108 protein-coding genes, 1 tRNA gene, 3 pseudogenes and 1 riboswitch (2 of these 113 cut by a window edge) are annotated in these 115,343 nt (G+C 63.7%); of the genes and pseudogenes, 33 read left to right on the forward strand and 79 right to left on the reverse strand.

Annotation, left to right across the window (positions count from 1 at the left end; translation table 11 throughout):
- The 24 genes and pseudogenes from ACSJJT_RS02705 to ACSJJT_RS02820 form a co-directional block, all read right to left on the reverse strand.
- Window positions 1-400 carry the 5' portion of a glutamate-5-semialdehyde dehydrogenase gene (locus ACSJJT_RS02705; protein WP_435916808.1) on the reverse strand. It extends 848 nt beyond the left edge of the window, so 400 of the gene's 1,248 nt are visible here — the first part of the coding sequence; the start codon lies at window positions 398-400; its stop codon lies off the left edge, out of view.
- Window positions 401-458: 58 nt separating this feature from the next.
- Entirely contained in the window at window positions 459-1,592 is a 1,134-nt protein-coding gene (gene proB / locus ACSJJT_RS02710) for a glutamate 5-kinase (protein WP_435916809.1), read from the reverse strand.
- Window positions 1,585-3,102 (reverse strand): GTPase ObgE, encoded by a 1,518-nt coding sequence (gene obgE, locus ACSJJT_RS02715; protein WP_435916810.1) that lies wholly within the window; start codon window positions 3,100-3,102, stop codon window positions 1,585-1,587. The genes proB and obgE overlap by 8 nt, the downstream gene beginning before the upstream one ends.
- Before the next feature lie 102 nt (window positions 3,103-3,204).
- Window positions 3,205-4,929 (reverse strand): annotated as a pseudogene (locus ACSJJT_RS02720) (MDR family MFS transporter).
- A 67-nt stretch (window positions 4,930-4,996) separates the two neighbouring features.
- Complete coding sequence (locus ACSJJT_RS02725) at window positions 4,997-5,608, reverse strand: TetR/AcrR family transcriptional regulator (protein WP_435916811.1); 612 nt, start codon at window positions 5,606-5,608, stop codon at window positions 4,997-4,999.
- Between the two features lie 99 nt (window positions 5,609-5,707).
- Complete coding sequence (locus tag ACSJJT_RS02730; protein ID WP_435917045.1) at window positions 5,708-6,325, reverse strand: hypothetical protein; 618 nt, start codon at window positions 6,323-6,325, stop codon at window positions 5,708-5,710.
- A 230-nt stretch (window positions 6,326-6,555) separates the two neighbouring features.
- Window positions 6,556-6,825 (reverse strand): 50S ribosomal protein L27, encoded by a 270-nt coding sequence (gene rpmA / locus ACSJJT_RS02735; protein ID WP_435916812.1) that lies wholly within the window; start codon window positions 6,823-6,825, stop codon window positions 6,556-6,558.
- Window positions 6,826-6,836: 11 nt separating this feature from the next.
- Window positions 6,837-7,145 (reverse strand): 50S ribosomal protein L21, encoded by a 309-nt coding sequence (rplU, locus tag ACSJJT_RS02740; RefSeq protein WP_435916813.1) that lies wholly within the window; start codon window positions 7,143-7,145, stop codon window positions 6,837-6,839.
- Window positions 7,146-7,304: 159 nt separating this feature from the next.
- A complete protein-coding gene (locus ACSJJT_RS02745) occupies window positions 7,305-10,079 on the reverse strand; it encodes an Rne/Rng family ribonuclease (protein WP_435916814.1) in 2,775 nt (924 codons plus the stop codon).
- A 268-nt stretch (window positions 10,080-10,347) separates the two neighbouring features.
- Window positions 10,348-11,088 carry a TIGR03936 family radical SAM-associated protein gene (locus ACSJJT_RS02750; RefSeq protein WP_435916815.1) on the reverse strand — a complete coding sequence of 247 codons (741 nt, stop codon included), beginning with the start codon at window positions 11,086-11,088 and terminating at the stop codon, window positions 10,348-10,350.
- A 2-nt stretch (window positions 11,089-11,090) separates the two neighbouring features.
- On the reverse strand, window positions 11,091-13,058 hold the full coding sequence (locus ACSJJT_RS02755; protein ID WP_435916816.1) for a TIGR03960 family B12-binding radical SAM protein: 1,968 nt from the start codon (window positions 13,056-13,058) through the stop codon (window positions 11,091-11,093).
- 43 nt (window positions 13,059-13,101) lie between these two features.
- Window positions 13,102-13,518, reverse strand: coding sequence for a nucleoside-diphosphate kinase (gene ndk, locus ACSJJT_RS02760; protein WP_435916817.1), 417 nt, complete (start codon window positions 13,516-13,518; stop codon window positions 13,102-13,104).
- Between the two features lie 10 nt (window positions 13,519-13,528).
- A pseudogene (locus ACSJJT_RS02765) lies at window positions 13,529-13,659 on the reverse strand (DUF4233 domain-containing protein); the annotation flags it as partial.
- A 2-nt stretch (window positions 13,660-13,661) separates the two neighbouring features.
- Entirely contained in the window at window positions 13,662-15,110 is a 1,449-nt protein-coding gene (locus tag ACSJJT_RS02770) for a bifunctional folylpolyglutamate synthase/dihydrofolate synthase (RefSeq protein ID WP_435916818.1), read from the reverse strand.
- Entirely contained in the window at window positions 15,107-15,463 is a 357-nt protein-coding gene (locus tag ACSJJT_RS02775) for an RNA polymerase-binding protein RbpA (protein WP_435916819.1), read from the reverse strand. The genes ACSJJT_RS02770 and ACSJJT_RS02775 overlap by 4 nt, the downstream gene beginning before the upstream one ends.
- Before the next feature lie 117 nt (window positions 15,464-15,580).
- Complete coding sequence (gene secG, locus ACSJJT_RS02780) at window positions 15,581-15,823, reverse strand: preprotein translocase subunit SecG (protein WP_181895249.1); 243 nt, start codon at window positions 15,821-15,823, stop codon at window positions 15,581-15,583.
- A 161-nt stretch (window positions 15,824-15,984) separates the two neighbouring features.
- On the reverse strand, window positions 15,985-16,764 hold the full coding sequence (gene tpiA / locus ACSJJT_RS02785) for a triose-phosphate isomerase (protein ID WP_435916820.1): 780 nt from the start codon (window positions 16,762-16,764) through the stop codon (window positions 15,985-15,987).
- Window positions 16,764-17,972 (reverse strand): phosphoglycerate kinase, encoded by a 1,209-nt coding sequence (locus ACSJJT_RS02790; protein ID WP_435916821.1) that lies wholly within the window; start codon window positions 17,970-17,972, stop codon window positions 16,764-16,766. Before ACSJJT_RS02790 ends, tpiA begins: the two co-directional genes overlap by 1 nt.
- 122 nt (window positions 17,973-18,094) lie before the next feature.
- A complete protein-coding gene (gene gap / locus ACSJJT_RS02795) occupies window positions 18,095-19,102 on the reverse strand; it encodes a type I glyceraldehyde-3-phosphate dehydrogenase (protein ID WP_435916822.1) in 1,008 nt (335 codons plus the stop codon).
- Between the two features lie 222 nt (window positions 19,103-19,324).
- Entirely contained in the window at window positions 19,325-20,314 is a 990-nt protein-coding gene (whiA, locus tag ACSJJT_RS02800) for a DNA-binding protein WhiA (RefSeq protein WP_435916823.1), read from the reverse strand.
- Window positions 20,315-20,371: 57 nt separating this feature from the next.
- Window positions 20,372-21,340 (reverse strand): gluconeogenesis factor YvcK family protein, encoded by a 969-nt coding sequence (locus ACSJJT_RS02805; RefSeq protein ID WP_435916824.1) that lies wholly within the window; start codon window positions 21,338-21,340, stop codon window positions 20,372-20,374.
- Window positions 21,337-22,212: an RNase adapter RapZ gene (gene rapZ / locus ACSJJT_RS02810; protein WP_435916825.1), complete on the reverse strand. Its 876-nt coding sequence runs from the start codon at window positions 22,210-22,212 to the stop codon at window positions 21,337-21,339. Before rapZ ends, ACSJJT_RS02805 begins: the two co-directional genes overlap by 4 nt.
- The gene (gene uvrC / locus ACSJJT_RS02815) at window positions 22,209-24,248 is read right to left on the reverse strand and encodes an excinuclease ABC subunit UvrC (protein WP_435916826.1); all 2,040 of its coding nucleotides are present in this window, start codon (window positions 24,246-24,248) and stop codon (window positions 22,209-22,211) included. Before uvrC ends, rapZ begins: the two co-directional genes overlap by 4 nt.
- Before the next feature lie 53 nt (window positions 24,249-24,301).
- The gene (locus tag ACSJJT_RS02820; RefSeq protein ID WP_435916827.1) at window positions 24,302-24,700 is read right to left on the reverse strand and encodes a winged helix-turn-helix transcriptional regulator; all 399 of its coding nucleotides are present in this window, start codon (window positions 24,698-24,700) and stop codon (window positions 24,302-24,304) included.
- 377 nt (window positions 24,701-25,077) lie between these two features.
- On the opposite strand from ACSJJT_RS02820, the gene ACSJJT_RS02825 reads away from it, so the two are divergent.
- Window positions 25,078-25,824 carry a histidine phosphatase family protein gene (locus tag ACSJJT_RS02825; protein WP_435916828.1) on the forward strand — a complete coding sequence of 249 codons (747 nt, stop codon included), beginning with the start codon at window positions 25,078-25,080 and terminating at the stop codon, window positions 25,822-25,824.
- Window positions 25,821-26,058: pseudogene (locus tag ACSJJT_RS02830) on the forward strand (hypothetical protein); the annotation flags it as partial. The gene ACSJJT_RS02825 and the pseudogene ACSJJT_RS02830, both read left to right, overlap by 4 nt.
- A 30-nt stretch (window positions 26,059-26,088) precedes the next feature.
- Here the strand turns inward: ACSJJT_RS02830 and uvrA are convergent.
- Window positions 26,089-29,040, reverse strand: a complete 2,952-nt coding sequence (gene uvrA, locus ACSJJT_RS02835; RefSeq protein WP_435916829.1) for an excinuclease ABC subunit UvrA — start codon at window positions 29,038-29,040, stop codon at window positions 26,089-26,091.
- Window positions 29,041-29,195: 155 nt separating this feature from the next.
- Between uvrA and ACSJJT_RS02840 the strand changes: the two genes are divergently transcribed.
- Both ACSJJT_RS02840 and ACSJJT_RS02845 read left to right on the forward strand, forming a co-directional pair.
- Window positions 29,196-29,939, forward strand: coding sequence for a maleylpyruvate isomerase family mycothiol-dependent enzyme (locus tag ACSJJT_RS02840; RefSeq protein ID WP_435916830.1), 744 nt, complete (start codon window positions 29,196-29,198; stop codon window positions 29,937-29,939).
- Window positions 29,940-29,982: 43 nt separating this feature from the next.
- Window positions 29,983-30,639, forward strand: coding sequence for an MBL fold metallo-hydrolase (locus tag ACSJJT_RS02845; protein ID WP_435916831.1), 657 nt, complete (start codon window positions 29,983-29,985; stop codon window positions 30,637-30,639).
- Window positions 30,640-30,656: 17 nt separating this feature from the next.
- Here ACSJJT_RS02845 and ACSJJT_RS02850 read toward each other — a convergent pair whose 3' ends face one another.
- The 6 genes from ACSJJT_RS02850 to rpsA all read right to left on the reverse strand — a co-directional run bounded on the left by ACSJJT_RS02850 (window position 30,657) and on the right by rpsA (window position 37,912).
- Window positions 30,657-31,649 (reverse strand): TerC/Alx family metal homeostasis membrane protein, encoded by a 993-nt coding sequence (locus ACSJJT_RS02850; protein WP_435916832.1) that lies wholly within the window; start codon window positions 31,647-31,649, stop codon window positions 30,657-30,659.
- A 204-nt stretch (window positions 31,650-31,853) separates the two neighbouring features.
- Window positions 31,854-33,959 carry an excinuclease ABC subunit UvrB gene (gene uvrB, locus ACSJJT_RS02855; RefSeq protein WP_435916833.1) on the reverse strand — a complete coding sequence of 702 codons (2,106 nt, stop codon included), beginning with the start codon at window positions 33,957-33,959 and terminating at the stop codon, window positions 31,854-31,856.
- 63 nt (window positions 33,960-34,022) lie between these two features.
- Window positions 34,023-35,033 (reverse strand): YeiH family protein, encoded by a 1,011-nt coding sequence (locus ACSJJT_RS02860; protein WP_435916834.1) that lies wholly within the window; start codon window positions 35,031-35,033, stop codon window positions 34,023-34,025.
- Window positions 35,034-35,067: 34 nt separating this feature from the next.
- A complete protein-coding gene (gene coaE / locus ACSJJT_RS02865; RefSeq protein ID WP_435916835.1) occupies window positions 35,068-35,712 on the reverse strand; it encodes a dephospho-CoA kinase in 645 nt (214 codons plus the stop codon).
- Window positions 35,712-36,176, reverse strand: coding sequence for a transcriptional regulator (locus tag ACSJJT_RS02870; RefSeq protein ID WP_435916837.1), 465 nt, complete (start codon window positions 36,174-36,176; stop codon window positions 35,712-35,714). The genes coaE and ACSJJT_RS02870 overlap by 1 nt, the downstream gene beginning before the upstream one ends.
- 239 nt (window positions 36,177-36,415) lie before the next feature.
- Entirely contained in the window at window positions 36,416-37,912 is a 1,497-nt protein-coding gene (rpsA, locus tag ACSJJT_RS02875; RefSeq protein ID WP_435916838.1) for a 30S ribosomal protein S1, read from the reverse strand.
- A gap of 312 nt (window positions 37,913-38,224) precedes the next feature.
- On the opposite strand from rpsA, the gene ACSJJT_RS02880 reads away from it, so the two are divergent.
- On the forward strand, window positions 38,225-38,986 hold the full coding sequence (locus ACSJJT_RS02880; RefSeq protein WP_016667335.1) for a class F sortase: 762 nt from the start codon (window positions 38,225-38,227) through the stop codon (window positions 38,984-38,986).
- A 370-nt stretch (window positions 38,987-39,356) separates the two neighbouring features.
- On the opposite strand, the gene polA is transcribed toward ACSJJT_RS02880, so the two are convergent.
- Window positions 39,357-42,035 (reverse strand): DNA polymerase I, encoded by a 2,679-nt coding sequence (polA, locus tag ACSJJT_RS02885; protein WP_435916839.1) that lies wholly within the window; start codon window positions 42,033-42,035, stop codon window positions 39,357-39,359.
- A gap of 70 nt (window positions 42,036-42,105) precedes the next feature.
- Between polA and ACSJJT_RS02890 the strand changes: the two genes are divergently transcribed.
- The gene (locus tag ACSJJT_RS02890; protein WP_435916840.1) at window positions 42,106-42,519 is read left to right on the forward strand and encodes a PaaI family thioesterase; all 414 of its coding nucleotides are present in this window, start codon (window positions 42,106-42,108) and stop codon (window positions 42,517-42,519) included.
- 18 nt (window positions 42,520-42,537) lie between these two features.
- On the opposite strand, the gene ACSJJT_RS02895 is transcribed toward ACSJJT_RS02890, so the two are convergent.
- A complete protein-coding gene (locus ACSJJT_RS02895) occupies window positions 42,538-43,185 on the reverse strand; it encodes an ANTAR domain-containing response regulator (protein WP_435917046.1) in 648 nt (215 codons plus the stop codon).
- A gap of 175 nt (window positions 43,186-43,360) precedes the next feature.
- On the opposite strand from ACSJJT_RS02895, the gene ACSJJT_RS02900 reads away from it, so the two are divergent.
- A tRNA-Leu gene (locus ACSJJT_RS02900) sits at window positions 43,361-43,443 on the forward strand.
- Window positions 43,444-43,451: 8 nt separating this feature from the next.
- Here the strand turns inward: ACSJJT_RS02900 and ACSJJT_RS02905 are convergent.
- The 24 genes from ACSJJT_RS02905 to mraZ all read right to left on the reverse strand — a co-directional run bounded on the left by ACSJJT_RS02905 (window position 43,452) and on the right by mraZ (window position 67,259).
- Window positions 43,452-43,823, reverse strand: a complete 372-nt coding sequence (locus ACSJJT_RS02905; protein ID WP_435916841.1) for a fluoride efflux transporter FluC — start codon at window positions 43,821-43,823, stop codon at window positions 43,452-43,454.
- Window positions 43,820-44,248: a fluoride efflux transporter FluC gene (locus tag ACSJJT_RS02910; RefSeq protein WP_435916842.1), complete on the reverse strand. Its 429-nt coding sequence runs from the start codon at window positions 44,246-44,248 to the stop codon at window positions 43,820-43,822. Before ACSJJT_RS02910 ends, ACSJJT_RS02905 begins: the two co-directional genes overlap by 4 nt.
- Window positions 44,239-44,739, reverse strand: a complete 501-nt coding sequence (locus ACSJJT_RS02915) for a universal stress protein (protein ID WP_435917047.1) — start codon at window positions 44,737-44,739, stop codon at window positions 44,239-44,241. Before ACSJJT_RS02915 ends, ACSJJT_RS02910 begins: the two co-directional genes overlap by 10 nt.
- A gap of 150 nt (window positions 44,740-44,889) precedes the next feature.
- Window positions 44,890-44,960, reverse strand: a riboswitch (Fluoride riboswitch).
- A gap of 124 nt (window positions 44,961-45,084) precedes the next feature.
- Entirely contained in the window at window positions 45,085-46,461 is a 1,377-nt protein-coding gene (pyk, locus tag ACSJJT_RS02920; protein WP_435917048.1) for a pyruvate kinase, read from the reverse strand.
- Between the two features lie 174 nt (window positions 46,462-46,635).
- Window positions 46,636-47,556, reverse strand: coding sequence for an RluA family pseudouridine synthase (locus ACSJJT_RS02925; RefSeq protein WP_435916843.1), 921 nt, complete (start codon window positions 47,554-47,556; stop codon window positions 46,636-46,638).
- The gene (locus ACSJJT_RS02930; protein ID WP_435917049.1) at window positions 47,534-48,058 is read right to left on the reverse strand and encodes a signal peptidase II; all 525 of its coding nucleotides are present in this window, start codon (window positions 48,056-48,058) and stop codon (window positions 47,534-47,536) included. Before ACSJJT_RS02930 ends, ACSJJT_RS02925 begins: the two co-directional genes overlap by 23 nt.
- 59 nt (window positions 48,059-48,117) lie before the next feature.
- The gene (locus ACSJJT_RS02935; protein ID WP_435916844.1) at window positions 48,118-48,597 is read right to left on the reverse strand and encodes a TraR/DksA family transcriptional regulator; all 480 of its coding nucleotides are present in this window, start codon (window positions 48,595-48,597) and stop codon (window positions 48,118-48,120) included.
- A gap of 161 nt (window positions 48,598-48,758) precedes the next feature.
- A complete protein-coding gene (locus tag ACSJJT_RS02940; RefSeq protein ID WP_435916845.1) occupies window positions 48,759-49,850 on the reverse strand; it encodes a DivIVA domain-containing protein in 1,092 nt (363 codons plus the stop codon).
- 151 nt (window positions 49,851-50,001) lie between these two features.
- Window positions 50,002-50,292 carry a YggT family protein gene (locus ACSJJT_RS02945; protein WP_435916846.1) on the reverse strand — a complete coding sequence of 97 codons (291 nt, stop codon included), beginning with the start codon at window positions 50,290-50,292 and terminating at the stop codon, window positions 50,002-50,004.
- Window positions 50,293-50,303: 11 nt separating this feature from the next.
- On the reverse strand, window positions 50,304-50,822 hold the full coding sequence (locus tag ACSJJT_RS02950) for a cell division protein SepF (protein WP_435916847.1): 519 nt from the start codon (window positions 50,820-50,822) through the stop codon (window positions 50,304-50,306).
- Between the two features lie 127 nt (window positions 50,823-50,949).
- A complete protein-coding gene (locus ACSJJT_RS02955; RefSeq protein ID WP_435916848.1) occupies window positions 50,950-51,735 on the reverse strand; it encodes a purine nucleoside phosphorylase YfiH/LACC1 family protein in 786 nt (261 codons plus the stop codon).
- Window position 51,736: 1 nt separating this feature from the next.
- Window positions 51,737-52,990 carry a cell division protein FtsZ gene (gene ftsZ / locus ACSJJT_RS02960; RefSeq protein ID WP_435916849.1) on the reverse strand — a complete coding sequence of 418 codons (1,254 nt, stop codon included), beginning with the start codon at window positions 52,988-52,990 and terminating at the stop codon, window positions 51,737-51,739.
- Window positions 52,991-53,112: 122 nt separating this feature from the next.
- Window positions 53,113-53,826, reverse strand: coding sequence for a cell division protein FtsQ/DivIB (locus tag ACSJJT_RS02965; protein ID WP_435916850.1), 714 nt, complete (start codon window positions 53,824-53,826; stop codon window positions 53,113-53,115).
- Entirely contained in the window at window positions 53,826-55,241 is a 1,416-nt protein-coding gene (gene murC, locus ACSJJT_RS02970) for a UDP-N-acetylmuramate--L-alanine ligase (protein ID WP_435916851.1), read from the reverse strand. Before murC ends, ACSJJT_RS02965 begins: the two co-directional genes overlap by 1 nt.
- A gap of 31 nt (window positions 55,242-55,272) precedes the next feature.
- Window positions 55,273-56,376 (reverse strand): undecaprenyldiphospho-muramoylpentapeptide beta-N-acetylglucosaminyltransferase, encoded by a 1,104-nt coding sequence (murG, locus tag ACSJJT_RS02975; protein WP_435916852.1) that lies wholly within the window; start codon window positions 56,374-56,376, stop codon window positions 55,273-55,275.
- Window positions 56,377-56,412: 36 nt separating this feature from the next.
- Window positions 56,413-57,588 (reverse strand): putative lipid II flippase FtsW, encoded by a 1,176-nt coding sequence (ftsW, locus tag ACSJJT_RS02980; protein ID WP_435917050.1) that lies wholly within the window; start codon window positions 57,586-57,588, stop codon window positions 56,413-56,415.
- A gap of 115 nt (window positions 57,589-57,703) precedes the next feature.
- Entirely contained in the window at window positions 57,704-59,200 is a 1,497-nt protein-coding gene (murD, locus tag ACSJJT_RS02985) for a UDP-N-acetylmuramoyl-L-alanine--D-glutamate ligase (RefSeq protein ID WP_435916853.1), read from the reverse strand.
- A complete protein-coding gene (gene mraY / locus ACSJJT_RS02990; RefSeq protein ID WP_435916854.1) occupies window positions 59,182-60,252 on the reverse strand; it encodes a phospho-N-acetylmuramoyl-pentapeptide-transferase in 1,071 nt (356 codons plus the stop codon). The genes murD and mraY overlap by 19 nt, the downstream gene beginning before the upstream one ends.
- Complete coding sequence (locus tag ACSJJT_RS02995; RefSeq protein ID WP_435916855.1) at window positions 60,249-61,706, reverse strand: UDP-N-acetylmuramoyl-tripeptide--D-alanyl-D-alanine ligase; 1,458 nt, start codon at window positions 61,704-61,706, stop codon at window positions 60,249-60,251. The genes mraY and ACSJJT_RS02995 overlap by 4 nt, the downstream gene beginning before the upstream one ends.
- A complete protein-coding gene (locus ACSJJT_RS03000; RefSeq protein ID WP_445439671.1) occupies window positions 61,703-63,292 on the reverse strand; it encodes a UDP-N-acetylmuramoyl-L-alanyl-D-glutamate--2,6-diaminopimelate ligase in 1,590 nt (529 codons plus the stop codon). The genes ACSJJT_RS02995 and ACSJJT_RS03000 overlap by 4 nt, the downstream gene beginning before the upstream one ends.
- A complete protein-coding gene (locus ACSJJT_RS03005; RefSeq protein WP_435916856.1) occupies window positions 63,289-65,076 on the reverse strand; it encodes a peptidoglycan D,D-transpeptidase FtsI family protein in 1,788 nt (595 codons plus the stop codon). The genes ACSJJT_RS03000 and ACSJJT_RS03005 overlap by 4 nt, the downstream gene beginning before the upstream one ends.
- Window positions 65,077-65,213: 137 nt before the next feature.
- Window positions 65,214-65,567 carry a cell division protein FtsL gene (gene ftsL / locus ACSJJT_RS03010; RefSeq protein ID WP_435917052.1) on the reverse strand — a complete coding sequence of 118 codons (354 nt, stop codon included), beginning with the start codon at window positions 65,565-65,567 and terminating at the stop codon, window positions 65,214-65,216.
- Window positions 65,568-65,674: 107 nt separating this feature from the next.
- On the reverse strand, window positions 65,675-66,688 hold the full coding sequence (gene rsmH / locus ACSJJT_RS03015) for a 16S rRNA (cytosine(1402)-N(4))-methyltransferase RsmH (RefSeq protein WP_435916857.1): 1,014 nt from the start codon (window positions 66,686-66,688) through the stop codon (window positions 65,675-65,677).
- 142 nt (window positions 66,689-66,830) lie between these two features.
- Window positions 66,831-67,259, reverse strand: a complete 429-nt coding sequence (gene mraZ, locus ACSJJT_RS03020; protein ID WP_435916858.1) for a division/cell wall cluster transcriptional repressor MraZ — start codon at window positions 67,257-67,259, stop codon at window positions 66,831-66,833.
- A gap of 300 nt (window positions 67,260-67,559) precedes the next feature.
- Between mraZ and ACSJJT_RS03025 the strand changes: the two genes are divergently transcribed.
- From ACSJJT_RS03025 to ACSJJT_RS03035, 3 genes are read left to right on the forward strand one after another with little or no spacing between them, the layout of a single operon-like run.
- A complete protein-coding gene (locus ACSJJT_RS03025; protein ID WP_435916859.1) occupies window positions 67,560-68,603 on the forward strand; it encodes an AAA family ATPase in 1,044 nt (347 codons plus the stop codon).
- Window positions 68,600-69,835 (forward strand): DUF58 domain-containing protein, encoded by a 1,236-nt coding sequence (locus tag ACSJJT_RS03030; protein ID WP_435916860.1) that lies wholly within the window; start codon window positions 68,600-68,602, stop codon window positions 69,833-69,835. The genes ACSJJT_RS03025 and ACSJJT_RS03030 overlap by 4 nt, the downstream gene beginning before the upstream one ends.
- Window positions 69,832-72,036 (forward strand): transglutaminase TgpA family protein, encoded by a 2,205-nt coding sequence (locus ACSJJT_RS03035; RefSeq protein WP_435916861.1) that lies wholly within the window; start codon window positions 69,832-69,834, stop codon window positions 72,034-72,036. The genes ACSJJT_RS03030 and ACSJJT_RS03035 overlap by 4 nt, the downstream gene beginning before the upstream one ends.
- Before the next feature lie 49 nt (window positions 72,037-72,085).
- On the opposite strand, the gene ACSJJT_RS03040 is transcribed toward ACSJJT_RS03035, so the two are convergent.
- On the reverse strand, window positions 72,086-72,517 hold the full coding sequence (locus ACSJJT_RS03040; RefSeq protein WP_435916862.1) for a DUF3040 domain-containing protein: 432 nt from the start codon (window positions 72,515-72,517) through the stop codon (window positions 72,086-72,088).
- A gap of 126 nt (window positions 72,518-72,643) precedes the next feature.
- On the opposite strand from ACSJJT_RS03040, the gene gcvT reads away from it, so the two are divergent.
- The 3 genes from gcvT to gcvPB are packed head-to-tail and all read left to right on the forward strand — an operon-like array spanning window position 72,644 to window position 77,084.
- Window positions 72,644-73,759: a glycine cleavage system aminomethyltransferase GcvT gene (gcvT, locus tag ACSJJT_RS03045; protein ID WP_435916863.1), complete on the forward strand. Its 1,116-nt coding sequence runs from the start codon at window positions 72,644-72,646 to the stop codon at window positions 73,757-73,759.
- 44 nt (window positions 73,760-73,803) lie between these two features.
- Window positions 73,804-74,175, forward strand: a complete 372-nt coding sequence (gcvH, locus tag ACSJJT_RS03050) for a glycine cleavage system protein GcvH (protein ID WP_435916864.1) — start codon at window positions 73,804-73,806, stop codon at window positions 74,173-74,175.
- The gene (gene gcvPB / locus ACSJJT_RS03055; RefSeq protein ID WP_435916865.1) at window positions 74,175-77,084 is read left to right on the forward strand and encodes an aminomethyl-transferring glycine dehydrogenase subunit GcvPB; all 2,910 of its coding nucleotides are present in this window, start codon (window positions 74,175-74,177) and stop codon (window positions 77,082-77,084) included. Before gcvH ends, gcvPB begins: the two co-directional genes overlap by 1 nt.
- Window positions 77,085-77,193: 109 nt before the next feature.
- On the opposite strand, the gene ACSJJT_RS03060 is transcribed toward gcvPB, so the two are convergent.
- Complete coding sequence (locus ACSJJT_RS03060; protein WP_435916866.1) at window positions 77,194-77,886, reverse strand: FadR/GntR family transcriptional regulator; 693 nt, start codon at window positions 77,884-77,886, stop codon at window positions 77,194-77,196.
- A 187-nt stretch (window positions 77,887-78,073) separates the two neighbouring features.
- On the reverse strand, window positions 78,074-78,763 hold the full coding sequence (locus ACSJJT_RS03065; protein ID WP_435917053.1) for a FadR/GntR family transcriptional regulator: 690 nt from the start codon (window positions 78,761-78,763) through the stop codon (window positions 78,074-78,076).
- 158 nt (window positions 78,764-78,921) lie between these two features.
- Here ACSJJT_RS03065 and ACSJJT_RS03070 point away from each other — a divergent pair, with 158 nt between their 5' ends.
- Both ACSJJT_RS03070 and ACSJJT_RS03075 read left to right on the forward strand, forming a co-directional pair.
- Complete coding sequence (locus tag ACSJJT_RS03070) at window positions 78,922-79,446, forward strand: gluconokinase (RefSeq protein WP_435916867.1); 525 nt, start codon at window positions 78,922-78,924, stop codon at window positions 79,444-79,446.
- A 28-nt stretch (window positions 79,447-79,474) separates the two neighbouring features.
- Window positions 79,475-80,845 (forward strand): GntT/GntP/DsdX family permease, encoded by a 1,371-nt coding sequence (locus ACSJJT_RS03075; RefSeq protein ID WP_435916868.1) that lies wholly within the window; start codon window positions 79,475-79,477, stop codon window positions 80,843-80,845.
- A gap of 86 nt (window positions 80,846-80,931) precedes the next feature.
- Here ACSJJT_RS03075 and ACSJJT_RS03080 read toward each other — a convergent pair whose 3' ends face one another.
- Window positions 80,932-81,390 (reverse strand): Hsp20/alpha crystallin family protein, encoded by a 459-nt coding sequence (locus tag ACSJJT_RS03080; RefSeq protein ID WP_435916869.1) that lies wholly within the window; start codon window positions 81,388-81,390, stop codon window positions 80,932-80,934.
- Between the two features lie 120 nt (window positions 81,391-81,510).
- Complete coding sequence (locus ACSJJT_RS03085) at window positions 81,511-82,305, reverse strand: alpha/beta fold hydrolase (RefSeq protein WP_435916870.1); 795 nt, start codon at window positions 82,303-82,305, stop codon at window positions 81,511-81,513.
- On the opposite strand from ACSJJT_RS03085, the gene ACSJJT_RS03090 reads away from it, so the two are divergent.
- Both ACSJJT_RS03090 and ACSJJT_RS03095 read left to right on the forward strand, forming a co-directional pair.
- Window positions 82,291-82,557 carry a hypothetical protein gene (locus ACSJJT_RS03090; RefSeq protein WP_435916871.1) on the forward strand — a complete coding sequence of 89 codons (267 nt, stop codon included), beginning with the start codon at window positions 82,291-82,293 and terminating at the stop codon, window positions 82,555-82,557. The genes ACSJJT_RS03085 and ACSJJT_RS03090 overlap by 15 nt on opposite strands.
- A 10-nt stretch (window positions 82,558-82,567) precedes the next feature.
- A complete protein-coding gene (locus ACSJJT_RS03095; RefSeq protein WP_435916872.1) occupies window positions 82,568-84,793 on the forward strand; it encodes a HelD family protein in 2,226 nt (741 codons plus the stop codon).
- Here ACSJJT_RS03095 and metF read toward each other — a convergent pair.
- Window positions 84,690-85,628, reverse strand: a complete 939-nt coding sequence (gene metF, locus ACSJJT_RS03100) for a methylenetetrahydrofolate reductase [NAD(P)H] (protein ID WP_435916873.1) — start codon at window positions 85,626-85,628, stop codon at window positions 84,690-84,692. The two genes, ACSJJT_RS03095 and metF, sit on opposite strands and share 104 nt — an antisense overlap.
- Before the next feature lie 91 nt (window positions 85,629-85,719).
- Here metF and ACSJJT_RS03105 point away from each other — a divergent pair, with 91 nt between their 5' ends.
- Window positions 85,720-86,817, forward strand: a complete 1,098-nt coding sequence (locus ACSJJT_RS03105; RefSeq protein ID WP_435916874.1) for a polyprenyl synthetase family protein — start codon at window positions 85,720-85,722, stop codon at window positions 86,815-86,817.
- A gap of 12 nt (window positions 86,818-86,829) precedes the next feature.
- Here the strand turns inward: ACSJJT_RS03105 and ACSJJT_RS03110 are convergent, their stop codons facing one another.
- Window positions 86,830-87,228, reverse strand: coding sequence for a barstar family protein (locus ACSJJT_RS03110; RefSeq protein ID WP_435916875.1), 399 nt, complete (start codon window positions 87,226-87,228; stop codon window positions 86,830-86,832).
- Window positions 87,229-87,431: 203 nt separating this feature from the next.
- On the opposite strand from ACSJJT_RS03110, the gene ACSJJT_RS03115 reads away from it, so the two are divergent.
- The gene (locus ACSJJT_RS03115) at window positions 87,432-88,847 is read left to right on the forward strand and encodes a protein kinase domain-containing protein (RefSeq protein ID WP_435916876.1); all 1,416 of its coding nucleotides are present in this window, start codon (window positions 87,432-87,434) and stop codon (window positions 88,845-88,847) included.
- A 49-nt stretch (window positions 88,848-88,896) separates the two neighbouring features.
- Entirely contained in the window at window positions 88,897-89,856 is a 960-nt protein-coding gene (locus tag ACSJJT_RS03120; RefSeq protein ID WP_435916877.1) for a DMT family transporter, read from the forward strand.
- A gap of 9 nt (window positions 89,857-89,865) precedes the next feature.
- On the opposite strand, the gene ACSJJT_RS03125 is transcribed toward ACSJJT_RS03120, so the two are convergent.
- The 4 genes from ACSJJT_RS03125 to ACSJJT_RS03140 form a co-directional block, all read right to left on the reverse strand.
- Complete coding sequence (locus tag ACSJJT_RS03125; RefSeq protein ID WP_435916878.1) at window positions 89,866-90,513, reverse strand: MBL fold metallo-hydrolase; 648 nt, start codon at window positions 90,511-90,513, stop codon at window positions 89,866-89,868.
- Between the two features lie 78 nt (window positions 90,514-90,591).
- Window positions 90,592-92,010, reverse strand: a complete 1,419-nt coding sequence (locus ACSJJT_RS03130; protein WP_435916879.1) for a class II 3-deoxy-7-phosphoheptulonate synthase — start codon at window positions 92,008-92,010, stop codon at window positions 90,592-90,594.
- Window positions 92,011-92,087: 77 nt separating this feature from the next.
- Window positions 92,088-92,660, reverse strand: a complete 573-nt coding sequence (locus tag ACSJJT_RS03135) for a 1-acyl-sn-glycerol-3-phosphate acyltransferase (RefSeq protein ID WP_435917054.1) — start codon at window positions 92,658-92,660, stop codon at window positions 92,088-92,090.
- A 151-nt stretch (window positions 92,661-92,811) separates the two neighbouring features.
- Entirely contained in the window at window positions 92,812-93,567 is a 756-nt protein-coding gene (locus ACSJJT_RS03140) for a lysophospholipid acyltransferase family protein (protein WP_435916880.1), read from the reverse strand.
- A 60-nt stretch (window positions 93,568-93,627) separates the two neighbouring features.
- On the opposite strand from ACSJJT_RS03140, the gene ACSJJT_RS03145 reads away from it, so the two are divergent.
- Window positions 93,628-94,035, forward strand: coding sequence for a hypothetical protein (locus tag ACSJJT_RS03145; protein ID WP_435917055.1), 408 nt, complete (start codon window positions 93,628-93,630; stop codon window positions 94,033-94,035).
- A gap of 4 nt (window positions 94,036-94,039) precedes the next feature.
- On the opposite strand, the gene ACSJJT_RS03150 is transcribed toward ACSJJT_RS03145, so the two are convergent.
- Window positions 94,040-95,107 carry an ROK family glucokinase gene (locus ACSJJT_RS03150; RefSeq protein WP_435916881.1) on the reverse strand — a complete coding sequence of 356 codons (1,068 nt, stop codon included), beginning with the start codon at window positions 95,105-95,107 and terminating at the stop codon, window positions 94,040-94,042.
- A 6-nt stretch (window positions 95,108-95,113) separates the two neighbouring features.
- Window positions 95,114-96,196: a C40 family peptidase gene (locus ACSJJT_RS03155; RefSeq protein ID WP_435916882.1), complete on the reverse strand. Its 1,083-nt coding sequence runs from the start codon at window positions 96,194-96,196 to the stop codon at window positions 95,114-95,116.
- Window positions 96,197-96,508: 312 nt separating this feature from the next.
- Here ACSJJT_RS03155 and ACSJJT_RS03160 point away from each other — a divergent pair, with 312 nt between their 5' ends.
- On the forward strand, window positions 96,509-98,272 hold the full coding sequence (locus tag ACSJJT_RS03160; RefSeq protein ID WP_435916883.1) for a DEDD exonuclease domain-containing protein: 1,764 nt from the start codon (window positions 96,509-96,511) through the stop codon (window positions 98,270-98,272).
- On the opposite strand, the gene ACSJJT_RS03165 is transcribed toward ACSJJT_RS03160, so the two are convergent.
- Window positions 98,192-98,713 carry a rhomboid family intramembrane serine protease gene (locus ACSJJT_RS03165; protein ID WP_435917056.1) on the reverse strand — a complete coding sequence of 174 codons (522 nt, stop codon included), beginning with the start codon at window positions 98,711-98,713 and terminating at the stop codon, window positions 98,192-98,194. The genes ACSJJT_RS03160 and ACSJJT_RS03165 overlap by 81 nt on opposite strands.
- A 251-nt stretch (window positions 98,714-98,964) precedes the next feature.
- Window positions 98,965-99,477: a peptidylprolyl isomerase gene (locus tag ACSJJT_RS03170; protein ID WP_435916884.1), complete on the reverse strand. Its 513-nt coding sequence runs from the start codon at window positions 99,475-99,477 to the stop codon at window positions 98,965-98,967.
- A gap of 183 nt (window positions 99,478-99,660) precedes the next feature.
- Here ACSJJT_RS03170 and ACSJJT_RS03175 point away from each other — a divergent pair, with 183 nt between their 5' ends.
- The 3 genes from ACSJJT_RS03175 (at window position 99,661) to ACSJJT_RS03185 (ending at window position 102,140) form a co-directional block, all read left to right on the forward strand.
- Window positions 99,661-100,677 carry a sunset domain-containing protein gene (locus ACSJJT_RS03175; RefSeq protein WP_435916885.1) on the forward strand — a complete coding sequence of 339 codons (1,017 nt, stop codon included), beginning with the start codon at window positions 99,661-99,663 and terminating at the stop codon, window positions 100,675-100,677.
- A gap of 263 nt (window positions 100,678-100,940) precedes the next feature.
- A complete protein-coding gene (locus ACSJJT_RS03180; RefSeq protein ID WP_435916886.1) occupies window positions 100,941-101,420 on the forward strand; it encodes a hypothetical protein in 480 nt (159 codons plus the stop codon).
- 9 nt (window positions 101,421-101,429) lie between these two features.
- Entirely contained in the window at window positions 101,430-102,140 is a 711-nt protein-coding gene (locus ACSJJT_RS03185) for an A24 family peptidase (RefSeq protein ID WP_435916887.1), read from the forward strand.
- Here ACSJJT_RS03185 and trpD read toward each other — a convergent pair.
- From trpD to ACSJJT_RS03200, 3 genes are all read right to left on the reverse strand, one after another.
- Window positions 102,127-103,179 (reverse strand): anthranilate phosphoribosyltransferase, encoded by a 1,053-nt coding sequence (gene trpD, locus ACSJJT_RS03190; RefSeq protein WP_435916888.1) that lies wholly within the window; start codon window positions 103,177-103,179, stop codon window positions 102,127-102,129. The genes ACSJJT_RS03185 and trpD overlap by 14 nt on opposite strands.
- A gap of 14 nt (window positions 103,180-103,193) precedes the next feature.
- Window positions 103,194-103,637: a response regulator transcription factor gene (locus ACSJJT_RS03195; protein WP_435916889.1), complete on the reverse strand. Its 444-nt coding sequence runs from the start codon at window positions 103,635-103,637 to the stop codon at window positions 103,194-103,196.
- A 226-nt stretch (window positions 103,638-103,863) separates the two neighbouring features.
- Window positions 103,864-104,181: an MGMT family protein gene (locus ACSJJT_RS03200; protein ID WP_435916890.1), complete on the reverse strand. Its 318-nt coding sequence runs from the start codon at window positions 104,179-104,181 to the stop codon at window positions 103,864-103,866.
- On the opposite strand from ACSJJT_RS03200, the gene ACSJJT_RS03205 reads away from it, so the two are divergent.
- Together ACSJJT_RS03205 and ACSJJT_RS03210 are read left to right on the forward strand one after the other, a co-directional pair.
- Window positions 104,180-105,706: a GuaB1 family IMP dehydrogenase-related protein gene (locus ACSJJT_RS03205; RefSeq protein WP_435916891.1), complete on the forward strand. Its 1,527-nt coding sequence runs from the start codon at window positions 104,180-104,182 to the stop codon at window positions 105,704-105,706. The two genes, ACSJJT_RS03200 and ACSJJT_RS03205, sit on opposite strands and share 2 nt — an antisense overlap.
- A 65-nt stretch (window positions 105,707-105,771) precedes the next feature.
- On the forward strand, window positions 105,772-106,428 hold the full coding sequence (locus tag ACSJJT_RS03210; protein WP_435916892.1) for an NAD(P)H-binding protein: 657 nt from the start codon (window positions 105,772-105,774) through the stop codon (window positions 106,426-106,428).
- A gap of 490 nt (window positions 106,429-106,918) precedes the next feature.
- Here the strand turns inward: ACSJJT_RS03210 and erpA are convergent, their stop codons facing one another.
- From erpA to ACSJJT_RS03225, 3 genes are all read right to left on the reverse strand, one after another.
- Window positions 106,919-107,272: an iron-sulfur cluster insertion protein ErpA gene (erpA, locus tag ACSJJT_RS03215; RefSeq protein WP_435916893.1), complete on the reverse strand. Its 354-nt coding sequence runs from the start codon at window positions 107,270-107,272 to the stop codon at window positions 106,919-106,921.
- 173 nt (window positions 107,273-107,445) lie between these two features.
- A complete protein-coding gene (gene pspAA / locus ACSJJT_RS03220; RefSeq protein WP_435916894.1) occupies window positions 107,446-107,736 on the reverse strand; it encodes a PspA-associated protein PspAA in 291 nt (96 codons plus the stop codon).
- Window positions 107,733-108,536 (reverse strand): PspA/IM30 family protein, encoded by an 804-nt coding sequence (locus ACSJJT_RS03225; protein WP_435916895.1) that lies wholly within the window; start codon window positions 108,534-108,536, stop codon window positions 107,733-107,735. Before ACSJJT_RS03225 ends, pspAA begins: the two co-directional genes overlap by 4 nt.
- A 199-nt stretch (window positions 108,537-108,735) precedes the next feature.
- On the opposite strand from ACSJJT_RS03225, the gene ACSJJT_RS03230 reads away from it, so the two are divergent.
- The 5 genes from ACSJJT_RS03230 (at window position 108,736) to lipB (ending at window position 114,217) form a co-directional block, all read left to right on the forward strand.
- Window positions 108,736-109,488 carry a DUF3043 domain-containing protein gene (locus tag ACSJJT_RS03230; protein WP_435916896.1) on the forward strand — a complete coding sequence of 251 codons (753 nt, stop codon included), beginning with the start codon at window positions 108,736-108,738 and terminating at the stop codon, window positions 109,486-109,488.
- Between the two features lie 80 nt (window positions 109,489-109,568).
- On the forward strand, window positions 109,569-109,787 hold the full coding sequence (locus tag ACSJJT_RS03235; protein ID WP_435916897.1) for a hypothetical protein: 219 nt from the start codon (window positions 109,569-109,571) through the stop codon (window positions 109,785-109,787).
- Between the two features lie 153 nt (window positions 109,788-109,940).
- Entirely contained in the window at window positions 109,941-111,467 is a 1,527-nt protein-coding gene (locus ACSJJT_RS03240; RefSeq protein ID WP_435916898.1) for a leucyl aminopeptidase, read from the forward strand.
- Between the two features lie 160 nt (window positions 111,468-111,627).
- A complete protein-coding gene (gene sucB / locus ACSJJT_RS03245) occupies window positions 111,628-113,325 on the forward strand; it encodes a 2-oxoglutarate dehydrogenase, E2 component, dihydrolipoamide succinyltransferase (protein ID WP_435916899.1) in 1,698 nt (565 codons plus the stop codon).
- Between the two features lie 73 nt (window positions 113,326-113,398).
- Window positions 113,399-114,217, forward strand: a complete 819-nt coding sequence (lipB, locus tag ACSJJT_RS03250; RefSeq protein WP_435916900.1) for a lipoyl(octanoyl) transferase LipB — start codon at window positions 113,399-113,401, stop codon at window positions 114,215-114,217.
- Window positions 114,218-114,323: 106 nt separating this feature from the next.
- Here the strand turns inward: lipB and ACSJJT_RS03255 are convergent, their stop codons facing one another.
- Window positions 114,324-114,446, reverse strand: a complete 123-nt coding sequence (locus tag ACSJJT_RS03255; protein ID WP_435917072.1) for a hypothetical protein — start codon at window positions 114,444-114,446, stop codon at window positions 114,324-114,326.
- A 46-nt stretch (window positions 114,447-114,492) separates the two neighbouring features.
- Here ACSJJT_RS03255 and ACSJJT_RS03260 point away from each other — a divergent pair, with 46 nt between their 5' ends.
- Window positions 114,493-115,343, forward strand: the 5' portion of a protein-coding gene (locus ACSJJT_RS03260) for a lipoyl synthase (RefSeq protein ID WP_435916901.1). It continues 142 nt past the right edge of the window; the window shows 851 of its 993 coding nt (coding positions 1-851); the start codon lies at window positions 114,493-114,495; its stop codon lies beyond the right edge, outside the window.

Here is a 115,343-nt window from a genome sequence, read left to right on the forward strand (position 1 = left end):
CGTCAGAAGTGACATTGGGACGAGCCTCGTAGATGATCCCGATGACGCCAAGTGGCACCCGGACCTGCTCGACCTTGACTCCCAGCGGGGTGTGCCAGCCACGCACGACCTCACCGACGGGGTCGTCGAGCCGAGCGACCCCTTCCAGGCCGACGGCCATTCCCTCGACCCGTTCCGGGGTGAGGGTGAGACGATCGACAATGGCCTCGTCCATCCCGTCCTCACGGCCACGATCGACATCGGCACGGTTGGCGGCCAGGATGTCGTCGACGTTCTTGCGCAACCCGGCGGCCATGGCCATCAGCAGGTCGTCCTTGTCGATGCGACGCAGCCGACGCAACACCGTGGCAGCAGATCGGGCAGCCTTGGCCTGTTCGATGACTCGCGAGCTCATGGCCACATGGTATTCGTCAGGTGGGCATGGGCAACACCACCATGGTGACCACAGCGACGGTGAGTCACTTCTTGGTAGTTCGACGACGGCTCAACACCATGGCGTCGCGATGGATGATCTCCCGGGACGCCGCCGGGCCCATTTCCGCGGCCAGCCAGGCGCTCGAACGTCCTCTCATCACCCGCACCTCGTCATGGGAGAACTGAGCGATGCCGCGCCCGACGAGCCGACCGTCCGGGGCTAGGATCGTCACCGGATCACCCGCCTGGAAATCCCCGTGAACCCGAGTGACACCCACCGCCAACAACGACGAATGGCGTGTGGTGAGGGCCTCGACGGCCCCCTCGTCGATGACGATCTGGCCCTGCGGGGTAGCGGCGTCGGCCAGCCACAGCAGACGCCGGGACCGCCGCGTCGCCGTCGGTCGGAAGTAGGTGCCCACGGCTGCCCCACCCAGGACGCCACGGGCGTCCGAAGCCGATGCGAGCACCACAGGGACCCCCGCGCTGGTGGCCATTCGGGCGGCCTCCAGCTTCGTCGTCATGCCCCCGGTACCGACCCCGGATCCGGCCTTGTGGGTGTCGATCTCCAGCGCGTCAATGTCCTCGACGACATCCAGCCGACGGGCGTCCGGGGAATCCGGATGAGCGGTGTAAAGGGCGTCGACGTCAGACAGCAGCACGAGGGCCTGAGCGCGCACCAACTCAGCCACCAGGGCAGCGAGTCGGTCGTTGTCGCCGAACTTGATCTCCCCGGTGGCAACGGTGTCGTTCTCGTTGACGATTGGCACGACTCCCAGCTCGAGCAGGGTGTCCAGGGTCGACCAGGCATTTCGATAGGAGGTGGGGCGGACCAGGTCATTGACGGTCAGCAGTACCTGTCCGACCCGCAACCCGTGGCTGGCAAACCGTGACGTGTAGTGGGCCAGCAGGATTCCCTGCCCGACCGAGGCTGCCGCCTGCTTGCCGGCCACGCTCCGTGGGCGGTGGGTCATTCCCATCGCTGGGAACCCGGTGGCGATGGCTCCTGAGCTCACCAGGACGACCCGCTTGCCGTCCGCGACGACCTCGCTAAGCACGTCGACCAGCTCGTCGACACGGCGAACATCGATCCCGCCGCCGGGCAGGGTCAACGAGGATGATCCGATCTTGACCACCACAGTGGTGGCCGCGGAAATGACTCGACGTTGATCAGTCACGGCCCTCGAACCGCTCATCCTCGGCGACGCGGGCACGCCACGACTCACCCCGTGGATCGCGGCCGACCTGGCCGTATTCCTCACGGGCGCGGTGATATTCGCGATCCATCTCGCGACGACGGGTGGCCGAGGGACGCTCGGTCTCCAGACGCTGGTCCTCACCGCGGCGGGACAACAGCTCGGCACCCGACTCGATCTGCGGGGCGAAGTCGAAGATGACGGCGTCCTCACCACCGACGGCGACGGCGTCACCGGCAATGGCCCCCATGGCCAGCAGCTCCTCCTCGACGCCCAGACGGTTGAGGCGATCCGACAGGTAGCCGACGGCCTCCGGGTTGTTGAAGTCAGTCTGAGCGACCCAACGAGCCGGCTTGTCACCGGTCACACGCCACAGGAAACCGCCCTCACCGTCGCCCTGACGCTTGATGGAGAAGGCCGGGCCCTCCTCCTTGGGCCTGGGCCGGATGACGATCCGCTCCGGCTCGGGTTCGGGCTCGTCCTCGCGAGCCTTCTCGACCAGATCGGCCATGGCGAACTTGAGGGAGTTGAGCCCCTCTCCGGACTTCGTCGAGACACGGAAGACCGCCCAGCCACGCTTGCCGACATCGTCGAAGACGATGTCGGCCAGGTCAGCGGCGTCTGGGACGTCAACTTTGTTGAGCACCACCAGACGTGGACGATCCTCCAGGCCACCATGGGCAGCAAGCTCCCCCTCGATGACGTCGAGGTCGGTGACAGGGTCGCGACCCGGCTCGTAGGTGGCGCAGTCGATGACGTGGACGATGGCCCGGCAGCGCTCGATGTGGCGCAGGAAGTCAAATCCCAGCCCCTTGCCCAAGGAGGCTCCCGGGATGAGGCCCGGCACGTCGGCAACGGTGTACGTCGTCTCCCCCGCGACGACCACGCCCAGGTTCGGCACCAGGGTGGTGAAGGGGTAATCGGCAATCCTCGGCTTGGCTCGCGAGATCGCGGCGATGAGGCTGGACTTTCCGGCCGAGGGGAATCCCACCAGGCCGATGTCAGCGACGACCTTGAGTTCGAGCAGAACCTTGCGTTCCTCACCGGCTTCACCGAGGAGAGCGAAACCAGGAGCCTTGCGCGCCGAGTTGGCCAGCGCGGCATTGCCGAGGCCGCCACGGCCACCCGCTGCGACGACGAGTTGGGATCCCACTCCGACGAGGTCCCCCAGCAACTCACCGGTGTCGGCGTCGGAGACGACCGTGCCGTCGGGAACGCCCAGGATGATGTCGGATCCATTGGCTCCGGCCTGGTTGTCACCGCGTCCGGGCTCACCGTTGGTAGCCCTTCGGGTGGACTGCCAGTGATAGTCGACGAGGGTCGTCACCTGGGGGTCAGCGCGCAGGATCACCGACCCGCCATGCCCACCATTGCCACCGTCGGGGCCACCCAACGGTTTGAACTTCTCCCGCTTGACGGAGGCGCAACCGTGTCCCCCCTTGCCCGCCACGGCTGTCAGCGTCGCGCGGTCCACGAAGGAGGGGATGGCCATGTTCTGCTCCTCACAGATGGGGTCGGGCCGTCTGGCCCAAGGTGGATCACAAGTCTAGACGCCGGGACGCGCCACCCCATCCAGGTGGCGCGTCCCGAGCTGTCAGGCCTGTGCTGGTTGTTCCGGTCCAGCGCCTCGACGTGGCGGAGCCGCGTCAACCTTCACGACGCCTGCCCCGCGCCGTGGGATGGCAGTGGATTCCTGCATCGCCAGACCGTCCGAAACGTCAGCTCAGGCGCCCTCGGACGCGGCACGCATCTGAATACCAGTGTGGTGGGACAGCGGCACGTCCTTGAGCAGGAAGGCCAACAGACCAGCGGCAGCAACTATCGGGGCCATCCACAGGAACAGCGGGGTCAGCGAATTCACGTATGCCTGAACGATGCCCTCTCGAATCGCATCAGGCATCTGATTGACGGCCCCTGGGGTCAGCGAGGCGACACCGTGGCCGTGGGAACTCATCGAGCCGAGGGTCTCGAGGACGGCTGGATCCTTGCTGGAGGCCAGCGAGGCGAACAGGTCGGTGACGCGGTCGGTCAGTCGGGTGGTGAAGGCCACACCGATGAGGGAGGATCCCAAGCACACCCCGATCTGACGGAAGAAGTTGTTGTGGCTGGTGGCCGTCCCCAACAGAGTTGGGCGGACGTCGTTCTGCACTGCCATGACGAGCAGCTGGAAGAACATGCCCATGCCCAGACCGAGGATGAAGGTGTCACCCATGATCCACCAGACCGAGGAGTTCTGGTTCAGGGTCGACATCAGCACCATGCCCCCGGCGGCAACGATCGGGCCCATGATGATGAAGATGCGGTAGCGACCGATCTTCGAGGTCAGCAGACCGGTCACCGTCGAGGACAGCAGGATGCCGATCGTCATGGGGATGAGCAGCAGACCCGAGACCGTGGCCGAGTAGCCGTAGGTCATCTGCATGTAGGTCGGCAGGTATGCCAGCACACCGAACATGGCGCCCATGGCGAGCATGCCGATGATCGTGGAGACGACGAAGGTACGGTTGTGGAACAGCGTCAACGGCAGCACCGGATCCTCGACCCGGCGCTCCACGACGGGCAACAAGGCCCACGCGATGACGGTAACGGCACCCAGGCCGATGATCTGCCAGGACAGCCAGTCGTACTGGGAGCCGCCCCAGGTGGCCACCAGCACGATGGTCACGGCGCCGATGTCCATGAGGGCGAGCCCGAGCCAGTCGATCTTAGTCGTCAGCTCGTGCTTGGGCAGCTTGAGTGCAACGAAGCAGGCACCCCAGGCAACCACACCCAGCGGCAGGTTGATCCAGAACACCCAACGCCAGGAGATCGAGTCGGTGAACCAACCGCCCAGTAGCGGGCCGAGCACCGAGGACACACCGAACATCGCCCCCATCGGCGCCATGTAGGCGGCACGAACGCGCGGCGGGATGAGATCGCCAGTGATGGCCTGCGACAAGATCATGAGGCCGCCGCCACCCAGGCCCTGGATGAAGCGGAAAAAGATGAAGGTGATCATGGTGCCAGCGGTGCCGCACAGAGTAGACCCCAGCAGGAACAGACCAATGGCGATGAGATACAGGGCCTTACGACCGATCAGGTCGGAGAGGCGCCCATAAAGCGGCATGCCTACGGTGACGGCCAGGGTGTACGCGGTGATGACCCAGGCCATGTGTTCGACGCCAGACAGGTCACCGACGATGGTCGGCAAAGCGGTGGCGACGATTGTCTGGTCCAGGGAGGACAGGAACATCACCATCATGAGGCAGAGGTAGACAACCCAGAACCGGCGGTCTGGTTTGAACCTGGCAGCCTCAGCAGCGGCAGCAGTTGCAGACATGTCACAGCTTTCTGATGTTGAATGGGAGCGTGTGGCGCGTTGTCGCGCAGGTTGTGGCGAGCGTTCCTCACGAGCTCGTGGCTGGCACCTGGTCGCCGGCCAACTCCGCGGACAGCCTGACCCAGGCGTCAACGACCCAGTCAATGGTGCCGACCACCTCGGCTGAACTGGCCCCAGGACGGACCATGACCGCGTGAAAGGCCGCACGTTCCATCGCTTGGATGGTGCCCACGAGGGCAAGCACCTCGAAGGAGTCCTCGGAGCGGCCGATCCGGCGCGCGGCTGCGCTCATGAGGGCTGCGAGTTGGCAGTCAACTGTCTCCTTCAGAGACATCCGAAGCTCCGTGCTCTCCCCACTGATTCTCACAAGCTCACGCAAGTCGTCGAGGTCGACGTCAGAGTTCCGCCACCTGGCATCGATCAGGGTGCGAATGGCGTCGCCCAGTGAGGTCGAGGTATCCGTCGCGAAAGTATCGAGGGCCTCCTGCGGATAGGCGATCACCGGGGGCAGATAGACATCGTACTTGCACGGGAAATGGTTGAACACAGTTCGTCGTGACACCCCAGCACGTTCGGCGATGTCGTCGACCGTGACCTCGTCCACCGGCTTCTCGACCGCCAATTCCATGGCGGCACGGCGAATAACGCCCTGAGTGCGGATTGCTGTTGGCGAAGTCACATACACAACTATGCACCCCGTGCAGTTTTTGCATCAAGTGCACACCTTGCACTTCGTGCATGATGCGTCACGCTCTCGGTGAACGAGGGTGTGGGAAGGTCAGCGAAAGGCGTACCAGGCAGCTTTGAGACATGGCCAGGCGCGTTGTGCTGATTCCTGCCACTGCTCCAGCGAGCCGGTGGCCCAATGCACCCACGACGCGGCTTCCTGACCTGCCGAGGGCGTCAGCCACACCACCCCGATGACGACGGTGAGCACGCTCGCAACAAGGGCTGCTGCGACCATGCGGGCCCACATCCCTCGACGCTGGCGCACTCCGGAGACACTGCGGTGAGTCCGCGAAAACCACCTGGTAAACAGCGCACCGCCTAGTGCGATGACGAGGCTGGTGACCGCAGCGCCGATCATCGTCCCACCGATACCTAGCCCACCAACGATGCCAGTCGCAGCCGCAGAGGCGCAGGCACCAGCAGCCACCTCGTACAGGCGAGGCCCCTTACGAGCCTTGGGCTGAGGACCAGCCCCTACGTCGTGATCCTCAGGAGCCTGCGATGTGGCCGATTGACCTGAGCGCATCCGTGTCAGGGGTCCGGTGACCCTGGGCAACGATCCCGTCGACACGATGGTCGGGGCGTCCGATCCCTGCTCGATCCGGTACAGCCACTGTTCATCCTCGCTGAGATCCCGGTTGCCCACGATTGTCCAATCTCCCCTCATCGCGTCGTTCACAACGACCAAGTTTTGAGAGTAGGTCGATACTGCATCACTTCCAGCCTTTGAGCCGCAGTGACGACTACAGTCGCGCCGAGGATCCGACGGTGGTCGCAATTGTCGACACACTTTTCAGTGAACACCGAGTCGATCGCACATTTTTCTTGTGGTGGCTACAGGCACAGATTGGCCCCCGCCTTGACAGACGGGGGCCAATCCCATTGATCTCGTGGAACTCAGGCCTCGGCCGGGACCTCCACAGGGTTTACGTTGACAACCTTACGGCCACGACGAGTACCGAACTCGACATTGCCGTCACGCAGGGCGAAGAGGGTGTCGTCGCCACCGCGGCCCACCCCGTCACCGGGGTGGAAGTGAGTGCCACGCTGACGCACGATGATCTCGCCAGCATTGACGAGTTGACCGCCGAAACGCTTCACGCCCAGACGCTGAGCGTTCGAGTCACGACCGTTGCGCGAAGAGGACGCGCCCTTCTTGTGTGCCATGTCTGTCTACCTCAGCCTTCGATTCCGGTGACCTTGACCTGGGTGTACTTCTGACGGTGCCCCTGGCGCTTCTTGTAGCCGGTCTTGTTCTTGTACCTGAGGATGCGGATCTTCGGGCCCTTGGTCTCACCGAGAACCTCAGCGGTGACCTTGACCTTTCCGAGCGCGTCCTTGTCGGAGGTGACGGACCCGCCATCAACCACGAGGAGCGGGGTCAGCTCGATGCTGCTGCCCGCCTCGTCGGCGACCTTGTCGATCTCGACGACGTCACCCACTGCCACCTTGTGCTGGCGGCCGCCACTACGCACAATCGCGTACACGCCTGACCTACTCTCGTTCTTGTCGTGCATTTCCGGGACCGGAACCAACGGCCCCGGACAAACCTGACCGACGACTCACGTCGGACCGGCTGCTTATTTTACATTTCCTGTGGTGGACGGTCAAAAACGAATGTCCATCGCCCTTGTCCGGGCCCGTCCTCACTTGGAATGGGACTTGCCCGAGGAGCCCTTGTGGCCGCGTCCGCGACCCTTGGAACGCTCGCCACCATCGGCCGGGGCCTGGGAATCCACCGGCTTGTCGAAGCGGTGGTAGCCACGGCCACCACAAGCCTCGCACTCCTCGGTGAAGGCCTCGGCCAGGCCGGTGCCGATCTTCTTGCGGGTCATCTGGACCAGACCCAGCGACGTGACCTCGGCGACCTGGTGGCGGGTGCGATCCCGTCCCAGGCACTCGGTGAGACGACGCACCAGAAGCTCACGGTTGGTCGGCAACACCATGTCGATGAAGTCGACGACGATGATTCCGCCGATGTCGCGTAGCCGCAACTGACGGACGATCTCCTCGGCCGCCTCCAGGTTGTTGGCGGTGACGGTGGCCTCGAGGTTGCCGGCAGATCCGGTGAACTTGCCGGTATTGACGTCAATGACCGTCATGGCCTCGGTGCGGTCAATGACCAGCGACCCGCCCGAGGGCAGATAGACCTTGCGTTCCAAGGCCTTGGCGATCTGCTCGTCGATGCGGTGCCCGGCGAAAGGATCCTTGTCGGCGTCCTCCCAGTGGGTCAGACGCGAAGCCATCTCCGGGGCGACGTGATCGACATAGGCCTTGATGGTGTCATAGGCGTCGTCCGAGCCACCGTTTCCTGCAATGACGAGTTCGGAGAAGTCTGCGGTGAACAGGTCACGGATGATGCGCACCGTCAGGTCCGGCTCCGAGTACAGCATGAGCGGCGCCTTGCTGGTGCTGGCCTTGCGCTCGATGATCTCCCACTGAGCCTTGAGACGGTTGATGTCGCGGACGAGATCCTCCTCGGTGGCTCCCTCTGCGGCAGTACGCACGATGACGGAGGCATCCGACGGGATGTTGTTCTCGACGATCTTCTTGAGACGCTTGCGCTCGGAGTCGGCCAGCTTGCGGGAGATTCCCGACAGATGTCCACCGGGCGAGTAGACGACGAAGCGTCCAGGCACTGAAATGTGGCTGGTCAGACGAGCACCCTTGGCACCCACCGGGTCCTTGGTGACCTGCACCAGAACCTGGTCCCCTGACTTCAGGGCGTGCTCAATGCGCTTGTCCTCGCCCTCCTTGCCATACTTGGCCCAGTCGACCTCACCGGCGTAGAGCACGGCGTTGCGGCCACGACCGATGTCGATGAAGGCGGCCTCCATCGAGGGCAGGACGTTCTGGACCTTGCCCAGGTAGATGTTGCCGATCGACGACGTGGCCGAGGCGCGGTCGACGTAGTGCTCGACGAGGACACCGTCCTCCAGCACTGCCAGTTGCGAGTACTCGTCGGACTGACGGACAACCATCTTGCGGTCCACCGACTCGCGGCGGGCCAAGAACTCAGCGTCTGTGATGACGGCGCTGCGTCGGCGACCGGCGGCACGCCCCTCACGGCGGCGCTGCTTCTTGGCCTCCATACGGGTCGAGCCCTCGATGCCGGTGACCTCGTCAGCCACCGACTGACGCGAGCGCGGCTCACGAACCTTGATGACGACCTCGCTGGGATCGTCGTCAGAACCGCTGATGTCCTCACCGCGGCGGCGCCGACGACGGCGACGACGACGCGTGGCATCCGAACTCCCGGGCTCCGAGCCATTCTCGGTGCCGTGCCCTGAGTCGTCATTGTTGTCTGACTCGTCCTCGGAGGACTCGTCCTCGGTGCCCTCGCTGCGACGGCGACGACGTCCGCCCCGACGACGGCGACGACGGTTCTGGCCCTCCTCCTCGAAGGTGGTGTCCTCGGACTCGGAGGTCGTCTGCTCCTCAACCGACTCAGCGGTCTTCTCGTCGGACTTCCCATTCTTCTTGCCGGAGCCCTTGCGGTCCTTGGCCTCACCCTTGTCCTTCTCGGGCTCGGCCTCGACTGCCTCCTCAGCGTGGTTACCGACCTCGGACGGACGCGTGGCGCGACGATGACGCTTCTTCGGCACCCCGGCATCTCCCCCGCCAATCTCGGTAGCCAGGGAGTCGAGGATGTCAACGGTGGATCGCTCCTCGCCATCCTTGGATGCAAACGGGTTGGCCAGGGTGCCCTCAACCTTGTGGCCACGGGCCCGAGCCTTGGCCTTGTTCAGGGCAGCATTGATGGGATCCTCGCCATCGAATCCCTTGTCCCTGGCACCCTTGTCAGCCTTGACGGTCGCCTTCTCCTCGACGGACTCCTCAGACTTGTCAGAAGCCCGGGAGGAGCGACGACGAGTGGCACGACGACGCTGGGAGGTTCCACGCTCGGTCTCGACTGACGGAGCGGTCTCGGATGCGCCACGACGGGTGGTGCGGGTCTGGGAACCCTCGTTCGTCTCAGCAGCGGACTCGGTGCTGCCCGCCTCCGCCGGGGACTCCTCCTCGGCGGCTGCACGAGTGCCCCTGGCCCTCATCCGGGTGGACTTGGCAGCGGTGTCGCCGGTGCGACGGCTACGGACGCGACGCGGCTTCTCAGCCTCGGGAGTCGTCTCTTCGGTCTTGGGCTCGACAGCCTTGGGTGCCTCGACCTTGGGGACCTCAACCTTGGTGACCTTGCGGCGCCGCCCCATCGGCGGGCGAGGAAGGTCAGACGCCTCGGCGTCAGAGGTGACGACGGAGCTGCCGGTACCGGCAGCGGTGATCACCACCGGGGCGCTTTCCGTTTCGACCTGGGCAGGAGCCCCGGCAGGACGCGATGCGGCCCGACGGCGTCGAGCAGCAGGAATCTCAGCGGTGGAATTCTCGTCGGAATTCAATGTGGTGTTGTCAGTCTCGTCGAGCATTGTGCTCTCCTTGGCCTTTCGGCACGGTCAGTGCCCACCCGGGTAACGGCCCTGCGGAAATCCCACAGTCGTGTGCAAACGCCTCGCGCTGTACTGACGGCGTCACTGCCCGGCATGGGGCACAAGCTTGCGGTGAGCCCTCGAGTTCCCCGCGGTCGCCTCTCGGCGTCGCGGTATGAACCGTCGAGTGGGGCGGTACCCCTTTCACCTGGCCCCAGTATGTCACGTCACCGGGGTTGATGCCAGAAACCGCACAGTGGCGACGGCCTCACCACACCGTCGCGGCAGTTCTGGTGAATGGGTCTACCAGGGTCGTCGACACTCCGCTGGCGTTCTCCTCGCAGGCGCCCTGCGCGAGTCGCGTCATTCGTGCCGCATCGACGTCCAACGCCGGGCACTTCTCGGCCAGAGCACGCAGCACGTCATCAGGACGAACCAACGGAGTGACGTGACGCAGCATGAGACGCAGCTTCCCGTCCGCGACGTCCAGACCGATGAGAGCAGCACGGACGTCGAAAGTGCGTATACCGGACCTGGTCATCCGCTCCACCTCGACGGTGTCGGCTGCCATGACGGCGTTCACGGCCTCGTCCAGCCCTGCCACCTCACCAGCGGGGTCGATGAACCACGCTGACGCCGTCAGCAGGTCCGTGAAGGGGGTGCGATCAGTCTCCACAACCTCCAGCACCTCCATGCCAGGCGGCATTTCCCGGCCCAAGGCCGTCAGCACCTTCCCGGGATCGCATACCTGAGCCAACGCAACCTCGAGATACTCAGCCTCAGATGCAGCCCCGGTCGCTGCGCCATTGGCATAGGAAATTCGAGGATGCGGATTGAACCCTGACGAATACGCCATCGGAATATGTGCCCGATTCAAAGCTCGCTCAAAGGCGCGAGCGAAGTCACGATGAGAAGTGAACCTGGCGGTACCACGCTTGGCATACCGCATCCTCAGCCGCTGCTGCGGCGGGGCCTGCTGTTCTGGCTGTTGTTGCGCGCGCCTCGACATCGTCACCCCTCCTCAGACGGTGCAACTGTCGCCGGCGCAACATCAGGCACGACGGGCGTCAGAGGGATCAGTGGGTGTCCCGACGGCCCCACCTGAATTTCAGTGCCCATCTGTGGGCACACTCCGCAGTCGTAGCAAGGGTTCCAGCGACAGTCGTCAACAGCCTCGCCATCCAGGGCGTCCTGCCAGTCGTCCCACAACCAGTCACGGTCGAGTCCAGAATCCAAGTGGTCCCACGGCAGCACCTCTTCGTAATCACGCTCGCGAGTGGTGAACCAGTCCAAGGAGACGCCGAGGGGCTCGAGCTCCTGCTCACAGCAGGCCACCCAGCGCTCGTAGGAGAAGTATTCGTTCCAGCCATCGAACACTCCCCCGTCGCGCCACACGGCCTCAATGACGTGGCCGACACGACGATCGCCGCGCGACAGTAGCCCTTCAATGATCCCCGGGCGTCCGTCGTGGTAACGCATACCGATCGACCGACCGAACTGGCGATCAGCGCGGATGGAATCACGCAGCACCGACAGGCGATGATCGACCTCGTCGGCGGAGGCTTGAGCAGCCCACTGGAACGGGGTGTGAGGCTTGGGGACAAAACCACCAATGGAGATCGTGCAGCGGATGTCTTTGCGCCCGGCAGCGGCTCGACCCGCCTCAACGACGTGAGAGGCCATGTCATGGATCCCCAGCACGTCCTCATCGGTCTCCGTGGGCAGACCACACATGAAATACAATTTCACCTGACGCCACCCGTTGCCGAATGCTGTGGCGACGGTGCGGATGAGGTCACCCTCGGTCACCTGCTTATTGACGACTCGGCGCATCCGCTCCGAACCGCCCTCAGGGGCGAAGGTCAAACCAGAGCGACGACCATTGCGGCTCAATTCGTTGGCCAGATCAATATTGAAGGCATCGACGCGCGTGCTCGGCAGAGACAACGAAACGTTCGTGCCCTCATATCGATCAGCCAACCCCTTAGTGATGTCGGAAATCTCCGAGTGGTCCGCACTCGACAGACTCAACAGGCCAACCTCTTCCAGACCGGTCGCCTGCAAACCGCCGTCAACCATCTGGGCGATGGTGTCGATGGACCGCTCGCGCACCGGACGGGTGACCATGCCTGCCTGGCAGAACCGGCAGCCACGGGTACAGCCGCGAAAGATCTCCACCGAGTAGCGCTCGTGGACGGTCTCGGCCACTGGGACGATGGGCTTCTTCGGGTACTGCCACTGATCAAGGTCCATGACGGTGTGCTTGGAGATGGTGAACGGCGCCTCCGGACGATTGGGAGCAACTCGACCGATCGTTCCGTCGTCGAGGTAATCGACGTCGTAGAAAGAGGGCACGTAAACCCCGCCAGTCTCGGCGAGCCTCACCAACAGACCTTCGCGTCCACCCGGCCGGCCCTCCTGTTTCCACTCCCGGATGATCTCGGAGATCTCCAGGCAGGCCTCCTCACCGTCACCCAGGACGACAGCGTCGATGAAGTCGGCGACGGGCTCAGGATTGAAGGCGGCATGACCGCCGATGAGGACTATGGGGTCGTCGTCGGTGCGATCATCCTGATGGACGGGGATACCGGCCAGGTCGATGGCATTGAGCATGTTGGTATAGCCCATCTCCGTCGACAGCGAGATCGACATGACGTCGAAATCACGAACCGAACGGTGACCGTCAAGGGTGAACTGGGGAATCCCAGCGGCCCTCATCTGCTTCTCCATGTCCGGCCACACGGAGTACGTGCGCTCGGCCAGGATCCAGTCGCGTTCGTTGAGCACCTCGTAGAGGATGGCCACGCCCTGATTGGGCTGGCCAACCTCGTACGCGTCGGGGTACATCAAGACCCAGCGCACGTCAGCGTCCTGCCAATCCTTGACGATGCTGTTGTGCTCCCCACCCACGTACTGGATGGGCTTGTTGACTCGGGCCAGCAGTGGTTCAATCCGACCGAGGAGATCCTGGGTACTCACGAACGGTCATGCTAGGCGGTTCGTGCTGGATCACGGAATCAGATCACACCAGATCGGGGAACCAGATGCCGATCTCGCGCTCGGCGGATTCCGAACAGTCAGAGGCGTGGACGAGGTTGCGGTTCTTGAGTGTGCCGTAATCGCCACGAATCGTTCCAGGAGCAGCCTCGGCGCAGTCAGTCTGTCCATTCATGGCGCGAACGACCTGGATGGCCTTACGTCCCTCGAGCACCAGGGCGACCAGCGGCCCCGAGGTGATGAACTCCTCCAGCGGAGGGTAGTAGTCGCGTCCGACGTGCTCGGCGTAATGGTTGGATGCGGTATCGACATCAATCGTGCGCAGCTCCATTGCGCGCATGATGAGACCCTTGGTCTCGTACCTGCTGATGATCTCGCCAATGAGATGACGCTCAACGGCGTCCGGCTTCAGCAGGACCAGGGTACGTTCCGTGTCAGTCATGGCCCCAACCTATCGCAGCGCGGATCGTCAGGCCGAAAATGATGGCCTCGAAGGCGAGGAAACTCACCACACCTTCGTCATCGGGTTTTCTGCGGGCAGGGTGAGGAAGCTGCCCTTTCCGTTCCCGGGCTGCACGGCCATCGTCACCAACTCTGGTCGTCGTCATTCATGTCATCATCGGGCAGCGGGTCGAGACGCTGGCCCTCCATCGCCTCGATCTGTTCCTCGGACAGCTCCGGAGCTTCGACAACAGCAGTCTGGGGGGCATCAGGCATGGTGCCGTTGGGACGCAGGATCGCCCTGGCACGACCCGCCAGCACAACGGATCCGGCGATGAGGACACCGGCCCCCGGCCCGGACGCATCGGCGATGCGCAGGGCCTCTTCGAGTGCCTCGGGGACGTCGACAACCCGGGTGAGGTGGTCGTCGTCCCAATGAGCCGACGCCTTCTCCGCCAAGTCGTCGACACTCAAAACACGTGGCAGATCCGGCATCGAGGTGACGACGATGTGAGTGACCGAGTCCGACAACACCGCCAGCACCCCGTCGATGTCCTTGTCCGCCATTGCCGCCACGACAGCGATGAGGGGCTCGACCTCAAAGGACTCGCGCACCCCTGCCATCGCAGACGTCGCTCCGTGGGGATTGTGGAAGGTGTCGAGGATGACGAGCGGAGACCGGCGGACCACCTCGAGACGAGCCGGAGCCTCCACAGCCGCCAAACCCTGCTCGATGATGGCGGGCTTGAGCGGTCCGGTGAGGGCCTCGGCCGCCGCAACAGCCTGGGCAGCATTGTGAGCCATGTGCTCACCGAAGACCGGCAGGAACAATTCGCCCAACGGGCCCGACACGGTCTGGATGCGCAGCACCTGACCACCGACAGCACTGCGGCGGTCCGAGAGGCCCCAGTCGGGCCCCTCCAGCAGCGGCTTGACGCCGGCGTCGGTGCACTGAGCCAACAGGATGGGTGCGGCTTCCGGTTCCTGGCCAGCAATGACCGGCGTGCAACCCGGCTTGATGATTCCTGCCTTCTCGGCGGCAATCTTGTCGATGGTGTTGCCAAGGATGTGCATGTGATCCATGGCCACAGGGGTGACGACGGCGACGGTAGCGTCGACGACATTGGTGGCGTCCCAGCGTCCTCCAAGACCGACTTCGACGACGGCAACGTCCACCGGGGCATCCGCGAAAGCCGCGAAGGCCATGGCCGTCATGACTTCGAAGAAGGTCATATGGATGCCGTCGATGTGCTGGCCGTCAACCATGGCCACCATGGGCTCGATCTGGTGCCAAGTCTCGTCGAACAGCTCGTGGCTGATGGGCCGACCGTCGATGCAGATGCGCTCGGTGACGTCGACCAGGTGCGGGGAGCAGTACCGCCCCACCCTCAGACCGGCTGACCGTAGCAGCGAGTCGATCATGATGGCCGTCGATCCCTTACCGTTGGTGCCAGCAATCTGGATGACGGGACAGGCCTGCTGAGGGTTGCCCAGCAGGTCGAGAAGAGCACGTTCCCGGTCAAGGCCCGGGCCGATGCGATGCTCGGGCCAACGAGCGGTCAGCTCTGCCACGAGCTGCTCGTGGCTGCTCAATAGATGACCTCACCATCACGGCGACGCTGGCGCAGGTTCTCCAGCGCTTCGGCAAGGATGGCAGCAGCCTCGGCGTCGCTGCGACGCTCCTTCACATAGGCCAGATGGGTCTTGTAGGGCACGATCTTCGGCGGAGCAGGAGGATTGGCCTGGTCGCGGTTGGCCGGCAGACCGCACTTCGGGCAGTCCCAGGTGTCGGGGATCTCTGCTTCGGCCGAGAAGGCCGGGCGGATCACGTGGTGGTTGGCGCAGAAGTACGAGATGTACTCGCGAGGAGCGGCCTCGCCGCGCTCAGCCTCGCCCAGGGGGCCGGCACCGACGCGACTTCCGCGGATGGCGCTTCCACCTGACATTCGTTCACTCTCCTCGAGGGGTCACACAGCTGCCTGAGGGCAGCGTTGTTGGGGGGGAGGAGGGAGGGATAGCCCTCCCTTGTGCTCCGGGGCGGCAGAAGGCCGTCCGATTCCGGCTCAGGAATGGCTGTAGAGCACCAGCAGAACAATGATGGAGACCAGCCACAGCAGGCCAATGACGACCGTCAGACGGTCAAGATTCCGCTCAGCCACGGAGGTGCCACCCATCGAGGTCGACACACCTCCACCGAAGAGGTCGGAGAGCCCGCCGCCCTTGCTCTTGTGGAGAAGGACGAAGAGGGTGAGGATGACACTCAGCACGCACAGGATGATCGACATCGTCAGCACGGGCCAGGTCATGAGGGGAGCCGAAATCACGTCGTACAGGGTAACTCACGGGCCGCCGGATCCCCACATCGAGACCCGGAATCATGCGAGAATTGTGCATACACATCAGCCCAGGGACGAAAAATGACCCCCGCACCGAATGGTGCGGGGGTCATCGTTGAACGTGTCGCAGATCAGGCCTGGTAGAAGGTCACGATCTTGGAGAAGTCGCCAGCCTTGAGCGAAGCGCCGCCCACGAGGGCGCCGTCAACGTCTGGCTTGGCCATGATCTCGGCGACGTTGGCCGGCTTGACCGAGCCGCCGTACTGGATGCGCACGGCCTCGGCGGTCGGGGCATCGTAGAGTTCCTTGATGGCCTCACGGATGGCCTGGCAGACCTCCTGAGCGTCGTCAGCAGTGGCTGTCTCGCCGGTGCCGATGGCCCAGATGGGCTCGTAGGCAATGACGAGCTTGGCGACCTGCTCGGCTGAGATGCCGTCGAGGTCAGCCTTGATCTGGGCGACGGTGTGCTCGACGTGCTTTCCAGCCTTGCGGACCTCGAGGTCCTCGCCACAGCAGATGATCGGGGTCATGCCGTTCTCGATGACCTTCTTGGTCTTGGCGTTGACCACCTCGTCGGACTCGTTGTGGTATTCGCGACGCTCGGAGTGACCAACGACGACGTAGGAGCAGCCCAGCTTTGACAGCATGCTACCGGAGACCTCACCGGTGTAGGCACCATCGTCGTGAGCGGAAATGTCCTGGGCACCGTAGGCGATCGGCAGCTTGTCGCCATCGATGATGGTGGCCACGGTGCGGATGTCGGTGAACGGCGGGATGACGACGGCCTCGGACTTGGAGGAGTCGTGTCCGGCAGCCTTGAGAGCCTCACCGAGATCCTGGGCGAGGGAGGTGGCGGCAACGTGATCGAGGTTCATCTTCCAGTTGCCGGCCATGATCGGGGTACGGGACATCAGTTGTTCTCCTTAAGGACTGCGATTCCGGGCAACTCCTTACCCTCCATGAGCTCGAGGGAGGCGCCACCACCGGTGGAAATGTGGCCGAACTGGTCGTCGGCGAAGCCGAGGGCGCGAACGGCGGAGGCGGAGTCTCCACCGCCGACCACCGAGAGACCGTCAACCTCGGTGAGAGCCTGGGCAACGGCCTTGGTGCCGAGCTCGAGGCCCTTGATCTCGAAGACGCCCATCGGGCCGTTCCAGAACACCGACTTCGCGCCCTTGATGGCCTCGGCGTAGGCCTTCTCGGTCTCCGGGCCGATGTCGAGACCCATCTTGTCGGCAGGAATGGCATCGACGGGGACGACGTCAACGTGGCCGACGGTGTGGGCATCGAAGTCGACGTCGGAGGCGACGCGGACGTCGGTCGGCAGCAGGATCTGCTTGCCAGCGGCCTTGGCGGCCTCGAGATACTTCTTGCAGGCCTCGATGGAGTCATCGTCAACCAGGGACTTGCCGACCTCCAGGCCCTGGGCCTTGAGGAAGGTGAAGAGCATGCCGCCACCGACGATGAGAGTGTCGGCAACCTTGAGCAGGTTGTCGATCACGGCGAGCTTGTCGGCAACCTTGGCGCCACCAAGGACGACGACGAACGGACGTTTCGGATCGGCAGTCAGGCCCTCGAGGACCTCGACTTCCTTGGCGACAAGGGAGCCCGCAGCGCTCGGCAACAGTTTGGCGACGTCGTAGACGGAGGCCTGCTTGCGGTGCACGACACCGAAGCCGTTGGAGACGTAGATCTCACCGAAGGAGGCATACTTCTTGGCGAGCTCAGTGCGCTCAACCTCGTCCTTGCTGGTCTCGCCCTTCTCGAAGCGGACGTTCTCAACCAGAGCGATCTCGCCGTCGGCGAGGGACTCGGAGGTCTTGGTGGCGGAGGGGCCGACGACGTCCTCAGCAAGCTTGACGTCGAGGTTCATAAGTTCGCCCAGACGCCTGGCAACCGGGGCCAGGGAGTACTTGGGGTTGACGGCACCCTTGGGGCGACCGAGGTGGGCGAGCACAGTGGTGCGGGCGCCGGCCTCGTGCAGCTGGGTCAGGGTGGGCAGGGCGGCCTTGATACGGCCGTCATCAGTGATCTTGTCCCCGTCGAGCGGGACGTTGAAGTCACACCGGATGACGACGCGCTTACCGCGCAGGTCTCCGAGATCTTCAACAGATTTCATGTGGAAGCCCTTTCTTGAGGTGATGGTCGTGAACGATCTTTCACGGGCGCCGCGGCCCGGATACGGATGACGGCCCCGCGCCCGCATGGGCACGGGGCCGTCATCAGCTCACGATGGTGAGATCAGACAAGCTTGCTGGCGACGAGCTTGGTGAGGTCAACCAGACGGTTGGAGTAGCCCCACTCGTTGTCGTACCAGGAGAGAACCTTGACGAGGTTGCCGATGACCTTGGTCTCGGTGGCGTCGAAGATCGAGGAGTGCGAGTCACCCTCGATGTCCTTCGACACGATCGGATCCTCGGTGTAGGCCAGGATACCCTTCAGCGGACCCTCAGCAGCCTTCTTGACAGCAGCCTGGACCTCTTCAACGGTGGTCTCCTTGGAGGTCTGGAAGGTCAGATCGGTCAGCGAGCCGGTCGGGGTCGGGACGCGGACGGCGAGGCCGTCGAACTTGCCCTTGAGCTCCGGCAGGACCAAGGCCACAGCCTGAGCAGCACCGGTCTTGGTGGGGATCATGTTGAGGGCAGCAGCGCGGGCGCGACGCAGATCCTTGTGAGGAGCGTCCTGCAGGCGCTGGTCACCGGTGTAGGCGTGGACGGTGGTCATGATGCCGCGCTCGATGCCGAAGGCGTCGTTGAGGACCTTGGCCAGCGGGGCGAGGCAGTTGGTGGTGCAAGAAGCGTTCGAGATGATGTTGTGCTTCTCGGTGTCGTAGTCGTCGCTGTTGACGCCCATGACGAAGGTGCCGTCAACGTTCTTGCCAGGAGCGGAGATGATGACCTTCTTGGCGCCAGCTTCGATGTGGCCCTTGGCCTTCTCGCCATCGGTGAAGAGTCCGGTGGACTCGACAACGATCTCAGCGCCGAGCTCCTTCCAGGGGAGGTCAGCGGGGTTGCGCTCGGCGAGGACCTTGATGGTCTTGCCGTCAACGGTGATGGAGTCATCGTCGTAGCTGACCTCACCCGAGAAACGACCCATGATGGAGTCGTACTTCAGGAGGTGGGCCAGGGTCTTGGTGTCGGTGAGGTCGTTGACGGCCACGATCTCGAGGTCAGCACCCTGCTCGGAGAGGGCGCGGAAGAAGTTACGGCCAATACGGCCAAAACCGTTGATACCAACCTTGACGGTCATTAAGGAATCTCCTCCGGATGAGGTTTGTGCGTTCAGCACTCGGACATCTCCAAGCATAGCGACCAAGGGCAATGGACACAGCACTGGGCCCGCATTGTGGCAGTGTCACGGGCGAACGATCACGAGCGTCGATCAGATCGACGCACACATGACCATGTGGTTGCGCGAATCCCTCCCCTAGTGGGGAGCAGCAAAGGCCAGTTGTGGGCGCCGGGATGGCGATCACGCGCGGTCGTCGCGCATCTCGGGAGGAAGACTCTCCAACGTGGTGGGCTCACCGTTGTTGCGGGCCGTCTTGTCGGCCAGGGCCAGCAGACGACGAATCCGTCCGGCAATGGCGTCCTTCGTCAGCGGAGGCTCGTGCAGCTTGCCCAATTCCTCCAAGCTGGCGTTTCCATGCTCAAGGCGAAGCTGGCCAGCGGCCCGGAGATGCTCCGGAACAGAGTCCCCGAGAATGTCCAGCGCGCGTTCCACCCGGGCACTGGCAGTAACAGCCGCCCTGGCAGAACGTCGCAGGTTGGCGTCGTCAAAATTGGCAAGACGATTCGCCGACGCCCTCACCTCGCGACGGAGACGACGGTCCTCCCATGCCAGCACGGATTCGTGAGCACCCATCCGCGTCAGCATCGCGGAAATGGCGTCACCGTCCCGGACCGTCACACGACTGATGTGTCGGGACTCCCGCTGCTTGGCGTGGATCCCCAGTCGGCGAGCCGCACCCACCAGGGCCATGGCGGCCCCCCCACCGGGAGCGGTGATCTCCATGGCCATGGAACGACCAGGCTCGGTCAGGGAACCACGGGCGAGGAAGGCACCACGCCACGCGGCAGCCTGGCAGCACCGTCCACCACCGACGACCGGAGCCGGAAGCCCATGCACCGGGCGACCGCGACGATCGATCAGACCCGTCAGGCGCGCCAGATCAGCGCCGCCACGCACCATCCGCACCAGATACCGGGTGTTGGAATTCAAACCAGCGCCGTTGACGACGACCAGGTCGGTGTCGAAACCGAAGACCTCCTGGATGGACTGACGAAGTCGTCGCGCCGCTCCCCCGGTATCGACCTCGGCCTCGATCGTGATGTGGCGATGCTGCACCAGATGAATGCCACCTGCGAAGCGAAGGGTGGTGGCGATCTCGGACCGGCGGCAGCACAGCTTCTGCACCGGCACCGTCGCGAGTTCGTTCTTCACCTGCAGGGTGAGCGCCATGTGGTTCTAGCCTCCGGAAAGGAATACGAGGGGTGACAGGGTGATCATAGGCGACAATCAGCGAGGCTGGACGCCCATGATGTTGGCGTATGCCGACGCCAACCGCAGAGGGTCATGCCGAGCCGATCCATCACGCATTGCCAAGTCGTCGACGACGATCTCAGCTCCCAGATTGCGGGCAAACGATTCCAGATGGGGATCCTGCCCGGCGAACCCGCGATCGACGAGGACGACGTCGAAGCGCATCCGTGGCTCGTGCTCGGCGATGACCTCAAGATGTCGCGCGGGGGTGAACCCGTCCGTCTCGTCAGCACCGGACACGTTGAGGGTGAGGATCTTGCGCGCCTTCGACTCAAGGACCGCGTTGACGATTTCGGGCACCAGGAGATGTGGCATGACCGAGGTGAACCACGACCCAGGCCCCAGGATGAGGTTGTCGGACTCGCGAATCGCGTCCAGCGCCTGGGGACAGGCCCCTGGCTCGGATGGCTCCAACCTCACCTTGAGCACCTCGGCCCGAGTCTTGGCGACCGTTGCCTGCCCGGTGAGGGTGTACTCCTCGTCCGGCTGGTTCGGGTCCAGACCGACCACCTGGGCGCTGATGTCCAGTGGGGTCAGGGACATCGGCAGTACGCGGCCCCGGACGTCAAGGAGCTGACCGACCATGTCCAGGCCGGACACAGGGTCACCAAGCTCCTGCCACAGGCCTGCGATGAGAAGGTTGCCGATGGCGTGACCGGCGAGCTCCCCCGTGCCGTTGAAACGTGCCTGCAGCACCTCGGCCCAGGTACGACCGAGGTGATCGTCAGCACACAGCGCGGCAAGGGCACGACGCAGGTCGCCCGGCGGCAGGATGTCGAACTCCTCGCGCAGCCGACCGGAGGAGCCACCATTGTCGGCGACGGTGACCACAGCAGTGAGACGGTCCGTGAGCCGCCGCAGGGCACGCAGCGACACGGCCAGCCCGTGCCCACCGCCGAACGCCGTGACAATCGGCAGCGTCGAAGGGGTTGACACCATCGTCATTCCTTCCCAAGATCTCGGTGCAGGACGGCGGTGCGGTGTCCACGAACCGCCAGACGGGCGGACAATTCCTCGGACATGGCGGTACTGCGATGTTTTCCGCCGGTGCAGCCAACGGCCACCGTGACCTGCTTCTTGCCTTCCCGAAGATACCCCGGAGCCATGCCAACCAGGAGTTCCTCGACTCGATCGATGAACTCGGTCGCGCCTGCCTGGGCCATGACGTAGGAGGCGACGTCGGAGGACAGACCCGTCTTGGGACGAAGTTCCGGAACCCAGTACGGGTTCGGCAGGAAACGGACGTCGAAGACAAGGTCGGCGTCGATCGGTACCCCACGCTTGAATCCGAAAGACATCACCTGGAAGGCCAGGCCCTCGTCGATCCCCTCGGCGAACGCGTGGTCAATGCGTTGGGCGAGCTGACGAGCGGTGATGGAGGTGGTGTCGATGACAAGGTCGGCCTCGGCACGCAGGTCGGAGAGCATGCGACGCTCGAGGGCGACGGCGTCAAGGAGATGACCTCCCTGCTGAAGCGGCATGGGGCGACGGCTGGACTCCTGACGACGCACGATGGTCTCGTCGGAAGCTTCCAGGAAGACGATGGCGGGTTCGATGTCACGCTCGTCAAGGGCGTCAACGGCCACTCCCAAGGTGTCGAACATGATCCGGCTTCGAACGTCGAGGACGACCGCCAGACGATCGATGTCATTGGCGCCAATCTCGTCGACGAGAGCCCCCAACATCACTGGGGGCAGGTTGTCGACGACATACCAGCCCAGGTCCTCCATGGCGTGGGCCGCGGTACGACGGCCAGCACCCGAGATGCCGCTGATGATGACAACTCGCGGAGTCTTGGTCGTCTGCTCGGTGCTCACGATTCAAGGGTAGTGCTGTTACCAGAATCGGCCAGTCCGTCGGCGTCGACGACCTCACCGGTCGCCGTGTTGATCGCCTCGCCGGCCTTGTCCTTCGAGAGGGCCGCGACGACCTCTCCTGCGAGTTTGGGGCCGAACCCAGGAACCTCGGCAATATCCTCGACGGTCGCCTTCCGTAGCGCCCGCACTGACCCGAAATGGGAGACGAGGGCCTTGCGACGGGCCTCCCCCAGCCCGGAGACCCCGTCGAGGACGGATTCCACCATCGCCTTGGATCGCTTGGACCGGTGGAACGTGATGGCGAACCGGTGAGCCTCGTCACGCAGACGCTGCAGCAGGTAGAGCCCCTCGGAGGTACGCGGCAGGATGACCGGCCACTCCTCGTCCGGGAGCCACACCTCCTCCAGGCGTTTTGCCAACCCACACAGTGCGATTTCATCCTCGAGGCCAAACTCCTCAAGGACCTCCTGCGCGGCGTGAACCTGAGGTGCGCCGCCGTCGACGACGATGAGGTGCGGGGCGTAGGCGAACTTGCGGGGTGCACCAGTGGTGGGGTCGATGAGAGAACCGACGTCACCGTCAGGGGTTTGCGCCTCGGCCATGGCGTCGCGGTCCTCGACGAGGCGACGCAGCCGTCGCGACAACACCTCGTGCATCGCGGCGAAGTCGTCGGACCCCTCGAATCCCTTGATGATGAATCGCCGGTACTCGGACTTACGCGGCATGCCGTCCTCGAAGACGACCATCGACCCGACGACATTGGTTCCCTGGATGTGGGAGATGTCATAGGACTCCATCCTCAGTGGAGCACGGTCCAGGCCGAGGGCCTCCTGGATGTCCTCCAGGGCTCGGGTGCGGGTGGCCAGGTCCGAGGCTCGCTTCAGCTTGTGCTGGGCCAGGGTTTCCTCGGCGTTACGGGTGACGGTGTCCATGAGGGTCGCCTTGTCACCGCGGCGGGGTACCCGGATCTCGACGTGGGAACCACGTTCGGAACTGAGGATCGTGGACATGACGTCGGGGTTCGCTGGGTTGATGGAGACGAGCACCAGTGGCGGGATGGCGTTGCCATGACCGTCGTCACGGACCTGGCCGTCACTGGAATTGATGCCGTAGAGCTGGGTGAGGAAGGTTTCCATGAGCTCGGCCTCGTCGGCGTCGTCGGCGCGGTCTGCTACCCAACCACGTTCGCCACGGATGCGTCCGCCCCGAACATGGAAGATCTTGACCCCCACCTCCAGCGGGTCAACGGCCATCGAGATGACGTCGGCGTCGGTCCCGTCACCGAGAACGACGGCATTGCGCTCCAACGTCTTGGACAGGGCTTCCAGGGAGTCACGAATGACGGCGGCACGTTCGAATTCCAGATTCTCGGAAGCCTCCGCCATCTCCGACTCCAGCCTCTTGACGATCCTCGTCGTGCGACCGGCCATGAAGTCACAGAACTCGTCGGCGATCGCGCGGTGGGCCTCCGGGGAGATCCGACCGACGCAGGGGGACGAGCACTTGCCGATGTAGCCGAGCAGACAGGGACGACCCTGGTTCTTCGCCCGATTGAAGACGCCGGTCGAGCAGGACCTCATCGGGAAGACCCGCAGCAGGGTCTCGACGGTGTCGCGGATCGCCCAGGCCTGGCCGAATGGTCCGTAGTAGCGCCATCCTTTGTGATGAGCACCGCGACCGACGAAGACACGCGGGTACTCGTCGGTCCAGGTGAAGCACAGCCACGGGTAGGACTTGTCGTCGCGATACATGACGTTGAACCGCGGATCGAATTCCTTGATCCAGGTGTATTCGAGCTGGAGGGACTCCACCTCGTTCTGCACCACCGTCCACTGCACGTGGGCAGCGGTGGTGACCATGCGCTGGGTGCGCGGGTGGAGGGCTGAAGTGTCCTGGAAGTAAGAGTTGAGCCGGTTGCGCAGATTTTTGGCCTTGCCGACGTAAATGACCTGCCCGTGTTCGTCACTGAATCGATAGACCCCTGGTTGGGTCGGGATGGTTCCCAGGGCGGGACGGTAGGTGGACGGATCGGCCATGGTGGCAAGCCTAAGGGGTCGTGACGACGTGGCAGCTCACTCCAGGCGCTGCGTCATCTGGCGGAGGATGCAACCTGTTCCTGACAGCTGGCGCCGCAGCGCTCCAGCGCATCAAGGACGCCGTGGAGGCTTCGGCCAAGATCAGTGAGTTCGTCGTCGACGCGCGGAGGCACCTCGGCGTACACCGTGCGAGTGAGCAACCCTGGTACTCCATCACACGCAGATTGGAGGTGAGAACCTTCTGCGAGACGCCACCAAAACTCGGAGAATCGCATCTTGCCGCCCATGAGGTCACGAAGGATGAGGACCCGCCACTTCGAGTCGATGAAAATCAATGCCGTCTCGACCGGACAGTCCGGTACATCCGCTTCCGCCATCTCCCCCATCCCTGTGGCCTTCACCCAGCTGACCTTCTCTCCCGACGTTGTCCTCAGGGTATTGCGCTTCTTCATGCACAAGTTACCTCAAGGTAGCCATCGCACATGAAAGTGCCTACTTCACTGAAGTTCTGTTCCGAGCAAGACTCCGCACAGTGCCTCGCGATTGTGTCGGGGCATCAGAATTGACCTCACTCCCGAGGAACAAGCACCCATGAGGATCGCCATGATCGTCGCCAACGGCAAGGCCTGGTCTCACACCACCGCACAGGCAATCAAGCGTGGCCTGAACGTGCTGCGCCAGGGCCACGGTGTGAGTGGACCTACCTCTGCCCCGCCGCTGACTTCCAGGCAGATGGGTCTGAAGGACACGATGTCGTCCTCGGCGGGGAGGAGTTCAGCACCGATGCCAAAGGCACCAGCACGATCAGTTTCGCCGGTAGGCTGGCCACGTGCATCTTCTCCTCATTCGCCACGGCCAGTCCGAAAACAATGCCAATGCGGCAAAATCCGTCGAGGCGTATCGGAAGGGGCGCAAACCCGACCCCGAACTCACCGAGCTTGGTCACCGCCAGGCCGAGGCCCTGGGGGCATGGATCGGATCGGTCTCTCCGCGACCGACCACGCTGTACTCCTCCCCCATGATGCGCACCATTCAGACGGCAACGCCGGTCGCCGAAGCGCTCGATCTTCCCATCACGGTCAGCGATCTCATCTTCGAGCGCCCCGGTCTGGTTCAGGTTGTTGACGGGGTCGAGATCGGCCACCCGGGGTCGCCGCTGTCGACCCTGTCTTCCATCACCGATCGCGCAGTCTTTCCCGAGACGATCACCGAGGAGGGCTGGCGCGAGGCCCGCATCGAAACTGCCGCAGAGGCGGCAGATCGTGCCGGTCGCATCGCCGAATGGGTGCGTGAGGCGCACGATGACGACGAGTGCATTGCGCTGGTGGCCCACGGGGCCATCGGATCGATGCTCCTGCTCCACCTCATTGCCCCACACCTTGCCGCTGAACTGCGAAATCACGCCATCGGCAGCGAACCCCATTGGGTCGGTTTGCAGAACACTGCCACCTCGATGATCGAACTTCACCCGAACGGATATGAGGTGCACTGGATCAACCGGGTGGATCACCTCATCGAAGCAGGCATGGTTCACGGCGCCGTCGCCGCCTCCACCGGCAACCCCGGCACCCGCTGAGCGCAGGCACACGATCATGTCCCACCACTCGACGCGAGATCTTGCGCACCACCGGGGGAGTCGTTGTCCTGGCCACCTGCGGGGCGATCACCGGTTGCAGCAGCGACCAGAACTCCGACGACGTGCACACCTGCCCGGCGACGATCCGGGCCGCTGACGTCGGTTGACGGTGGAACCGTCATCGACGGTACGAACTTCGTCTTCACCAAGGCCACAATGGCCGAGAAGGAGGGCGTCTTTGATCGTCAGCGGTTCCTGAACCACTCAGTGGGTCTTCTTGCGGGAAGCGGAAGCCTTCTTCGCACTCTTTTTCTTGGCCTCGGTCGGCTCCTTCATGAGAGTCGACTCGCCGCCGACGGGCACTTCATGCCCAGCCAGGATCTCGGACAAGAACTGCCCGGTATAGGAGCCCTCAACGGTGGCCACCTGTTCCGGGGTCCCTTCCGCGACGACCAGGCCGCCCCCATTTCCACCTTCGGGACCCATGTCGATGATCCAGTCAGCGGTCTTGATGACGTCAAGGTTGTGCTCGATGACGAGAACCGAGTTGCCCTGATCGACGAGCCGTCCCAGCACCAGCAAGAGTTTGCGAATGTCCTCGAAATGCAGCCCCGTCGTAGGTTCGTCAAGCACGTACAGCGTCTTGCCGGTGGAACGCTTCTGCAGCTCTGAGGCCAACTTCACGCGCTGTGCCTCTCCACCCGACAACGTCGTTGCCGGCTGCCCCAACCGTACGTAGCCTAGTCCCACCTCGACGAGAGTCTTGAGGTGGCGGTGGATCGAGGAGATCGGCTCGAAGAAGGTGCACGCCTCCTCGATGGGCATGTCGAGCACCTCGGCGATGGTCTTGCCCTTGTAGTGGACCTCCAAGGTCTCGCGGTTGTACCTGGCCCCATGGCAGACCTCGCACGGCACGTAGACATCGGGGAGGAAGTTCATCTCGATCTTGATGGTGCCGTCGCCCTGGCAGTTCTCGCAGCGTCCTCCCTTGATGTTGAAGGAGAACCGGCCCTGTTGGTAACCGCGCACCTTGGCCTCAGGGGTCTGGGCGAACAGCGCTCGAATCTTGTCGAAGACCCCGGTGTACGTTGCCGGGTTCGACCTCGGTGTCCGGCCAATCGGGGACTGGTCGACGTGGATGATCTTGTCGACCTCGTCTACCCCGGTGATCGTCGAGTGCCTGCCGGGGACCGCCCGAGCGCCGTGGATCCGGTGGGCCAACGAGGTGTAGAGGATCTGATTGACCAAGGTCGACTTACCAGAGCCACTCACTCCAGTGACGACGACGAGCTGACCCAGCGGGAAGGTGACGTCAACGTTCTGCAGGTTGTTCTCACGAGCCCCCTTGACCACCAGCTGCCGTCCGGAACGAGGGCGTCGGGCCGCTGGCAGCGGAATGGACCTCTTGCCCGACAGGTACGCGCCCGTCACCGACCTTTCGCTGGCCAGCAGTGCGTCAACGGTTCCCGAGACGACCACCTCGCCGCCGTGCTCGCCGGCACCCGGGCCAACATCGACAACCCAGTCGGCGACGCGGATGGTGTCCTCGTCGTGCTCGACGACGATGAGAGTGTTGCCGAGATCCCGCAGTCTGCCGAGGGTGTCGATGAGACGGCGGTTGTCTCGCTGGTGCAAGCCGATGGAGGGCTCGTCGAGAACGTAGAGCACACCGACCAGTCCAGAACCGATCTGAGTGGCCAGCCGGATGCGCTGGGCCTCTCCACCGGACAGTGACCCTGCTGACCGCGACAGGGTGAGATAGTCCAGACCGACGTCGACCAGGAATCGCAGCCGCGCCCGAACCTCCTTGACAACCCGTTCGGCGATGGTCGCCTCACGCTCCGTCAGTGTCAGGGCATTGAGGAACTGCGAGGCGTCCCCGATGGACATGTCGGAAACCTCGGCGATGCTGCGACCGCCAACCGTCACCGCGAGGCTCGTCGGCTTGAGCCGCTTGCCATGGCAGTCCCGGCACGGCACCTCACGCAAGTACTGCCCCCACCGGGAGCGGGCGGAGTCGGTCTCAGCCTCGTCATAACGACGACGCACGTAGTGCAGCACTCCCTCGTAATTCTGCGAGTAGGTACGCACCCGGCCGAACCGGTTGCGGTACGTGACCATCACCGGGTCGCCGTCACCATGCAGCACCAACTTGCGGGCCTTCGCCGGAAGCTCTGACCAGGGCAGGGTGGCATCGAAACCGTGGTTCTCCCCGAGACCGGCGAAGACGTGCTGGTAGTGGTTGGCCACTCGCGGTCCCGACCACGGCGCGATGGCCCCCTCGAACAGGCTCAATCCCGAATCGGGAACCACGAGTTCAGGATCGACCTCGAGAGTTGCCCCGAGCCCCGAGCAGGTCGGGCAGGCACCCCAGGGGCCATTGAAGGAAAACTGGCGAGGTTCCAGCTCATCAATGTCGATGTCATGCTGATTGGGGCAGGCCATCGTCTCGGAGAATCGACGTTCGCGATGCGGGTCGGAAGGGTCGCGATCGACGAAGTCAATACCCACGATTCCGTGAGCCAGACTGAGGGCAGTCTCCACGGACTCGGTCAGACGTTGCTTGGCCAACGGTTTGACCGCGATCCGGTCGACGACGACGTCGACGTCATGCTTGCGTTTCTTGTCCAGGGGCGGCACTTGACCGAGCCGATGGACCTCGCCATCAACGCGCACACGAGTGAACCCGTCAGTCGTGAGCTGCCGGAAGAGTTCGACGTACTCACCCTTGCGACCACGGATGACCGGTGCCAGCACCTGGAACTTCGTACCCCCGTCCAGGGCCATCAACCGATCGACGATCTGCTGAGGGGTCTGACGACTGATGAGCTCACCGCACACCGGGCAGTGGGGCTTGCCGATCCGGGCCCAGAGCAGACGCAGGTAGTCGTGGATCTCGGTGATCGTGCCGACCGTCGAACGGGGGTTGCGCGAGGTGGACTTCTGGTCGATGGAGACGGCGGGGCTCAAGCCCTCGATGAAGTCGACGTCCGGCTTGTCCATCTGCCCCAGGAACTGACGGGCATAGGAGGACAAGGACTCCACATAACGACGCTGGCCTTCAGCGAAGACAGTGTCGAAGGCAAGGGACGATTTTCCCGAACCTGACAAGCCAGTGAACACGATCATGGCGTCCCTGGGGAGATCCAGGCTGACGTTGCGCAAATTGTGCTCTCGGGCACCGCGGACGATGATGTGGTCACTCACAGGCTTCATGGTAGAGGCCGCGAAAGACAGTTCCACGGCTCTGCGCGGTCGGCAGAACAGAACACGGATGAGCCTTTCGAACCCCCTGTGAACCTGAAGCTAGCAGGCCGGTCCAGTGGTCGTTCATCTGGCAACTTCGTTGAAGTGCCAGTAGGTTGGACGGCATGAGCGCAGCCACACGACCGCCAGGTCTGTGTCCGAGCACTCCCCGACACGAAATCCGCATTGCCGAGCGGGAAGCTACACAACGTCTGCTCGGGGCCACCATGGGCTTGTCTGATGAGGAATGGCAAGCTCCCAGTCGATTGGCTGGCTGGACTCGCGCGCACATCGCGACCCACATCGCCCGCAACGCTGAGGCCCTGGAAGCAGTGACGAAGGCCGTAGTCGCTGACCATGAGGTCCCCCGTCTCTATCCCTCCGACGAGATCCGCGACCGCGACATCGAACGTGGCTCAGAACGCACTGGGGTGGAGTTGCAGATCGACCTGGACACCACGGCTGGCTCCCTCAACACCACCTTCGACTCCCTTGAGGACATGGCGCCCGGCACTGCCGTGTGGCTCAATGACGACATCCGTGTCGACACCACCGACCTGCCAGCTCTACGACTTTCCGAAATCGCACTCCATCACGTCGACCTCGATCTCGGGATGACCGTCGACGACCTCCCTGACGTCGCGTCCCGAACCTTGTTGGAGTGGGTGTGCTTCCGGCTGCGTGACCGTCCAGAGGTCCCGGCCATGCGTGTCGTCTCCGATTCCGGACTGGTTGACCGTATCGGAGGTGTGGGATTCGCGACGACGATTCACGGGTCTGACGGCGCACTGGCAGGATGGCTGTCAGGCAGAGGTGGGACCTCGCGTCTCGCCGGGGCCGACCAATTAGCCGTCCCCATGCTCATCTGACGGGGCCCGGCGGATCGCCTGCCCGTTCCAGAAAGGAGTCGTCATGCCGCTCTACCACGTCGATCCCGGATCTGAGGCTGCCCTCATCAAGGTCAACGCGGACATCGACCTCATCAAGGTGTCGGTGGGCACGATGGACAACAACGCCTACCTCATCCACCCCGGTGCTGGGCCTGCCGTCCTCGTCGACGCAGCTGCCGATCCTGGTCGGCTCAACGCCCTCATCGGGACAACTGAGGTGGGAGCAATTGTGACGACCCATCGTCATCAGGACCATACCGGGGCTCTCGCGGAGATGGTCACCATCACGGGTGCTCAGCCGTGGTGTGGAGAGCCCGACGCCGAGGCCATTGAGGCCAGCACCGGGGTGACCTGCCGCACGGTGTGGGACGGCGATCTCTTCCGCCTCGGCGACATCGAACTCGACGTCATCGGTCTGGTGGGCCACACCCGCGGATCCATCGCCCTCCGGTTGCGCGGCAATCCGAGCGACCACCTCCTCACAGGCGATTCCCTCTTTCCCGGCGGGGTCGGCAAGACCAGTGGAAGCCGTGAGTTCGAAAGGCTCTACAACGACGTCTGCATGAAGATCTTCGCGCCGATGGCCGACACCACGGTCATCCACCCCGGACATGGAGATGCCACAACGGTCGGAGAGGAGCGTCCCAACCTTCCGTTGTGGCGTGCCCGCGGCTGGTGATCCCGGGCGCATGAGGGTCAAGCCTCGATCCTGGCCTTCGCGTCATCCCGCTTGCTCTTGATGACGCTCGCGACGGTGGTGAGGACCAGGGCCGCGACGATGACGGCCAGGGACACACCGATCGAGACCTCGGCGCTGATACCGAACCAGGCCTGATCCAAGCCGTAGTGATGCAGGGCGTGGCCGATGAGCTTGAGGGCGATGAAGCCCAGGATGACGGCCAGGCCGAGGGACAGGTACACCAGACGCTCGAGCAGGCTTCCGATCAGGAAGTACAACTGGCGCAGGCCCATGAGAGCGAAGACGTTGGCGGTGAAGATGAGGTAACCCTCGCTCGTCAGGCCGTAGGAAGCCGGAATGGAATCCAGCGCGAAGAGCAGGTCGGTCATGCCGAGTGCGACACAGACCATGGACATCGAGGTGGCCAGGATCTTGCCGTTCTCACGGACGAAGAACTTGGTGCCACGGTAGTCACCGGTGGTCGGCACCGTGCGCTTGAACCACGCCATGAGGCGACCGTCCTCGCCAGTGTCCTCGTCCTCGTCGTCCCGGTGACGGTAGTCGCGCACCTGGTCGATCGCCGAGTACAACAGGAAGGCGCCGAAGATGAAGAACACCCAGGCCCAGGCCTCCAGGATCGCCTGGCCCAAGGCAATGAAGACACCTCGAAAGACCAGGGCGACGATGATGCCCACCAGCAGGGCAAATTGCTGCAGCTTCCGTGGAACGTTGAACTTCTCCATGAGGATGAGGAAGATGAACAGATTGTCGATCGACAAGCTGTACTCGGTCAACCACACCGCGAAGAACTGACCAGCTGCGGAATGCCCTTGCAGGATCCATACGCCCAACCCGAACAACACTGCCAGGCCGACGAACACACCGACGAAGGTGGCGCATTCCCTGGTGGAGGGGACGTGAGGCCTTCGTCCCAGGATAATGACGTCGAAGAAAAGCAAGGCCCCCATCACGAGGATGGTGATGATCCAGACATACGCGTGAACGTGCAAAACCGGGCCTCCGAAGCGGGTACGAGAAGGTCCGGAGGTCTCGTCCGCACCGGCGTGAGTGGTATCACCTCACCGGGGCTGTGCGGCCGGACCGTGATGGCACGATCGTGATGACGACCACACTTTTCTCAGGAGTACTCCCCTCCAAGGACCTTCATCCTCTCACACCCGCGCCATCCGACGCGAGGTGAAACCTCGTGTGGACTACCGGTTCGCCTCCACCATCTGGCGCAATTCCTTCTTCAGGTCCGCGATCTCGTCGCGAAGACGGGCCGCCACCTCGAACTTGAGTTCGCCAGCAGCAGAGCGCATCTCGTTGGTGAGCTCGACGATGAGGCTGCCAAGATCTTCCTCAGCCATCTTCGAGGCGTCCAGGCGTTTGCCCTGGGCTGCCCGCTGCTCGTCGGTGATCATCGAGTTGTAGCCGCGACGGCCCTTGCCATAGTTGAACTTCTCGACGAGGGCGTCGGTGTCGGCCTCCTCGCGGGCGAGCATCTCGGTAATGTCGCCGATCTTCTTGCGAAGTGGCTGCGGGTCGATGTCGTGATCCCTGTTGTAGGCCATCTGGATCTCGCGACGACGATTCGTCTCGTCAATCGCAACCCGCATCGAGTCGGTGATCTGGTCGGCGTACATGATGACCTGACCGTTGACGTTTCGAGCGGCACGGCCGACCGTCTGGATGAGGGAGCGTTCCGAGCGGAGGAATCCCTCCTTGTCAGCATCCAGAATGGCCACCAGGGACACCTCGGGAAGGTCAAGTCCCTCTCGTAGCAGGTTGATGCCGACGAGGACGTCGAACTCCCCCATGCGTAGTTCCTTGAGTAACTCGATGCGCTTGAGGGTGTCGATCTCCGAGTGCAGGTACCTGGTGCGGATACCGTGTTCCATGAGGTAGTCGGTGAGGTCCTCGGCCATCTTCTTGGTCAGGGTCGTCACCAGGACACGATCGCCACGATCCACCCGGGTACGGATCTCAGCCATGAGGTCGTCGATCTGGCCACGAGTGGGCTTGACGATGATCTCGGGATCCACCAGACCGGTCGGACGAATGATTTGTTCGACGACACCGTGGGCCCGCTCAGTCTCGTAGGAACCGGGCGTGGCGGACAGGTAGACAGTCTGGCCGATCCGCTGGGTGAACTCGTCGAACTTGAGAGGACGGTTGTCGATCGCGCTGGGAAGTCGGAAACCATGTTCCACCAATGTCCGCTTGCGGCTCATGTCGCCCTCGTACATGCCCCCGATCTGCGGGACGGTGACGTGAGACTCGTCGATGACGAGCACGAAGTCCTCAGGGAAGTAGTCGAGCAGACAGTTCGGGGCCGACCCGGGAGCACGTCCGTCGATGTGACGCGAGTAGTTCTCGATGCCGGCACAGGCTCCGACCTGCTGCATCATCTCGATGTCGTAGGTGGTGCGCATCCGCAGCCGCTGGGCTTCCAGCAGCTTGCCGTCACGCTCCAGAACGGCCAAGCGCTCCTCCAGTTCCTGCTGGATCGACGCAATCGCCCGCTCCATGCGCTCGGGTCCGGCGACGTAGTGGGTTGCCGGGAAGACGTAGACCTGCTCGTCCTCGCTGATGACCTCGCCGGTGAGGGGGTGCATCGTCGTGAGGGCCTCGACCCCATCGCCGAAGAACTCCACGCGCAGGGCATTCTCCTCATAGACCGGGAAGATCTCCAGGGTGTCGCCGCGCACTCGGAAGGTGCCCCGCTCCCCCGAGATGTCGTTGCGAACGTACTGGTTGGTGACGAGGTCTCGCAACAGCTCGTCACGGTTCCACTCCTGGCCGACCTCCAACGGGATCATCCGATCGACATACTCCTGCGGAGTACCCAGACCGTAGATGGCCGAGACGGTCGCCACCACGATGACATCCCGCCGAGTCAGCAGGGAGTTCGTTGCGGAGTGACGCAGCCTCTCGACTTCTTCGTTGAGGCTGGAATCCTTCTCGATGTAGGTGTCCGTCTGAGGAATGTACGCCTCGGGTTGGTAGTAGTCATAGTACGAGACGAAGTACTCCACCGCGTTGTCCGGAAAGAAGGTGCGCAGCTCCTGGGCGAACTGGGCAGCCAGCGTCTTGTTGGGCTGCATGACGAGCATGGGACGCTGCAGCTTCTCCGCCAGCCACGCGACCGTAGCCGTCTTGCCAGTACCGGTGGCGCCGAGCAGAACGACGTCCTGCTCACCGTTCTTGACCCTCCTCTCCAGTTCCGCAATGGCCTGCGGCTGGTCACCGGAAGGCTCGAACTCACTGACGACGTGGAAGGGCGCAACACGGCGAGTGATGTCGGTAACTGGACGCATGGGACCAACCCTAGTTCGGTGCCACCCCGATGCGGGACCACCGAATTTCAGCTCAGTGGGAACTCAGACCAAGGCAAGAACGAGGAGGAGGGAAACTCCGGCGGCAACGGTCGCCGACATCGCACCGAGCCCGATGGCACGTCCACCGGTGGAGGCAAGGACTTTGATACGAACACCGGCACCCATCGCAGCCATGGCGGCCGTCAGCAGGATCGTGGCAATCACGTCGGCCCCATCGGTCAGCCAGGAGGGCAGGTCGAAGATGGAGCGAATGACGACCATGATGAGGAACCCGAGGACGAAGTGCGGGATGATCGGCCCTGTCTTCGTCCCGGTGTGACGTTGAGCACTGCGTTTCTGGGACAGGCCCACCAGGGCGATGAGCGGTGCCAGCAGCACGACGCGACCGAGCTTGGTCACCACGGCAACATCCGTGACGTGGGCAAGGTTCCCCGCCGCCACGACCTGGCCAACCTCATGGATTGATGCACCGAGCCACACCCCGGTCTGACGCGGGGTGAGCCCAATGACGCCGGCCAACCATGGGAAGAGCAGAAGTGCCACGGTGCCGAAGAGGGTGACCGATGCCACCGCAGTCGCCGCGGCGTCGTCGACCTGACCACGTCCCTCCTCACCCTTGAGGTCGGGGCGTACGACAGCCGACATACCAGCCACCGCGGCGGCACCACAGATACCGGTACCGGTGGCGGTGAGGATGCGGGTCGGCCCGGACAGTTTCACCGCGCGGCCGAGGAAGGTGGTGGCGAACCAGGTCACCGTCACAGTGACGAGGATGACGACAATCGGCGCCCAACCCAGCTTCGCCACCGTCGGCAGGGACAGCCGCAGACCGAGCAGGACGACACCAGTGCGCAGGACGACCTTGTTGGTGAAGGCCACCCCTGGCTCGGCAGAGGGATGGATGAGCTTGGTGTTGCGCGCAATCACCCCGAGAATGATGGCTATGAGCATGCTGGACAGTAGCGGTACGACGTGACTGATCCCGTAGGAAATTGCAGCCGCGACGGCCATCAGTCCCAGACCTGGCAGAAGTTTTGACACGGATTGTGGCACGATGCACATCCTCGCACGAACAGTCGCGTGAGAGCTACCGCTGGCCGCCGCCCGAGTGTCCATACCCCAAGATGTGGGCCCAGGCGCGGTCCACCGCGTGGGGAAGGTTCTCGAGAGGACGACTGGTGTCGATGACGATGTCGGCAACTTCCAGACGCTCCAGGCGCGAGGCCTGGGCCCGGATCCTGGCCCGAGCGTCCTCCTCGGAACAGCCGTCCCTCTCGACGACACGCCGCACCTGCTCGGCAGGATCAACATCAGTGACGACGACCGTGTCGAACTCGTCAGCCCTGCCGGTCTCCACGAGCAGGGGAATGTCGTGGACCACGACGACCTGACCCTCCGCAGCACAGGCTTCTTCGTCCACCCGTCGAGCTGCTTCCTCGACCAGCGGATGGATGATCCCTTCCAGGCGTCGTCGAACAGATGGATCAGCAAAGACGATCGATCCCAGCGCGGGGCGGTTCAGGGAACCATCGTTGGCCAGCACCTTCTCGCCAAAGGCCGCGACGACCTGCCGAAGCCCCTCGGATCCGACTGCGACGACGTCCCTGGAAAGCTGGTCGTAATCGATGATGATGGCCCCGTGCTCAGCCAACAATGTGGAGACCGTCGACTTTCCGCTGGCGATTCCGCCTGTCAGGCCGACCCGGACGATGCTCTTGGGGCGACCGGGCATCAGGCTGGGGCCTCCTCGTCGGACGGGGTGGCCGACCCGCCAGGAGCCGTGACACAGTTCAACGGGGTGAGGCGCCAGGCCTTGCCGGACTGGTCAATGACCATGGTCCACTGACCCTTCTGCAGGTGACAGGTGGCAGGCCGATCCTTGGCGGTCTCGGCATGACCCTGGACGACGTCATTGATGTCGTCGTCACCGCTGAAGGTCTGTTCCATGGACTCGTTGACCTTGCCGTCGGGGCTCATCAGGCAGACCGTGACGACCTTGCCCTTCCATCCCCGGACGGCGGTAACCGTGGCGGGCTTGACCGTTCCCTTGGCAAGTCCGGAATCGCACGCCACCCCGACGTCGGAACTCGCCTGGGTCGTTGCTGGCCTGAGCCCTTCGTCAGAATGTGAACAGCCAGTCATCGCCGCGGCAGCAATCAGGCCCAAGGCTACCGTGGCTGCTCGCGCAGCCCTCATGACACCTCCATCAGTCGTGGCACCAGCATAAGGGGCCCCGTCGTCGCCGGTTCAACCATGTGTCGCTTGTCCATGCCGACGACCTGGCCGACGAGGAAGAGCTGTCCGGGATCGTAACCGACGAACGTGCCCGCGTTTCCGCAGCACAGTTTGACCGGCGGCCCCGAGCCGCCTGACACACCACGAGGGCCCCGCCACAATGGCGAGGCCCCTCAACGTTGCAATGGATCAGCTGATCATCAGTTGTGGGTCAGCTTGTCCCGGAGAGCCTGCAGGGCCTCGTCGGAGGCCAGCGAGCCCTCGGCCGGGCCGCTGGTGTAGGACGACTCGGCGCCACCGTCGTTGAGAGCGGCCTCCTGCTCGGCCTGCTCGGCATTGATGACCTGCTTGCGGTGAGCCTCCCAGCGAGCCTGGGCCTCGGCGTACTGCTGCTCCCAGGCGATGCGCTGCTCGTCGTAGCCGGACTTCCACTCGTTGGTCTCCGGATCGAAGCCCTCAGGGTAGATGTAGTTGCCGTCCTCATCGTAGGAGGCGGTCATGCCGTACAGCGAAGGATCGAACTCGTCGGACTCGACGTCGATGCCCTCGTTGGCCTGCTTGAGGGACAGCGAGATGCGGCGACGGTCGAGGTCAATGTCGATGATCTTGACCATGACATCGTCGTTGACGCTGACGACCTGCTCCGGGATCTCGACGTGGCGCTCGGCCAGCTCGGAGACATGGACCAAGCCCTCGATACCGTCCTCCACGCGGACGAAGGCACCGAACGGAACGAGCTTGGTGACCTTTCCGGGAACAATCTGGCCGATCTGGTGCAACCGGGCGAAGGCCTGCCACGGATCTTCCTGGGTCGCCTTGAGGGACAGCGAGACGCGCTCGCGATCCATGTCGACGTCCAGCACCTCAACGGTGACCGGCTGCCCAACCTCGACAACCTCGCTCGGGTGGTCGATGTGCTTCCAGGACAGCTCGGAAACATGGACCAGACCGTCCACACCACCGAGGTCGACGAAGGCACCGAAGTTGACGATCGAGGAGACGACACCCTTGCGGATCTGCCCCTTCTGCAGCTGGTGCAGGAAGTTCTGGCGGACCTCGGACTGGGTCTGCTCGAGCCAGGCGCGACGAGACAGCACGACGTTGTTGCGGTTCTTGTCGAGCTCGATGATCTTGGCCTCGATCTCCTGACCGACGTAAGGCTGCAGGTCGCGGACACGACGCATCTCAACGAGGGAGGCGGGGAGGAAGCCGCGCAGACCGATGTCGACGATGAGGCCGCCCTTGACGACCTCGATGACGGTACCGGTGACGACGCCCTCCTCTTCCTTGATCTGCTCGATCGTGCCCCAGGCACGCTCATACTGAGCACGCTTCTTGGACAGGATCAGACGACCCTCCTTGTCCTCCTTCTGCTGGACGAGGGCCTCGATCTCGTCACCGACGTTGACAACCTCGAAGGGGTCCACGTCGTGCTTGATCGACAGTTCCTTGGACGGGATGACACCCTCGGTCTTGTAACCGATGTCAAGGAGAACCTCGTCACGGTCCACCTTGACGACGGTGCCAGAGACGATGTCGCCGTCGTTGAAGTACTTGATGGTGGCGTCCACAGCGGCCAGGAAGGCCTCCGGGCTGCCAAGGTCGTCGACCGCCACGGATCCATCGGCGGTGTTGGCGGCATTCTGCTGGTCGATGTCGACCGGGTTCGAGGTGGAGGCCTCAGTGGAGGAGGTCATGTAGTAGGACTCCGATTGATGTCAGGTGGTTTGAAACTCGTTGCAGCCCCGACCCTGGGGTCGAGCACGATCTACTCCCGTCCGAGATCGCACAGACCACAACGCAGCAGCAAGCGTAATACCCCAGCACAGGAGGGTCAACCGTCCTTCCCCAGTTCGCGGCACACACGGTCGATACAACCTCCAGTTCGATACGAGGTTTGTCCCGCAACGAGGTAATCTGCCTCTGGATCCACCTTCTCGGATCCTTCCCCATTCGGGTACCACATCCCGAGACTGAATCCCTCGTAAGCCTTGGAGGACATCACAGTTATGACTGATCAGTCTCCCCGACACGGTGAACCACCCACCGAGTCGACGTCGTCGCGCAGCTCAGCCACCCATGCCGGCGACAGCACACAGTCAGGCAGCCCACGTTGGCGAATTGTTGCTCTCGCGGTTGTCATCGCTCTTGTTGTCGCCGCCATCGCCGCTGTCATCGTCCAACGCGATAACGGCGACGACTCTGCTGGTGGTCCTGGTTCGGCGACATCTGCATCGACGTCAGCCGCGCCTGCGGCGTCCGCCAAGAAGAAGGGCCCCGTCCCGGCCGGTTGCATGAAGAACCCGAGGCCCATCGTGCCGGTCAAGTACTCGATCGACCACCTGAACGTCTCCGCCAAGGTTCTCTCGCGTGGCCTCGACAGCGCCGGAGCAGCAGGGGCGCCCCCGCGCGACGATCCTTCCTCGATGGCCTGGTTCAACCAAGGTCCCAAGGTCGGTTCCAACAGGGGCAACGTCGTTCTCACCTCGCACACCTTCCATGTTGGAGAGGCGCTGGGGAACAGGATGTACAGCAGGGACAACGGCATCAAGCCGGGAGACATCATCCGGTTCTCTGACACGTCCGGGAATACGGTCTGCTATAGGTACACCCACAACGTGAAGGTGTGGGTCAAGGACTATGACCCCAACTCGACGATCCTCTACGATGACAACGGTCCGGCCCAGGCAGTCATTGTCGTGTGCTGGGACTATGTCAAGGGCAAGGGTCATGAGTCACGGGTGCTGTTCTACGCCGACCCGGTCGCGTGATCGTCAACCTCATCTGAGGCCACCCCGGGGCGGGTCATGGCCCGTTCGTGGAGCATCAGTACGGGTCTGACCTCTACCGTCATGCGACGGGTGAGAAGTCGGTGGATCCGACGGCTGAGGCCGACAAGACGTGAAATGATTGCTGCGCGAGTGGCCCCTGCAACACGGTGTGGACCTCCGACGGCGGCTCGGCCTGATACGTCGACACCCGCACGGGCAATTACCGCCATCTGGCCCGGCTGCGCCTACGACCCTCCCGTCCGGAACGAACGCTTCGCCCCAGCCTGGTTCGACATCGAGTGACCGTCACCATTGATGACGGGAGGAGGAGTGCTCCAGTCGATGCGCCCTGTTGTCTCACTGGCCGAGCTCAGTGCGCAGCGTCGAACCACGACCGTCCAACGCCGATCGACACCGTCAGCGGCACCGACAATTCCAGGGCGTGGCCCATCGCATCGGTGACGATCTCGCGAACCAGTTGCTCCTCACCATTGGCGATCTCAAGGATGAGCTCGTCATGGACCTGTAGCAGAACGCGGCTCGTCAAACCAGCCTTGTCAAGTTTCGCGTCGGTAGCGAGCATAGCCAGCTTGATGAGATCTGCAGCCGATCCCTGAATGGGTGCGTTGAGTGCAGCGCGTTCCGCCATCTCGCGACGTTGACGATTGGTCGAGGTGAGGTCGGGCAGATAGCGACGGCGTCCCAACAGGGTCTCGGTGTATCCCTGACGACGAGCCTGGTCGACGACCTCCTCGAGATAGTCGTGGACCTTCCCGAAGATGCTGAAGTAATCGGCCATGAGTTCCTTGGCCTCCCCGACACTCACCTTGAGCTGGTTGGAGAGACCGTAGGCGCTCAGACCGTAGGCCAGACCGTAGTTCATGGCCTTGATCTTGGAACGCTGCGCGACGCTGACGCCCTCCGGAGCCACCCCAAAGACGTGCGAGGCCGTCACGGTGTGGAAATCCTGCCCGGAACGGAAGGCATCGATGAGGGACTGGTCCCCCGAGACGTGAGCCATGATCCGCATCTCGATCTGGGAGTAGTCGGCACTCATGAGGGATTCGTACCCCTCACCGACGACGAATCCCTCCCGGATACGTCGTCCCTCCTCGGTGCGCATCGGGATGTTCTGCAGGTTCGGGTCCTTGCTGGACAGCCGTCCGGTTGCAGCGATCGTCTGCATGTAGGTGGTGTGGACCCGACCGTCATCACGGACTTCCTTGAGTAGACCGTCGACAGTCTGACGCAGTTTGATGGCGTCACGATGCTCCAGCAGGTGAGCCAGAAAGGGATGCTCGGTCTTTTCGTACAGACTGGCCAACGCGTCGGCATCGGTGGTGTATCCGGACTTGGTGCGCCGGGTCTTCGGCATGTCGAGCTTGTCGAACAGCACCCCCTGCAGCTGCTTGGGGGACGACAGGTTGATCTTCTCACCAGCCGCCTCCCAGGCAGCCTCCTGGGCACGGGTGACACGCCCGTCGAATTCGGATCGCAGTCCTTCCAAGACGTCGGGGTCGACGGCTATACCGGCCCGCTCCATCGACATGAGGCACCGCTGCACCCCCATCTCGACATCGTGGAGCAGCTCGGACCCGCCGCGGGCCTCGACCTCCTTCTCCATGACGTCGGCAAGCTTGGTGACGGCCACCGCCCTCTCCATGGATTCGGCGGACCGGTCGTCCCCGAAGTCGAACATCCCCTGGCCGGACTGGTCCTCCCCCTCCCCCAGAATGACGTTGAGGTGGGTGCGCACCGCGTCGTCGAACTTGTGAGCACGGCGATCCGGATGCAACAGATATGAGGCAAGCTCGGTGTCGCAGGTGAGGCCATTCACATCCCAGCCGCGCTCGGCCAGCGCCTCCACCGGACCCTTGGCCGAATGCATCGCCTTCGCGTGGTCCTCGTCGGCCAGCCACTGGGCAAGGGACTTCTCGTCATCCGGGCCGAGCTCAGCTGTGTCGAACCACACCGCAGTACCTTCTCCGGCCCCCAACGCCACGGCCTCCACATCACCGGACCCACCACCCCAGGTGCCCGTGACATCAACACCGACCCGGCCTTCCACCCTGGACAGCCAGTCACCCAAGGTGCCCGGCTCGAGCACGGCGCCGCAGACGTCAAGGGTCTGGTCAACCTCAACGACCTCATCAGCGTCCAACGCGGAGGCCAGCGCACACACACGATCCCACAGGGTGCGGAACTCCAAGGTGTCGAAGATGGCCCGGGTAGCCTTCGGATCCCAGGGCTGACGAGCAAGATCAGCCAAGGCGACGTCGAGATCAAGGTCGCGGACCAGGGCGTTGAGCTTACGGTTACGGATGACGTCGTCAAGGTGATCGCGAAAGGACTGGCCCGCCTTCCCCCTGACGGTGTCAGCCTCACGAATGAGATTCTCCAGCCCGTCATAGGCGTTGAGCCACTTCACAGCTGTCTTGGGGCCAACCCCGGGAACGCCGGGAAGGTGGTCAGCGCTCTCCCCCACCAGGGCCGCCAGCTCGGGGTAACGGGCCGGGGGCACGAGGTACTTCTCCTCGACACTTTCCGGTGTCATCCGGGCAAGGTCCGAGACACCCTTGCGCGGGTAGAGCACCGTCACCTGGTCATTGACGAGCTGCATGGCGTCCCGGTCCCCCGAGACGAGCAGGGACTTGAACCCCTCAGCAGTCGCCCGGGTGGATAGGGTCGCGAGAATGTCATCGGCCTCGTAGTTCTTCTTGGACAGATGAACGATGTGGAGGGCGTCGAGGACCTCCTTGATGAGGTCGATCTGGCCGGGAAACTCCGGCGGAGTGGCGGCTCGTCCGGCCTTGTACTCGGAGTACTCAGTGGTTCGGAAGGTCCCGCCTGCAAGGTCCCACGCCACCGCGATGTGGGTGGGCGTCTCATTGCGCAGCAGGTTGATGAGCATGGCGACGAAACCGTGCACCGCATTGGTGTGCTGGCCCGTCGAGGTGATGAAGTTCTCGACCGGCAAGGCGTAGAAGGCCCGGAAAGCCATGGAGTGCCCATCAAGGACCATGAGGGTGGGCTGCGTCGTCTCGCTCATGTCCTCGACTCTAGAGGACACCACGGACAGTATTGAAGAACCGAACGGCACACGGTGGCATGCTTCACCCATGACCTATTCCATCCCTGAACATCCGCTTCCGGAGTGGCTGGCCGAACTCGTCAGCCCCCTTGACGACAAACTTGGCGTCAAGGTACGGGAGATTTCTCCCACTCGCTGTGTCGTCACCGCGCCGCTCGACGGCAACACCCAGCCCATGGGTCTGTGGCACGGCGGCGGCTCTGGTGTCCTCGTGGAGACAGCCGGCTCCCTGGCTGCCATGGCCCACGCGCGCACCTTTGAGCATTCCGCCGTCGGTACTGAACTCTCGGTATCGCATCTACGCCCACCCCACGGCCATCAGGTCATTGCGACCGCGACGGCAGTGCATCTGGGTAGACACACGACGACCCACACCGTCGAGATTGTCGACGATGAGGGCCGTATCTGCGCTGTTGGACGGATGACGTGTCAGGTCATCTGAGAACGAGCCACGTCGAGATCACTTCTCGTTCTCGGCGTGATCAATGACTCCCTGAGCCACCTCGCGCATCGACTTGCGCAGGTCCATGGCGGTCTTCTGGATCCACCGGAAGGCCTCCGGCTCGGTGAGGTCAAGGCTGGTCTGCAGGATGCCCTTGGCCTGGTCGACGATCTTGCGCGACTCCAGGCGCTCCTCCAGGTCCATGACCTCGTCCTCCACGCCGCGGATCTCGGCGAAACGGGCCATGGCGATCTCGATGGCCGGAATGACGTCCGACGCATCGAAGGGTTTGACGACGTAGGCCATCGCGCCGGCCTCCTTGGCGCGCTTGATGAGGTCGCGCTGGGAGAAGGCGGTCAGCATGACGACCGCACAGATGCGATCCTCAGTGATCTTGTCAGCCGCAGTGATGCCGTCCATCTTCGGCATCTTGACGTCCATGACGACCAAGTCGGGTTCGAGCTCATTGGCGAGACGGACGGCCTCCTCACCGTCACTGGCCTGGCCGACGATCTCGTAACCGTGCTCCTCGAGAAGCTCGACGAGATCGAGGCGAATAAGGGCCTCGTCCTCGGCCACCACGACGCGTGGATGTTCCGTCCCCACCCCCGGATCAGGGGTGGACCGGGTGGGGTCTTGTGGCTTGCTCACGGTGGTTCCTTGCATGTCGATCGGTGACAACTCAGTTCAATTCTAGTGGCTGACAGGCCTTGCCGCACCCACATCCGTGCCTGATCGTGATTGACACCCCCTCAGTGACGATCGAATCGTCGATCATCGGCAACACTCAGTAACTGCAGAATCGGCATACCGGCGCAACTGTGGCACAATAGGCGAGCCGGCCCGAGTGGCGGAATGGTAGACGCGGCGCACTCAAAATGCGCTGTCCTTGCGGGCGTAGGGGTTCGACTCCCCTCTCGGGCACCGTCGGCTCACACCAGTGATCCCAGGAACAGACCAAGGATCGCTGCCAGCACTCCTGCAATGGCCATCCCCAAACAGTGCAGACCTGCCACGTTCACCCCCCGGCCGGAAGCGGTGCGCGCGGTCTCCACCGACGCCGTGCTGAAGGTCGTGAAGCCACCGCAGAATCCCGTTCCCAGCGGGCCCTTGAGGTGCTGCGAGAATCCCACGTCACCGAGGGCCACCGCGGTGATGAATCCCAGCAACAGGGATCCCACCACATTGATGACGAGGGTTCCCACCGGGACTGGGGCCGAAAGACGAGAGCTGATGCACAAGTCGAGCAGGAGTCGTGTGACCGCACCCAGGCCACCAGCCAGGCAGATCCACAGCATCGTCACGACGACCTACCAGCTGCCGCACGCACGGTGGTGATCATGACCCAGGCCAGGAAGGCGCCCGCCACGACACTCATCAGCAGGTAGGCAACACCCAACAGCCAGTGCCCGGACATGACGCGCTGCCCGGTCTCCACCGCAAGGGTCGAATAGGTCGTGAACCCGCCCAGCATGCCGGTACCGAGGCAAAGCCGAACCGCCCGGCGAATCCCCTCGTCAGGGCCGGCATGGACGAGAACTTCGAGCAGGGTCGCAAGCACGAAGGCCCCCACGAGGTTGGTCACCAAGGTCGCCCAGGGCACGCCGTCGGCAGTGGTCGGCAAGGCGTGGGTCATCCCGGCTCGCATGAGGGTACCCAGGCATCCTCCCAGGAACACCAGACCCACCAGTACGGGACGTCGATCGAGGAATCCCGATCTCACTGCCATGGCGAGGAGTCCTTCCAGTCGACGACGGCGATAGGCACCACAAGCACCGGGCGGTGCTGATGGTGTGACAGATTGGTCGCAATCGATCCACTCACGAAGTCCTGGACCCGCCGCCGATGGGTCCTGGCTCCCACGATGAAGGCCGCGGCATCAATGGCTCGAGCGAGATGGGTCAAGGCACGATCTGGCTGACCAGCAAGGTACTCCAGTCGCCAAGGAACCCCGCTGCCCTCCAGAACAGTCGAAATGTCCTCGGCCAGCCGCTGACGAGCGGTCTCGACGTCGTCACCCATGGCGTCCGGGTCGACGGGTGCAGACACCACCGACCCATCTGTGTTCTCCTCGACGACATAGCGCCGCTGATCAACGTATGCGAAGACGACCTGGGAGGCCTTGGTCGCGCGAGCCAGCGAGGCAGCCGTCAAGCTCACCAGGCTCGATTGCCCCGGAACCACCGCGACGACGATGGGGTGTCCTTCGAACTCGACCATTCGGGCTGGGTGCGGCTGGGGCACTGCGCCATCCTTCGCCGCCATGTGTCCGCTCATAACCATCCCTCGCGCCGGGAGCCACGCGTCTGCACGGGATTCATCACCATCTCGCTCATTCATCGGCGCGAGGGCAAACTCCTACCCCCGCATTACGGGGTAGGAACCATCAGCCGGTTCGGCAGTTCGGCATTGGCCAGGCGGGATCCATCGCCATCACGGACTTTACCAGGCTCCTACCCCGTCGGCTCCTTTCGCGGCGCGGGCCTTCATCCCGTAGGGAAAAGGGGGACGTCCCCCGCTCCAGAAGGAGAGAGGGACGTCGCAACAGTCGAGGTTCAACCGCGATCAGTCGTCCTCCTTGATGCGAAGGATGCGCAGATCGTTGGTCTTGCCCGGGATGTCCATCGGGGATCCGGACAGCACGACAACACGGTCGCCGACCGGCACGAATCCCTTGTCGCGCAGGTAGGCGTTGACCCAGCGGTACAGGTCCTCAGCGGTCTTGAACACCGGGGTGGCGACGGCGTGGGCACCCCACACCCAGGCGAGATCCTTGGTGGTGGTCTTATCAGGGGTGAAGACGATGAGCGGGGTGCTCGGACGCAAACGCGCGATACGGCGAGCGGTGTCACCGGACTTGGTGAAGGCCACGATGAACTTGGCCTCGGCACGCTCGGCAATCTCGGCAGCAGCCTTCGACATGATACCGCCGGTGGTGCGCGGATCCCAGTCGATCTTGGCGATCTTGTCCAGACCGTGAGCCTCGGTTGACTCCACGATCTTGGCCATGGTGCGGACGGTCTCGCCCGGGAAGTCGCCAACGCTGGTCTCGGCGGAGGTCATGACGCCATCGGCACCGTCCAGAATGGCGTTGGCCACATCGGCGGCCTCGGCGCGGGTCGGACGGGGAGCGTGGATCATCGACTCGAGCATCTGGGTGGCCACGATGACGGGCTTGGCCTGGAGACGAGCCTTCTCGATGATCTGCTTCTGGATCAGCGGAACCTCCTCGAGCGGGCACTCGACGGCCATGTCGCCACGGGCAACCATGACGGCATCGAAGGCGTCGATGATAGCGTCGAGGTTCTCGATGGCCTGCGGCTTCTCCAGCTTGGCGATGACCGGGACGGTGCGTCCCTCCTCGTCCATGATCTCGTGGACGCGGTCAATGTCAGAGCCGTGACGCACGAAGGACAGGGCAACCAGATCGATACCGGCCTTGAGAGCCCAGCGCAGGTTCTCCTCATCCTTCTCGGTCAGGGCCGGGATGGAGACGGCAACCCCGGGAAGGTTGATGCCCTTGTGGTCACCGACCGGGCCGGCGACCGTACAATGGCAGTTGACGTCGTTGCCGCTGACCGAGTCAACCTGCAGGACGGTCTTGCCGTCGTCAATGAGGATGACGTCGCCAGGCCTGCAGTCCTCAGGCAGCCCCTTGAAGGTGGTGGAGACGCGCTCCTGGTTGCCCAGGATGTCGTCGGTGGTGATGGTGAACTTGTCACCAATCTCGAGGTCGATCTTGCCGTTCGACTCTCCCTCGGCCTTCTCGAACAGGCCGGTACGGATCTTCGGACCCTGCAGGTCGGCCAAAGCCGCCACGTTGAGCCCGAGCTCCTCCGACACCGAGCGAACCAGGTCAAGACGCTCCTGGTGCTCGGAGTAGTCGCCATGACTCATGTTGAGGCGGGCGATGTTCATGCCAGCCTGCATGAGCTCCTTCATGGCGTCATGGCTGGACACAGCGGGTCCAAGGGTGTTCACAATCTTAGCTCTACGCACGCCCCCACGATACCGCCCAACATCACGGGAACCCGACTCAAAGAGCCACTCACCGCCGGATGTACACCAGACGTTCATCAATAATGCACGGATGACCACAGCCGACTGAGCGACTGCTCAGGCGTGCCTCACCACATCCAGTGCATGTTGCAGATCCTCGGACGGCTCTGAGTGGAACGTCACCCACTCACCACGTCCCGGATGGGTGAAGGACAGCTCCGCGGCATGCAACCACTGCCGTTCCAGTCCCAGTTCCGTGGCCAGCACCGGATCACACCCATAGAGCGGATCTCCACAGCAGGGATGGTTGACGGCTGCCATGTGCACCCGGATCTGGTGGGTCCGACCGGTCTCGAGGTGCACCTTGAGCAGGGTCGCGTGATGGAACGCCTCAATCGTCTCGTAGTGGGTGACGGAGTGACGCCCCCCGTCAACGATTGCCATCTTCCAGTCATGACGGCGATCACGACCGATGGGGGCATCGATCGTGCCCGTGAACGGATCGGGATGTCCCTGAACAAGGGCGAGATACACCTTGTCGACAGTTCGGTCCCGAAAGGCCTGCTTCAACACGGTGTAGGCGTGCTCACTCTTGGCGACCACCATGAGGCCGGAAGTTCCGACGTCAAGGCGCTGCACGATGCCCCGGCGCTCCGGCGCCCCACTCGTGGAGATCGCAAACCCGGCAGCCGCCAGATGCTCGACAACGCTGGGACCGTCCCAGCCCAGAGACGGGTGAGCAGCCACGCCAGCCGGCTTGTCGACGACGACGACGTCAGAATCGTCATGAACGATTCTCATCCCCTCGACGATCTGAGGGGTGATCGACGGGGTGGCGACGGGATCGCAGAGATCAATGTCGAGCATCTGCCCCGTGGCGACGCGAACAGATGCCCGGGGCACCTTCTGCCCATTGAGGAGGACCAACCCTTCCTTGATGAGATCGGCAATCCGGGATCGCGACACCCCGCTCATTCGAGCGGCAGCAACGTCAACCCTCTCTCCGTCAAGACCATCAGGTACCAGCAGGACGCTCACATCTCCTCCTTCTCGTCGCGCTCCCCCTCCCATTGTCATCCGTCGCATGGCCTTCACCGTCATGGTGGCCAAGGATCGACACCAGCACGACGAGGATCGCCGTACAGGTGATGAAGATGTCGGCAACGTTGAAGACCGCGAAGTGCGGCAGGCTGATGAAGTCGACGACATGACCACGCAGCGGCCCGGGCGCCCGGAAGAAGCGATCAGTGAGGTTGCCGCAGATACCGGCAACGAGCATCCCACAGGCGATGAGGGACCAACGATGACGAGCCTTCGGCACTCCCCACGCGCACACGACGATGAGCATCACGACGGCGAAGAGACTGATGAGGACGGTCGCCGTCGATCCCATGGAAAAGGCAGCACCCGGGTTGCGCAGCAACCGTAGGGTGAATAAACCGCCAACCCAACTCGGTGGATCGTAGGGATCGAGATGAGCGACGGCCTCCGCCTTAGTCCATTGGTCAAGGCCGTAACCGGCCATCGCGATGATGACCATCACGAGACGCCAACGCCTGAGCTGGGCTCCTGTCAACGCGGTCGGATCAGTGGGAGAACTCACCGGCGCTCTTCGCGCTGCTTGCACTTGACGCACATGGTGGCTCGCGGAAAGGCCTGCAGACGGGCCTTCCCAATGGCCTTGCCACAGGACTCGCAGGTACCCCAGGTGCCCTCGTCGAGCAGCTGGAGAGCAAGCTTCGACTGGTCGTAGACGGCACGGGCATTGCGGGTGACGGAGATCTCCTGGTCACGCTCGAACTGGGAGGAACCGACGTCGATGGTGTCCATGCCCGCACCGTCGTTGCCCTGCTTCATGAGATCAGCAAGGTTATTCTCAGCTTCGGCGAGGACGGTACCCATCCTGTTGACATCCGACTCCAGGGCATCGATGATCTCGCGAACCTCATCAACCGTCCATGGCTCATCGCCGTCGCGCACCGGCAGTGAGGCGGCGATGGCCTCGACATCATGATCTGACATGGAACTCTCCATCGTCATGCGGGGATCGTCCCCGGCTTGGTGGTGTGTGCCGCTCATGTCATCACCTCCGTGGGGTTTGCATGAACTGGGGGCAGACATTACACCCATGCCACTCACCCGTCATCCTGGTCACCCGCTCCGAGATTGACCATCAGATGAACGACACCGTGCCCCGGTCATGTGACCGGAGCACGGTGTCCTGGAGAGTGCGTGTCGCGTCAGTTCTGCTGCTGACCGCGACCAATGAGAGCGTCGAGACGCGGGGTGGAGGAGTCACCCGGAGCGACGCGGTTCTCCGACTTGAGCAGCTCAGGCAGCTCGGCAGGCTCGAAGACACCCTTCTCGAGGTTGTCAGCCTGAGCACGCAGATGGGAAGTGAGAGCATCGCGGTAGCGAGCCTCGAAGGAGCGCAAGTGATCGATATTGCCGACCAAGGTGTCACGCTCGGCCTCGAGTTCGCGGAAGAGCTCGGTACGGCGAGTCTGGGCGTCGGAATTGACCTTGTCAGCGTTGCTCTTGGCGTCCGAAGTCACCTTCTCGGCATTGACGCGGGCGCTGGACTCGATACGCTCGGCACGGGTCTGGGCATCGACGGTGAGCTCGTGAGCCTTGGTCTCGGCAGCCTGGACCTTGCGACCGGCCTCCTCCTCGGCCTCACGGACGACGCGCTCGGCATCGGCGAGGGCCAGCTCGACCATACGGACGACGGCCGGGGAAGCCTCGGCGCTGGTGGTCACGACGAGCTTCTGGACGCCGTCGCCCCCGGTGGTCGTCGGCTGCTGTTCGGCGACAGAGGAGGTACGGCTGCGGGCGGCGAGGGCCTGAGCGTCACGCAGCTGGGCGCCGAGACGCTCGTTCTCGCTGCGCAGGTGTGCAACCTCAGCCGGGTCAATGTCCTGGCTCGGACGCTGGGCAGCCCGGCGCAGCTCCTCGACCTCGGACTGCAGGGAAGCCTTCTCCTGCTCGAGCTGGTGAGCGCGCTTCTCGGCCTCTTGCTGGGCGGCCTTGGCGCGATCAACCTCGCCGGAGTCGACCGGACGGTCATTCTGCTGAGAGCGCAGCTCCTCAATCTGAGCGCGGAGGCGCTCGTTCTCGTTGACGAGCTCCTGGTCGGCCTTCTGCTCACCCTGATCACCAGACTTGAGGGCCTCGACCTGGGCCTTGAGACGCTCGTTCTCGTCGGTGAGGGTCATGAACGCCGCTTCTACCTTGTCGACGAAATCATCGACCTCAATGGCGCGGTAGCCCTCGCCGTTGCGTTTGACCATCGGGAAACGAACCATGCGCACCTCTTCGAGGGTCAGCGTCATTGTGCACTCCAAGATGTCGGGGACAGTCAGGACCCGTGCGGCGGACCATGTGGTCCGAGGTGGACACGAGATGCCGACAAGGTTACTCCACCGCAGCGCTCGCGTCACTCGGGAGGCTCAACCTCACCTTTGGGGTACGGCCAGTACCCCATCACCAGAAGACGGCAATGACCAACCTCTGGAGGATGGCCAGCAGGACGAAAACGATGATGAACCCGACCGAGAGTCCGACATTGCCGAACCTCACCGGCGGCACGAGCCGATCGAAGAACTTGATCGGCGGATCCGTGATCGTGTAAACGATCTCAAAGACCACGGCCAATGCGCCGTGCGGCTCAAAATCGCGCACCAACAGCGGCACCCAAGACATGAGCATCCGTACGATGAGCAGCACCGTGTAGATCTGGATGAACCACGTGAGGACAGTCCCGACCAGGATCATGGATGGCTCCGTCAGGACTGGTTGAAGAACCCGCCGCTGGCGATGCGGGCCTTGTCCTCCGGGGTGACATTGACATTGCGCGGGCACAGCAGGAAGACCTTGCTCGTCACCCGCTCGATGGTTCCGCGCAGACCGAAGATGAGACCGGCGGCGAAATCAACCAGACGCTTGGCATCAGCGTCGTCCATCTCGGTGAGGTTCATGATGACGGGAATGCCGTCACGGAACTGCTCGCCAATCGTGCGAGCCTCGTTGTAATTGCGCGGATGGACGGTCAGGATACGGTTGATGTCGGCGATGCTGGGCTCGTTGAGCTCCGAGCGGCGACGTTGCTGGACCGCCTTATGCTCCCTGCCGTGCTGCTCGGTGGAGTCATGATGATGCAACTGGGTCACCTCCGAAGATGGCTCGTACCCGTCGTCGGAGTAGACCTCCGTGGTGAGCTCCTCGTCCGGAAGATCCTCCTCGTCGTAGCGGCGATCGTCAACGATGCCGACGTACGAGGCGATCTTCCTGCCGATTCCTGCCATCTGGAGCTCCTTCTCGTGGGTGCGTCCCCGGGAACGGGGGTATCACCATTCAAGCCTGCCACGGATACTGCCACGGTTTGATGAGACACGCGAACGCTGACACATCATGAACCGGCGAGATCCGTCCTCACCGAGGGTTGGGAGTCCTCCACACCAGGCCGGCAAGACGGCCCGCACCATGATCCCTCCGGTGGGAAAACAAATCCTGTCCCTCAAAGGTACAAGGGTCAAGCCCCACTGCTGCCACCCCCAGAGACTCCAGCTGAGCCAGGGCGCCAGCACCCAGATCAAGGGCAGGAGTCCCTTGACGAGTCATGGCCCGGGTTGCCGGGTGCTCTGCCCACACCTGCTCCGCCATGTCAGCAGGAACCTCATAGCAATTACCGCAAATATGAGGCCCCACCCATGCCAGCAAGTCAGTGGCTCCCATGTCTTGCATGGCATCGACGGTGGCAGGCAGGACCCCCGCCAGGAACCCCACCCGACCGGCGTGGGCAACCCCGATGACGCCAGCTTTCGGATCGGCCAGCACGACGGGCATGCAATCGGCAACCCGAATGGCCAGGGCGACCTCCGACAGGCCGGTGACCATGGCATCAGCAATGGGAAGTTTCTGCTGGCCTGTCACACGATCTCCGAGGTAACGTCGCGGAGTCCACCCCTCGACGTCGTCGGCCCCGACTCGCCACACGCCCTTGCCGTGCACCTGATGACAGACCATCACCGGCCCGAGGCCGAGGCGGGCACGCAGCGCCTCCACGTGCTCGAGAACAGCGGGATCCTCGTCAGTACGTCCGAGATTGAACCCGTCGAAACCATGACCACCCAGGCCCCGGCCCGCAGGATCCACCCGATCTGTGAAGGCAACCCCAACGCCATTGTTGGCGCCGGGGTCGATGACGCATCTGAGCACGTCACTTCAGGAAGTCGGGGATGTCCAGATCATCCTCGGGCTCATCACCCTGCGAACGCTCGTCGTGCTGCTGCACCGGCTGGTTCAACTGCTCCGGCTGGGAAGGACGATCATCGAACGGGTTGCCCTGGGTCTGCGGACGAATCGGGGTCGGCTGCTGGTCGCCACTACCCTGACGGTTCGCGCTGGAAGCAGATCCGGACGGGGCTGCCCCGGTACCGAACACGCCTGCCGAGGAACGATTGCTCATTGCCGGACGAGAGGCAGGACGCTGGCTGATGCCAGGCTGCTTGCTGCCGGTGAGCTGACCATTCTCGAACCCGGCCGCGATGACCGTGACGCGGACCTCATCGCCGAGGGCATCGTCAATGATGGTGCCGAAGATGATGTTGGCCTCGTCGTGGGCGGCAGCCTCGATGAGGTTGGCCGCGCTGGCGACCTCGAACAGACCGAGATCGGAGCCACCGGCGATCGACAGCAGCACGCCGCGAGCACCGTCGATGGACACCTCGAGCAGCGGGGACGAGATGGCCATCTCGGCGGCGGCACGGGCGCGATCCTCACCAGAGGCCCGACCGATGCCCATGAGGGCCGATCCGGCGTTCGACATGACCGACTTGACGTCGGCGAAGTCCAGGTTGATCTGGCCCGGCGTGGTGATGAGGTCAGTGATGCCGGAAACACCTTGCATCAGCACCTGGTCGGCCTGTTTGAAGGCGTCCAGGATGGCAATCTGCTGGTCCGTCATGTCCAACAACTTGTCGTTGGGGATGACGATGAGGGTGTCGACCTCGTCACGCAGATTGTCGATACCGGACTCGGCCTGGGACGAACGGCGGTGACCCTCGAAGGAGAACGGACGGGTCACGACACCAATCGTCAGGGCCCCGAGGGAACGGGCAATCTTGGCGACGACGGGGGCAGCACCTGTGCCAGTCCCACCGCCCTCACCAGCGGTGACGAAGACCATGTCGGCGCCCTTGAGGGACTCCTCGATCTCGTCAGCGTGATCCTCGGCAGCCTGACGTCCCTTGTCAGGGTCCGCACCTGCACCCAGTCCTCGGGTGAGGTCCCTGCCGATGTCGAGCTTGACGTCGGCATCGCTCGTGAGGAGGGCCTGGGCATCAGTGTTGACGGCGAGGAACTCAACTCCCTTGAGTCCCGCCTCGATCATGCGGTTGACGGCGTTGCAACCGCCACCGCCTACCCCCACGACCTTGATCACGGCGAGGTAGTTCTGGGATGGAATAGCCACTGGAGTTCTGCCTCACTCTTGTCTGACGGACCGGTCTAGGGGCAAGAGTATGAGCACGTCAGAAGGGTGTCCAACGCTGTGCACCACCTGGACCTCGACCCTCAACCCCGGCTTGAGACTGCTCAACGAGAAGTCGGGTGTTCCGGGGAGGAGACGTCGAAACGGGTTGCCTTGACGTCAAGCATCGCAGCGGTGACCTTGCCCTTGAGCTCGGACTGATCCGCCGATCCCCACACCACCGTCCGCTTGCCGGACAGTACCACGACGATGGCGTCACGGGATTTGGCCTCGACGTGATCGACTTGCCGTCTCAGCTCAGCGGGGAAGGAATCAGCCACGATTGCGACATCACGCAGCAGAGCACGATTGCCCGACGACGTGGTGGCCCACACCACCTTCGGGATGGGTTTGGCGGCCCGATTGAAGACCGCCCCGGTGGGATCGATCCACAGGTAACCCCCATGAGTCTTGACCTGATACGACACCGTCAGCTCGGTGACGTCAATGACGACGGTGTGAGGCCACTTCCGGTGCACCTCAGCCTGTTGGACGATGCCCATCGCGCTGACGCGGGCAGCGACCTCGTCAGTGTTGACCCGCGCCAAGGGCCGGCCTTTCTGCACCTTGGCAGCCTGCTCGACCTGGGAGACCGTCACCAGATGCGTTCCGTGCACCTCGACGGTGTCGGCGCTGAACACGGAAGAACTGCGCACGACCCAGACGGCCACGAGGACAAGGACCATCGCCGCAGCGACAATCCCTGCGATGATCCGATTGCGACGTCGTCGGCGTCGGCGACGCAACCCGATGGCGACGTTGATGTCGGAAACCGGCATCAGGACTTGTCCTTCAACAATCCGACCAGGACCGGACCCACCAGGGTGACGTCACCGGCCCCTAAGGTGATGACGAGATCGCCGGGGCGCACCTCCTCGGCGAGAGCCTCCGGAAGGTCCTGCTTGTCAGGGACATAGCGGGAATCACCACCGGCCGCGATGACCGCGTCATGCACCATCTCTCCCGTGACCCCGCGAATCGGATCCTCCCGGGCCGGGTAGACGTCGGAGACGATGACCCGGTCGGCCAGGGTGAGGGCCCGGCCGAATTCCTCCGCGAAGTCCCTGGTACGGGAGAACAGATGGGGCTGGAAACAGGCGATGACCCTCCCCTGTCCAGTCACTGCGCGGCGCGCAGCACCGAGAGTTGCCCGCAGCTCTGTCGGGTGGTGGGCATAATCGTCGAAGACAGCCACCCCACCGACGCGCCCAACCAGCTGGAACCGGCGCAAGGTTCCGGTGAAGGCCCCAATTCCCGCCAAGAGCTCGTCATGACCAATCCCCAGCAGCGAGCCGACACAGTAGGCAGCAGCGGCGTTGGACACGTTGTAGCGGCCGGGAACCTGAAGCTCAAGGTGTCCCCGGGTGGACCCGTGGACGAGAGTGGCCGAGGCCGTCGTACCTTCCAGGTCGAGGTCGACGAGCCGCACCTCTGCCTGCTCCGACTCACCACAGGTGACGACCTTGACCGTTCCGGTGCTCTCCAGTCGAGCCGCCAGCTCGGCCGCACCTGGATCATCGACATTGGTGACGACGTAGCGCACCTCGGGCCGGGTTGCCATCGAGACGAAGCCATCGAAGTAGGCCTGCGGGGTGCCCCAATTGTCGAGGTGATCGGCTTCCACATTGGTGACGACGACGATCTGGCTGGGATACTGCAGGAAGGAGCCGTCGGACTCGTCAGCCTCGACGACGAAGGCCTCTCCTCCACCGAGGTAAGCCGACTTTCCGGTGGATGCCAGCGGCGAACCGATGACGTAGGACGGATCAGCTCCCGCATGATCGAGCATGGTGGCGACCATTCCGGTGGTCGTCGTCTTGCCATGGGTACCGGCAATTGAGACACCCTCACGACCCAACATGAGGGCGGCCAGAGCCGCTGAGCGGTGCCAGACACGCAGACCGAGACGGTTGGCCTCCACCAACTCCGGATTGTCACGACGGATCGCCGATGAGACCACGACCGTGCGAGCCCCGGCCACATGGGCAGGGTCGTGGCCCACCCAGGTCTGGATCCCAGAAGCTGCCAGATAACGCAGATTGGCAGAATCGACCTGGTCGGACCCGCGAACATCCACTCCCATGTCGTGATAGATCCGTGCCACCCCGCTCATCCCGGCCCCGCCGATGGCGATGAAGTGAACCGGCCCAATAGTGCTGGGGTCGAGCAGCTCGACAGGTTCACGCAATGACATGAGAGTTCTCCTCAGCTGGTCGTCGGGTCGATCACTTCGAGTCGGCGGCCGAGACAACTCGGAGCGCCATCTCCTCAGCGGCGTGGGCGGGCATGAGCCCCCGTCCGGCAGCTGACATTCTGGCCAGGGTGTCGGCGTCATGGATGCGCGCGGTCTCGGAGAGGAGCCGCCGGGTGTCCAGGTCCGCATTCGCGACGACGACGCCAGCCCCGGCGTCAACGGTTGGGGTGGCATTGCGTGCCTGCTCACCATTGCCGTGAGGCAACGGGACGTAGATCGTCGGCAGGCCGACGACCGCAGTCTCCACCACCGTTCCGGCACCGGAACGAGCCACCATCAGGTCGGTAGCCGCGTACGCAGTGGCCATGTCGTCAACGTATCCGACCGGTAGCCAGGCAGCTCCGGTCGTCTCATTGACGACCTTGATGTTGTCCTTGATGTTCTTAGGGCCCAGGACGTGGAGGATCTGCACGCCGTCGGCGAGGAGGGTGTCACGTGCGGCGATGACGGCATCATTGATGGCGACGGCGCCCTGAGATCCTCCGGAGACGAGCAGGGTGGGACGATCGGCGTCCAGCCCAAGGTCGGCGCGAGCGCGGGCACGACACCTAGCTCGATCCGCGTCGCTGGCGTCTGCCAGGTCAGTGATCTGCGTGCGCAATGGCATCCCGACGAAGGTGGCTCTCGGCAGCGGGGTGTCCGGGAACGCCGTACCAACGAAAACCGCAAACCGGGCGGCGATCTTATTGGCCAGTCCAGGAACAGCGTTCTGCTCGTGGATGACGACGGGGATCCTGGCTTTCCTGGCAGCCAGGTACGCAGGCAACGAGACGTAACCGCCGAAACCGACGACCACGTCAGCCTGTCGCTGCGTGAGTACCGCGCCGGCCTTGCGTACCGCTCCGGCCAAGCGACCGGGAACCTTGAACAGATCAACGTTCACAGTGCGCGGTAGTGGCACCGGAGGAATCATGTCGAGCTCAAGACCGGCCTCAGGCATGACTCGTCCCTCAAGACCTTTCGGCGTCCCGATACAGGACACCGTGACGCCACGCTCCTGCAGGGCCTTCGCGGTGGCAATGAGCGGGGACGTGTGGCCCGCCGTTCCTCCGCCGGCCAGAACAACGTTCACCATGGGTACTCCTCGTGGGAATGGGATGTGGCGTCACGATCAGCCACGATTACCTCCGTCGACGACACTCGTCACACGGGCGGGCTCGGTGCGCCGAGAAGCCTCAGCACTACGCCGAGCATCTGGCTCGGTACGCGCACACGACAACATGATGCCGACCGCCAGCAACACTGACACCAGGGCCGATCCACCGATGGAGATGAAGGGAAGCGGCACGCCGACGACCGGCAACAGATTCAGCGAGACAGCCATGTTGATGATCGCCTGGGCCGCGATCCACGCAGTAGCCGTCGATGCGGCTGAACGACGGAAGAGAGAGTCCTGACGCATCGCCGTCCTCACTCCTGCCCACACGAGCAGGGTGAACAGCAGGATCACGCCGAGAGTGCCGAGCAGACCCATCTCCTCACCGAGGACAGCGAAGACGAAGTCGTTCTGCGCACCGTCGTAGAGCCCTCCCCACTTCTGGCGGGAAGCGCCGATGCCCACCCCCCACCAGCCGCCGGTCGCCAAGGCGTAGATCGCCGAGAGGGGCTGTTGGGAGGTCGTCGCGCCATTGTCAGGATGCACGAAGGACAACACACGCTCAGCCCGGTAGGGAGTGATCACGATGAGCATCAGGACTGCCAGCAGACCCAGACCGATGAGAGCGCCCAAGTAGCGATTCGGCACACCGAAGTTCCACATCTGCGCCAACATGATTAGTCCGATGATCATCGCCGTGCCAAGGTCTCCCTGAGCGACAACCAGTAACCCGATGACCCCGTACAGCGCAAGAAAAATCCCCACGCCCTTGGGCGTCGCCATCTCGTCACGACGCGACGACATGTAGCTGGCCCCGATGAGGACCAGCGCGAACTTTGCGAACTCCGAAGGCTGCAGGCTGACCGGGCCAAGAGCCAGCCACGACTGGTTTCCCTTCCCCGCGTCCGATCCCAAGGAGGTCAGCACCAATACCAGCATCAGGCAGACGACGGCGTAGGTCAGCCCACCGAGTTGGCGTAAGTGCGCTTCCGACAGCCGAGACACCGCTGCTGCGGCAATCGCTCCGACAACGAGGAAGAGGATTTGTCGTACGGCGAAGTGGTACGGTCCATGTCCGAGCGACTGGGAATACACCGAGGACGAGGACAGCCCCATCAACGCGCCGATCCCGCACAGCAGCACGGCGGTGGCGAGGATGACGTAGTAGTTCAGAAAGGGTTGAGCCAGCAAGCTACCTGAGGATCCGTCACCGCTGTCGAGTCGCAGGAAGTGCGTCAGCCAGCTGGCGGGGGTCCGGCGTCGGGCTCGACTCATCTGCCGAGGAGTCCGGGTCTCGACCGACTTCTCAGCCATCGGCACCCGGCCTGTCAATCTGTCGTGCCGCGCTGGCGAAGTCGTCACCGCGGGCAGCATACCCGGGCCAAATGTCGAGGCTCGCGCATCCCGGAGCCATCAAAACGGTGTCCCCAGGACTGGCCATCGTGGCGGCCTCGCGGACCGCCTTGGCCATGCACTCGCGCGACATGTCGTCGATGACGACGACGGGAACCTGCGGGGCGTGCTCGGCCAAAGACGTGGCAACGACGTCACGGTCGGTTCCCAGCACGATGGCTCCACGCAGCTTCTCCGCGTGGGTGGTGACCAGGTCGTCGAAGTTCGTGCCCTTGGCCTGGCCTCCGGCAATCCACACGATGTGGTCAAAGGCGCGCATCGACGAGTTCGCGGCGTGAGGGTTGGTGGCCTTGGAGTCGTCGACCCAGGTGATGCCACCAGCGTCATGAACGGTCTCGATGCGATGACCACCCAGGTGGAGATCCCGCAAACCCTGCCCGACGGCGCGAGCAGGGACCCCGAAGGAGCGCGTCAGGGCAGCTGCCGCCAGGGCGTTCTCAACATTGTGCGGGGCGAAGGGATGGACGTCCTCGAGTCGGGCCAGTTCCATGGCGGAGGTCGCCCGCTGCTCGACGAAGGCACGATCGACGATGAGGCCATCGACAATGCCGATCATGGAAGGTCCAGGGGTGCCGGTGGTGAAGCCGATGGCGCGAGCCCCCTCCACGACATCAGCTTCCTCGACCATGTGCTCGGTCGCAGGGTCGGCAACGTTGAAGACGCAGGAGTTCGTCACCTGGTGATATATGCGAGCCTTGTCTGCGGCATAGGAGGCAAAGGGATCGTCCTCGTGGGCATACCACTCCAAATGATCCTGCTGCAGGTTGAGGACGGCAGCCGAGTGCAGGGACAGGGAATTCGACCAGTGCAGCTGGAAGCTTGAGAGCTCGACGGCAAAGACGTCATAGTCGATCTCGTCGGCCATCGCCTCCAGGATGGGGCGACCGATGTTGCCGACGGCGCAGGCTCGCAACCCTGCCGCGTTGAGAATCGACTCAGTCATCTGGGTGGTCGTCGTCTTGCCATTGGTGCCAGTGATGGCAAGCCACGGGACGACACGGTCCGGATGCATGAGACGCCAGGCCAGCTCTGGTTCTCCCCAGACCGGGATCCCCCGGGCCAGAGCACTGGCCACCAAGGGCTGCGTGGGACGCCACCCTGGGGACACGATGACGAGGTCAGTGCCGTCAGGAAGCTCAGCCGCCGTCCCAGGCCCCAGCCGCACCTCGGCGCCGAGCACCTCGAGCAGCCCGCCCTTGTCGCGATGACCCTCGTCGTCGGAGTCATCGAGGACGAGCACCTTGGCATCGAGCTCGAGCAGGGCGTCAGCAGCGGCGTAACCAGAGGTACCCAGACCTGCGACGGCGACGTGTACTCCCGACCAGTCGAACAACCGGTCGGCCGCGCTCAGATCAACCTTTCCGGAGAACGTCACTGCCCTGCCACCCATTCTGCGTAGAAGACTCCCAGACCAGCCGACACGGCCAGGCCGCAAATGATCCAGAACCTGATGACCACGGTCACCTCGGCCCACCCTTTCAACTCGAAGTGGTGATGCAACGGGGCCATCTTGAAAACTCGTTTTCCACCGGTGAGCTTGAACACGCTCACCTGCAGCATCACCGACACCGTCTCGATGACGAACAGTGCGCCGATGACGACCAGCAACAATTCGGTACGGCTGACGACGGCCATACCGGCGACAGCGCCACCGAGAGCCAAGGAGCCAGTGTCGCCGAGGAAGATCTTGGCCGGCTTCGCATTCCACCACAGGAAGCCGAAGCAGGCTCCTGCGATGGCGATGGCAACCACGGCGATGTCGTGCGGATCACGAACTGCATAGCAATGGTTGCCGGCGGTGGTCGGACGCGAACACCACTGATTGAACTGCCAGATGCTCAGCAGGATGTAGGCGCCGAAGACCATGGCGGAAGCGCCCGTCGCCAACCCGTCCAGACCATCGGTGAGGTTCACTGCATTGGAACTACCTGCAATAAGCAGGATGACCCAGATGATGCCCAACCAGATCGGCAGATGAAGCCAGGAGATGTCGCGCAGGAATGAGATCGCCGGGGATCCCGGGGTGACTCCGTGGGAATCCGGGAAGTACATCACTCCAATGGCGAAGGTGATGGCGACGAACGCCTGGCCACACAGCTTCCCCCTGGGTTTGAGGCCCAATGAACGCTGTTTGGAGATCTTCGTCCAGTCGTCGAGGAATCCGATGAAACCCAAACCGGCGAAGAGCCAGAGGACCAGTACGGCCGAGAGGGTCGGGGCGGTCCAGGTCACCAGATGAGCGACGATGTAGGCCAACAGGACCGACGCGATAATGACGGCACCGCCCATGGTCGGGGTGCCCTTCTTCGTCTTGTGGGTGGTCGGGCCGTCGTCACGAATGAACTGGCCGTATCCTCTCGCGGCAAGCCAGTGAATGAACCACCGCGTACCAACAAGGGTGCCGATCATCGACACTGCGCCGGCGAGCAGGATGTTCTTCACGCCTGAGCCTCCCTCTCCTCGAACACGGCGCGCCCCACCCGTTCCAGGGCCAGACCCCGGGATGCTTTGAGGACAACGACATCGTGCGAGGTCCAACTTAGCGACCCAGCAGCCTCTTCCACCGTGGTGACGATCACATGTGCGCCTTCGGCACGCGCACCGGCGGCAATGTTCTCGGCCTCGTCACCGACCGCTATGACGACGTCAAACCCGGCCTGAGCAGCCTGCCGGCCCGATTCGGCATTGAGTTCCGGGGAATCCTTTCCGAGTTCGAGCATGTCGCCGAGCACAGCAATTCCACGAGTGTGGGGATCTGTGGCCCGTCGAGTCGCGAGGACGTGTCCCATGGCTTTCAAGGAGGCAGCCATCGAGTCAGGGTTGGCGTTGTAACAATCCTCGACCAGCACCAGACCATCGGCTCGCTGCCGCAACTGCATCCTCATGGCAGACCGCGGCACAGCCTTGCTCAAGGCCTCGCCAATACGACCAACAGTGTTCTCGTCGATAGCGCCGTTGAGCTCCAGGGCTGCCAACGCGGCGGCCGTGGCGGCAACAGCGTTGGCAATCTGATGGGCTCCCATCATCGTCAGCCGGACCGGGCTGGTCCAGGTCGACTCTCCTCTGCGAACCCCCAGGGTGAAGGAGTGGCGATCCAGATCGTCAGAAGTGATCGACTCCGCCCAGACCTCGATCTCGGCGTCCGGGCGACGGTGATCGGCGTCAGGGCTGAACCATGCGACATGGCCACTGGTCCGCGGGGCCATCCCCGTCACCAGGTCATCGGCGGCATTGAGGACGGCCCAACCGTCAGGGCTGAGGGCCTCGACAATTTCACCCTTGGCCTGAGCGATGACCTCACGGGACCCGAACTCACCCAGATGGGCGGTGCCAATGTTGAGGACCATGGCGACGTCAGGGATGACGATGGAGGTCAGCCACGAAATGTGTCCCAGCCCGCGGGCTCCCATCTCGGAGACGAGGAATGCGGTCGTCTCGTCGACGCGGCATGCCGTCAGGGGCACACCGATCTCATTGTTGAACGACCCCACCGGAGCCACCGTTGGGCCAAAGGCCTCGAGAATCTGGGCCAGCATGTCCTTGGTGCTCGTCTTTCCGCTGGATCCCGTGAGAGCAATTGTCCGCAGACCACGGCGTCGCTCGGCGTCCACGACACGCCGGGCCAACCGAGACAGTCCGGCCTGACCGTCGTCAACGATGAGGTGGGGCAACTGGGCGTCGGTGGTGCGTGTACCCAGGACGGCTGCCGCGCCAGCTTCCCGAGCAGCGTTAGTGAAGTCGTGTCCGTCCACCCGAGCACCGGGTAGCGCGATGAAGAGGGCACCCGGAGTCACCTTGCGGGTGTCGATGACGACGTCGGGGCCCACCTGTGCAGAGCCATCAACCGGTTCGGCCCCAACCCAGTGGGAAAGGGTGACAATGTCGATAGCTCTCATCGTGTCTGGTCCTCCTCGGCCTGCCGAGCCATGGTCTGCCATTCAGCTCGGATGACCTCACGATCGTCGAATGGCAGCACCTCGCTGCCAACATGTTGTCCGGTCTCATGCCCCTTGCCGAGCACGCAAATGACGTCTCCGACCTCAGCCATTCTCAAGGCCTCGTTGATCGCCTCACGACGGCATCCGCCATCAACGACGATGACGCCGTCCTTGGCTGCCTCGTGGGCCCCCTCCAGTACCGCTGCACGGATCACTGCCGGATCCTCAGTACGTGGGTTGTCGTCGGTGATGATGACCACGTCAGCCCTCTCAGCCGCAACCTCACCCATGGGGCCACGCTTGGCGACATCACGGTCTCCCCCAGCGCCCAGGACAGCAATGAGACGCCCACCGTCGACCGAGGACCGTGCCGCGTCGAGGGCGGAAGCAATCGCCTGCGGAGTGTGCGCGAAATCGACCAGGACGGTCGCTGAGTCAGGACCGAGGTCGACGCGCTCCATCCGACCCGGCACCTGAGCAGATGACAATCCCTGCACAACCTCGTCGAAGGGCAGCCCTGCGGATTCCAGCATCGCCAGAGCCATCGCTGCGTTGCGGACGTTGAACTCACCGGGCAGGGACAACTCGAAGGTGCGCTTCTCCGACGGTGTCGTGACCTCGAGGACGGCTCCGTGGGGTCCGGGATGCCACGACGTCACCTGGTAGTCGGAGGGTTCGTGGATTGAGGTCGTCACGACCTTGACGCCACTGGCCTGCATCCTCTCGACGAGTTGCCGTCCACGCGGGTCGTCTACGTTGATGACACCGAGCCGGGCCAGATCCGGGGTGAACAGACGAGCCTTGGCCTCGAAGTACTCGTCGAGGGTCTCGTGGAAGTCAAGATGATCACGGCCGAGGTTGGTGAACGCGGCGACATCGAAACGGGTGCCGTCGACCCGCTGCAAGGCAAGAGCATGGGAGGAAACCTCCATGACGACATCAGTCGCTCCCCTCTCAGCCATCGCGCCGAAAAGGCCCTGAAGATCCGGAGCTTCCGGGGTCGTCACGGTGGTACGGGCGCTCGGCAACTCGGCACCGTCGAGTCGGAATCCGATCGTCCCGATCGTCCCGACGTGGCGTCCAGCAGCTCGCAGACCTGCCTCCACCAGGAAAGCCGTTGTGGTCTTGCCGTTGGTGCCAGTGACGCCGAACATCGTCATGGCGTCAGCGGGGTGGCTGAAGATCTTGGCAGCCACAACCGCCATCGCAGCCCGGGGATCCGGGACGACGATAACCGGCAACCCAGCATCCGCAGCCAGGATCGCACCCTCGGCGTCAGTGAGAACTGCCACCGCACCGGACTGCGCTGCCGAGCCGGCGAATCGAGCCCCATGAGCGTGCAGTCCGTGCAGACCGACGTACAGGTCACCATGGCGTACCTGACGGGAGTCCAGGGTGATTCCACTGATCGCGGGACCATTCTCATCGGCCCGACACCCGTTGAGCTCGGCCACCAGCTCGGCCCACGCAATGGGATTCACCTGCGAGGGCCGCAGAGCGGCGTCTGCAGATGACGTGGGGGTGGCAGTAGGTTCAGGGCTCACGGCTGGTACTCCAAGGGTTCCTTGCGCGCTTTGTCGGTGGACGGTTGCACACCGTAGCGCGGCAGGGCGACAGACATCAGTTGCCGCGCCGCCGGCTGCGCCACCTGCGTACCTGTGTGCCTGTTGGCGGGCTGGTTGATGACGACGTAGGTCAGAATACGCGGATTCTCGATGGGAGCGACCGCGATGAATGAGGCGATGTAGCCGCGATAGCAGTGGCATTCCGGGGCAACCCGCTGAGCGGTACCCGTCTTACCGCCCATCCGGTAATCAGGGATGGGTCGACCCTTGACCGTCGAAACGACGTTCTCCATCATGTCGCGGACCTGCTCGGAGGTCTGCTGGGAGATCACCCGACGGGTCGTCATCCCAGGGATGTCAGCAGGTTCACCGTGACCGTCAACAGCTGACTTGATGATCGTCGGGGAGTGGTAGACGCCACCGTTGACGATGCCAGCCACCGCAGCAGCCTCCTGGATCGCAGTCACCGACATGCCCTGACCGAAGGCCATCTGGTCACGGGTGTAGTCGGGCATGTCCGGCTTGGGGATCTGGCCGTGGGCCTCGCCGGGAAGACCGATCCCGGTAGGCGCCCCCAGCCCGAAGGACTTGAGGTAAGACACCGTGGTCCTCTTGTCGAGTTTTCGAGCCAAGAGGGCCGTCCCGATGTTCGAGGAGTGCACGAAAACGCCGCGAGCGGTGAGGTGCTCGGTGCCGTGGGTCTCGGCATCCGTGATCTTGCCACCACCGGAGGACAAGGCCGGAGGAACGACGATGTGGGTATCGGGGGTGACGATTCCCTGATCGGTAACGGCCGCCATCGTCAGTATCTTCTGAACCGAACCCGGCTCGTAGGCATCCTGGATGGTTCGGTTGCGGGTCTGGTCCTCGTTCGCCTTTCCGGGCTTGTTCGAGTCGAAGGTGGGCATCGACGCCATGGCGAGCACCTCGCCATTCGTGACGTCCATCATGATGATCTCACCGCTCTTGGCCTTGGCATTCTTGATGGCCGTCCCCAGTGCCTGCTGCGCCATGAGCTGCAGCTGGGCGTCAAGGGTCAGGGTGTAATTGGTGCCATTGACGGCAGGAACGAGGGCGTTGGATCCCAGCGGGATACGGCCCCACGTCGAGGCCTCGTAGGATTCCTTGCCGGGTACACCTGCCAAGGCCTTGTCGTGGGTGTACTCGAAGCCGCCAGCGCCCTTGCCCTCGGCATTGACGAATCCGACGACGTTGGACGCCACCTTGCCCGAGGGATAGGTGCGGATCGGATCATTGGAGCTGAAGATGCCGTACCACTCCCCGTCCTTCATGTCCTTCTTGATGAGGTCGAAGGTGTAGCTGTCGACGTGGTGGCGCACCACCGAGTAGCGGCTGAGATTACCCTTGGAGTCGGTGGCCGTGACGGCTTCACGGTAATCCTCCGGACGTCCACCGAGGTGCTTGGCCAGGATCTTGGCGACCGCCTTCGGAGCAGCAGCGGCTTTGTCTCGCTGGGTACGGCTCATGGCGACGTGCTCGTCAACCCCATTGCGCGAGATCATGCGAGGGTCGACGAATACCAGCACCGCAGGCTGGGTCTGGGCCATGACCGTGCCATTGCGATCAGTGATCTGCCCACGGTCAGGCTGCAGGTCGTAGGTGTATTTCATCCGCGCAGCAGCAGAGGCTGCGTACGCGGGGGCCTCGATGGCCTGCAGCTGCAGAGCCCGACTGGCCAGACCGATGGCGAGTACGAGGAAAGCCGCCATGATGATCGTCAGACGGCCGCGCTGGGAGGCCATCTGTGGGGCTGGCCTCGCACTCGAGGCAGGAGGACCCGGACGAGAACCGGGTCGTGATGACGTGGATCCATGCCCGGAGACAGGAGGTCGGGCGGAACCGGGACGTCGAGTCGGGCCGCTGGGGCGCCGGGAATCACTCACGGCTGACCCACCCTTGGCTTGGCCGTCTCACCGATGACTCCTGGCACCTCCTTGCCGTCGACCTTCGTCTGGGTTCCCCTCACCTTGCCAGTACGCAGGTCGATGTAAGAACCATAGGGGTTGGGTCTCATGCCGAGTTTCTTGGCCTCTTCCTGCAGGTTCTGCGGTCCTCGCAGATGGTCGACCTCAGAGCCCAGCACGGCCTGCTGATGCTGCAGGACGTCGAGATTGCGCGTCTCCTGGGCAATCTGCATGGACTGCGCCTGGATCGTGGTGTTGAGTACCAGGAGCCCGGCCAGTCCGGCAGCCAGCATGACGGCGATGAGGATGGCGAAGCCGAGTCGGCCCATCCGCTGCTGCTGAACCTTCTGCGGCAAGGCTCGCAGCACAGGACGCAACGGGGCTGTACGCGCTGCGGCAGCCTTGGCCGACTGGGGACGCGGTGCTGGTTCGGCGCTCATCGGCTCTCCTTGGTCGCATGCTGACGGCTGATGGATCCCGGACGGACCCGCTCAATGACCCGCAACCGTGCTGACGCGGATCGTGGATTCGTGGACACTTCATCGGCGTCAGGGCGTTCAGCTCCTCGAGTGACAGGGCTGAACTTGGCTGCCATTGACTCCGGAACCATCGGCAGACCCGCTGGCGCGGTATCGGCGCAGGCGTCGCGGAAGACTTCCTTGACCGGTCGATCCTCCAGGGAGTGATAGGCAAGCACTGCCATCCGACCACCGACGGCAAGCCGGTCGAGTGCGCGCGGAAGTACCGCAGGAAGGGTCTCCATCTCACGATTGACGGCAATGCGCAGCGCCTGGAAGGTGCGCTTGGCGGGATGGCCCGAGCGCTTGTGCCGGACAGCCGCGGGGATCGCGTCGGTGATGACGTCGACGAGGTGTCCGGAGGTCTCAATGGGGTGACGGTCACGCTCGACGACGATGGCGCGCACGATGCGATCGGCGAACTTCTCCTCGCCGTACTCTCGCAGGATCCGCACCAAGTCACCTGGGGCGGACTCGTTGACGATCTCGGCAGCAGTGCGTCCGTCGGACTGGTCCATGCGCATATCCAATGGGGAGTCCACGGAGTATGAGAACCCGCGGCCCACCTCGTCGATCTGCAGGGAGGACAGCCCGAGATCAAGCAGCACCGAATCCACGCGTTCCAGCCCAAGGTCATCGAGAACTTCGCAGAGCTCGTCATGGACGGCATGGACGAGGTGGACGCGATTCCCGAACGGCTCGAGGCGCGCACCCGCCATGGCCAGGGCCTGCTGATCGCGGTCGACACCGACGAGGTGCACGTGAGGGAACCGTTTCAGAACGGCTTCGGCGTGGCCTGCCATGCCGAGGGTGCCATCAACGTGGACGGGATTGTCGCCCTCCAGCACCGGGGCGAGAAGGTCAAGAATGCGGGCGCGCATGACGGGGATGTGAACGGCATCGCAGCCGATGGCATCGGTCGCCATGAGCATCCCCTCCCCAGCATGGACTGCCAGCAACGTCTTCGACCGGTGTCGACGACCCGTGACCCGGGGTTCCGTTCCGGCTGGACCACCTGGCACAGGGGAAGTTGTGTCAGGGTGCCCGGTCGGACCGGAGCCGCGGATCACGCGATCACTGTTCGGCGAAGACCTCCTCATTCATGTCGGCGAAGGCCTCCTCCTGGGCTTCGGAGTACTTCTCCCACTCGGCGGCGTCCCACACCTCGACACGGGTGATCGCACCCACCACGACGATCTCTTTGTCGAGACCGGCATAGCGCCTCAGCATCGGCGGAATCATGACCCGTCCTTGCTTGTCAGGAGCGGTGTCACTGGCACCGGCTGCCAGCATGCGCTGGTAGTCACGAACCTTCTTGACGCTCACCGAACCCTTGGCGATCTCCCGGGTCATTTCCACGAAGGTTTCGGTCGGGTAGATCGCCAGACACCTGTCCTGGCCCCTGGTGATGACCAACCCGTCGTCCAACTCGTCGCGGAACTTCGCCGGCAGGAAGAAGCGGCCTTTGTCGTCGAGCCTTGGAGTGTGCGTACCCAGGAACACCGGGCACCTCCTTGCTCCACGATCGAGGCGATCTCCTCCATTTGCCTCCACTATACTCCACAACGCTCCACAAAGCCACCATCCTGACTCCTCGACCCCCACTTCTCCCCACTCCCACCGCGTGATGACGCGGTGACGTAGGTGTCAGGAATGTCAATGCGAGTCTGAGAAGACCGTTCGCCCCTGTTCGAGGGGGCGGCAGCAGCAATGGGGGACATCACCGTCAGAAGGTCCAGATAGCATCAGTAGGTCCGGATAGCATGAACTCCGGTCATTGCCGTGCACGTCAGGAGGACTCCGTTGAGCCACCAGGAACCGCAGCCGGTCAACCCGGCCCATGCCCAACCCCTCCACGCCGTCGCGGCGACAACAGCGACGATTGACGACGTGGTGACCGTCACGAATGCCATCCGCTCGACCGTGGCGGGAGTCATCGAGGGCAAGGACGAACGCATAGACACCGCCCTCGTCGTCCTGCTAGCCCAAGGCCATCTCCTGGTGGAGGACGTCCCCGGCGTCGGCAAGACGATGATCGCCCGTGCGCTCGGTCGCGCCATTGACTGCACCGTGCATCGCATCCAGTTCACACCGGACCTGCTGCCCTCCGACATCACCGGTGTCAGCGTCTACGACCAGGATGAGAGGGAGTTCGTCTTCAAACCCGGCGGAATCTTCGCCAACATCGTCGTCGGCGATGAGATCAATCGAGCCTCCCCCAAGACCCAGTCCGCCCTCCTCGAGGCGATGGCCGAGCGTCAGGTCTCAGCGGATGGTCAGACTCACGTCCTCGATGCCCCCTTCATGGTGATGGCCACCCAGAATCCCGTTGAGATGGAGGGCACCTACCGCCTGCCGGAGGCCCAGCGCGACCGCTTCATGGCCCGCATCACCATGGGATACCCGACTCGTTCCGCCGAGCTCGCCATGCTCGAACACCACGGTGCAGCCTCACCTCTCGGCGAGGCCACCCCGGTCACCGATGCCGAGACGGTTCGGAGCCTCATCTCGGCTGTTCTCAAAGTCCACGTGGCAACCGACATCCACGGGTATGTCCTGGACATCGTCGCTGCGACTCGCAGTCACGAGTCCATTCGATTGGGAGCGTCTCCACGTGCCGCCCTACACCTGATTCGGGCCTGCCGAGCTCGCGCTGCCATGAGTGGCCGTGACTACGTCATCCCTGACGACGTCCAGGTCCTCGCCGCACCGATCCTGGCTCACCGTCTGGTGCTCTCAGGACGAAGCGGGGTCGGGAACCGCGACACTGCCCGAACCTCCGAGTCTCTCATCGACTCGATCCTGCGTCAGGTGCCGTTGCCCAAGCGGACCCATGAGGACCGATGAATTCCTCAGCGGCATCCAACTCCCCTCACCGCTGGGGGGTTCTCACCGCGCGGGGGCGTGCCGTCGGAATCGTCGGCATCACCCTGACGGTCATCGGCTTGAGCATTGATCAACGGGACCTGGCCCGGATCGGCATACTCCTCGTCCTGCTGCCTCTGGTCGCCATTGCTGTCGTGGCATGGTGTCGTCCACGGGTCCGAACCGCTCGGAGTCTGGCTCCGGTGCGGATGCCGTTGGGGTCCGAGGCCGTCGAGACCGTGACGGTGGAGCGTCGTGGAGGATTGCCACTGGCAGCGGCGCGATTCACTGACGCCCTACCCGCCGCTCTGGGCCAGGCTCGGTGGTCGTCCGGAATGATTCAGACGCCCGTCGTTCCCACCACTCGTGGCCGATTCATGATCGGGCCAGTCATGATGCGTACCGTCGACCCCTTCGGCATGGCCTGTCGTCACACCGACCTCGGGGAGACAGCGGAAGTCGTCGTGACGCCGAGAATCGTCGACCTGGGAGCTTCCGGGGAGCTCGGTAGCCAGGGTTTCGACACCAGATCCCCCGCCACCAGTGCTGGTAGGCGCGGTCCCGATGACGCCATGGTGCGCGACTGGCGCACCGGGGACACGGTACGACGTATCCACTGGCGATCCACGGCACACCGCGGCGACCTCATGGTTCGTCGTGAGGAACAGGCCTGGAATCCATCGGTGGTGGTCGTGCTGGACTCCCGCGCTCGTCGCCACGCCGGCACCGGCCCCAATGCCTCCTTCGAATGGGCCGTCAACTCGGTGGCGTCCATCGCCACTCGTCTCAAGACGGACGGATACGTCACTCATGTCTGTGATTCGGCCGGCCCACTCACCGGCGATCTACTCGAAGCTCTCGTCGACGAACCGCTGCGCCCCGACAACACCCTTGACGAGACGGTCGAATCCTGTCAGGGAACAGACGGCCCAGCCATCGCGATCCTCGGCAGGTTGGAATCGACCGACATCGAGAATCTCGTGGACCTGAGACGAGACCGTGTCGCTGGGCTCGCCCTTGTCCTCGACGCCGACACCTTCACGGCGCGACGATTCCGAGGAACCATTGAGCAGGCCGCAGAACACCAACAAGCCCTGACCAAGCTGTCCGATGCCGGGTGGAAGGTTGTTCCCGTTGATTCCCGCACCTCCATCGAGTCAGCATGGCACGATCTGCTCCACCTGTTCCACGACGGGAGGACGGCGGCATCATGAACACCCCACGTCGCGCCGCTCAGCCTGAATCCCGACTCTCGGAGTTCCTCGGACCAGCCGAGCAGCCACCCGAGTACTCCCACGAGGTGGCGATCCATCTTGCCGTGGCCCTTGCCATGATTCTGGCAACCCTGTCGCTGTCAGATCTCACCACCGACCCCTGGTACTGGATTGGACCGACGGCCTTCATCGTCGTCCTGGAAGCCCTCGCACTGCTGTGCCGACGTCATCACTGGGACCACGCCGAGGTGCAGGGTGTACAAGCCGTCATCGTCGTCATCGCCGCCGTGATGGGAGGAATCTGCGCATCCGCTGCCGGTTCGTCAGACGGCTTCCTGCGTCTCTACCGAGACACCATCACCCTCATCCAGACAACCCACGGCCCGCTGCCCCCATCAATCGGAGTCATCTGGTTGGCGACGACTGTGGTCGGCGTCCTCACTGTCCTGACGGATCTGTTCACCATCACCTTGGAGAGCCCAGGATGGTCCCTCGCCCCGCTGCTGGTCACGCATCTCGCCGCTGTCCTGGCAGCCACCGATGATGCCCCGTGGTGGAGTTTTGTCCTGGTCGCAGCAGGCTGGCTTCTCATCCTCGCCGTCGATCACGCGCTGCGTGGCGGCGGTCACCTGACCAGATTGTCAGCAGTCATCATCGGAGCCATCACCATCGCTCTCGCGACAGTTCTCACGACCATCGCTCCGGTATGGGGCCACGTCGAGACGGCTCGCCCGTCAGGAGTCCCATCGGCTCCCGTGCACATGCGTAATCCCACCATTGACCTGCGCCGCAACCTCCACAACACGTCGACGACCCCGGTGATCGACTACCTGACCAACAGTCCGGACGGCGAGTACCTGCGCACAACCTCCCTGTCCAAGATGACGGATCGAGGATGGGGGCTCATCCCGGTCGACCTGAAGCGCTCTGCTCCCGGACAGGTCCCGGGCTTGACCGGCCATTCGCAGACCCGCACCGTCGACGTCACCATCAACGGCTTCTCGTCGCAGTACCTGCCGGCCCCCTACGGTCCGATCGACGCCGACGTCGACCAGACCTGGGCCTGGGACCCCGACAGTCTGACGATCGTCTCGACCTCCGCCGATCACGATCATGCGACTGACGACATGCAGTACAGCATCTCCGCTCAGGAGCCGGACCCTGATCCAGCGACCTTCGACGATGCGAAGGCCGGTACTCCTGACAACACGGTCTACACCGATGTCCCGGACACAGTTCCGACTGGCATCAAGGAGTTGACACAGCGAGTCGTCAAGGGAAAGACCGCCCCGGTGGTCAAGGCCATCGCCATCCAGAACTGGCTGCGTGACGGCTCCCGATTCCATTACGACATCAACGCCCCCGAGGGTGACGGCTTCCAGATTCTCGAGACCTTCTTGCTGCAAACCCACCGGGGGTACTGCATCCACTTCGCCGCATCAATGGCACTCATGGCCCGCATCGAGGGGATCCCGTCACGGGTTTCCGTCGGATTCCTCCCCGGAGACCACAAAGGTGACAGCTGGAAGGTGCGCGCCAACCAGATGCACGCATGGCCGGAGTTGTACTTCCAGGGCTACGGATGGGTGAGGTTCGAGCCAACCGCCACGGTGGCCCCGGCACCAGCCTGGACCCGTAAGGCAGCCGCAAACCCCGCTCCCACTCCAACCACGTCGGCCAGCCCGACCCCCTCGCCCCAACCGTCGGCCTCGATGTCATCGACGCCGTCGCCTGCGGCCTCCAGCACCGCGACGACGTCAAGCAGCCCGGTTCCCGTCAGCAACACCGAACACCGCGGTGTCAACTGGCCGATCGTCCTCGGAGTGCTGATCGTCCTGCTCCTGCTCGTCGTGCCGATGCTCATCCGCATCCTCATCTCCCGACGCCGACTCTCGAGCGATTCGGCAGCCGACACCTGGCACGAGTTGCGTAGCCTGTGGATTGACCATGGATTGCCCTGGCCCGACGGCACGCCTCGTCGCCAGGCCACCGCCCTGACCCAGGACATGGATGAGTCCACCGGTCAAGCCGTCCACCGGCTGGCCCTGGCTGAGGAGAGGGACCGCTGGTCAGGTAGGGAAGGTCGTTATGACTCGATGGCTTCCGACCTCACGGCGGTCAAGGACTGGCTCACACGAACGCGCACCCCCAAGCCACACTGGTTGGCTGTCTGGATGCCGACGTCCCTCTTCAAGCGGTAAGCCTCATCGCGACTGACGACAGCGCCTCATCGCGACTGACGACAGCGCCTCATCGCGACTGACGTCGACGCCACCTCTCCTCCATCCGAGCGGTGAAGGAGTCAGGATTGGTCTGCCAGTTCCCCCCACGCGGTCGGATTCCGCTACTGCCCGGCATGGCGCCTTGGCCCGTCGACACCAGTACCCCGACCGCCACGACCATGGTCACGAAACCGACGACGGCGAGGAGGCCACTGCTCACCACAGCGCCTCCGACGACTCCTGCCAAGCCCAGCAATACCATGCCCGAGCCAAGGAGGATCTGACGACGACAGGCTTGACGGCGACGCATCCGCCGCTGATCCAGGGCATTCTCGGCGGGGTGGGGACGACCGGTCGCCGAGGCCTTCCGGGAGAACGATCGGGCAAAGGCAGGATCGTCGCTGGACAGGTATTCCTCGAGCTCGGCAAGGCGCCGCTGCTCCTCTGCTGACAAGGGCATCTCGAACTCCTACCTGGCCTGCCACGGAGTTCGCGGGGGTGGACTCCGTCGTACGTCACCGAGTCTACTTCCTCGGTTCTGACTACGGGCAAGCACACGGTCCCACGTCATGCCATACTTCCAAGCATGAGCACGCTTCGACGTACACCACTGGCGGCAGTACACGAGAGCCTCGGAGCATCCTTCACCGATTTCGCGGGCTGGAACATGCCCGTGCGGTACTCCTCAGACCTGGCTGAACACCACGCCGTCCGCAAGAATGCCGGCATCTTCGACCTGTCCCACATGGGCGAGATCAGAATCTCCGGGCCCGATGCCGGAGCAGCCCTCGACCACGCCCTGGCAGGCAAACTTTCGGCTGTCGCCGAAGGCTGCGCGAAATACTCCCTCATGCTGACCGAGGCCGGCGGTATCGTTGATGACTTGGTGACCTATCACTTGCCTGACGGTGACTACCTCGTCGTTGCCAACGCTGCCAACGCTGACACTGATCTGACTGAGTTCACCACGAGGTGCGCCAACTTCGACGTCACCGTCTCTGACGAATCAGCTCAGACAGCCCTCGTCGCAGTGCAGGGACCCAAGGCCGTCCAGATTGTGCTGGCAGCCCTGACGAAGACCGACACCACCCTCGATCCCGACGAGGTCCGCGACGTCAAGTACTACCGCTGCCTGACCGGAGAGCTCGATGGCTCCCCCATCCTCGTCGCCCGTACCGGATACACCGGTGAGGACGGTTACGAGCTGTACGTGCCGGCCGAGTCCGCCGAACACCTCTGGAACCTCCTCATGGAAGTCGGCGGCGAGGACCTCACCCCGTGTGGTCTCGCCTGCCGCGACACCCTGCGCCTGGAAGCCGGTATGCCCCTCTACGGGCATGAGCTGGGAACCGACATCCATCCTTCCCAGGCTGGGCTCGGACGAGTCGTCAACGTCAAGAAGGAGGGTGACTTCGTCGGTCGCTGCGCCCTCGAGAACCGTGAGACGACTGATGACCGCGTTCTCGTCGGTCTGGCTGGCGAGGGACGGCGGGCGGGCCGTGCTGGCTACGCCGTCATGAATGAGGGCAAGGAGGTCGGGTCCATCACCTCCGGCATCCTCTCCCCCACCCTGGGCCATCCGATCGCGATGGCCTTCGTCGATCCCAATGTCGCCGAGCACGGCACCTCGCTCAGCGTCGACGTGCGAGGCAAGACCCTCGACGTCACCGTCGTTGGGCTGCCCTTTTACAAGCGTTCCTGACCTCGACCACCAACCCCATACCAAACAACTCATGAGGAGCAGACATGGAACTGTCCGATCTCAAGTACTCCGCCGAACACGAGTGGGTCGCCGTTGACGGCGGCACCGTGACGGTCGGTATCACCGACTACGCCGCCGAGGCCCTGGGCGACGTCGTCTTCGTCGACACTCCCGAGACCGGCAGCGAGGTCCAGGCCGGATCGACCGTCGGTGAGGTCGAGTCCACCAAGTCGGTCTCTGACCTCTTCAGCCCGGTGACCGGTACCGTCTGCGAGGTCAACGAGGCCATTTCCGAGTCCCCCGAGCTCGTCAACTCCGACCCCTTCGGCCAGGGATGGCTGTTCAAGGTTACCGGCGGACAGCTGGCCGATGACCTCATGGACCGCGACGCCTACCGCAAGCTCACCACCGAGTGATGACGATGACTGATCACGCTGAGGATCGGCGCGGCCCCGAGGGGTCGCGCCCCTTCTCGAGCCGCCACGTTGGGCCCGTCGACGAGGACCTGCGATACATCGCCGAGGCAGTCGGAGTGACCAGCTGCGCACAAGTAGTTCGCGACGCCATCCCGGCCTCTGTTCTCAAGCTGGCGGGCAATGGTTCCTCCGTCCACACCCCGAGCCTGCCTCCGGCCACCGATGAGGCGACTGCCCGGGCCGAGCTCGTTGACATTGTGAGGGACAACCGCATCACCCACGCCCTCATCGGACGTGGTTACTACGGAACCCTGACCCCGCCGGTGATCCGCCGAAACATCCTGGAGAACCCCTCCTGGTACACCGCCTACACCCCGTACCAGCCGGAGATCTCCCAGGGTCGTCTCGAAGTCCTGACGATCTACCAGCAGCTCATCACCGATCTCACCGGTCTGGCTCTGGCGAACTCCTCCTTGCTCGACGAAGCCACCGCGGCATCCGAGGGGATGCTGTTGGCCCGCCGCGCGTCCCGCAAGGTGGCCTCAAACCGTTTCCTCATCCACACCCACGTCTTCGACCAGGTTCGAGACGTCGTCCTCGGGCATGCCGAGGCAGCGGGCATCGAGGTCGTCAAGGTGGACCTGCGCAATCCGGGGTCCTGGCGACCCGAGGTGGAGGCTGGCTGTTTCGGCGTGCTGGCCCCTTACCCGGACAGCACCGGCGGGCTGTGGAATCCTTCCGAGGTTTTCGAGGCCGTCCACCAGGCCGGCGGTATCGCCATCGCCGAGTGCGACATCCTCGCACTGACCCTCGTGACTCCGCCCGGAGAACTCGGTGCAGACGTCGCCGTCGGCTCCTCGCAGCGCTTCGGGGTACCTATGGGCAACGGCGGACCGCACGCAGCATACATGTCGGTGCGCGCCGGGCTCGAGCGTCAGATACCGGGACGCCTGGTGGGCGTCTCGACTGACGCCGACGGCAACCCTGCATACCGTCTGGCCCTCCAGACCCGCGAGCAGCACATCCGTCGAGACAAGGCCACCAGCAACATCTGTACTGCTCAGGTGCTCCTTGCTGTCGTCGCCGCCGCGTTCGCCATCTGGCACGGCCCAAAAGGACTCACCCGGATCGCGACACAGGTACACGATCGTGCTCGCCAGCTCACCTCTGCCCTTCGCGCTGGTGGCCTTGACGTCTCCGATGAGCTGTTCTTCGACACCATCCGCATTACTGCCAAGGATGGTGCCAAGAAGCTGTGGAACAGGGCCCGTGAAGGCGGCTACACACTCGATCTCGTTGACGAGGACACCCTTCAGATCGCCGTGGACGAGTTCTGGCCGGAGGATCTGCGCCGCACGAGCGACTTCATGACTCACCCGGTGTTCTCCAGCTACCACACCGAGACCGCCATGATGCGTTATCTCAAGAGGTTGGCGGATCGTGACTACGGCTTGGACCGCGGCATGATTCCGCTCGGCTCATGCACCATGAAGCTCAATGCGGCAGCCGAGATGGAGGCCATGACCTGGCCAGAATTAGGCCAGATGCATCCTTTTGCCCCGGTGGAGGACCAAGCCGGAAGCCTGCGACTCATCCGCGACCTGGAGATCTGGCTCGCCGAACTCACCGGCTACGACACCGTCTCCCTGCAGCCCAACGCGGGCTCCCAGGGCGAGTACACCGGTCTGGCAGCCATTCGTGGCTATCACCTGTCTCGCGGGGACACCGAGCGCAATGTGTGTCTCGTTCCCGCCTCGGCACACGGCACCAACGCCGCGTCGGCCGCTCTGGCAGGTCTCAAGGTCGTTGTCGTCAAGTCCAATGACGATGGCACCATCGACCGCGACGCCCTGGCTGCCAAGATCGCCGAGAACGAGGGTCGCGTCGCCGCAATCATGATCACCTACCCGTCGACCCATGGCGTCTACGAGGACGGTGTGCGTCAGGTCTGTGACATGGTCCACGAGGCTGGCGGACAGGTCTACATCGACGGGGCGAACTTCAACGCCCTGGTCGGGTGGGGACAGTTCGGTCGTATTGGCGGTGACGTCAGCCATCTCAACCTGCACAAGACCTTCGCCATCCCCCATGGTGGCGGCGGTCCCGGTGTTGGCCCGGTGGCGGCCAAGGCGCACCTGGCTCGCTTCCTGCCAGGTCACCCACTCAACCCACGCAACGAGCACCCGCTCAATGGGGGCGGAACGGTGGCCCATGACGGTCCCGCGGTGTCCGCGGCCCCGTACGGATCGGTGTCCGTGCTGCCCATTTCGTGGGCATACCTGCGACTCATGGGTCTCGAGGGCCTGCAGTTCGCGACGGAGCTGGCGGTCCTCAACGCCAACTACATTGCGCACCGCATTCAGGACAAGATTCCGGTCCTCTACACCGGTCAGAACGGTTACGTGGCTCACGAGTGCATCCTCGACCTGCGACCGCTGACGGCTGAGACGGGCATCACCGTTGACGACGTTGCCAAGCGTCTCATCGACTACGGCTTCCACGCCCCGACGATGAGCTTCCCGGTTGCCGGAACCCTCATGGTTGAACCGACCGAGTCGGAGGACCTCTCCGAGCTGGACCGCTTCTGCGACGCGATGCTGGCGATCGTCGCGGAGGCTCGGATGGTGCAGTCGGGCCACTGGCCTGCCGATGACAACCCGCTCGTCAATGCTCCGCACCCGGCTGCCCGACTGGTAGCTGACGAGTGGAACCATCCCTACTCCCGCGAATTGGGATGCTACCCCGGTATGCACCTGGGTGTGCGGCGCGACCAGGAACGTGGGTTGAACGTCAGCGCCTTCACCCGAATCCAGGCCAAGTACTGGCCTCCGGTGAGCAGGGTCGACAACACCTACGGAGACCGTCACCTGGTGTGCACGTGTCCGCCCCCGGAGGCATTCGACGACTGAGTCGTTGGAGGACGGACCAGAGTCAGAACTGGTTGGGTCCCGATCCACACGGATCGGGACCCAACCAGTTGTTCGTCAGGACGGTGCCAGCCTCTCGGCCCCGGTCGTGTCAGAACGATGCATGGGAGATGACCCGGCCGAGCCCCAGGACAAGGGCACGGGTGGCACGCTCAGCAGCGTCGGGATCGCTCATCGTGATGGCGTCGAGAATGTCACGATGCTGGACCAGGTTGGTGCGATCCTCCTCGGACAGTTCTCGGTCCTCATACTGTTCGGCAAGGTAACTGAGCATCATCGGGACGTGAGCGACGTACAACGGATTGCGAGTGGCCGCGAGAAGGCCACGGTGGAAAGCATGGTCGTGGTGGGCAAAGCCTTTCGAGTCACCATTGCGAATGGCCTCCGTCATGCCGGACACGGCATCCTGCAACAATTTGAGGTCGGCCCCGTCAGCACGCCGGGCCGCGAGTCGTGCCGCAGTGGGTTCCAGCGCAATGCGTAGCTCGTTCGTCCAGCCCATCTCCTGCTCACGCTTGTTACCGGACATGTGCCAGTGCACTACTTTGGGCGACAGAACATCCCACTGATGAGGTGGCAACACTGTCACACCAACATGGCGTCGGGAGCGCACCAGGTTCAAGGACTCGAGAATCTTGACTGCCTCGCGGCAGACGGAACGGGACGCTCCCGACTCCTGCTCAATGTCCTCCAACCGCAGCACGGCATCGGCTTGAAGATCACCGTCGACGATGCGAGCACCCAAACGGCTTGCGACCGATGAAGCGAGGAATTCCTGAGGCATGAGAAGAACGGTAACGCATGCCTACCTACGAGGTTCAATTTTCCTTGGGAAAACGCACCAAGTGGTATTGTCAAAGCCGTTCTGATAATGATTTTCACCCCATTCATAAGATGTTTACACATCCTCGAGACAGGATTTCTCCGAGCTGTGACCTTCATGGGAAGGTGAAGGCCTTTCGAGGCGATGATCACCGTGCGCTCATCGCATGGTGAGCCTCCGTGACGATCTGCCTCATGGCGCCGGAAGCAGCCTTTGGATCATGGGCGGCAACCGCGTCCGCAATGCTGCGATGGAACTCAATTGCCTCTTGCCTGGGTTTGAAGGGCATGAGGTGAGTACGACCCTCCAGGACGGCAGCAACAATCGTGACGTGAGAGGCGACGAGCGGGTTGTGAGAAGCCTGGAGCAGCGTGGTGTGGAAATCGATGTCGCAGCGCAGATACTCGTTGAGATCACCATCAGCAGCAGCCGCGATCATCCCCGTGACGGCCAGGGCCATCGTCGTCGCTTCTTCTAGAGTGGCGCGCTTGGCAGCCAACTCTGCCGCCAACGGCTCAACAGCTGACCTCAACTCGCTGATCCAGGTGATTTCCTCATCCCTCCTGGGGCCAGTCAGAAACCACTCAATGACAGCCGGGGAACTGACGTCCCACTCCGATTCATCCGTGACGACAATACCGACCCGGCGCCGGGCACGCACCATGTGAAGAGCTTCGAGAAGCTTGACGGCTTCTCGGGTGACAGACCTGGAAACTCCGAATTCTGCGTCAAGTTCCTCGAGCCTCATGGCTGTCCCAGGAACGACGTCGCCACTGACGATCCGAGCTCCGATGACGTTCGCGACCGTGATGGCCATTGAGGACTCTGACATGGCCACAAGCCTAGCGATACCAACCCCGCCCACCTGGCGCGCAACGACGTCGCGACCCCTCTTCTCGGGATATGAGGTCAAATCATATTTCTCTATACAGATATGATCTCAACGCGTACACTCGGTTAGGTCAACGACGACCAAGACTTCCGGAGAGGACCTTCATGAGTGCCATCCACTCGCGCCGCCGCGTGCCACCAATCGTTGTCATGGGTGTAGCTGGAGCTGGCAAGACGGACATTGGAGCCATGCTCGCCCAACGCCTCGACGTGGACTTCATGGACGGCGACGACCTTCACCCCCAGGCCAACATCGACAAGATGGCTTCCGGTCGTCCCCTCAACGACGACGACCGACGTCCTTGGTTGTCGAACGTCGCAACCTGGCTCGGTGAGCGCACTGACGACGGAGCCGTCGTGGCGTGCTCGGCCCTCAAGCGCATCTACCGCGATCAACTGCGGGATGCCTGCCCGGACCTCGTCTTCGTCCACCTCGCGGGCGACCGTGAGGTCGTCACCCAGCGAGTCGAGGCTCGCGCCGGTCACTTCATGCCAGCCAGCCTCGTTGACTCCCAGTACGCCACCCTCGAACCCCTTGCCGCCGACGAGGTGGGCGTCACCCTCAATTTCGACGCATCCCGAGAGGAACTCACCAACGAGGCAGCCACCTGGTTGGCCAACCTCGACTGACACCACAACCGGACTCAAGGAGGAGTCAATGCCCGTCATCCTCGAGACGACAGCTGGCACCGGCCAGTTGATCGCGGCAGCCATCATCGGCTTCGCCGTCATCATCGCCCTCATCACCAAGTTCAAGCTGCACCCCTTCCTCTCCCTGACGATCGGTGCATTGGTCGTCGGAGCCATCGCCCAGCTCTCCCTCGCGGAGATGTTGGAGGCCTACTCCGCGGGAGTGGGATCGACGGTCGCCTCGGTCGGCGTCCTCATCGCCTTGGGTGCGATCATCGGCAAATTGCTCGCCGACTCCGGTGGCGCTGACGAGATCGTCGACACCCTGGTGTCCAAGGCCTCTCCGGCCACCCTGCCGTGGGCCATGGCCCTCATCGGCGCCGTCATCGGCCTACCGATGTTCTTCGAGATCGGCCTGGTGCTGCTGGTCCCCGTCATCCTGTTGGTGACTCGCCGGTCCAAGCTGCCCCTCATGAGGGTCGCCATTCCGGCCCTGGCCGGCCTGTCGACGATGCACGCCCTCGTCCCACCACATCCTGGCCCGCTGGCTGCCATCGGACTGTTGAAGGCCGACCTCGGCGTGACCCTGGGCCTGGGCGTCCTCATCGCCATTCCGACGGTCGTCGTCGCCGGTCCGCTCTTCTCGCGTCTGGCTGCCCGCTGGGTACCCGTCGACGCCCCTGACCTCTTCCTCAATTCCGACGAGAACGGACGTTCCGGCATCGCCCCCGGCCACCCGAGGTTCTCGGTCACCCTCATGACCGTCCTGCTGCCAGTGATCCTCATGATGGGCAAGGCCTTCGCTGACATCTTCGCCGCGAAGGGAACCGTCGTCCGTGACGTCCTGGACTTCCTGGGGCAGCCGATGTTCGCCCTACTGCTGACCACTCTGCTGGCGATCTTCACCTTGGGCAAGGCTTCCGGGATGGACAAGGAGGCCATCAGCGACAGCATCGGGGCCTCCCTTCCCCCGATCGCAGGCATCCTCCTCATCGTCGCCGCCGGCGGCGGTTTCAAGCAGATCCTCGTCGACACCGGCATCGCGAAGCTGCTGGCCAATGGCATCACCGGATCTTCCGTTTCCCCGTTGCTGATGGCCTGGTTGGTGGCCGTCGTCATCCGGTTGGCGACCGGTTCAGCAACCGTCGCAACCGTCACCGCTGCGGGCATCCTCGAACCGATGGTCGCCACATTGCCGCCCACTCATGCCGCCCTGCTGGTGCTCGCCATCGGCTGTGGTTCGGTCTTCTTCTCCCACGTCAATGACGCCGGCTTCTGGCTCATCAAGGAGTACTTCGGCATCTCCGTGGGCGAGAACATCAAGAGCTGGTCCCTCATGGAGACGGTGCTGTCGGTCTGCGGCCTGCTGCTGGTGCTGCTGGTCTCCGTCATCGTCTGACCTCACCTGCACCGACAACGACCCCGAAACCACACGACGGTCGGTTCCCATGATGGGAACCGACCGTCGTGTGCGTTCCTGAGGACTCATTGCTCCTGACTGCCACCCGAGCCGACCTGGGCCTGGTCGGCCGTGGCGTCAATGGTGGTCGAGCCATGCTTGACCTCCACCTTGCGCGGCTTGGCTGCCTCGGCAACCGGGATCGTCAAGGTGAGCACACCATCGGTGTACTCGGCTGTGATCCGATCGGTGGCCAATCCGTGACCAAGGGTGAGCTGGCGGGCGAAGGTGCCCATGGCACGCTCACGGGAGAGCCACTGCACCTCCTGGGACACCTTGGCAGCGCGCTCGGCGCGAATGGTCAAGGTGCGATCATCAACGTCGATGTCAACGGACGCCGGGTCAACTCCCGGAAGGTCCACAGCCACAATGTAGTTGTCACCGTCACGGTAGAGATCCATGGGAACCGCCACGGCTGCCGGCGTCCTAGTGACGTCGGAGAGAAGACGATCCATCTCACGGAACGGGTCAAAAGTACGAGCCATGTCAACACTCCTGTGAACTCAGCAGTTTCCTGCATCGACTCAATTTGAGTCGCGATGACTCAATTTTAACCATGAGTCACGCCGACTCAACATCAGGATTGAGCGTAGTTCGCTCAAGGCTCACATGTCCTGGACTCCGTTGTGCCTCCGATTGATGTGTCGACCGTTGGTGAGGAAGGGAACTGCGACGTCGCAAAACTCGTCTCCCTTGGTGATGTGGGTGCGATGCCCACCCTCAATGGTGACCATCCGGGCGTCCGGCAGAGCATTGGTCACATCCCGCAGTCGGTCCTGGCGCAGGTATGACGACTTCCCTCCCCCGATGACGAGAACTGGCATGGTCATTCGGGCACATCCGTCCCACCACTGCGGATTGGGTTTGAGTAATTCGCGGCTGACCTTCCACACCATCGTGGGGTCGAACCTCTTGCGTCCCGCCAGAGCTGCCACCTCCATGATCAGGGCGTCTGCGTATCTCCTCATGGGCAAAGGATCGTGTCGAACCCGCCGCGGCACCGGCATGTCCTCCAGCAGAACGCGATCAAATCGTTCCGGCTGACGTTGAGCAACCATTGATGCCACCAGAGCCCCCAGGGAGTGGCCGACCAGGGCACACCTGTCGATCTTGCAGGCGCCCATCTGCTCAATGATGTCGGCTGCGAAAGCCTCAAGAGGGTAGCCAGTTCCGCCTCCCCTACGAGTGTCGATGGGCCCGTGACCCAGCAGGGACAACTGATGGACGGGGACTTTCTCGACGTTGAATGCCAGTACCAGCCCACCCCAGGTGGTCGGCGAACTGGTGATTCCATGGACAGCAACGACAGGAAGATCCGTGTTCACCTCTGGCACGATACCTGCGGTCGGACTCTCAACCCCACAACCACAGGTGGCCCACAACGCATGGGAACGGTTCACATCCTCGGGAACGAACTCCTGGCTCTGGCCACGGCCCCGAGACGGGCCCGGGTCGGGCGCGACCACACCCGCCCCGTCGCCGACCCCGGCATCGGCACCGTGTGGTCGGTGCGGCAGGTCATCCGCAACGAGACCACGGTTCCGCCAACGGGGCCTCCGCGCGTAAACTTGACCGTCAGCCCCGCGACACCGAGTCCGAGGCAGACTCTCGTGAAGGACGACTTTGACCGACCACGACACTTCGACCACTGACCCCCGCGTCGTGAAAGCTGAGATCGCCAAGGAGCAGGCCCATGTCGACCGGGTCCGCGCTCAGCTGGAGATCGACGAAAACAAGGCTCGCATGTTGGCCGAGGCTGGCCAGGACATGTACCGCTCCGATCGCACCAGCTGGGTCCGCGAGGAAGACGGTACGGCGATGTTCGAACGCGATGCCTTCTCCTACAACGCAGCCAAGAGGTTGGCAGTCCTCGACGCCGAGCACGAGGGTTTGGTCTTCGGTCGACTTGACCTCGCCGACGATGACGAGGTCCGTCACATTGGGCGCATCGGCGTGCGCGACGCCGACTACGAGCCCCTCGTCATCGACTGGCGAGCCCGAGCCGCCGAGCCCTTTTACCGGGCCACTCCGTCCGATCCGATGGGTGTGATCCGTCGTCGCGTGCTGCGCTGCCGAGACGACAAGGTTCTTGGCATTGAGGACGACCTGCTGGACTCCACCTCGCAGGCCGACCTGCCGATCGTCGGGGAGGGAGCCCTCATGGCCGCCCTCTCGCGGGCTCGCGACACCCGGATGCACTCCATCGTCTCGACCATCCAGGCTGAACAGGATGAGGCCATTCGCGCCCCTTACCAAGGCGTGACGACGATCATGGGCGGCCCAGGAACCGGCAAGACGGTCGTGGCCCTGCATCGTGCCGCCTTCCTGCTGTACTCCCATCGAACCCGGTTGGAAAACGGCGGGGTGCTTGTCATCGGACCGTCCTCGGTCTTCATGAGTTACATCGAGCGGGTACTCCCCAGCCTCGGCGAGGACTCCGTCACCCTGCGTTCCGTCGGCCAGGTGCCCTCTGACATCCTGAGGTTCTCCTCCGATCGCCTCGACGAGCCCCGCACGGCCAACATCAAGGGCAGCCTTGACATGGTCGATGTACTCACCCGACTGGTCGACATGCCGATGTCGGTCGACCCAGACTCGATGCGCCTTCGAGTCACCGTCAAGGGTGAGGTACTCACCCTTGATTCCCGCGCCCTGGTCTCCACCCGCCATCGCATCCTCAAACGCAACCGGTACAACGACGGTCGCGACGTTGTTGAGGCCTCGCTCAAGGACCAGCTGTGGAGCATCCTTCCTGACGACGTCATCTGCGCCCACGACCTGAGCAAGGAGCAATTCGACGACCTGATCTCTTCCCAGGCCTCCTGGCGAATGTTCCTCAATGCCTGGTGGCCAGCCCTGTCACCCACGGACGTCCTGGCCCGGCTGGCTGACCCGACAGTCGTCGAGGCGGTCGCTCCCGACTGGGATGCCCAGACCCGTCAGCTCGTCACCAACTCCATCCCCACCAGAGTCGACCGGCGCGGACGCCGTGACTGGTCGGTGGCAGACATGGCCCTGCTGGATGAACTGGCCGCTCTGCTGGGCCCGGTTCCGCCCGAACCTGACTCGGAGGACCCCGTCTTCATCGAGGGCGGGGACACCGAGGAGCTCGTCACTCTGAGCGACCGCCTCCATCATGCTCGTCAGATCGATGAGGACGAGCCGCGAGACACCTACGCCCACGTCCTCGTCGACGAGGCCCAGGACATCTCGCCGATGCAGTGGCGAATGATTGGACGACGTGGCCCGCAGGCCTCATGGACGATCGTCGGGGACCCGGCGCAGTCGGCCTTCCCCCACCCGGAGCAGACCCAGTCTGCCCTTGACGAACTGGTAGGCAATGCTCCCTCACGAACCTTCACGCTGACGAAGAACTACCGATCCCCGGCGGAGGTCTTCACCCTTGCCGCCGAGGTCGTCGTCACCGTCCAGCCCGATGCCGACCTTCCCCAGGCCGTGCGCTCGGTGGGAGTCCGACCAACCGTGGTGCGTACCGATGACCTGTGGGCCGACGTGCGCTCCCAGCTCGACGAGATGCTTCAGGAGGTCGATGGGACGATCGGTCTGGTCTGCCCAGCCAGTCTGGTCGAGCAGGCTCGTGGCCTCGCCACAGATCCGCGGATCATCCCAGTGACGACGATGCAGGCCAAGGGCCTCGAGTACGATGGCGCGATCGTCGTCGATCCGGAACGCATCGTCGCCGAGACGGGAAACCTCACCGGTGGCGTCCGGGTACTCTATGTCGCCCTCACCCGCCCGACCCAACGGCTCGCGGTCGTCGGACTCAGACAGTCTCAGTCACCTCGAAATCTGCAGGAAGACCAGCCAGCTGCGGCCGACGCCGGGCGAGCATGGTCCGAAGCTCTGTGGTCGCACGAGACCTGTTGAGCGTGTAGTAGTGCAGACCGGGAGCGCCGCTGTCGAGGAGCTCACAACACATGTCGACGGCAGCCTCCAGGCCAATACGCCGTACGGCTGCCCTGTCCTCCTTGACGGCCTCAATCCTGGCCACCAGCTCAGCCGGGACGTCGGTGCCGGACAGCTCGGCGAATCGACGAATCTGGCCGTACGAGGTGATGGGCATGATTCCCGGGATGATCGGGATGTCACAGCTCATGGCGCGCACCCGATCCACGAGTCGCTGATAGTGGGAGGGCAGGAAGAACAGCTGAGTGATGGCGAAGGATGCCCCCGCCTCGGCCTTGTCGACGAGGATGCGCGCGTCAAGGTCAATGTCGGCAGCCTCCGGATGACCGTCCGGAAAGGCCCCGACCCCCACACATGCCTCGGGATGGACCCGTTTGACGAGCCGGACGAGGTCGGTGGCGTTGGACAGACCCTCGGGATGGGCGACCCAGGGTTGCCCCGCCCCACCAGGCATGTCTCCTCGGATGACAAGGATGTGCCCGACCCCCGACTCGGCATAGTCAGCGACCATGTGTTCGAGGTCGGACACCGACTGGTCGACACAGGTGAGATGGCCGACAGTTCGCAACCCCGTCGAGACCATGTGCTGGGTGCAGCGAAGGGTGCGATCACGTCGTGACCCGTTTGCGCCATAGGTCACCGAGATGAAGTCAGGAGCCATGGGGACGAGCGCGTCGGTGGCACTCCAGAGCCGATAGACATCGTCCTCGCTGCGCGGCGGCATGAACTCGAATGAGTGCAGGGGACGATCCCCCGAGGCCAGCAGGTCGGCAATGGTCGGCTTCTGGGTCTGCATGACGTCAGGCTAGGCGGCGCGCCCATCAGGTGGGCCTCCTGTCCAGCCTACGGACTCGTTCGACGTCGTCATTCCACTCTATGCTGGTTCCATGTTCCCCTTTGACCCGTCCGCTCCGGTCAGCGCTGATTTCCGAGAGTCCGTGAGCGCAAGGATTGCCTCCTTCCTCGAGGACGAGAAGGGGGTCGTTGACGCGATCGGCGCCGAGCTGTCCCCTGTCCTTGACGCTGCCCGCGACTTCACCGGTGGCGGCAAGAGGCTGCGCCCCGCATTCTGCTACTGGGGACATGTGGCTGCCGCGGGACAGCCCACAGAACCGAGCGGGCTGTTGCAGGCCGCCGCCAGCCTCGAGCTGCTGCACGTTTCGGCCTTGGTCCACGACGATCTCATGGACCACTCCGACACCCGGCGTGGTCTCCCGTCGGCTCATCGTCGCTTCGAGGCCGCTCATGCCGCGGCCACGGGTGACGGCCCTTCCGAACAATTCGGGTTCGACATCGCCATCCTGCTGGGTGACCTGCTGCTGGCGTGGTCCGCCCAGATGTTCACCTCCGCATCCCTGGAGGCCAGCAAGCTGGCTGCCGCCACCCCTCTCCTGGACGCCATACGCACCGAGGTCACCTACGGCCAAGTGCTCGACGTCACCTCCCAGTCAGGAATGGCAGGGTCGGACTCCGAGTCAGCGGTTGATCTCGTCGGTCGGGTCGTGGAATACAAGTGTGCCTCTTACACCGTGGTGCGCCCTTGCCAGATCGGAGTCGCCCTGGCAGGGGGTTCAGATCACCTCCAGCAGGCGATGGCTGATTTCGGCTCTCCCATCGGGAGAGCCTTCCAGTACCGCGATGACCTGCTCGGTGTCTTTGGTGACACCGACCTCACCGGCAAGCCGGCCGGGGATGATCTGCGAGAGGGCAAGCGTACAGTGCTCATCGCCCATGCCCTCAACCAGGCTGATGCCAAGGACGCCGCTCGATTGGAAGGATTCCTCGGTCGTGCCGACCTCGACGACTCCGACGTCACCACTGCCCGCCGCATCATCGAGACCAGCGGCGCCAGGGATGCCGTCGAGTCCACCATCGACGAGTGCCACCGATGCGCGGTGGCAGTTCTGGACGGCGCCGAGATGACCAAGGCAGGGAGGATCGCTCTGCGCGAGCTGGCGCGCCAGTGCGTCGAGCGTCGCTTCTGAGAGGTACCTGGCTCAGACCAGTAGGAGGGCGAAGCCGTCGAGATCGTCCTCGTCAAGACGCTGCCCGATGACGTCGACCAAACGTCCCCAGTCCTGGGGGTTCTCACGTTGGAAGGGCTGCCAGCCCGTCCACAACACCGCGGTGTCGCCCTCGACATCAGCCAGACAGTCATGCAGCGCGTCGAGGTTGTGGCCGAACCAGCTCGGGAACGACAGGGCGTTCCCCAAGCCCGTCAGGACGGCGTCGAGGTCCGCCCCTCCGGCCATGTCGACGATTCGCCATCCGGCGTCGCGCCATACCCGTGCAACCGCGGATGGATCAGAAGCACTTGCCGGATCAACGAGCACGATCCCGGACCCAATGGGTCCTGCGGCCTGGGGATCAGCCTGGGCGTCAGTCTCGGTTGTCATCGGATGATCCTGTGAAAAGTTGAGTAGTGGTCCGCGGTCCAGAAGCATGCCACGTCAGAGCCGCAGACAGTGCGCAGCAGTCATGAATTCAGCCTAGGGACTCGCCGAGTCATCCTCCGATCCCCTCGTGGGGACTACGCATACACTTCAAGGTGGGTCGCACCCCCTTCTTCCCCGACCGTGCGTGAGGCGTAATCGTGAGCATGACCATGAGCACTGACCCCTTGGTGGGTCACATCCTCGAGGGTCGCTACGAGATCGTGTCAAAAATCGCTCGTGGCGGGATGGCAACCGTTTATCGAGCCCAGGACTTGTGCCTTCCTCGCATCGTCGCGGTCAAGGTCATGCACGAGGGGCTCGACGCGGAACTCGCGGAACGATTCGATTCCGAGGCCAAGGCGGCAGCCCGGCTCATCAACCCTCATGTGGTGTCCGTCTTCGACCAGGGGATGGATGGGGACCGCCCCTTCATCGTCATGGAATACGTTCCTGGGTGCACCTTGCGCCACATCATCACCCAGGAGGCGCCCCTCACCCCAGTGCGAGCCCTTGACCTCCTCGAGCCGGTGGTGTCTGCCCTGGCCAGCGCCCACGAGGACGGGTTGGTGCATCGCGACGTCAAGCCCGAGAACGTCCTCATCTCCGATCGCGGCCAGATCAAGGTCGCTGACTTCGGTCTGGCTCGTGCGGTCGGCAACCAGACGATGTCGGCGACCTCCGGGCAGCTGATTGGAACGGTGTCCTACATTCCTCCCGAAAGGGTGACGCGAGGCAGTTCCGACGAGCGCTCGGACATCTACTCCGCCGGCATCGTGCTTTTCGAGATGCTCACTGGCCACAAACCCCATACCGGGGACTCCCCCATTCAGGTGGCATGGGCGCACGTCAACAAGGACGTGCCCGATCCCTCCCAGTACTTGGCCAATGGCATCCGTGCTGAACAGGACATCGCTTGGCTCATTCCGAGCTACCTCGACGGGCTGGTGCGGACATGCACCTCACGCGACCCAGCCAAGCGCCCTTCCAATGGACGAGACCTTCTCGACCTGATGCGTCGTGTTCGCCACGCTCTCTCGACGGGACACACTGATGACCCGGTTCTGGATGCCCTGCAGTCACGCGCGTCCCGATCCAGTGTCGTCATCACTGATCCTGTGGCCCACACTCCCCAACGATCCACTGATCGTTCCGCTCGCAGTCGTGGAGAGCCGATCCGTCCCAGGACGGCGTCGATCTCGCCGTGGTCACGCAACAGCGCCACACCGGTGTCCCCGCACACCCCCGTCTCGACACCGGGTTTCCCGTTGTCACCGGTGGATCGACGTCCCATTCCCCGGCCGAGCCAACCCCTCAAGCACACCCGGCCTCGGCCTGGGCATCGACCAACAAACCAGCCAGCCTCTCATGCCAGATTGGCACAGGACGCCGTCCATCGTCGTCGTCGCGGGGTCATCGCGACCGTCTTTGTCGTCGTGGTGGCAGCGCTGTGCGCATACCTGGTCTTCCACTTCGCGTCCTCCCAGTACTCCGCGAGCGAGCCTTCAGGCACAAATTCGGTCGCGCGAACAACCGTTCACAGCGAATCATCCGGACTGCACACCTTGACGCAAAATATTTGACGCTATTTTGGGTTGCAGGGCGAAGATTCTCCCGCGTATCATCTGATTCGTGGTTGGTTTTCGTTCTTCGCGCCTTGCTGTGCCCGCTCTCCTTCTCGTGGCTGCTCTCTGGGGATCGACCCTGGTCGTCATGAAGGGCGTCTACGCCCACATGAGTCCCGAGAACCTGCTCGCCTTTCGTTTTGCCCTCGCGGCGGTCGCCTTCGGAATCCTCTTTCCCAAGGCTTGGCGTACTGACATGCGCACCATCACCAAGGGAGTCGTCCTCGGTGTCCTCTTCGCCGCCGGGCAGCTGCTCCAGTCCATCGGACTCAGCAGCACCCAGGCTGCCACGAACGGATTCATCGCCAGCCTGTACGTCGTCTTCACCCCGCTGTTGGCGGCCGTCATCTTCCGCAAGAAGGTGTCCAGTGCCGTGTGGGGAGCTGTTGCCCTGGCGACTGTCGGTATGGGAGTGCTGGCCCTTGACCCGTCCTCGCTCGGGAGTGGGTTCGGTGGTATCGGCCAGCTGTTGACCCTGGCCTCCGCCCTGGCCTATGCCGGCCACATCGTCGCAACCGGACGTTTCGCCAACCCGTCCAATGTCGCCTCGCTGGGCCTCTACCAGACCATCACCGTCGCCGTCGTCTGCGTCATCGCGGCCCTGCCCGGTGGCCTGGGCGCTCCCACCCACCCGGAGGACTGGCTCGCCCTGGCCTACCTGGCCATCATCTGCGGCACCTTGACGACCTTCATGCAGAGTTGGGGCCAGGCCCGCGTCGAGTCCGCCCGCGCCGCCGTCATCATGTGTACCGAACCGCTGTGGGGAGCCATTTTCGCCATCGGCCTCGGTGGCGAAACCCTCACCGGTCGCATCACTGTCGGCGGTATCGCGATCCTGGCCGCCATGGCCCTCGTCGTCCGCCCGCCTCGTCGTCGTCGCGGTGCACCTCAGCACCATCCCGAACCCCCGGTGCCCCAGGTCGATCCGGCCTGGGCTCCGAGGTTCGGGATGGACCGAATGCTCTGAATTCGTGGGTCAGTCCTCGGGAACTTCCCAGGGCTGGCCATCGCGTAGATCGTGGAAGGTGGTCGGGACCATCTCCTGGTGACGGTCGAAGGACAGCTGCCAGCCTCGCTCATTGAGCAGGCCCTCATGGATGAGGAACCCATGACGGGCTCCCACCGACTTGGCGAAGTCGAGGGTCTCCTTCATGGCCGCCCACGGACCATGGGCTGGGCAAGCCAGCACGTCGACTCCTCGCGGAGTTTCGTCCAACTCATCACCGGGATGGAAGAGGATTGTGCCGAGTCCCTCGCCAATGAGGTACCCGACGTTGCCGATCGGCTCCAGATCCCGATGGATGATCGCGTGATGGCCGCCCACGGCCTCAATCCTCACCTTGCCGAGTTGCACCACGTCGCCCGGGGCGATGGGGTCTGCGTCAAGGGCAGGAACCTCGTGGCTCGCACCCTGTTCGGCGCGCACCACCGCCCCCGAGTTGGCGTCGACCAGAGTACCGATGTGCTCAGGATCAACGTGATCGGGGTGGCGATGGGTGACGAGGATGGCGTCCAAGTCGGTCAGCCCGTGCCAGGACTGGCTGAGGTTGCCGGGGTCGACGAGGATCCGCTGCCCGGCTGCTTCGACGAGGATGCAGGAGTGTCCCAGATGCGTGATTCTCATGACTCCAGTGTTCCGCCGCCGCCGGCCGACGGCAACCAGTTCAGAGGCATTCGCCACTGAACTGGCCCACATCGCGCATCACAGGTCGATGCTGCGGAACCTCGCCAACGGACTGACGGCGTTGCGCTTGAGACGACCGTCAGCCAGCCTTTCGGCGATCATGAAGGCCAGTTCCAAGGACTGGTTGCGGTTCAGACGAGGGTCACAGGCAGTTTCGTACCGATTCGCCAGGTCGGCCTCGGCGAGCATGTCGATGCCCCCCAAACACTCCGTGACGTCGTCACCAGTCAACTCGATGTGCACGCCACCCGGCCAGGTACCCAGTTCTTCGTGGACGTCGAAGAAGCCATTGACCTCGTCGCAGACATCAGCGAACGACCGCGTCTTGTAACCGTTGTCGGCCTCGAAGGTATTACCGTGCATCGGGTCACAGCTCCACACCACCTTGCGGCCAGTGGCCTCGACGGCCTTGATGACCCTCGGCAAGTTGGTGCGTACTGCCTTGCTGCCCATCCGGGTGATGAAGGTGAGACGCCCAGGCTCGTGGTCCGGATCAAGAACGTCCGCGATGGCGACGGCGTCCTCTCCTGTCGTCGTCGGACCAAGCTTGACCGCCAACGGGTTGCGCACATGACGCAGGAACTCAACATGGGCACCGCCGAGTTGACGAGTCCGCTCGCCGATCCACAGCAGGTGGCCCGAGCAGTCGTAGGGCAGCTGGGAGCGTGAATCGATCCTCGTCATGGCGTGCTCGTAGTCGAGCAGCAAAGCCTCATGGCTGGCGTAGAAGTCGACCGTCGACAGCTGGTCATCCTCGACTCCACAGGCCATCATGAAGACCAGTGCCCGCTCGATCTCTGATGCCAACGCCTCGTACCGGGCCTCGACGTGAGAGTTGCGCACGAAGTCGGCATTCCAGGCGTGGATGCCACGCAGGTCGGCGAAGCCACCGGTGGCAAAGGCCCGAACCAGGTTCAGGGTCGCTGACGACGCGTTGTAGACCCCGACCAGACGCTTCGGGTCGTGCACGCGTGCCTCCGGGGTGAACTCAAACCGGTTGACCGCATCGCCCCGGTAGCTGGGCAGCGTGAGGCCCCGTCGGGTCTCGGTGTCCTTGGAGCGCGGCTTGGCGTACTGTCCGGCGATGCGTCCCACCTTGACCACCGGGAGCTGACCGGCGTAGGTCATGACGACCGCCATCGACAACAGCACACGGAGTTTTCCCTTGATATTTGCGGCATTGACGCCAGCGAAAGTCTCCGCGCAGTCGCCACCTTGCAGCAGGAAGGCCTCACGATTGGCAACCGCTGCCAGATGGGCGCGAAGGTCGTCGCACTCCCCTGCAAACACCAGCGGGGGCAGGGCGCGAAGCTGTTCGATCACCTCGGCAGTTGCCTGGGAATCTGGGTAATTCGGTTGCTGGACCCGTGGCAAAGCGTTGAGGGCCTCGAGACTGGGAACGCTCTGGGACATGGCCGGGAGTTTACTTCCCGCCACCGCGATCGGTGGTTGTGTTCCACACAGTGACGGACTTAACAGTTTTCAAACGCTCAGACCCGTGCCCGGCCTGGCGTTCACCGGCCCGGGTGAATGTCGCGTTCTGCCAACCGATCGGCCAGCGAGGCCTTCCGGGCCTGAAGCTGAGCAGCCAGTCGGGCCTTCTCCTCCTCGCGGGCAAGCTCCTCGGCGTCGCGTGCGCTCTCCTGGCGCAGCTGCTCCCCCTCGGTCTGACGGCGCCTCTTACAATCCCGTCTCATTTTGCGCACGCGCGAGATCCAGATGAGTGGACGCGGCCGAAGATCTCCCCGAACCGCTGGATGGTCCTGATAGGTCAGTCCTGTCAGATCGCACAGAGCCAGAGCGACGTCGTCGGCAGCTGCTCTCAGGACCGCGTGAGAGTGCGGCGTGGCGGCATGCCGAGACAGGTCGACCGGATCCCCGAGGACGAGCTTTCCGTCGGTGACCTGGGCTGGCACGACGAGGGCCCCGGCAGCAAGCGCCAACCGGGCGACCTCAACATCGATCCGATGGATCTGACCTGCCCAGCTGTGCAGCCCCTCAGGCGCCATGACGACGACGCATCCCTGGGACAGGTGCTCTCGTGCCTCGCCATGGGATTGCTGACCCCTGGCTCGACGTCCGGACATCCGATAAACCTTGCGGTGAGTTCCCGCCAGGCACTGCCCGGCGGTCGCGAGATCTCCGCGGCGACGCAGGTGAACCGCAACGATCACCGGTTGAGCAGGCAGGGCTTGACCCGTCACCTCGCCATGGGATCGACGCAACCAGTTCATACGATCAGGCCTTCGTCACGCGCGGCGGCGGCACCGGCTTGCTGCCTGGTCGCAGCTTGACGAACTTCGAGACATCCTTGCCCTTGAGATTGCCGTGCTTCACCCGGAAGCCATACACGTCGACATATCCCTGGCCGGTGAGATCACTGATCGCTCCCATCACCTCGTCGGTGACCCAGCGCAGTACGGCGGTCTCCTCGGCGCGATCAGCCAGCACATCGAAGTGCATGGGCTTGCCGAAGACGATGGTCGGGTGGTCCAGCAACGGGATTCCGAGAACCTTGCGCCTCACCGTGGTACCGCTGATGCCCACCGGCACGACGGGAGCTCCCGAACCGAGCGTCATTCGGGCAACACCCGTCTTACCCTTGTAGAGTCGCCCATCGGGAGAGCGAGTTCCTTCCGGGAAGATGCCGACCAGGCCGCCCTCGGCAAGTCGGCGTTCCACCGGGCCCATGGCATTGACGCTGGTGCGCCCACCCACGCGATCCAACGGCACCTGATCGACAGCACGCAGAAACCATGCGACCACCTTCGACCCCAATCCGCGGTCCCCGGCAAAGAGTTCCTTCTTGGCCGGATAGGTGAGCTTGCGATCAATCATGGACGCCACGATCACGGGGTCCAGCGCCGCAATGTGGTTGCAAGCCAGGATCACCCCACCCCCGGTGGGTATGTTTTCCTCACCGATGACACGGGGGTGCCACAGGGCTCGCACTCCTGGTCCGAAGAGCGCATACTTGAAGAACTCATACCACATGGGGCCTCCTCGGCGATCAAGCCTAGCGGCACCTCGAGTTCCCTGACAGGTGGAGGGATGATGGAAAGCGACGACAACGACGTCGATGCCGCTTTCGAGGAGCTCATAGCTCGCGAATTCGGGGAGGTTGTCACCGCCCCGGTTCGCCCTCGTCCCGAACACCGACCGGTACGGCGTGTCCCGATCCCCATTCACCCTGAACCCACACCCGATCCCGATGAGATCGATGAACCATTACCGGTCGAACCGCCATCTCCGACCAGCGCAGCCACGAAGGTCGGACTCATCCTGGTGGCGATCTGCATCGTCACGGTGCTGCTGTCCATGGGAGGGATCAACGTCCCTACAACGGCGCTCATCCTGGCGATCACGTCGGGAGGAGCCGGAATGAGCCTGCTCATCTGGCGGGCCATCACCCGACGGGAACGCGACGACGATGGCCCGTGGGGCAATCACTCTCGGCTGTAGCCGCTCACCTGTCCCGGACGACGGGACCGGTAAGGGTCTCGGTGAGGCTCTGACGCAGTGTGCGCCGTGGCTTGCGAGCAGTACGCCGACGCGGCCAGAAACCGCGTGCCGGGCCCGGTGGCTCATTGATGGAGTGGCGAGCCAGATCAGCCGCGCCGATCAGCCCTGCGTCATTGCCGAAATGAGCCTTCTGAATGTCGGCCATGGGCCGGAAACCGCGACCGGTGAGGGTACGGGCGTACACCGTACGGGCGGGTTCGAGCAGCAGGTCCCCGGCAGCACTGACGCCACCACCGATGACGAAGAGGTCAGGGTCGAGGGCGGCGGCAAGGTTGGCCATGCCACGGCCCAGCCAGATACCGATGTCCGCAATGAGTTCGATGGCCAGCCGGTCGCCGTCCACGGCTGCACGGGTGACATCGGGGCCAACGAGGTTCTCAGGATCGCCATCGGTGACATAGGACAACAGGCCCTGGGCGCCGGGAGCGCCTTCCGCTAGAAGGGCACGAGCATCCCTCACGAGAGAGTTCCCGGACGCGTACTGCTCCCAGCAGCCACGGTTCCCGCACGGGCACCAATGACCTTCCGGGACAACCGTCATGTGGCCGAACTCGCCGGCCATGCCATAACGGCCACGGAACATCCGCCCGTTGATGACCAGTGCCCCACCGATGCCAGTTCCCAGGGTGAGACACACCATGACTCGCGACCCTTTACCAGCTCCGAAGCGGAACTCGGCCCAGGCGGCTGCGTTGGCGTCGTTGTCGACGAGCACGGGGACGGTGATGCGCTCGGACAACCGATCGCGCAAGGGCTCGTTGCGCCATGCCAGGTGCGGGGAGAATCGCACAAGGGCTTGCTCGGTGTCTATCCAACCGGCGGCACCAATACCAACGGCGCAAATGGGATGGTCGTGGGACAGTTCACGAACTGATTCGACGATCGCGTCCTCGACGGCCTCCGGGCTGCGAGAGGGGGTCGGACGCTGGATACGCCGAACGATCTGGCCACTGTCATCCACGACACCGGCGGCAACTTTCGTGCCGCCGATGTCTATACCAACGCTAAGCAAGGAAGGTCAGCCGAGACGGCGCGCACCCTGGTAGGACATGTGGCGCGACAGATTGGAGATCTTGATGCCGGTACGCGGGTTGGAGGCATGAACGAACCTACCGCCACCGATGTACATGCCGACGTGACTGATACCGGGGTAGAAGAAGACGAGATCACCCGGCTGGAGGTCAGACATCGGAACTGGGGTACCGACCCGAAACTGCTCAGCGGCTGTACGGGGAATGCTGAGGCCAGCCCGCGCCCAGGCGGCCATCATGAGCCCTGAACAGTCAAATCCGTTCGGTCCGGTACCACCCCAGACGTAAGGCTTGCCCACCTGCGCCAGGGCGAAGCCCAAGGCGGCCTGAGCACGAGCCGACGAGGTCGAGGAAGGGGTGGGAATCGCCATGTCCTTGGCGGTCGCGGAGGTCTGAACGGCCGAGCGTCCCGCAGCCCGGGAGACAGCGTTGGTGGCGGCTTCAGCGGCCTGACGTCTGGCCAGTTCCTCGCGCTGGTGCGCGGTGAGGCGATCGACGACAGCCTTTGCCTCCTGCTCCTTCTTCTTGGCGTCAGCCAAGAGCTTCGCCTGCTGGTCGCGCTGGGCCTGGATGGTCGCGCGGTCTGCCTCTGCCTGCGACTTGAGGGAGGCCAACCGAGCCTGCTGGGCCTGGAAGGCCTGGAACTGCTCAGTGGTCCGATCGGTGACGTTCTGGACGGTTGCCAACTTGGACAGGAACTCGCCGGACTCACCGCTGGTCACGAGCTGAGTGGTGGTCGAGACCCCGCCGCCACCCTGGTAGTCGTTCAGGGCGACACGTCCGAGAGCACGGCGCATCGTCGCGACCTTCGCAGACTGAGCCTTGAAATCCTTCTCAGACCGCTTGAGGTCCTTCTGCGCCTTGACGAGGGCAGCTTGGGCCCTGGAGTAATTCTCCTGCACCTTGGCAGCCTGCTCATCGAGCTGGGCGAGGCGGGTCTTCGCCTGATTAATGGGATCAGGTGTTGCATTGGCTCCGGGTTCGACAGACGCCACCGTGCCGAGGACGATCGCGCCGGTGATGGCCGCCACCGCGGCGCTGTGTCCGCGTCGATGGGTGCCACCACTCATTCGAGAAGCTCCACGTTTGTGCTCCACAGTCAACCCTTCACCATCACCTGTCCGGCCCGACCGCGTCATCACGCGATACGCACCGTATCATCCATCCAACCGCGATGTGGTCGTCGGATCAGGACCATGCCCGCCAACTGAGAGAATCTTATGCGGTCCTCAGGAGCAGGGCAACTCGTTGGCGCAACCCGCTCACAGCACTGCGCGAATATCGTCAACACATGTGCACAACACGACTCGGACAAGACTGTTCTCCACCGTTCTCGCTCATGTGCAGCATTCTTGTCGCCGGGACTGTCTACCGTCCCCATCATGAGTGCCGCATCGCTCCAGCCGTCTTTCGACGATCTGGGCACTCCTCTGTCCGACGTCACCTTCTGCGTCGTCGACCTCGAGACCACTGGTACCGGCGACAATGCCCAGATCACCGAGATCGGGGCTGTCAAGGTGTGCGGAGGTCACGTTGAGGGCGAGTTCCAGACCCTCGTTCGCCCTTCCGGGACAATTCCGGCTTCCATCCAGGTCCTCACCGGTATCACGGACGCCATGGTCCGGACGGCACCGCCACTGGCCGCTGTCCTACCGAGTTGGTCAGAATTCAGTCGGGGCACGGTGCTGGTCGCCCACAATGCCCGTTTCGACGTCGGCTTCCTGAAGCGGGCCTATGCCGAGCACGGCTACTCGTGGGCGAACCCTGGTGTCGTGGACACCCTGGCATTGGCTCGCTCCGTACTCTCCCGTGACGAGGTTCGCAACTACAAGTTGGGCACCTTGTCCCAGTTGTTTCGGACCACGACGACGCCGTCCCATCGCGCGCTGGCCGATGCTCGTGCGACCGTCGATGTCCTGCACGGTCTCATCGAACGGGTGGGAAACCTCGGTGTCACCACGATGGAAGACCTGCTGGAGATGACTCACCGGGTCCCCCGAGCTCGGCGGCGCCGCCGGGTGTGGGCCAAGGACCTTCCGGAAGGCCCTGGTGTGTACTGGTTCTGCCTCGACAAACCGGCGCCTTCCCCACCCGAGGTGCTCTACGTGGGCAAGTCGGTCAACATTCGACGCCGGGTGTCGCAGTACTTCACAGCCTCCGAGACGCGGCGCCGGATGGACGAGATGATTCGGGTTGCAACAGGGGTGAAGGCCCGAGAATGCTCAACTCGCCTTGAGACGGGAGTGCGAGAACTACGTCTCATCGATGCCCACCAACCGCGGTACAACCGTCGTTCGCGTCACCAGGGATCGGTGTGGTGGGTCACCCTCACCAAAGAGACTCATCCCCGTACCTCTGTGGTGCGACGTGCTGATCGCGGATCACAGCCGCCCTGGGGACCGTTCACGAGTCGTCGCGCGGCAACTCGCGCCGCCATTGTCCTCGCTGAAGCGTTTGGCCTTCGACAGTGCAGCGGCCCACTGTCACGTCATCCTGACGGCTGCCCGTTAGCCGAGATGAAACGATGCTCAGCTCCTTGCCTGAATCCCGCCTTCGAGTACTCAGCACTCATCGACCGCACTCGCATGGCCATGATCTCGGACGTCCGGGACCTCACAGATCGGCTTGCGGAACGAATCGCCCACCTGTCCGACGCCGAGCGCTTCGAGGAGGCCGCGGAATACACCGAGGACGCTCGCGAAGTGCTGAGGACCACCCGCCGACGTGCCCGGCTGGCGTCCTTGGCGTCCTGCCGCCAAATTGTGGCGGCCCGGCGGGAAGGTGCTTTCTGGGAGATTCACGTCATCCGACACGGACGATTGACCGGAGCAGGACGATGCCGCGCAGGAATTGACCCCATGCCCGTCATCGATGCGATCTGTGCGACGGCCGAGACCGTCGTCACTCCCCCACCAGGTCTACCGGCATGCACCGTCGAGGAAGCCGAGTTGGTCGCATCATGGTTCGAAGAACCCGGAGTCCGGCTCGTCGACATCACCGGGGAATGGTCATGGCCAGCTCACTGCTGCGTGACCACCGAGGAACTCGCCGCGCGAGTAGCCGCCTCACACCACCCAGGTGACGATGAGGGCAGCGAGACACACTGCGAGGATTGCCAACCCCGCCCCGGTCCGGCGACGCCGTGAGAACCACCGGGTCTGCAGCCACACCCAGCCCGACACCGCTCCAACGACAACCGCACCGATATCGGCGATCCAGGTGTTCGACCCGATCACGATGGCCCAGATGATGAACATCGTCAGCAAGATGATGTCCGCGCGAATGTCTTGTTTCTGGGCGTACTTGACGACTGCCGATGCCGCCATCAAGCCGAACAAGCCACACATGGATCCTTCGACGCAGTACGGCACTCCCGCAAGGCTGATGGCTGTCGATCCACCGACCCCACACAGCAGGTACAAGAACGCGAACTGCACCGAACCGATCATCGGCTCGATCTGATGGCCGATGAGTACCAGGAGCAGACCACTCAGGACGGCACTGAAGACGGATGACGCCGTCAAGGAGAAAACCAGCGGTCGCCAGACCTGGAAGTCATAGGCCTTCACCGCTCCGGATGCCAGCATCGATGACAAAGGGGTGAATCGTGCCGCGATCGTCGCCAGCACGGTCGCGACGGCCAGGGCCAGCGAGGCCGGACACAGTGCCGGGGCAGGACGGACGGGGTGTTCACTCCAGCGGTCAGGCATGAATCTCCTCTGGTCACAAGGCCGTCAACGACGGAAAGGCCACAGTGGTGGAAACGCCCCGAGGTGCGGCCACCTCGGGGCAGGTACCCGGCCCCGCGAACAACTCCGCGAGACTCGGGGCTCAAGGATCAGGAAAGCTCGACGCTCTCGATGACGACCGGCTCGACCGGACGATCCATACGGCCAGTGCGAACCTGAGCGATCTCGTCAACGACCTTGCGGGACTCCTCGTCCGCTACCTCGCCGAAGATGGTGTGGCGACGGTTCAGGTGCGGGGTCGGGGCAACAGTGATGAAGAACTGGGAACCATTGGTGCCCGGACCAGCATTCGCCATGGCCAACAGGTAGGGCTTGGAGAAGACGAGCTCGGGGTGAAACTCGTCAGCGAACTGGTAGCCGGGACCGCCAGTTCCGGTACCGAGAGGGCAACCACCCTGGATCATGAAGCCGTCAATGACACGGTGGAAGGTCAAGCCGTCATAGAACTTGCCAGTGGTCGGCTGACCGGTGTGCGGGTCGACGTACTCCTTGGTGCCGCCAGCCAGTCCGACGAAATTCTCGACGGTCTTGGGGGCCTGATCGGCAAAGAGATTGAGGACGATGTCGCCGTGGTTGGTGTGCAGAGTCGCGGTAGAGGCCACCTGCCTGCCTTCCTGTGAGAAACGATGTGGTCAGTTCCAGACTACTGACTCTCCCGCCCTACTGGCTGGGATTGGCTCTCCGGTGAACACCAGGAACTGCGAATCCCTGGTCTGCGAGCCATTTGACGGATACCGTGGACGGTGCTCGATCACGAGCTTAATCCCATATGAATTGGAGGAACCGTGTCCTGCAAGAAGAAGGCTTCCCGCAAGACCGCCGCCGCAAGCAGCCCCAGCACGCTCAAGGAGCAGCGTGCACAGGCGCTGGAGATCGCCGCCGCATACCTCACAGCCGCCCAGGACAAGGCTGCTCCGCTGGCCGCGCAGGTCAATGACAAGATCGGACCGCTGACAGACCAGCTCTCGGACAAGATTGGCCCCATCTCCGAGAAGCTCGGACCCATTTCCGACCAGGCTGTCGAGGCTGGCAAGAAGGCACTTGACGTCTCGAAGGAGTACACCCAGGACAAGGTCGTCCCGGCCCTCCACCAGGCCTATGACACCTTCCAGAAGGATGTTCTTCCTGGCCTCGAGGAACGCGCCGAGAGGGTTGCCGCCATGCCCGCCGTCGAGGAGGCCACCCGCCGTGGACAGGCCGCCGTCTCCGCCCTCAAGGGTGAGTCGACCGAGCTGGCCGCCAAGGCCGGCGTCGAGACCACGTCGGTCAAAAAGGCCAAGCACCGCAGCAAGCTCGGCAAGGTGCTCGGCACTCTCGCCGTCCTCGGCGGAATCTCGGCTGCTGCCGTCGTCGCCGGCCGACGCTTCATGAGTTCCTCCGACGATGGCTGGACTGCCCACGAGCCCAAGGTCACCTATTCGTGGACTCCGGGGGACAAGGGCAAGGCGACCGACAAGCCCGCTCCGAAGTCTGGCGACAAGCCGGAGCCGAAGACGGACGGCACGTCGGTTCCGGCCGACCCCGTCGCCGCGATGGCCAACGAGGGTGGTCCCGCTGCCGCTGCTCCCGAGACGACCGCCGAGACCACCGAGGCTCCCGAGGAGGGCACGAAGGACGAGAATTCGAAGGCCACCTCGTACGTCGGCGAGAATCCGCCAAAGGAATACGTCATCAAGGGCAATGACCGCTCGATGAAGTACCACGTCCCCGGTTCCGGCGGTTACGACCGCACCATCGCCGACGTGTGGTTCGCTACTGAGGAGGCCGCCCAGGCTGCCGGGTTCACCAAGGCCCAGCGCTGAGGTTCTCACTCCCCACTTTCGACGGGGCTCGTCACTCGACGGGCCCCGTCGTGGTGTGTGGCGACCGTTTCGTGGAGATGACATGGCTCCCCTCGCATCCCCGATTTATGTGACCTAAGTCTCGTTGCGCAGCCTGAAATGTTACAGTCCTGTAACAATACATTTTTGATGTCACATTCGGCGTCTGTGATGGCACTTATGCCTATTAGAAGAGTGTTCCATACCCCTTGGGAGGACACACCACCGACAGAAAGGCCTGTCACATGACCAGCCCCGATCTCCAGTCCTCGACGACGCCGACAGCATGGGTCGACGCCCGTTACTTCTCCCTCCACGTCCGTTCCCTCGTTCATGAGTGCCGCGTCCCGTGGCGAGTCATCGCCCTCCTCGCGCACGTCCCGAGCCAAACCGTGCGACGACTCGCCGGACAGGGCGACCGTCCCCTGCAACGGATTCGTGCCATCGATGCCATGCGCATCCTCACGGTCAGTGTCGATGACGTCGAGGCAGCACGAGGCAGGGGCGTACCAGCCGGAAGTACCCGGGCCAGGGCTCTCGCCCTCCAGAAAACTGGTTGTGACGTCGAGGACATCGCCACCATGCTCGACGTGACAATTCCCCAGGCTCACGCCCTCCTTGACGGAACGGCGGACATGTGCACCGAGATGACGCGGCTTCGGGGCCGCGCGGCATGTGAGGCTCGTGGGCTGCTCGCCACTGCCGAGCCCCTCACGTCCTTGTGAGCCACCCCCATGTGGGCCGTCCTCGGGATCGCAGTCTCCTGCGGGCTCGCGCTGTGGCATCTCCTCGTCACCGTACCCCGGCTGACAGAACCAACTGTCGATGAGGTAGGTGAGGGGGTCCTGGGCATCAAGCCGCGATATGACTCCCTTGCCACGCCGATTCGGACCCTCGTCGTCATGGCTACAGCCGCCGTATGTGGTTTTTCCTCGACCTCCGCTCCCAGGTGGAGTTGGGGACTCTGGTGGGTCTGGTCCGGGTCGGTCGCGACCCTCGTGGCCGTCGATCAAGCCACCACCTTCCTGCCGGTAAGGCTATGGCGCCGCTGTGTCGCCGAATCAGCAGTCGCACTCATCGCAGGCCTGGTCGTCACGTGGCCACCACACTTACCAACTCTGGCCGGATGTGTTGCCACGGCAGCGGTAGCGACCGGCTTTTTCTGGCTGATGTGGCGGCTGACTTCCTCCCTCGGGTATGGGGACGTCAGGCTGTCCGCCGGAACGGGGTTTCTCGGTGCGACGACGGGCATCCTTGCCCCTCACCCAGACACCTTCCAAGCTGGCATGACGACCTTGCTTGCCGCAACCATGCTGGGAGCAGTAGTCGCGATCGTGACGACACTCATTCGCCGACACCGACCCTCGCCATGGGGATCAACATTCGCATACGGCCCGGCCTTGTGGGCCGGGCCGTGGGTAGCTCTCGCGATCAGTCTGAGGTGACCGAGATCCAGCTATCGAGGCGATCGCTGGCGGCCCCGGAATCAATGGACTGGGCCGCACGCTCCAACTCGTGTGCCAGCTGCGGGGCGACGTCGTCATCAACCTTGGGACCGTCATATGCCAGCAGGGCTGCCGCCGCGTTCAGCAGGACGATGTCGCGCACCGGACCGCGCTCTCCCGCCAACACCTTGTGGACGACACCAGCGTTGAACTGCGGGTCCCCTCCCACCAGGTCAGCTGGAGCAGCCGGTGTCAGGCCCAGGGCCGCCGGATCAATCTCGTTCTGGGCAACCTGTCCGTCAGAGATGACCCAGACCTGCGACCTCGTCGTGGTCGTCAGCTCGTCGAGACCATCCTCGCCATAGAAGACCAGTCCCCGAGTGCCTCGCGTGGCCAAGGTGTCCGCGATCAGCGGAGCCATGGCACCATCCGCGATACCGATCGCCGCAGCGTGCGGGCGGGCCGGGTTCGTCAATGGGCCAAGAAGGTTGAAGGTGGTCTGAATGCCGAGCTCCTTGCGGGCCGGAGCGGCATGACGCAAAGAGGCGTGGTAGCGCGGGGCAAAGAGGAAGGCCAGGCCCACCTCGTCAAGAACGTCCGCCTGGCGATCCGGGTCAATGTCGACCCCGACACCGAGAGCCTCCAAGCAGTCTGCCGTCCCGCAGGCGGAGCTGGCAGCGCGGTTGCCGTGCTTGACGACCTTGGCCCCGGCGCCAGCAGCAACCAGGGCCGCCATCGTCGAGATGTTGACAGTATTGGCGCGGTCGCCACCGGTACCGACGATGTCAACAGCATCGCGATCCAATTCCAGCGGTGTGGCCCGGGAAATCATTCCTTCCGCCATGCCCGCGATCTCGTCGGCGGTTTCACCCTTGGCCCGCAGTGCCACTGCGAAGCCGGCAACCTGTACTGGAGTCAGTTCACCGGACAGGACCCTCTCCATTGCCATGGCGGCGGTGCCACGATCCATGTCGCGCCTCGCAACAAGATCGGTCAGCAGGTCGGCCCAGGTGAATTCGTCGATGCGATTCTCGGACATGACATTCCTTTGAGTCAGCCGGTCTGTTCGTCGGGCTTCACAGCCTCGCCGCGAGACGCACGAACAACCGCGGCAACCGTCTGGGGCAGGGCCACCGGATCGACGGGATGGGTGGCGATGGCGTCAGCATGGGACCAGGACGCCAACCAGGCATCGGCGATGCGTGACACCAGGAGAACTACCGGAGGGCAGTCCTCAACCTCATCCTTGAGCTGATGGCACACCCCCATTCCGCCGTACGGGGTCGATTCGGCATCCGCAATCAGGACGTCGTGGTGCCCACTGCTCACAGCACCGACGACCGAGGCCTCGGTAGCTGTCTCGATGACCTCGGCACGTGGAAGATCCGAGGCGATCATCCCGCTCAACGCGACCTTCACCTGCTCACGAACAGTGTGATCATCTGAGTAAACGAGAATCTTGAGAGCGCGTGACGGCTCCCCATGTTTGTCACCCATGAGCGGCCCTTTCCCTCGACGACGTGGGACTGACTGAACTGCCGGCCACCAGTAGTGGGCCGGATGCACCACAGTTGATGCTACAGCCTGCCGGGCCTCACTGGGCCGAGGCCGTCCTGACTACTGAGATGACCGGTATCACCTCGGCGGGCAAAGGACCGCTTTTGTCAGGTGCACATCCTGCCGATCCCGTCTGAACCCTGTGAAGGCTCCTCGGCCGGGGCCGTCATGCCTGGATGCGCAACCTCTGCCAGTTGCGTTCCCACTCCTGCGGATCGGGGACATGCACGCGCAGCATTCCTGGGCCCCCATCCAACCCTTCGTCGTCCCAGTGACAGCGAGCCTCAGCCATGAGGTGGTCCGGCAGGGTTCCGCGAACACTCGTAACTCGCCACCACTCCACCTCGTGACCGTGCCTGGCCATGATTGAGCCGACCCGGCGCGGGGAGGTTCCGACGAGCTCGGCAACGTCTGAGTAGGACACCACTGTTCTCGGCGGCAGGGCTTCCACCGCCGCCAGCACGTCATCGACGATCGAGCTCATGACACCAGTGTGCCGCGACTCGTCAAGACATGACCGCAAGGTGACGACGTGGGAGAATGAGGACGTGCGTTTTCTCAATGAGCAGCCGAATTACGACCTGACGTACAACGACGTCTTCATGGCCCCGAACCGTTCCTCGGTTGGGTCGCGGATGAATGTCGACTTGACGTCAACCGACGGACTGAGCACTCCCCTACCCGTCGTCGTGGCCAACATGACCGCAATCTCCGGACGGCGAATGGCCGAGACCATCGCCCGCCGTGGAGGCATCGCGATCCTGCCCCAGGACATTCCCGCCGACTTCGTCGCAAGGTCCATCCGTCGGGTGAAGGCTGCCCACACTCGTTTCGACACCCCGGTCACCGTCAGTCCGACGACGACCGTCGGCGAGGCCATGAGCCTGCTCAATAAGCGCGCCCACGGCGTCGTGCTCGTCATTGAGGACCATCGCCCCGTTGGTCTGGTTTCCCCCGCCGAGGCGGAGGGAGTGGACCGCTTCGCCCAGTGCCACGAGGTCATGACCACCGACCTCGCCCTGGTCGGGCCCGATGCCAGCCCTGACGACGTCTTCCAAGTCCTCGCGGAGCGGCACCAGAAGGTCGCTGTGGCCGTCGACGAGACCGGCGTCCTCGTCGGCATCATGACATCGCGTGGCGCCCTGCGCGCTGAGATCTACCGTCCTGCCGTCGATCCCGACGGTCACCTCATGATCGGTACTGCCATCGGGATCAATGGCGACGTCGCCGGCCGCGCCCGTAACGCACTGGGCTCCGGTTCCGACGTTCTCGTCATGGACACCGCTCACGGCCACCAGGACCAGATGATCCGGGCCATTGGCGTGGCTGACGAGGCCCGCACCACCTTCCAGGAGAGGACCGGACGCCGTATCCCCATCGTGGCCGGCAACATCGTCACCCGGAGCGGCACCCTGGACCTGCTGGAGGCCGGGGCCGACATCATCAAGGTTGGTGTCGGGCCAGGTGCCATGTGTACCACCCGTATGCAGACCGGCGTCGGGCGTCCGCAATTCTCCGCGATTCTGGAGTGTGCTGAAGCGGCCGCCGAGGTCGACGGGGCCATCTGGGCCGACGGAGGCGTCCGCCACCCCCGTGACGTCGCCCTCGCCCTAGCAGCCGGAGCCGGATCGGTCATGATCGGCTCGTGGTTCGCCGGCACCCACGAATCCACCGGAGCCATGCTCGTCGATCACGACGGCCGCCTGTACAAGGAATCCTTCGGAATGGCCTCGGCCCGCGCAGTGCGCCACCGCACCCGCCAGCGCAGCGCCTCTGAGAGGGCCCGCGCTGCTCTGTTCGAGGAAGGGATCTCCCAGTCGAAGATGTACCTCGATCCCCAGCGTCCTGGGGTTGAGGACCTCGTCGACTTCATCACCTCCGGGGTGCGATCCTCCTGCACCTACGCCGGAGCGGCCAACCTCAAGGAGTTCCACGAGAAGGCCGTCATCGGTGTGCAGTCCCCCTCGGGATATGAGGAGGGACGCGCCCTGCAACACAGCTGGACCTGAGCTGATGGCGAACTGTCACCGTCACTCACCTTGACCCGACCTTGGTCGGTTCTAGGGTGAGGGGCATGACAGCAGATCGAATCCTCATCATCGGTGGCCACGGACACGTGGCCAAGCACTTCGCGCAGCACGCTACCTCGAAGGGTCGCCACGTCGATTCCGTCATTCGGCGTGAGGACCAGGCTGCTGATGTCGTCATGTGGGGCGCAAATCCCATCGTCGCCGATGTGACCTCCCTACGGCCTTCCCAGTGGGACGATCTCGTCAACGACCACGACGCCGTGGTGTGGTCAGCCGGGGCGGGCGGCAAGGGCGGACCCGAGGACACCTATGCCGTCGACCGAGATGCTTGCAAGCATCTCGTCGACGCCATCGCGCGCTCCCCCCGCGGGCCGCGGTTCGTGCTCATCTCGTGGTGTGGCAGTCCCGACCACGGCATTCCCTCGGACAACGACTTCTTCCCCTATGCCGACGCGAAGGCAGATGCCGACCGTCACACCATGAGCTCGACGGTGCAGTGGACGATCCTTGGTCCGGTCACCCTCAGCCATGATCCCGCCACCGGCATCCATGTGCTGGAGGAGGACGAGGAGTACGAGGACGCCACAGTGTCCCGCGAGGCCGTTGCTCAGACCGCTCTTGCCTGTCTGGATGACGAGACCACGGTTGGCCGTTTCATTCGCTTCCGCGACGGTTCCCAGCCCATCGCAGAGGCCATCTGAGCCAGAACCGCGTAGCATCCTCCGACGAAGGACGGAGAAGAGCACCCTCAGGGCCATGATCCCCGACAACTCCAACGCCCAGGTACCGGCATGCTGGAGGCACGTGGTGTCGTCCTCGACCGACACCGATCTTCGTCGGAGTGGGGTCCAACTGGTTAAGATCCGGGCTCCTCCCAATGGCGCCCACCTCATGGATGACGACTCCGTCGACATCCGGGATCTTCTGCTCCATGTGGTTGAACGTCCAGGACCACTTCTGACACTTCGGGGCACGTCCCGGTCAGGGTCGTGTCGACAGCTGAATCAGCGTCCCCTGCTCATCCTTCCCCATTGAACGCCCGCCCCGACCCGGTGGGGACAGCTGATTGTTGTGGCTGCTGCACCGAGCAATAGCGAAACTGAGCCGTCCCCGTCAGTCCAGCTGGACTGACGGGGACGGCTCAAAGACCTCCGAGGGTATGCCCGGGAAGTGATCCCAGTAGTCAGCGACTCAGTGGAAGGAATCCCCACAGGCACAAGTACCGGTCGCGTTGGGATTGTCGATGGTGAATCCCTGCTTCTCGATGGTGTCCATGAAGTCGATCGTGGCGCCAGCCAGGTAGGGGGCGCTCATCCGGTCGGTCACCACGTTGACCCCGCCGTAGGTCTTGACGACGTCACCGTCGAGGTGGCGCTCATCGAAGAAGAGCTGGTAGCGCAGACCCGAGCAACCGCCCGGCTGCACGGCCAGACGCAGGGCGAGGTCGTCGCGTCCCTCCTGATCGAGCAGGGACTTCACCTTGGCCGCGGCGGCGTCGGTGAGGATGATTCCATCGGTGGTGGGGGCGTTGACGGTGTCGGTCATGTGGACTCCAAGAACGTGTGGTGGACGGTCCCGGGGAGATGACCCGGGCGGTCGATCCAGGTGGATCGGGCGGGTATGTCGTCCCGTCGCGTCGTCCACTCTATCCGCCGCGCACCGTCGACATCGAACTGTGGCAATTCAGCGTGCAGCTGAACGGGGACGTCTCACCTTCGTCAGCCGGGGATGAGGCCGTCTCCAGCAGGGTTCTCCGAGAGCCAGACCGAGACTTCCTCGATCGTCGCCGAGACATCGGGGACGATGAGGTCCGAGTCGACGATGTTGTCGTCGACAATCGGCGTGCCAGCAGTGCGGACGATCGTCACCAATTCCGAGAGAGCCTCGGTGAGCTCGCTCTGCGACGTGGTCTCGATGGCGTGTTCGACGCGGGAATCGATGCGGTTGAGATGGTCCATCTCGGTGTCGGGCACCTGCCACTGGCCCTCACCAACGATACGAATGATCATGACTGGTCCTCCTGACGCCGCACAGCACGCGATCCAGTTTCCGGGTTCATCCCCATATCGGAGCCGGGCTCCAGCTCCGGAGTTGAGTTGTCGTGGCCGGTACCCAGCTGTGCCTTGAGGGCAGACAGCTCAGCGTCGATGGAATGGTCACTGGCAAGGTTGTCGAGCTCGCGAGTGATGTCGTCTCCACAGCTACTGGTGGGATCCTCGATGGCCCCACTGGCCATGAGCTCGTCAACGGCTCCCGCGCGGGCCTGGAGCTCCATGGTCTTGTCCTCGGCACGCGTGATCGCCATGCTGATGTCGCCCATCTCCTCGTTGAGACCGGTGAAGGCCTCATTGATACGGGCCTGGGCCTCGGCCGCCGAGTAGGTGGCCTTGATGGTCTCCTTCTTCGTGCGGAAGGCATCCACACGGGCCTGAAGACGCTGGGAGCCGCGGATGAGCTTCTCCTCCTCAGCCTGCAAGGTGGCGTGCTGGGTCTGCAGGTCGTTGAGCTGAGCCTGCAGGGTCGCCTTACGGGTCAGTGCCTCCCGAGCGAGATCCTCACGGCCCTGCTCAAGAGCACGAGCAGCCGCGTTCTGCATCTTGTCGACGTCAGCCTGCAACTGGTTCATCTGCAGCTCGACGCGCTTGCGGCTCGTGGCGACGTCGGCGACGCCCCTGCGCACCTTCTGCAACATGTCGAGCTGACGCTGGTAGGAGTAATCGAGGGTCTCGCGAGGGTCCTCGACCTTGTCGAGGGCCTTGTTCGCCTTGGAACGGAACACCGTCGAAAGTCGTGCAAATATGCCAGCCATAGGTGGAGTCGAATCCTTCCCCTTCGGTGCTTGATGACTCCGGGAAGTCGTCAGCGTTACGGTTGCCTGATCCTTAGCGTACGGGACTGCGCAACCACGGCCCAGAGCAATACCCGTACAATCTTCTCAGCCCAGACAGGGTCGCCCCGGCTGGAACAGGCCACCGCGGGCACGAGTACGACACCAAAAAGGATGGATCGTGGGACTGTTCCGCCCCTATGAACAGGGAGACAGCAAGAAGGCCGGAACGGCGGGCAAGACCGTCGAGACAAAGCCGGTGTCCAGCACCGAGTCCTCCCCGTCCTCGACCGCAGCAGCTCTGAAGCCCGCCTCCGAGGCGTTGAGCTCCAGCACGGAGCAGCAGTCGACCAAGCGGCACCGCGTCGACAAGGAGCGTCGTCCAGCTGCCTCTGAAGCACCAGTTACCCACTCGAAGACCCAGGCCCGCCACGTGGCGAAACAGGGACCGACCCCGTCCCGCGCCGAGGCCGAGGCTGCCCGTCGGGAGCGTCTCAACCCGACCCTGAGCAAGAGGGAGGCCCGCAAGCGGGAGCGGCTGGCCAAACGCGAGCGTCAGGCTACGGCCATGAAGGCGGCCGAGCACCGCCCGGAGCGGGGATACATCCGCGACTACGTCGACTCCCGCTGGACCTTCAGCGAGTTCATCATGCCGATCTTCCTGGCCGTCATGGTGATCTGGTTGGCCATGCTCTTCATCGCCCCCACCGCAGTTGGCGCGATCAATGCCATGTCCTTGGGCATGCTCATCGTCATGCTGGTGTGGTTGGTCGACTCCTGGCGGTTGTGGCACGGTGCCAAGAAGGGCATCCGCGCCCGCTACCCCAACGCTCCCCTGCGCGGTCTGTGGGCCTACCTCAACAACCGAGCCATGACCGTGCGTCGCTGGCGCAACCCGGAACCACGCATCGAACGCGGCGAGAAGATCGACTGATCCCAGGCCTCCCGGTCCTGCAACCCCACGTTGATGCGTCCGTGTCCCTTTCGGGGCACGGACGTGGTTGTCTTGTGGATATGAGTTACTCGTGGATTTTCACACAGCCTCGCGTCACCGTCGAGGGGGCAGAGCACCTTGGTGAATTCGGTGCCGGCCAGCAGTTCGAGTCCCAGGAGGAGGCCGAAGCATGGCTCTCCGGAACCTGGCCCGAGTTGCAGGACGCCGGTGTCGACGCGGTCACCCTCATGGAGGACGATGAGGTCGTCTACGGTCCGATGGGGCTGTCCGAGGAATGAATTGACGCCGTCGGTGTCCTGAGAGGTGGCGGAACTCACACACCGTACGCGGCACGGGCACCGCGCCGTCTCGCACCCGAGGCGCCTCGACTAGGCTTCACGACGAGGCGTCGGCCCGGGTCTGCCCGGGCCCCATCCTGAACCGACCCCTGAATGAGAGGAATCCTCGTGGCCAACAGCACCGAGCTGCCCATCCGTCCGCGTCCCGATCTCAAGGTCTCCCGTAATGCCAACGGCGCCGACGTCGTGATCGCCGGCCTGGTCGAGAGCTCCCAGGGCCCCGCCGTCCAGGGGCTTGCACCGCGAGCCGTGAACGAAGCCGAGGAGATTTTCGGTGCTTCGCTGGCCGAGGTTGCCATCCGCGCTGGTGGCTCGACGAAGCTGGGGTCCACCGTGGTGCTGCCCTGGTCCGGGAACAGCCTCGTCTTGGTCGGCTGCGGGACTGAGGGAAGTGATACTGAGGTCCTTCGCAAGGCTGCCGGCGCCGGTGCGCGCGCTGCCGCTGCCCTCTCCCACGGCACACCCCTCAAGGTGGCCGTCGACATCGGAACCGCTTCGGCCGAGCAGGTCCGTGTCGCCGCCGAGGGTGCCCTGCTCGGTTGCTACAGGGTGCCTGTCATCACCGCGAACGCGGGTGCACCCGAGGTCTCCACCGTAACCATCGTCTCCAATGCCCGTGGCGCCAAACCCGAGCTCGACAAGGCCCGGATCCTTGCCGACGCCGTCTACACCGCCCGTGACTGGGTAGACGCTCCTGCCAACCTCCTCTACCCGAAGACCTTCGCCGCCTCGGTGCGGTCGTGGTGCAAGGACCTCAAGGACGTCACCGTCGAAGTCCTTGACGAGAGGGCTCTCGTTCGTGGCGGTTTCGGTGGCATTCTGGCCGTCGGTGGCGGTTCGGCCCACTCCCCCCGCCTGGTTCGCGTGGAGTACTCCCCGGAGGGCGCCACCACCACCCTGGCCTTGGTCGGCAAGGGCATCACCTTCGACTCCGGTGGCCTGGACATCAAGACCGCTGCCGGCATGTACACCATGAAGTGCGACATGGGCGGTGCTGCCGCCGTCCTGGCCGCTGTCGGTGCGGTCGCGCACCTGGGCCTCAACATTCGTGTCATTGCCTACGGCTGCATGGCCGAGAACATGCCCTCCGGATCGGCATGGCGACCCTCCGACGTCGTCACCATGTACGGCGGCAAGACCGTCGAGAACGCCAACTCCGACGCCGAGGGCCGCATCGTCATGGCCGACGGCCTGGCTCGCGCCTGCGAGGACGAGCCGGACTACCTCGTCGACATCTCCACCCTCACCGGCGCCTGCATGGTCGCCCTCGGCAACCACACTGCCGGGGTCATGACCTCCGGCGCCCAAGCCGCCGACACCCTGTTGGATGCCTCTGAGGCAGCCGGTGAGGACTTCTGGGAACTCCCGATAACTGACGAGGTGCGCGACGGATTGCACTCCGACATCGCCGACGTGAAGTCCTCGGGGGTCCGCGAAGGCAGTGCGATGGCCGCCGCGGCCTTTCTGCAGCACTTCGTGACGCCGGGCGTCGACTGGGCCCACCTCGACATCGCCGGCCCGGCATACAACAACGCCATGCCGCACGACTACACCCCGATCCAGGGAACCGGGTTCGGAGTGCGCACCTTGGTACAGCTCGCCGCCAATCTGGCTGACTGACGACCTTCATCGCCGCGAGGGGCAGGACTTGGAGGTTCTGCCCCTCGGCGTGTTCGGACGAGATTTTTCTGATTCCAGGAATGGGGACAACTGCACATTTACCCATCGTCCGGCTAGGCTTGCAACGAATCCGTCGCGGTCTGCAAAGGAGCTCCAACACATGTCGACCGAAGTCACTCTTCCCGCACTGGGCGAGTCCGTCACCGAAGGCACCGTGTCCCGCTGGCTCAAGGCCGTCGGAGACACCGTCGAGGCCGACGAGCCCCTGCTCGAGGTGTCCACCGACAAGGTCGACACCGAGGTCCCCTCCCCCGCCTCCGGCACCCTGATCGAAATCAAGGTCCCCGAGGACGAAGACGCCGAGGTCGGCGCCGTGCTCGCCATCATCGGCGACCCCTCCGAGTCCGACTCCGCTCCAGCCGAGGCCCCCGGTGGACATGATGATGCCCCCACACCGCAGCTTCAGCCTGAACCCGCAGCCGACGAGAAGTCTGGTCCCGCCACTGGTGGCGCGGCCAAGGGCGTCGAGGTGACTCTTCCCGCACTGGGCGAGTCCGTCACCGAAGGCACCGTGTCCCGCTGGCTCAAGGCCGTCGGAGACACCGTCGAGGCCGACGAGCCCCTGCTCGAGGTGTCCACCGACAAGGTCGACACCGAGGTCCCCTCCCCCGCCTCCGGCACCCTGATCGAAATCAAGGTCCCCGAGGACGAAGACGCCGAGGTCGGCGCCGTGCTCGCTATCATCGGCGACCCCTCGGTCGCCGAGTCTGCTCCCGAGCCGGTGAAGAGCAAGACCGAGGAGACCCCGGCCCCCGCGCCGACTGCTCCGAAACCCGTTGAGGCTCCGAACCCGACTGGCACCAACGCGGTCGCCCCACGTGCCACCAACCCGTCCTCCGACGTCTACGTCACCCCGCTGGTCCGCAAGTTGGCCAAGGAGAACAACGTCGACCTGTCCATCATCACCGGAACTGGCGTCGGTGGCCGCATCCGAAAGCAGGACGTGCTGGCTGCTGCTGGCAAGCCCGAGGAGGCCCCGACCCCCGCGCCGACTCCCGTCTCTGCTCCTGCTCCAGCCGCCCCGAAACCCGCTGGTTCAGCTCGCAAGGCCTCCCAGGAGGTCTCCCCGGAGGCCGTCGCTCTACGCGGTACCACCGAGAAGATGAGCCGTTTGCGCAAGGTCATCGCCTCCCGCATGGTGGACTCCCTGCAGGTCTCGGCCCAGCTCACCGCCACCGTCGAGGTGGACATGACCGCAATCTCCCGCGTTCGCAAGGCTGAGAAGGCTTCCTTCAAGGCTCGCGAGGGAGTTGGCCTGTCCTACCTGCCATTCATCACCAAGGCCGTCGTCGAGGCCCTCAAGGCCAACCCGAAGTTCAACGCGAACATCGACACCGAGGCCGGAACGATCACGTACGGCGCCTCCGAGAACATCGGCATCGCCGTCGACACCCCGCGTGGCCTGCTGGTTCCGGTCATCAAGAACGCCGGCAACCTCAACATCGCTGGACTGGCTCACCAGATCGGCGACCTGGCTGCTCGCGCCCGCGACAACAAGGTCACTCCCGACGAGCTGGCCGGTGGTACCTTCACCATCACCAATTACGGCTCGGCTGGTGCTCTCTTCGACACCCCGATTGTCAATCAGCCCGAGGTCGCCATCCTCGGCACCGGTGCCTTGGTGAAGCGCCCGGTCGTCGTCACCAACGAGTTCGGTGAGGACACCATCACCATTCGCGACATGATGTACCTCTCGCTGTCCTACGATCACCGTCTCATCGACGGTGCCGTGGCGGCTCGCTTCTTGTCAGGCATCAAGGCCCGCCTGGAGGAGGGTGACTTCGCCGGAGAGTTCTGATTCGACACCTCAAGGGCCCGGTGTGGAATTCCGCACCGGGCCCCGCCATGTATCCGGACTACCATGGGTCAGCGTGACAGACGCCCAGGCAACCCCACAGCCCACCACACCCCAGGTCGTTGACGGGGTAGTTCCCAGGGGATGGGTGGATCATCCCGCTGGCTTGGAATTCGAATGTCTGGGCATCGCGGACAACCCCCCGGTACGCACCGAGTACAACGAGTGCTGGGCCCACCAGCGTGAGGTGCACGCCGAAGTCTCGCGCCATCAGCGCCCCAGCACGGTCATCTACGTCGAGCACGACCCTGTCTACACTGCGGGCCGACGCACCCGCCCGGAGGCCTATCCCTTCGACGGTACCCCTGTCATCCCGGTGGATCGCGGCGGTGAGATCACCTGGCATGGTCCGGGCCAGCTCGTCGGATACCCCATCGTCTTCCTGCAGCGCGGCATCGGTGTCGTGGACTACGTGCGTCGGGTCGAGGAGTCGATCATCCGCCTCGTTGCCGAGTACGGGTTGAAGGCCGGACGGGTCCCCGGACGTACCGGCGTCTGGTTTCCCTCTGATGGCGTCGGCCCGGAGCGCAAGGTCTGCGCGATCGGCATCCGGGTCTCTCGTCAGACGGCGATGCACGGATTCGCCCTCAACGTCGACCCCGACACCGCCTGGTTCGACAACATCATCCCCTGCGGTATCACCGACGCTGACGTCACCAGCATGGGACGCGAACTGCGACGTCTGCATGGCCCCGACGCCGAGGTGCCCTCCATCCTGGAAGTGGCAGGCAAGCTCGAGCCCATCCTCACCGAGATGATGTCCTTCCAGCCCTATGAGATGAGCCCGGACATCCCGCGTCCGGAGCACCCGGCGTTCCTTCACCCCATGTCGTGAACCTGTCCGTCATCCCGGCTACGGTCCCCACCGCACCGGAGATGCTGGTGACAGTTCTGCCTGCCCCGCCGATACCGATGACCGGAGCCATCTCGGTGGGTCCCCATCATGACTTCGCCACCGACTCAGGAGCCCCTGCCGCCACCGGCATGATGATCGCGGTTTCCGGGCAGCTCAATCCACTGAATGGTTCGTCAAGAGCCTGTCCAGCCTCTTCGTCGTCACCCATTCGCTGAGGCTTCGCAACGTTGGTGCACACAGTTAAACTGGCCGACGTGAGTGTCGAGGCAGACGGCAGAAGGCTCCTCCGAGTCGAGGTCAAGAACTCCCAGACCCCCATCGAGGACAAACCTCGCTGGATTCGTACCCGGGCTACGATGGGTCCGCAATACCGCGACATGCGACGCCGAATGATAGACGGTGATCTTCACACGGTGTGCCAGGAAGCTGGCTGTCCCAACATCTTCGAGTGCTGGGAGGACCGCGAGGCCACCTTCCTCATCGGCGGCGATCACTGCACCCGCCGTTGCGATTTCTGCCAGATCGAGTCGGCCAAGCCGGAGGGCTACGACAAGGACGAGCCACATCGTGTCGGCGAGTCGGTCATGCAAATGGGCCTACGTTACGCCACCGTCACCTCGGTCTGCCGTGACGACCTCGAGGACGAGGGAGCTTGGTTGTGCGCCGAGACCATCCGCCAGATCCACCAGTTGAACCCGGGAGTCGGCGTCGAGATGCTGGCCCAGGACTTCTCCGGCAGGCAGGAGCTCCTTGACGTCGTCTTCGAGTCCCGCCCGGAGGTCTTTGGGCACAACCTCGAGACAGTCCCACGCATCTTCAAGCGCATCCGCCCCGGATTCCGCTACGACCGTTCACTGGCCGTCCTCAACTCGGCCCACGAGGCGGGTCTCATCACCAAGTCCAACCTCATCCTCGGCATGGGAGAGACTCGTGAGGAGATCTCGGAGGCCATGCAGGCCCTGCATGATGTCAAGACCGACCTGCTGACGATCACCCAATACCTGCGCCCGAACGCCTACCTGCACCCGATCGACCGCTGGGTGGCCCCGCAGGAGTTCGACGAGCTGGCCGAGGAGGCCCGCGAGATTGGATTCGTCGGTGTCAT

Source organism: Cutibacterium nasicola (assembly GCF_051303185.1).
Taxonomy (GTDB): Bacteria; Actinomycetota; Actinomycetes; order Propionibacteriales; family Propionibacteriaceae; genus Cutibacterium.

Coding starts and splice junctions, on each gene's coding strand:
- ACSJJT_RS03070 (WP_435916867.1), top strand. CDS start 78,922: ATGAGTGCCATCCACTCGCGCCGCCGCGTGCCACCAATCGTTGTCATG.
- ACSJJT_RS02995 (WP_435916855.1), bottom strand. CDS start 61,706: ATGAGAGCTATCGACATTGTCACCCTTTCCCACTGGGTTGGGGCCGAA.
- ACSJJT_RS02845 (WP_435916831.1), top strand. CDS start 29,983: ATGCCGCTCTACCACGTCGATCCCGGATCTGAGGCTGCCCTCATCAAG.
- ACSJJT_RS03235 (WP_435916897.1), top strand. CDS start 109,569: ATGAGTTACTCGTGGATTTTCACACAGCCTCGCGTCACCGTCGAGGGG.
- ACSJJT_RS03210 (WP_435916892.1), top strand. CDS start 105,772: ATGACAGCAGATCGAATCCTCATCATCGGTGGCCACGGACACGTGGCC.
- ACSJJT_RS03080 (WP_435916869.1), bottom strand. CDS start 81,390: ATGGCTCGTACTTTTGACCCGTTCCGTGAGATGGATCGTCTTCTCTCC.
- ACSJJT_RS03075 (WP_435916868.1), top strand. CDS start 79,475: ATGCCCGTCATCCTCGAGACGACAGCTGGCACCGGCCAGTTGATCGCG.
- ACSJJT_RS03135 (WP_435917054.1), bottom strand. CDS start 92,660: ATGTCCGGACGTCGAGCCAGGGGTCAGCAATCCCATGGCGAGGCACGA.
- uvrC (WP_435916826.1), bottom strand. CDS start 24,248: ATGGCCGATCCGTCCACCTACCGTCCCGCCCTGGGAACCATCCCGACC.
- obgE (WP_435916810.1), bottom strand. CDS start 3,102: ATGGCCATCCCCTCCTTCGTGGACCGCGCGACGCTGACAGCCGTGGCG.
- ACSJJT_RS02840 (WP_435916830.1), top strand. CDS start 29,196: ATGAGCGCAGCCACACGACCGCCAGGTCTGTGTCCGAGCACTCCCCGA.
- uvrB (WP_435916833.1), bottom strand. CDS start 33,959: ATGCGTCCAGTTACCGACATCACTCGCCGTGTTGCGCCCTTCCACGTC.
- metF (WP_435916873.1), bottom strand. CDS start 85,628: ATGCAGACCCAGAAGCCGACCATTGCCGACCTGCTGGCCTCGGGGGAT.
- gcvPB (WP_435916865.1), top strand. CDS start 74,175: ATGACGATGACTGATCACGCTGAGGATCGGCGCGGCCCCGAGGGGTCG.
- ACSJJT_RS03030 (WP_435916860.1), top strand. CDS start 68,600: ATGAATTCCTCAGCGGCATCCAACTCCCCTCACCGCTGGGGGGTTCTC.
- ACSJJT_RS03240 (WP_435916898.1), top strand. CDS start 109,941: ATGAGAGGAATCCTCGTGGCCAACAGCACCGAGCTGCCCATCCGTCCG.
- ACSJJT_RS03205 (WP_435916891.1), top strand. CDS start 104,180: ATGACACCAGTGTGCCGCGACTCGTCAAGACATGACCGCAAGGTGACG.
- ACSJJT_RS02940 (WP_435916845.1), bottom strand. CDS start 49,850: ATGACGCTGACCCTCGAAGAGGTGCGCATGGTTCGTTTCCCGATGGTC.
- pyk (WP_435917048.1), bottom strand. CDS start 46,461: ATGAAGGAGCTCATGCAGGCTGGCATGAACATCGCCCGCCTCAACATG.
- ACSJJT_RS02750 (WP_435916815.1), bottom strand. CDS start 11,088: ATGTCGAGGCGCGCGCAACAACAGCCAGAACAGCAGGCCCCGCCGCAG.
- ACSJJT_RS02805 (WP_435916824.1), bottom strand. CDS start 21,340: ATGACGATGGTGTCAACCCCTTCGACGCTGCCGATTGTCACGGCGTTC.
- ACSJJT_RS03155 (WP_435916882.1), bottom strand. CDS start 96,196: ATGAGTGGTGGCACCCATCGACGCGGACACAGCGCCGCGGTGGCGGCC.
- ACSJJT_RS02910 (WP_435916842.1), bottom strand. CDS start 44,248: ATGGCAGTGAGATCGGGATTCCTCGATCGACGTCCCGTACTGGTGGGT.
- ftsL (WP_435917052.1), bottom strand. CDS start 65,567: ATGGGCCGACTCGGCTTCGCCATCCTCATCGCCGTCATGCTGGCTGCC.
- ACSJJT_RS03185 (WP_435916887.1), top strand. CDS start 101,430: ATGTGGGCCGTCCTCGGGATCGCAGTCTCCTGCGGGCTCGCGCTGTGG.
- secG (WP_181895249.1), bottom strand. CDS start 15,823: ATGACCTGGCCCGTGCTGACGATGTCGATCATCCTGTGCGTGCTGAGT.
- rpsA (WP_435916838.1), bottom strand. CDS start 37,912: ATGACCTCCTCCACTGAGGCCTCCACCTCGAACCCGGTCGACATCGAC.
- sucB (WP_435916899.1), top strand. CDS start 111,628: ATGTCGACCGAAGTCACTCTTCCCGCACTGGGCGAGTCCGTCACCGAA.
- ACSJJT_RS03125 (WP_435916878.1), bottom strand. CDS start 90,513: ATGAGAATCACGCATCTGGGACACTCCTGCATCCTCGTCGAAGCAGCC.
- gcvH (WP_435916864.1), top strand. CDS start 73,804: ATGGAACTGTCCGATCTCAAGTACTCCGCCGAACACGAGTGGGTCGCC.
- rpmA (WP_435916812.1), bottom strand. CDS start 6,825: ATGGCACACAAGAAGGGCGCGTCCTCTTCGCGCAACGGTCGTGACTCG.
- ACSJJT_RS03005 (WP_435916856.1), bottom strand. CDS start 65,076: ATGGCCTCCCAGCGCGGCCGTCTGACGATCATCATGGCGGCTTTCCTC.
- ACSJJT_RS02915 (WP_435917047.1), bottom strand. CDS start 44,739: ATGGTCGAGTTCGAAGGACACCCCATCGTCGTCGCGGTGGTTCCGGGG.
- ACSJJT_RS02790 (WP_435916821.1), bottom strand. CDS start 17,972: ATGAAATCTGTTGAAGATCTCGGAGACCTGCGCGGTAAGCGCGTCGTC.
- ACSJJT_RS03145 (WP_435917055.1), top strand. CDS start 93,628: ATGGAAAGCGACGACAACGACGTCGATGCCGCTTTCGAGGAGCTCATA.
- ACSJJT_RS02730 (WP_435917045.1), bottom strand. CDS start 6,325: ATGAGGGGAGATTGGACAATCGTGGGCAACCGGGATCTCAGCGAGGAT.
- ACSJJT_RS02965 (WP_435916850.1), bottom strand. CDS start 53,826: ATGCCGGTTTCCGACATCAACGTCGCCATCGGGTTGCGTCGCCGACGC.
- ACSJJT_RS02950 (WP_435916847.1), bottom strand. CDS start 50,822: ATGGCAGGAATCGGCAGGAAGATCGCCTCGTACGTCGGCATCGTTGAC.
- murD (WP_435916853.1), bottom strand. CDS start 59,200: ATGGGTGGCAGGGCAGTGACGTTCTCCGGAAAGGTTGATCTGAGCGCG.
- whiA (WP_435916823.1), bottom strand. CDS start 20,314: ATGGCGCTCACCCTGCAGGTGAAGAACGAACTCGCGACGGTGCCGGTG.
- ACSJJT_RS02890 (WP_435916840.1), top strand. CDS start 42,106: ATGACCTATTCCATCCCTGAACATCCGCTTCCGGAGTGGCTGGCCGAA.
- ACSJJT_RS02895 (WP_435917046.1), bottom strand. CDS start 43,185: ATGCAAGGAACCACCGTGAGCAAGCCACAAGACCCCACCCGGTCCACC.
- ACSJJT_RS03090 (WP_435916871.1), top strand. CDS start 82,291: ATGGGAACGGTTCACATCCTCGGGAACGAACTCCTGGCTCTGGCCACG.
- ACSJJT_RS03040 (WP_435916862.1), bottom strand. CDS start 72,517: ATGCCCTTGTCAGCAGAGGAGCAGCGGCGCCTTGCCGAGCTCGAGGAA.
- murC (WP_435916851.1), bottom strand. CDS start 55,241: ATGTCATTGCGTGAACCTGTCGAGCTGCTCGACCCCAGCACTATTGGG.
- murG (WP_435916852.1), bottom strand. CDS start 56,376: ATGGTGAACGTTGTTCTGGCCGGCGGAGGAACGGCGGGCCACACGTCC.
- ACSJJT_RS03105 (WP_435916874.1), top strand. CDS start 85,720: ATGTTCCCCTTTGACCCGTCCGCTCCGGTCAGCGCTGATTTCCGAGAG.
- ACSJJT_RS03200 (WP_435916890.1), bottom strand. CDS start 104,181: ATGAGCTCGATCGTCGATGACGTGCTGGCGGCGGTGGAAGCCCTGCCG.
- coaE (WP_435916835.1), bottom strand. CDS start 35,712: ATGCCCGGTCGCCCCAAGAGCATCGTCCGGGTCGGCCTGACAGGCGGA.
- ACSJJT_RS03180 (WP_435916886.1), top strand. CDS start 100,941: ATGACCAGCCCCGATCTCCAGTCCTCGACGACGCCGACAGCATGGGTC.
- ACSJJT_RS03060 (WP_435916866.1), bottom strand. CDS start 77,886: ATGCCTCAGGAATTCCTCGCTTCATCGGTCGCAAGCCGTTTGGGTGCT.
- ACSJJT_RS03255 (WP_435917072.1), bottom strand. CDS start 114,446: ATGGGTGACGACGAAGAGGCTGGACAGGCTCTTGACGAACCATTCAGT.
- tpiA (WP_435916820.1), bottom strand. CDS start 16,764: ATGTCCCGTACCCCGATCATGGCCGGCAACTGGAAGATGAACCTCGAT.
- ACSJJT_RS03140 (WP_435916880.1), bottom strand. CDS start 93,567: ATGTGGTATGAGTTCTTCAAGTATGCGCTCTTCGGACCAGGAGTGCGA.
- ACSJJT_RS02870 (WP_435916837.1), bottom strand. CDS start 36,176: ATGAGGGCTGCGCGAGCAGCCACGGTAGCCTTGGGCCTGATTGCTGCC.
- ACSJJT_RS03165 (WP_435917056.1), bottom strand. CDS start 98,713: ATGCTGGCATCCGGAGCGGTGAAGGCCTATGACTTCCAGGTCTGGCGA.
- polA (WP_435916839.1), bottom strand. CDS start 42,035: ATGAGCGAGACGACGCAGCCCACCCTCATGGTCCTTGATGGGCACTCC.
- ACSJJT_RS02820 (WP_435916827.1), bottom strand. CDS start 24,700: ATGAAGAAGCGCAATACCCTGAGGACAACGTCGGGAGAGAAGGTCAGC.
- trpD (WP_435916888.1), bottom strand. CDS start 103,179: ATGTCCGAGAATCGCATCGACGAATTCACCTGGGCCGACCTGCTGACC.
- pspAA (WP_435916894.1), bottom strand. CDS start 107,736: ATGATCATTCGTATCGTTGGTGAGGGCCAGTGGCAGGTGCCCGACACC.
- erpA (WP_435916893.1), bottom strand. CDS start 107,272: ATGACCGACACCGTCAACGCCCCCACCACCGATGGAATCATCCTCACC.
- uvrA (WP_435916829.1), bottom strand. CDS start 29,040: ATGAAGCCTGTGAGTGACCACATCATCGTCCGCGGTGCCCGAGAGCAC.
- ACSJJT_RS02930 (WP_435917049.1), bottom strand. CDS start 48,058: ATGGTCATCATCGCGATGGCCGGTTACGGCCTTGACCAATGGACTAAG.
- ACSJJT_RS03035 (WP_435916861.1), top strand. CDS start 69,832: ATGAACACCCCACGTCGCGCCGCTCAGCCTGAATCCCGACTCTCGGAG.
- ACSJJT_RS02945 (WP_435916846.1), bottom strand. CDS start 50,292: ATGATCCTGGTCGGGACTGTCCTCACGTGGTTCATCCAGATCTACACG.
- ACSJJT_RS03110 (WP_435916875.1), bottom strand. CDS start 87,228: ATGACAACCGAGACTGACGCCCAGGCTGATCCCCAGGCCGCAGGACCC.
- ACSJJT_RS03225 (WP_435916895.1), bottom strand. CDS start 108,536: ATGGCTGGCATATTTGCACGACTTTCGACGGTGTTCCGTTCCAAGGCG.
- gcvT (WP_435916863.1), top strand. CDS start 72,644: ATGAGCACGCTTCGACGTACACCACTGGCGGCAGTACACGAGAGCCTC.
- ACSJJT_RS02745 (WP_435916814.1), bottom strand. CDS start 10,079: ATGCTCGACGAGACTGACAACACCACATTGAATTCCGACGAGAATTCC.
- ACSJJT_RS03195 (WP_435916889.1), bottom strand. CDS start 103,637: ATGGGTGACAAACATGGGGAGCCGTCACGCGCTCTCAAGATTCTCGTT.
- ACSJJT_RS03115 (WP_435916876.1), top strand. CDS start 87,432: ATGACCATGAGCACTGACCCCTTGGTGGGTCACATCCTCGAGGGTCGC.
- gap (WP_435916822.1), bottom strand. CDS start 19,102: ATGACCGTCAAGGTTGGTATCAACGGTTTTGGCCGTATTGGCCGTAAC.
- ACSJJT_RS03160 (WP_435916883.1), top strand. CDS start 96,509: ATGAGTGCCGCATCGCTCCAGCCGTCTTTCGACGATCTGGGCACTCCT.
- ACSJJT_RS02880 (WP_016667335.1), top strand. CDS start 38,225: ATGACTGATCAGTCTCCCCGACACGGTGAACCACCCACCGAGTCGACG.
- rsmH (WP_435916857.1), bottom strand. CDS start 66,688: ATGCTCATGGCGACCGATGCCATCGGCTGCGATGCCGTTCACATCCCC.
- ACSJJT_RS02935 (WP_435916844.1), bottom strand. CDS start 48,597: ATGAGCGGCACACACCACCAAGCCGGGGACGATCCCCGCATGACGATG.
- ndk (WP_435916817.1), bottom strand. CDS start 13,518: ATGACTGACACGGAACGTACCCTGGTCCTGCTGAAGCCGGACGCCGTT.
- ACSJJT_RS02775 (WP_435916819.1), bottom strand. CDS start 15,463: ATGTCAGGTGGAAGCGCCATCCGCGGAAGTCGCGTCGGTGCCGGCCCC.